Raw genomic sequence first — 111,631 nt, 5'->3', positions numbered from 1 at the left:
CTGCGGATGTCGTTGGCCACGTCCTGCGCGTATTCGCCATCCTTGGCGCTGTCCAGGCGGGCCAGGCGGGCGAGGGTCTTGTCGGCAGCATCGGCTGGCAGCGGCTTGTGGTTCTTCTGCTTCAGCGCCGAGGCCACGATGTGGTTGCCCGCCGCGCGGCCGAAGACCACCAGGTCCAGAAGCGAGTTGGTGCCCAGGCGGTTGGCGCCGTGCACCGAGACGCAGGAGCATTCGCCTACTGCGTACAGGCCATTGACGACCTCGTTCGGGATGCCGTTCTTCGGAATCACGACCTGGCCGTGCACATTCGTCGGAATGCCACCCATCTGGTAGTGGATGGTCGGCACCACCGGAATCGGTTCCTTGGTGATGTCGACGTTGGCGAAGTTGTGGCCGATCTCCAGCACCGAGGGCAGGCGCTTGGCAATCGTGTCGGCGCCCAGGTGGGTCATGTCCAGCACGACGTAGTCCTTGTTCGGACCACAGCCACGGCCTTCCTTGATCTCCTGGTCCATCGAGCGCGAGACGAAGTCGCGGGGTGCCAGGTCCTTCAGCGTCGGGGCGTAGCGTTCCATGAAGCGTTCGCCATTGGCGTTGCGCAGGATCGCGCCTTCGCCGCGGCAGCCTTCGGTCAGCAGCACGCCGGCACCGGCCACGCCGGTCGGGTGGAACTGCCAGAACTCCATGTCTTCCAGCGGAATGCCGGCACGCGCCGCCATGCCCAGCCCGTCACCGGTGTTGATGAAGGCATTGGTCGAGGCCGCGAAGATGCGGCCGGCGCCGCCGGTGGCCATCAGCACGGTCTTGGCTTCCAGGATGTGCAGGTCGCCGGTTTCCATCTCCAGCGCGGTCACGCCGCAGACGTCGCCGTCCTGGTCGCGGATCAGGTCCAGCGCCATCCATTCGACGAAGAAGTTGGTGCGGGCCTTGACGTTCTGCTGGTACAGCGTGTGCAGCAGCGCGTGGCCGGTGCGGTCGGCCGCGGCGCAGGCGCGCTGCACCGGCTTCTCGCCGTAGTTGGCGGTGTGGCCGCCGAACGGGCGCTGGTAGATCGTGCCGTCGGCATTGCGGTCGAACGGCATGCCGAAATGCTCAAGCTCGTAGACGACCTTGGGCGCTTCGCGGCACATGAACTCGATGGCGTCCTGGTCGCCCAGCCAGTCGGAGCCCTTGATGGTGTCGTAGAAGTGGTAGTGCCAGTTGTCTTCCGACATGTTGCCCAGCGAGGCACCGATGCCGCCTTGCGCCGCCACCGTGTGCGAGCGGGTCGGGAAGACCTTGGACAGCACGGCCACGTTCAGGCCGGCCAGCGAGAGTTGCAGCGAGGCACGCATGCCAGAGCCGCCAGCGCCGACGATGACGACGTCGAACTTGCGCTTGGTAATTTGGTTGGCCACAGCCATTTACAGCCTCCAGAGCACTTGAACAGCCCAGCCGGCACAGCCGACCAGCCAGACGATGGAAAACACCTGCAGCGCCAGGCGCAGGCCGACCGGCTTGATGTAGTCCATCCAGATGTCGCGCACGCCGACCCATGCGTGGTATGCCAGCGAGACGATGACGACGAAGGTCAGGACCTTCATCCATTGGTGCGAGAAGATGCCTGCCCACTTGTCGTAGCCGAGCTCGCCGGGCAGGAGCACCTGCACCAGCACAACGACCGTGAACAACGCCATCAGGATGGCGGTGACGCGCTGGGCCAGCCAGTCGCGGAAACCGTAGTGCGCGCCGACGACGAGGCGCTTGCTGCCGTAGTTGATTGCCATTTGTTGAATTCCTCGCTCAGTACAGGCCGAAGAGCTTGGCGCCCAGCAGCAAGGTCAGCAGCGTGCCCAGCACCAGCGTGACCAGCGCGGAGCTCTTGCCCTGCTCTTTGCTGACGCTGTGCGTCATGTCCATCCACAGGTGGCGCACGCCGGCGATGAAGTGGTGCAGGAAGCCCCAGATCAGGCCCAGGCTGACCAGCTTGATGAACCAGCCCGGCAAGAAGCCGATGCCGGCCACGAAGGCGTTGCGGAAGCTCTCGAACGAGACTTCGGAGGTGACGCTGGTGTCGAACAACCAGATGATGAAGGGCAGCAACAGGAACATCAGCAGGCCGCTGATGCGATGCAGGATGGAAACCCAGCCGGCCGGCGGAAGCCGGTAGCCGGCAAGGTCTGTCACATGGATGTTGCGAAACTCTGGACGTGGTTTGAGCGTATCTGCCATGGCTTGTATGTCCTCGTTGTGGGCGCTCTTGGAATGGCTCTGCAAAAGCTCTTCTGAACTCAGGGAAGCGTTCTTGGAAGCAGGGAGGTGGCTAGGCGACACCCTGAGGTGGCTAGGCGTCACCCTGGTTTGTACCCAAGGTGAAACCCGATGATTTTATTGCAATGCAACAGATTTGCGCGGGGGTGATGCGCAAAGCGTTCCCGGCCGCGCACCTAAGCAATCGGGCGCCTCGACTAGTTCAGTTCGTTGCGGTAGTAGTGGCTTTCGGTGTTGTAGAGGCCGCGGCGCAGCTCGACCGGTGCATCGCCATAGGTATGTGCCAGCCGCTCGACGCTCAGCAGCGGTGCGCCTTCGGGCACCTGCAGCAGCACGGCGGTCGCCGCGTCGGCCGCCACTGCGCGGATCTTCTCTTCGGCGCGGATCATGCGCACGCCGAATTCGGTCTCGAACAGGCCGTACATCGGGCCAGCGTACTGGGACAGGCGCTCGGCAGTCAGCCCCTTGAACGGCGCGGCCGGCAGCCAGATCTCGTCGAGCACCACGGGCCGGCCCTGGCGCGACAGCGTGCGGCGCACCTGCACCGCGGGATCGCCGGCCTTCAGCGCCAGCGCACGGGCCACGTCGGCCGGCGCGCGCATGCGGCGGCAGTCGAGGAAATGCCTGGCCATGCCGGTGGGCGGCCCCTCATCGGGCGCCAGCCGCAGGAAGCGGTACTGGATGTTTTCTTCGGCGTGGGTGGCAACAAAGGTACCTCTTCCCTGCCGGCGCACCAGCAGGTTGTCGGTCGCCAGCTCGTCGATCGCCTTGCGCACGGTGCCCTGGCTGACGCGGTAGCGCACTGCCAGTTCCATCTCGCTGGGGATGGCCTCGCCGGGCCGCCACTCGCCGCCTTGCAGGCTCTTCACCAGCAAGGCCTTGATCTGCTGGTACAGCGGGCTGAACGCCGGGCCTTCCTGCGCGGCCGCCGGACGCTCCGAGCCCCGTTCGGCCGGGGGGGCGGCTTCGGGCGGATCAACAGGCATCGCAGGCATGGGGCGGCATTGCAGCACAGGCTGCGGTCAAGCGTCCAATGCCAACGCCAAATACCCGGACTCATGTCTTATATAAGACATAAGAGGATTGACTCGGCCCGCCCGCACGCCTAGACTGCCGCGCTACACTTCTCCGCCTGAGCTCCGGCGCCGCCTTGGCGCCCGCTTTGCACCCCACCGGGTGCCCTGCCAGGCCTGAACCCGACGCACAGCCCGATCCCCTCGCAGCCCACCTCTGTTGTTGCCCGATCTGCACACGCTGGCGTCGCCGTTTTCTTCTTTCATCGCTCTCTCTTTTTCTCGGAGAACTCCACCATGAGCAAGACCCCCGTCCGCGTGGCCGTGACCGGCGCCGCAGGCCAGATTGGCTACGCGCTGCTGTTCCGCATCGCCTCCGGCGAGATGCTGGGCAAGGACCAGCCCGTGATCCTCCAGCTGCTGGAGATCCCCGACGAGAAGGCCCAGAAGGCACTCAAGGGCGTGATGATGGAACTCGACGACTGCGCCTTCCCGCTGCTGGCCGGCATGCAAGCCCATGCAGACCCGATGACCGCATTCAAGGATGCGGACTACGCGCTGCTGGTCGGTTCGCGTCCGCGCGGCCCGGGCATGGAGCGTGCCGAGCTGCTGTCCATCAACGGCGCGATCTTCACCGCCCAGGGCAAGGCGCTGAACGCCGTCGCATCGCGCAATGTCAAGGTGCTGGTCGTCGGCAACCCGGCCAACACCAACGCCTACATCGCGATGAAGTCGGCCCCGGACCTGCCGGCCAAGAACTTCACCGCCATGCTGCGCCTGGACCACAACCGCGCCGCTTCGCAGATCGCCGCCAAGACCGGCAAGCCGGTGTCGGCCATCGAGAAGCTGGCCGTGTGGGGCAACCACTCGCCGACCATGTACGCCGACTACCGCTACGCCACCATTGATGGCGCTTCGGTCAAGGACATGATCAACGACCAGGCCTGGAACAAGGACGTGTTCCTGCCGACCGTCGGCAAGCGCGGCGCCGCCATCATCGAAGCGCGCGGCCTGTCGTCGGCCGCTTCGGCAGCCAACGCCGCCATCGACCACATGCGCGACTGGGCCCTGGGCACCAATGGCAAGTGGGTCACGATGGGCATCCCGTCGAACGGCGAATACGGCATCCCGAAGGAAATCATGTTCGGTTTCCCGGTCACCTGCGAAAACGGCGAATACAAGATCGTCGAAGGCCTGGAGATCGATGCCTTCTCGCAAGAGTGCATCAACAAGACCCTGGCCGAGCTGCAAGGCGAGCAGGACGGCGTCAAGCACCTGCTGTAAGGAGCCGGGCCTGAACGGCCCGCGCCAATGAGCCGGTGCCCGCGCAAGCGGCGCCGGCTTTTTCATTTCTCCCCTGCCCCTGCCCGCCATGACTGCACTGCGCCACCCCGCCGATGTCTTGTTCGAAGAAGGCGACGCCGTGCCGGCGCTGCCGGTGTGCGACCACTACTGCGGCGTCGAGGCGCGCATGCGAAAGAGCCTGGCACTGCAGGCTGAGATGGGCCCGGTGTTCGACATCACGCTGGACGGCGAGGACGGCGCACCGGTGGGCGGTGAAGTCGAGCATGCGCACCTGATCGCCGAGCTGGTCACCTCGCCGGAAAACCGCTTCGGCCGCGTCGGCGCACGCGTCGTGCCGGTCGAGCACCCGGCTTTCACGACCATGCTCGAAGCCTTGCTGCCCAAGGCCGGCGCAAAGCTGGCCTACCTGATGATCCCGAAACCGCGCCACCTGGCGGGCCTGGAACAGGCGGTGGCCATCATCGATGCACTGTCGGCGCAGGCCGGCCTGGCAAAGCCGATCCCGCTGCACGCACTGGTCGAGACGCACGGTGCGCTGCGCGACGTGTTCGCGCTGGCCGCGCACCCGCGCATCGAATCGCTGTCCTTCGGCCTGATGGACTTCGTCTCGGCGCACCGCGGCGCGATTCCGCAATCGGCGATGGGCTCGCAGGGCCAGTTCCAGCACCCGCTGGTGCTGCGCGCCAAGCTGGAGATCGCGGCGGCCTGCCACGCGGCAGGCAAGGTGCCTTCGCACTGCGTGGTCACCGAGTTCAAGGACAGCGCCGCGCTGCAGGGCGCCGCCGAACGCGCCTGCCGGCAACTGGGCTACACCCGCATGTGGAGCATCCACCCGGACCAGATCCGCCCCATCGTCGACGCTTTTGCACCCAGCGCCGCCGAGGTCGACCAGGCCATCGAGATCCTGCAGGCCGCGCAGGCGGCCGACTGGGCGCCGATCCGCCATCGCCACGCCGGCCGGGACCAGTTGCACGACCGGGCCAGCTACCGCTATTTCTGGCAGGTACTGCAGCGGGCCCATCGCACCTCGTTTGCCGGCGGCGCGCAGCTGCCGGCCGAAGTGCAGCTCGCGTTTTTCGGCGCGCACTGAACTGCCCAGGACTCGCCGGAACAGCGCTGACAAATTCCGTCAGTTCCGGCGATGGAACAGAACCTGCTCCGCGTTGTCGTTAAATCGCGCCAAGTCCTGGGCAAATACCAACAGCCTCACAGCTGGTAACAGGGTTTGGCACGGCTTGCGCAGGCACAATACGCCTGCCCTCTTTCCGAAGGAGCCCTGCCTTGATGATTCGCGCTTTTGTGTCCGTGGCGCTGCTGCTCAGCGCAGCCGCCGTAGCAGCCCAGCCCGCCGCTGTTGCCTCTGCCAAATCTTCCACCACCACGGCCAAGGCCGCCGGCAAGGGCGCAAAAGCCAAGAAGGTCGTCGAACCGCCGCCCCCGCCTGTCGAAGTGCCGCTGCCGGCCTCCGAAGGCGAGCAGAACGCCGCCGCCGCCATGACCCATTTTGGTCAGTACGACTGCGAGTTCTCGCAGCGCATGCAGGTGGCGATGAATCCGAAGTACGACGGCTACATCGACGTCACTTTCGGCAAGACCACGTACACGATGAAACCCACCCTGTCGACCACCGGCGCACTGCGCCTGGAAGACGTCAAGGGTGAGGCCTTGCTGCTGCAGATCGCCTACAAGTCCATGCTGATGGACGTGAAGGCCGGACGGCGCATCGTTGACGAATGCGTGCACCCCAAGCAACTCGAAGCCAAGAACAATGCTGCAGGCCAGCCCCAACAGGCGCTGCTGATGAGCCCGGAGCAAGTCGCCGCCGCAGCCCAGGCTGCTGCCGCCGCACAAGCCGCACAAGCCGCGGTTACTGCAGCAGCGCCTGCACCCGCTCCGGTGCTTGCCGCGGTCGAACCTGCAGCCGTGGCGCCGGCCACTACCGCCGTGTCCACCACGCCTGCTGCGCCCACCCCGGCGCTTCCGGCCGCCGCAGCACCGGTGACCATCGAGGCTGCCGCGCCCAGCCAAGCCCCGGTTCAGCGCTGAGATTGCCCCGCCCTCAGGGGGCTGTTCTTTGCTTGCCACAGGCCCTTCGGGGCCTGTGTTCATTTGTGGCCGGGATTTTTGCAGGCAAACCTGTGCGGCCGGCGTCCCGCGGCCATGCGCATGCACGATTGAGTACGTATAATTCATGCATACCGGTTTGGAAGCTTTGGGAGTACCGACGCATGGAAGCCACTGTTGCCGAGCGTGGGCAGATCACCCTGCCCAAGGCCGTGCGTGATGCCCTGGGCCTGACCAAGGGCACCACGCTGAAGGTCGAACTGGACGGCGCGCGCATCATCCTGCGCAAGGACGTGTCCGACGCCATCTCCCGTGCCCGCGGCCGCTTCAAGCTGGACGGCTTTGCCGACACCGATGAAGCCCTGCGCGCCATCCGTGGCCGCGCCCCCGGCGAGCCGCTGGACGTCTGAGCGTCCCCAAACCGTGATCGCCATCGACTCCTCCGTCGTGATCGACCTGCTGGCCGACGGCCCGGCCGCAGACGCAGCCGAAGCCTGCCTGCGCCAGTCGCTCAGCATCGGCCCGGTGGTCGTCTGCGACGTGGTGCTGACGGAAATCTGCACCGCGTTGAAGAACGGTTCCGAGGCGCTGGAAGTGCTGGAAGACATGGGCGTGGGCTACAGCGCCACCGAAACCAAGGCCGCCGTGCGCGCTGGCGAGATGCAGCGCCGCTATCGCCAGCGCAGCGGCCACCCGGGTGGCCGTGCCGCCCCCGATTTCCTGGTCGGCGCCCACGCGATGCTGCAGTGCGACGGCCTGATCACCCGCGACGCCACCTTCTACCGCGACTATTTCAAGGGCCTGAAGGTCATCGTGCCCTGACCCTGCCTGCCATTCACACCGGCGCCCCGCCTCGCGGGCGCCCCCCTGATACCCACCGTTCTTTCCTGGAGAGCCCCATGCTGCAAGCCTATCGCCAACATGCCGCCGAACGCGCCACGCTCGGCATTCCGCCGCTGCCGCTTGACGCCAAGCAGGTCGCCGACCTGATCGAGCTGATCAAGAACCCGCCTGCTGGCGAAGATGCCTACCTGCTGCACCTGCTGACGCACCGCGTGCCCCCGGGCGTGGACGACGCGGCCAAGGTCAAGGCTTCGTTCCTCGCCGCCGTGGCGCATGGCGACATCAGCGTGCCCCTGGTCCCCAAGGCCCTGGCCACCGAGTTGCTGGGCACCATGGTCGGCGGCTACAACGTGCATCCGCTGATCGAACTGCTGGACGACGCTGAAGTCGCCAGCGTGGCGGCGGAAGGCCTGAAGAAGACCTTGCTGATGTTCGACTTCTTCAATGACGTGGCGGAAAAGGCCAAGGCCGGCAATGCCAAGGCCAAGGAAGTCATGCAGAGCTGGGCGGATGCCGAGTGGTTCACCAGCCGCCCGGAAGTCGAGCAGAAGATCACCATCACCGTCTTCAAGGTGCCTGGCGAGACCAACACCGACGACCTCTCGCCCGCGCCCGACGCCTGGAGCCGCCCGGACATTCCGCTGCACTACCTGGCCATGCTGAAGAACACCCGCGAAGGCGCCGCCTTCGTGCCGGAGGAAGACGGCAAGCGCGGCCCGATGCAGTTCATCGAGGATCTGAAGAAGAAGGGCCACATCGTCGCCTACGTCGGCGACGTGGTCGGCACCGGCTCCTCGCGCAAGTCGGCCACCAACTCGGTGATCTGGGCCACCGGCCAGGACATCCCGTTTGCGCCGAACAAGCGCTTTGGCGGCGTCACGCTGGGCGGCAAGATCGCCCCGATCTTCTTCAACACGCAAGAGAGCTCGGGCTCGCTGCCGATCGAGGTCGATGTGTCGGCCATGGAGATGGGCGATGTGCTCGATGTCTACCCGTACGAGGGCAAGATCACCAAGAACGGCACGGAGATCGCATCCTTCCAGCTGAAGACGGACGTCATCCTCGACTCGGTGCGCGCTGGCGGCAGCATCAACCTCAACATCGGCCGCACGCTGACCGCCAAGGCGCGCGAGTTCCTCGGCCTGCCCGCCTCCACGCTGTTCCGCCTGCCCAAGGCGCCTGCCGAGTCCAAGGCCGGCTTCACGCTGGCGCAGAAGATGGTCGGCCGTGCCGTCGGCCTGCCAGAGGGCCAGGGCGTGCGCCCAGGCACCTACTGCGAACCCAAGATGACGACGGTCGGCTCGCAGGACACCACCGGCCCGATGACCCGCGACGAGCTGAAGGACCTGGCCTGCCTGGGCTTCTCGGCCGACCTGGTGATGCAGTCCTTCTGCCACACCGCCGCCTATCCGAAATCGGTCGACGTAAAGACCCACCGCGAACTGCCGGCCTTCATGAGCAGCCGCGGCGGCGTGGCGCTGCGCCCGGGCGACGGCGTGATCCACAGCTGGCTGAACCGCCTGCTGCTGCCTGACACCGTGGGCACCGGTGGCGACTCGCACACTCGCTTCCCGATCGGCATCTCCTTCCCCGCCGGCTCCGGCCTGGTCGCCTTCGGTGCTGCCACCGGCGTGATGCCGCTGGACATGCCCGAGTCGGTGCTGGTGCGCTTCAAGGGCCAGATGCAACCCGGCGTGACGCTGCGCGACCTGGTGCACGCGATCCCGCTGTACGCGATCAAGGCCGGGCTGCTGACGGTCGCCAAGGCCGGCAAGGTCAACGCCTTCTCGGGCCGCATCCTGGAAATCGAAGGGCTGCCGGACCTGAAGGTCGAACAGGCCTTCGAGCTGAGCGACGCATCGGCCGAGCGCAGCGCCGCAGGCTGCACCATCAAGCTGAATCCCGAGCCGATCAAGGAATACCTCACCAGCAACGTCGTGCTGATGAAGAACATGATCGCCGACGGTTATGCCGATGCCCGCACGCTGCAGCGCCGCATCGAGAAAGTCGAAGCCTGGCTGGCCAAGCCCGACCTGCTGGAAGCCGACAAGGACGCCGAGTACGCACATGTCATCGAGATCGACCTGGCCGACATCAAGGAACCCATCCTCTGCTGCCCGAATGACCCGGATGACGCGAAGTTCCTGTCCGAAGTTGCCGGCACCAAGATCGACGAGGCTTTCATCGGCTCGTGCATGACCAACATCGGCCACTTCCGTGCCGCGGCCAAGCTGCTGGGCGGCCAGCGCGACATCCCCGTCAAGCTGTGGGTGGCACCGCCGACCAAGATGGACGAGAGCGAGCTGATCAAGGAAGGCCACTACGCAGCCTTCGGCACCGCTGGCGCCCGCACCGAAATGCCGGGCTGCTCGCTGTGCATGGGCAACCAGGCGCAGGTGCGCGAAGGCGCGACCGTGGTCTCCACCTCTACCCGCAACTTCCCGAACCGCCTGGGCAAGAACAGCAACGTGTTCCTCGCCTCGGCCGAACTCGCCGCCATCGCCTCCAAGCTCGGCCACATCCCCACCGTGGCCGAATACCACGAAGCCATGGGCGTGGTGAACAAGGACGGCGCCGCGATCTACAAGTACCTCAACTTCGACCAGATCGACGAGTACGCTGAAGGCGCGAAGGCCACCGCAGCAGCCTGCTGATCGCAGCTCAGGCGCCCTCTCAGGCGCCCGGCCCAAAAGGCCCGCCAGGGAAACCTGGCGGGCCTTTTCCATGGCGTGTTCAACCCAGGCTCAAGCGCCGCTTGATCAGTTCCAGCACAGGTTCGTAGCTGGCTGCAGCCAAGGTTTCGCAGCCGCGCGGCATCACCCGGTCCGCAAGCGCATTCAGGGCGTCGGCCAAATGCACTGTGAAGGTTCGAATGTCCTGCAGTTGCCGCGTCGTGCTTTGCCCGCAATCCACCGGGCCGATCTCGGTCACGAGTGCCTCCAGGGCTGTCATTTCCGAACGCCAGTGCTTCACATGGTCAAGCCGCTGCGTCATTCGGCTGATGCCGGCATCCTCCAGCACGACGGGGACCACGCGTTCCGCGAATCGCTCCGCGTTGCGTTGCGCACGCTCCCACACAAAGCCCAGCTCCCGCATGCAGTCGACTGACAGCATGTACTTCGCACTGAGCACGACGATCACGCACAGCCCGCGGCCAATCTCTTCCTCGAAGTGCCGAATGCTGTCGCCGTTGCGCAGCCTGTCCTTGTCCCGGTGCACTTCTACCCAAGGCGCCAGCGCCGCCTGCAGGCCATCCACGGTCGCATCGCTGTCTCCGCCCCAGGCATAGGAAACGTAGACCACCGGTTTCTTCTTCGTGGCTGCCACACCACTGGGCAAGGGCGCCGCATTCACCAGCGCTGCCTTCTCCTCGGTCTCATTGCCACCCATCGCTTTGTCGGCCTTGTCCATGACCGCCTGCCCTTTCATCCATTGAACCTCGGGCTTCTGCCCCAGGCGAACCTCTCCCAGCAGCGCGTTGATCAGATCGCCCGCATGGCTTGAGGCCTCAGGGCCGCTGACCTGCAACACCATCGCGCCCCGCCGCCCGGCGTCTTCACCCGGCTCGGAAGACAGGCGCACCGTTACCCGCGCCTTGGCGTCGTGATAGCACAGGCCATATCGCCAGTACACCGCATTCGGCCCCGCCTTCTCGCCCATTTCGCACAGCACCGTACGCTGCAAGCCACCGTGAAGCAGCGGGTAGCGCAGCCGCACTTCCGCATCTGGCTCCGCACCGCGCCATACCGCCTGCTCCTCGCTCGCCATCGCCGCGCGCTCCTGCAGGCAATCCGCGGCAATGTATTGCCCATCGCCCACCTTGAAGCAGACCCGGCAAGCCTGCATCAGGCTCACGAAGTGCGCCTGCTCGGTAGCGTCGAACTCCCCGTCCCACAGCAAGGCTGACAGAAGCTCCGGCGTGAACAGCCCGCCTTGGCGACGCAGCGTAGGCAAGACCTTTTGCCGGTGCAAAAGCGCGTAGACGCCCTCCAAGGCCCAGGCTTGGTCGAGGATGACGGCACCCCCAAACACGTCTGCGCGCCAAAACACCTGCCCTGACTGATGCAGATAGCCCAGCAAGGTGCGCGGCGCGCTGACGCCATGCTCCCGGCACATCGCATCGAACCCATCCAGGGCCAATACCTTCTGCGCCTTGCCCATCTCCCGCAGCTTGCCGCCCAGCGCCGCCCAGTTTCGCGGGATCAGGGTTTCGCCATGCCGCTCGGCCAGCAGTTTGGCCCCCGCTCGCAACTCCGGCAGCAAGCGATCCAGCCCCTCTTCCAGCATCGCGCTACAAGCGCTGCGCCGCAACCACCCGAAGCCATGGTCCGCCGGCACCGGCGGCTCCACGAGTTGGCTCTCTTCGTCACACTGCGCCTGCGACACGATGACCAGCGTTTGCGGCCCAGCCACCGCCTTCACATAGTCCAACCAGTAGCCAAGCCGGTGCGAGGGCATCCACAGGCCGTTGTCCAGCACCGGCGCTTCGCTCTCGGCGGCGGGATGCCACAAGAGAAGGTAAAGCGCGCGCTCATCCAGGAAGAGGCTGTGGGTACCCAGGAACAAATCCTGGCCCCCAAAGTCCCAAAGCTGCACCTCACGGGCCGTCTGGCCCGGCGGCTTGGCAGCCAGAGGCAACTCGAAATGACGGACCACCACGCCGTGGGTGCTTGGCACTGCCGGTTCGAAGGCTTCGCCACACAGCCGCCGGCTCACCTGGGTTTTGCCCACCCGGCCATTGCCCAGCACGAAAAGCTTCACCTCGTCCATGGGCTCACTGCCATGGGTCTCCAGATCAGCTTGCCAGTCGGCCATGCGCCGCAGGCAGGAATCGCCGTTTCGACCGTGTGGCTCGCTTGAAGACAGCAGTTCGCGCGGCACCGTTGCCAGCGAATCAGCCGTCAGTTCACGCAGCATGGGCCAGTTCGTCGCCAGGGAGGCAGGAACGAAACCGCTCAGATCGGTGCCGAAAAGCTTGAGGCTTGCGAGTTCGTCCAGCCCCTCCAGTGCCTTCACGTCCGTAAGCTGGCCGCACCCACTCAGGTCCAGCATCTGCAGGCCGCTCAGCCCCGCCAGCGCCGTAACGTCCGCAAGCTGGCCGCACCCACTCAGGTCCAGCGTCTGCAGGCCGCTCAGCCCCGCCAGCGCCGTCAGCTTCGTGATCTGGTCGCACTCCCTCAGGCTCAGGTTCTGCAGGCCGCTCAGCGCCGTGAGCTCGGTGAGCTCGGTGAGCTGGCCGCACCAGCTCAGGCTCAGCGCCTGCAGGTCGCTCAGCCCCCTCAGCGCCGTCAGCTCCGTGAGCTGGCCGCAGCCATACAGGTCCAGCGTCTGTAAGCCGCTAAGCTCCGCCAGCGCCGTCAGCTCCGTGAGCTGGCGGCAGTTGCTCAGGTCCAGCGTCTGCAGGCCGCTCAGCCCGGCCAGCGCCGTCAGCTCCGTGAGCTGGCCGCACCAACTCAGGTTCAGCGTATGCAGGCCGCTCAGCCCCGCCAGCGCCGTCACCTCCTTGAGCTGGACGCACCAACTCAGGTCCAGCGTCTGCAGGCCACTCAGCCCCGCCAGCGCCGTCACCTCCTTGAGCTGGACGCACCAACTCAGGTCCAGCGTCTGCAGGCCACTCAGCCCCGCCAGCGCCGTCAGCTCCGTGAGCTGGCCGCACCGACTTAGGTCCAGCGTCTGCAGGCCACTCAGCCCCGCCAGCGCCGTCAGCTCCGTGAGCTGGCCGCACCGACTCAGGTGCAGGGTCTGCAGGCCCGTCAACGTGGACAACGCCGAAACGTCGCGCAGAAACTGGCATTCACTCAGATCCAGTTCCCTCAGACTTGCAGCCAGGCATTCGATGCTGCGTGGCAGGTCGCTGATGCGTAGCCCATGCAATGACAGGCTGCTCGCCTGGGTGGCCAATGCGTGCTGAATCCTGGCCTCGGCAATCGCATGCGCCTTTTCGTGACGTGACATCTGACCTCAGCTCCCATGGATTCCCGACCCTGGGTGGATTGTGGAGCGCGCAAGCGCGGCTCGGGTGGCCACGCCCTCGGCCGTATCCTCATTCCGACCATTGACAAGCGGCGAGAACGGCGAAGGTGCCGGGCAGCTGCGATCCCGCAACCGTGGCGCTCGCCATGTAGCACACTGGTGCTACATTCGCTTCAATGCCATAGGAAACGCCATGTCCACCACGACGATCCGTTTGCCTGATCCCTTGAAGCAGCGCGTGCAGAAGGCCGCGGAGCAGGCCGACATGACACCGCACAGTTTCATCCTCGAAGCCATTGCGGAAAAGGCGGAGCGCGCCGAGCAGCAAGCCAGCTTTGTGGCCGAAGCGCTGGCCCGCGAAGCGACCGTGCAAGCCACCGGGCACGCATTGGACTGGGCAGACGCGCGCAGCTGGCTGAAGTCCCGCACACGCACGACGGCTGGGCAGGCAAGGCGCGGCAAGAAGTGACGGCGGTCAAGCTGGCGCCAGAGGTCATCGAGGACCTCGAACGCATCGTCGCCCACCTGGAAGCGCACGAAGGCAGTGACCTCGACGACAGGGCGGACGAGATCATTTCGGCGCTGGACGTGTTGGCCCAGCATCCGATGATTGGCCGCCTGACCACCAGCGGCCTGCGTGAGCTGGTGATCGGCAAACGCACGCGAGGCTACGTCGCGCTGTACCGCTACCAGGAAGGGGACGACCTGATCCTGGTCTTGGCGATCAGGTCGCAGCGAGAAGCCGGCTACACGCGTGCCGACTGAGGCACAAGCGCCTCAGGCCAGGCGCACCGCCGAGAACGGCGGCAGCAGCGGGCCGCTGGGGCCGAGCTTCTGGAGCATCAGGGTTTCGATGATGGTCCAGTTGGCGTCGGTGAACATGCCGGCGACGACAAATGAGCGCAGCTCGGAGGCGCCGGTGGGTGCCAGCGAGATGGCGGCCCAGCCGATGGCCGGGTTGTTCGGCACGCTGTAAAAGGCACCTTTTTCGACCGTGAGCAGGCCATTGATGATCTGGTAGCTGCCCTGGCTGCCAAGGTGGCCTGCGTCGAAGACAAAGCTGATGCGCGCGAGCGCAAACGGGTTTTCGGACCACAGGAAATCGCCGGCCAGGCCGACCAGGGTTTCGATGTCGTCCGAGCCATGCCAGCCGGCCGGGCTGGAGGCCAGCTCGGCGACGTGCCTGGCGTGCGCGCCGTGCAGCAGGTCGGCTTGCGGTGCGCTGATCTTGCTGTCGCGCAGGAAGTGTTGCGGGGTACGGGATTGAACTGCGGAAGGCTGAGACATGCTGAGGTTCCTCTCCATGCATCCAGACGCGAAAGCGCGCGCCACGTACTGCAGATCAACATCCTCTGCAACGAGCTTACTGCGGCGGTGTGAAGGCGTCGAGACGGCGGGATCGCCTGTCTTGATGAAGAGTCCCCGCGCGACCTTATGCGGATTTCGGTGCCTGATGAGCGGAGCGCCCCCAGACCTGCCGCTTCGCGTCAGGCCCCCCCCGAGGGGGATGAGAAAACTTGGGGCGGCCCTGCGTTTTCTCATGAGGCGGCACCGTCCGCCGGCAGGAAGCGGGCCAGCACGCGCTTGAGCGCGTCCAGCTCGAACGGCTTGCCCAGCACGCCATTGGCGCCAGCCTCGGTGATGCGCTGCTGGTCCACGTCCAGCATGCTGGCGGTCCAGATGATGATGGGCAACCGGCCTGCCGGCCCGTGCAACTGGCGAATGGCGCGGCAGGCGGTGAGGCCATCCATCACCGGCATGCGCAAGTCCATCAGCGCCATGTCGTAGCCACCATGCGCAGCGGCCTGCATCGCGTCCGCGCCGTTGCCGAACACGTCCACCGTGAGCCCGAGCGCGGCCAGGTGCAGCATCGCGATCTGCTGGTTGACGGGATCGTCTTCGCCCAGCAGCAGGTGGCCGGAGAAGCGGCTGGGCAGCTTCAGCGGCAAGGCGGCCGGCCCGTCCTCCCGCTTCGCCTTCTCCAGGCTCACCGTGAGCCAGAAGCTGCTGCCCTGGCCGGCCTGGCTTTGCAGGCCCACCTCGCCGCCCATCAGCTCGGCCAGCTTGCGGCAGATCGCCAGGCCCAGACCGGTGCCGCTGTACTGGCGCGTGGTCGACAGGTCGGCCTGCGTGAAGGGCTCGAAAATGCTTTGCTGCCGCACCGACTCGATGCCGATGCCAGTGTCCTGCACCTCCAGCCGCAAGGTGGCGTGCGTGTCAGTCTCTGCCACCAGGCCAACACGCAGCGTCACCTGGCCGACGCGGGTGAACTTGATCGCGTTGGCCAGGAAGTTGATCAGCACCTGGCGGATGCGGCCCGGGTCGCCCAGCAACAGCTGCGGCACGCCAGGCGCCACCTCGCAGGCCAGCGCCAAGCCCTTGTCGCTCGCCTGGAAGGCCACCAGCTCCACGGCTTCCTGCGCAAGCTGCTGCGGGTCCAGCGGAATCTGCTCCAGCTCCAGCTTGCCGGCCTCGACCTTGGAGAAGTCCAGGATGTCGTTGATGATGCTGAGCAGGGTCTTGCCGCTGCGCGCGGCCGTCTCGGCGCACAGCCGCTGGTCGGGCCGCAGGTCGCTGGCCAGCAGGTACTGCAGCATGCCCAGCACGCCATTGAGCGGCGTGCGGATCTCATGGCTCATCACCGCCAGGAATTCGCTCTTGGTGCGGCTGGCGGCCACCGCCACCTCGGCCGCGAGATGCGCGGCATTCAGGCTGTCCTTCTGCGCGCTGAGCCGGCGGGAAAGCTCCTGTGCATCGGCCAGCGCCTTGTCCTTGGTCTGCAGCAGGAACAGCAGGTCGACCACCGGATCGTGCACCGCGAAGTCGTTCAGCGTCAGGCCGATGCGGCGCAGGCTGGCCATGGCGCCCACCCAGGGCGAGCCGAGGAAAAACACCTGCTCGCCCTGCACCACCATCTCGCCACGCAGTTGCAGCAACCCTTCTCGGTGGCGGAACACAAACAGCGCCTTCTCCCGCGCGGCGATGGCCTCAAAGTCCACCTGGGCCAGCACCGGCCGCACCAGCCTGAACTGCTGCGCCAACGCCGCGCCCGGCACCATCTCCGGGCAGACGCGACCCAGCACTGTGCCGACCTGCAGCAACCGAAGCTGCCGGTCCAGCACCATGTGGAAAGGAAACGCTGCAGCGAATTGCGCCGGCGTGAGGTTCAGCGAGGCAGCCGACATCACGCGGCCGGGTGTGCGGGCACCTCGATGTACTCGATGCGGAAGACGTCGTGGTCCTGCGGCCCGCGGAACGCGATCTGCCGCACCGTCACCGGCTGCCTGAAGCGCTGCCCCAGGCCCTCGATCAAGCCTATCACCATCGGCGCCATGCCCTGGCGCTCGCTGCGGTAATGCAGCAGCAGACCCTGCTCGCTTGCTGGCAGCGACTCGACCTCGAACGACGGCGGCCGCAAGTCGGGAAAGGTCATGCCGACGTGGCTGTGCAGGGTGTCGAGGTTGAGCAGGAAGGTCTTCAGGTCCGAGCCGGCCATCGCCAGCATCTCACCGTAGCCGACCTGCGCGGTGTAGAGCACCCAGTGCTGGCCGAAGGCTTCCAGCAGGGCATCGGCATCCATGCCCAGCAACTCGCTGGCGGCACCGACGAGTTTGAAGCTCAACTCGTCGGGGTAGCTGTCCATCGAGATGAACATCTCCTGTGCCACGCCGGCCCGCTGCAGAACCTGCCGCCAGGTGTCGCCGCCGAACCGCTGGACCACGAAATCTTCCAGGCCCTGGTTGACCAATCCGTACATGGACGCCTCTCCGCGGGCCCGGAACAGCGGCCCGCCGGTCCATCATCAGCCGCCCAGCCCCTTCGGGCCATCCGTAAGCGCCCTATTCCGGGTCGATCGGCGGCATCAATTCACGCTTGGCCCGCTACCTTTGCCTGGCCGCTGGCTTGGCCATGCCCGCCACCGCCCGGCGTGCGGATCACAAACACATCGCCCACGCCCATCTCCACCTGCCCGATGTGGCCCAGCACCTCCGTGCGCCCGTCGGCCCGCTGCACGAAATTCTCCCCCACCGCGCCAGGCTGGCCACCAGCCATGCCAAACGCGCCATGCTTGCGGCCATTGCTGAGGATGGACGCCGTCATCGGCCGCAGGAAGCGGACGCGGCGCTCGCCACCATCGCCGCCGTTCCACTGGCCGGTGCCCCCGGTGCCGGAGCGGATCTCGTAGGCATCCAGCCGAACCGGGAAGCGGAATTCCAGCACTTCGGGGTCGGTCAGCCGCGAGTTGGTCATGTGGGTCTGGACCACGCTGGTGCCGGCGAAACCCGGCCCCGCGCCGGAACCGCCGGAGATGGTCTCGTAGTATTGGTGCTCATCGTCGCCGAAGGTGAAGTTGTTCATCGTGCAGGGGCTGGCGGCCATCACGCCCAGCGCACCGTACAGCGCATTGGTGACGCACTGCGAGGTCTCCACGTTGCCGGCCACCACGGCAGCCGGGAAGCGCGGGTTCAGCAGGCAGCCTTCGGGCACGATGACTTCGATGGGTTTCAGGCAACCGGCGTTCAGCGGAATGGCGTCGTCCACCAGCGTGCGGAACACATAGAGCACGGCAGCCATGGTGATGGACCTGGGCGCGTTGAAGTTGTTGGGCTGCTGCGCGCTGGTGCCGGTGAAGTCGACCCGGGCCGAGCGCTGCTTCGCATCCACCGTCACCGCCACCCGGATCTCGGCGCCGTTGTCCATCGGCAGCGTGAACGATCCGGGCTTCAAGGCGGTGATCACGCGGCGGACCGATTCCTCGGCGTTGTCCTGCACATGCTGCATGTAGGCCAGCACCGTCTCGCGGCCGTACTGCGCCACCATCGCCTTCAGCTCCTGCACGCCCTTCTCGTTGGCCGCGATCTGCGCCCGCAGGTCCGCCAGGTTCTGCGCCGGGTTGCGGCTGGGGTACGGGCCGGACTGCAGCAGCGCGACCAGTTCGGCCTCGCGCAAGCGGCCTTGCGCGACCAGCTGGAAATTGTCGATCAGTACGCCCTCTTCCTCGATGCTTTGCGAGAACGGCGGCATCGAGCCCGGCGTGGTGCCGCCAATGTCGGCATGATGACCGCGCGAGGCGACGTAGAAGCTGGGCTTCACGTCGGCTTCGGCCAGGTACACCGGCGTGACGACAGTGATGTCGGGAAGATGGGTTCCGCCATGGTACGGGTCGTTAAGCACGTACACGTCGCCCGGCCGCATCTCGGGGTTACGCTCGACCACCGAGCGGATCGACTCGCTCATCGAACCCAGGTGCACCGGCATGTGCGGCGCGTTGGCAATCAGCTGGCCTTGCGGGTCGAACAGCGCGCAGGAAAAGTCCAGCCGCTCCTTGATGTTGACCGAGTAGGCGGTGTTCTGCAGCCGCAGGCCCATCTGCTCGGCAATGTTCATGAACAGGTTGTTGAAGACCTCCAGCATCACCGGATCGGCCACGGTGCCAGCCGCACGCAGGGCAGCACGCGGGCGAATGCGCTGGATCAGCAGCTCGCCCTGGGCGCTGAGGCTGGCCTGCCAGCCAGGGTCGATCACCGTGGTGGCGTTTTTCTCGGCGATCACCGCCGGGCCGGTGACCAGCGCGCCAGCGGCCAGCGTTTCGCGCTGGTGCAGTTCGGCCTCGCGCCAGCCGGCGGGCCGCTCGTCGGTCAGGCAGTACATGCGGATGCGGGCGCGCGGCGCGGGCTGGTGCGCCACGGCCATCGCGGCGGCGGGTGCACTTTCTGGCCGCTCGCCTGCAGCCAGGCATTCAACGCTGACGGACTCGATGACCAGCGTGCGGTCCGGCATCAGGAAGGCGTAGCGCTGGCGGTAGCCGCGCTCGAACTCGGCGCGGATCGCGGCAATGGCCGCTTCGCTGCCGACGTTTGCGCCCAGCGCGCAAGGCAGCGTCGTGTCGGTGCCGTGGTATCGCACCTGCACGCGCGCCACGGCCTGCACGGCTTCGGCTGCCACGCCTTGCGTGACCAACTCCTGCGCGGCTTGCTCGCGCAGTCGCTCCGCCAGCGCGCGGGCCTGCGCCAGACCGGCAGCGTCCAGCGCCTGTTCCAGCGAGGCTTCGCGCATCGCGATCTGGTCGGCCAGGCCCATGCCGTAGGCGCTGAGCACGCCGGCGAACGGATGCGCGAGGATTCGCGTCATGCCCAGTGCATCGGCCACCAGGCAGGCGACCTGGCCTCCGGCGCCGCCAAAGCATTGCAGCGTGTAGCTGGTCACGTCGTAGCCGCGCGCCACCGAGATGCGCTTGATGGCATTGGCCATGGCGCCGACGGCAATCTGCAGCGCGCCGGCCGCGGCCTGTTCGGCGCTGACGGCCTGGCCGGTCGCGCCAGTCATCGCGGCGGCCATTTCGGCGAAGCGCTGCTGCACGACCTCGCGGTCCAGCGCCTCGTTGGCCTTGGGGCCGAACACGCGCGGGAAGAACTCGGGCTGGATGCGGCCCAGCATCACGTTGGCATCGGTCGTGGCCAGCGGGCCGCCGCGGCGGTAGCTGGCCGGGCCAGGGTTCGCGCCAGCGGACTCGGGGCCGACGCGCAGCCGTGCGCCGTCGAAGCGAATCACCGAGCCGCCACCGGCCGCCACCGTGTGGATGCTCATCATCGGCGCGCGCATGCGCACGCCGGCCACCTCGGTGTCGAAGGCCCGCTCGAACTCGCCGGCGAAGTGGCTCACATCGGTGGACGTGCCGCCCATGTCGAAGCCGATGACCTTCTCGTGGCCCGCGGCCAGCGCGGTGCGCACCATGCCGACGATGCCACCGGCCGGCCCGGAGAGGATCGCGTCCTTGCCCTGGAAGCGGTGCGCCTCGGTGAGGCCACCGGAGCTTTGCATGAAGAACAGCCGCACACCCGGCATCTGCCCTGCAACCTGCTCCACGTAGCGGCGCAGGATGGGGCTGAGGTAGGCGTCGACCACGGTCGTGTCGCCGCGCGGCACCAGCTTCATCAGCGGGCTGACTTCGTGCGAAGCCGAGACCTGTGTGAAGCCGATCTCGCGCGCCAGCGCTTGCGCGGCCTGCTCGTGGGCCGGGGAACGGTAGCCGTGCAGGAAGACGATGGCGCAGGCGCGCAGGCCGCTGTCGAAGGCGGCCTGCAGTTTCGGGCGCAGTGCGGCGAGGTCCAGCGGTTGCAGCAGTTGCCCTTGCGCGTCCACCCGCTCGTCCGCCTCGACGACCTGCTCGTACAACAGTTCGGGCAGCTGGATGTGGCGGTCGAACAGCTTGGGCCGGGCCTGGCTGGCAATGCGCAGCGCGTCGCGGAAGCCGCGTGTGGTGACCAGCAGCGTGCGGTCGCCCTTGCGCTCCAGCAGCGCATTGGTGGCCACCGTCGTGCCCATCTTCACGCATTCGACACGCTCTGGCGTGATCAGCTCACCGGCTTGCAGCCCCAGCAGGCGGCGGATGCCTTCGACCGCGGCGTCCCGGTATTGCTCGGGATTCTCGGACAGCAGCTTGAGCGTGTGCAGCGTGCCATCCGGCGCACGGCCAACCAGATCGGTGAAGGTGCCGCCGCGATCGATCCAGAACTGCCAGCGGTCGGAGGAGGTCAAGTTTTCGGTCATGTCTTGTTCGGGACCGCCTGCGCGGCCCGCCAGGGAATGCGATGGGGCGCTGGCAGTCAGGCAGCCAGCCGGTTGGCACGCGGCGCGTCAGCGGACCCGTCCTTCGGCGCTTCGCTGCCGGCAGAAAGCTCGCGTCCTCGGGTCTCGGGCAGCACCAGCGCGGCGAGGATCACCAGCGCGTAGCAGCCCGCTGCCATCCAGCCCAGGATCTGGCCCAGCGGCATGCTGCTGCTGAGCTGGCCGATCAGGGCCGGGCAGATGGCGCCGATGGCGCGGCCCACGTTGTAGGTGAAGCCCTGGCCGGAGCCGCGCACGTCGCTGGGGAACAGCTCGGACAGGAAGGCGCCCATGCCGGAAAAGATGCCTGAGAGGAAGAAGCCCAGCGGGAAGCCCAGCACCAGCATCAGCCCGTCGGTGATGGGGATCTGGGTGTAGCTCAGCACCAGCACGGCACCCATGGCGGCGAACAGCATGAAGCAGCGGCGGCGGCCGATGGCGTCGCTCAGCCAGGCGCTGGTGAGGTAGCCGGCAAACGAGCCGCCGATCAGCACCAGCAGGTAGGTGCTGGTGCCCAGCACCGAGAGATGGCGCTCGGTCTTCAGGAAGGTCGGCAGCCAGGTGGTGACCGAGTAGTAGGCGCCCTGCATGCCCGTGGCCAGCAGGCTGGCCAGCACGGTGGTGCGCAGCAGCGAGGGATGGAAGATGCGCAGGAAATTGGCGCGGTCACCGGTGCTGCGGCGGCGTGCCTGCTCGGCGCGGTAGACGGCCGGTTCGTCCAGGTTGCGGCGGATGTAGAGGATCAGCAGCGCGGGAATGATGCCGATCCAGAACAGCAGCTTCCAGGCCGTCTCCGGCGGCAGCACCGAATACAGGCCCCAGAAGGCCAGCGCCGAGGCGGCCCAGCCCACCGCCCAGCTGCTTTGCACCAGCCCTGCCGCCTTGCCGCGGTGCCGGGCCGAGATGGTTTCGGCGATCAGCACCGAACCTACGGCCCATTCGCCGCCCATGCCGAAGCCCTGCATGGCGCGGGTGAAGAAGAGCTGGCCGAAGGAGCTGGTGAAGCCGCTGAGGAAGGTGAAGCTGGCGAACCACAGCACCGTCCACTGCAGCACGCGCACACGGCCGTAGCGGTCCGCCAGCACGCCTGCCGCCCAGCCGCCCACGGCGGAGGTGAGCAGCGCGCCGGTGGCGATGTAGCCGGCCTCGGCCTTCGTCATGCCCCAGGCCGCGAGCAGCGTGGGGATGAGGAAGGTGTAGATCATGTAATCGAAGCCGTCAACGCCGTAACCGGCGAAGGTGGCAACGAGGGTGCGCCGCTCGGCGGCGCTGGTGTGCTTGAGCCACATGGTTGGGGTCCTGCCTGTATGTGGAGATGCGTGGGTGGGGCGGGATTGCGGCGCGTGACATCCCGCCGCGGCCCTGGCCAGACCGCCGCGAGGGGACAACACCTGCCACTTCGGGCACGGCCGGCAGCCCAGGGGTGCCGGCAAGAGAAAAGAGAGACCTGAATTTGGCCTACTGCGGCCTAACTGCGGCCGAGCTGTTGGTTGAGCCTGTCGGTCACCAGCATGTGGCCGGGCGCATGGGTGATGCAGAACGCGGGCTTGGCTGCGGCGATGGCCGCCTGCGGCGTGACGCCGCAGGCCCAGAAGACCGGCAGCTCGTCGCTGCGGATCTCGACCGCATCGCCGTAGTCTGGTTTCATGATGTCGCGGATGCCGATCAGGGCCGGGTCGCCCAGGTGCACCGGCGCGCCGTGCACTTCGGGCGTGCGGGTGGTGATCTGCACCGCGCGGATCGCATCGGCGGCTTTCAGTGGCCGCATCGTGACCACCATCGGCCCATGGAAGACGCCGGCGGCACGCGTCGGGATGTTGGTGCGGTACATGGCCACGTTGCGGCCCTCGTCCACATGGCGCAGGCGCATGCCGTCGGCCAGCAGCGCGTGCTCGAACGAGAACGAACAGCCCAGCGCGAAGGTCACCAGGTCCTTGCGCCACAGGCCGTGCAGGTCGGAGGGCTCGGCCACCAGTTCGCCATGCCGCCACACGCGGTAGCGCGGCACATCGGCGCGCAGGTCCAGGTCCTCGGCCAGATCCGGCAGCGTCCACTCGCCAGGTTCGGACACGCCCAGCAGCGGGCAGGGCTTGGGGTTGCGCTGGCAGTAGCGCAGGAAGTCGCCGGCCAGCTCGGTCGGCAGGATGGCGAGGTTGACCTGCACGTACTCGGCGGCCAGTCCGCTGGTGTGGCCCAGGAAGCCGCCGCTGCGGGCAGCCAGGCGCACGTCGCGCCCGGTGGAAGCCGCGGACAGGCCGAGGTCGGCCGGGGTCATGACTGAGAAGGAAGCGGCGGTGCTCGCGTTCATGGGGCAACTCCTGGTGCTTGCTGGCGGCAGGCCTCAAAAGACCTGGGAATGCGGCGCATTGTGAAAGTGTGGTGACCGGGCTTCCAACGAGAAATTTCCCGTTGGCCTCATCGAATTTTTGAATGATGGATCCTGGTGCAAACCCCGTTGCCAGCGGGCACCGTCACGGTGAACGGAAAGCGCGATCAGGCTGCGGGCTCGACTGGCACTGTTGGGTTGCCTTGCGACAGGTAGGCCTGCGCCGAGTCCAGCACCGACTCGGTCAGCGAAGACGTTGGGTCCTCGCGGTAGCTGGCGTGGATGGGCAACGGCGCCAGCGTGGCGTCGGCCAACAGGCAGCGCAGCGGTGCACGGCGTGCCAGTTGCAGCGCCGCGCTCTCCGGCAAGGTGGCAATGCCGAAGCCGCCTTCGACCAGTTGCACCATGGCCGAGATCGACGAGATCGCGTGCACCCGCGGCAGCGGCGCGCCGTGGCGCTGGAACAGCTCCAGCAGCGCCTGGTGCGGCTGAGAGCCACGCTGGAAGGTCAGCAGCTCGATGCAGGACAGGTCCAGCAGGCTGTAGCGCGGCTTGGTGTGCTGCTCGGCATGGCCCACAAAGACCATGGGCATGGGCGGCAGCGGGCGGGTGCGCACCGAGGCGTCGGTCGCCGGGATGGCGGCAAACACCAGGTCCTGCGCGCCGCGGCGCACCTGGTCGACCAGCACCGGCGAGGTTTCCACCGTCAGCTCCAGTGCAAAGTCCGGGTGGGTGCGGCGCATCTGCTGCAGCCAGCCGGTCAGCCAACTGTGCACCACCGATTCGATCGCCCCGATGCGCAGCGCCACCGGCCGGCTGGCATGGTTGCCCATCTCCTCCTTGAGTTGGCGCTGCACGTCCAGCAGGCGGATGGCCAGCACGTGGAAGCGCTGGCCGGCAATCGTCAGGCGGAACTGCTTGTCGCGCCGGTCCACCAGCACCACGCCCAGTTCCTCTTCCAGCGCCGAGATGCGCGAGGACAGCGCCGATTGCGTGATGTGCAGCTTCTCGGCCGCACGCGTCACGCTCTTCAGCGACACCGCCCAATGGAAGGCCTCCACGAAACGCAAGTTCATGGGAAGCCGATTATGGGCGGCTGTCACACAACGCATTCACCGCCTTAATTTCTGTATTGACAGAAATACAAGAAGAAACCTAGCATGCAGCCATGGAACTCACCGACACCGCCCGCCGCTTCATCGTGCACTGGGGCGAGATGGGCAGCAACTGGGGCGTGAACCGCAGCGTTTCGCAGATCCACGCCCTGCTCTACTTCCATGGCCGGCCGCTGCACGCCGAGGAGATCTCCGAGACGCTGAGCATTGCGCGCTCCAACGTCAGCACCAGCCTGAAGGAACTGCTGAACTGGAACCTCGTGCGAACCACCCACGTGCTGGGCGACCGGCGCGACTATTTCGAGACCTCACTCGACGTGTGGGAGCTGTTCCGCACCATCGTGCGCGAGCGCAAGGAACGCGAGTTCGACCCGACCGTGCGCCTGCTGAAGGAGCTGCAGGCCCAGCCCGGCTTCGAGCAGGAACCGGCCGATGCGCAGGACCGCGTGCGCGAAACGCTGCGTTTCATGGAGACGCTGGGGCTGTGGTCAGACGAGATGCTGCGGCTCTCGCCCACCACGCTGGAGAAGGTGCTGAAGCTCGGCGCCAGTGTGCAGCGCTTCGTGCGTGGGGACAGCTGAACGGGTTGTCGCAACAAGGCGATGGGCAGTCCCCTTTTTTTTGAGCCTAAATTTCTGTTTCTACTGAAATTTCAAACGGAGAAGATGATGAGAGTGCACCCCCTGCACCATGACGCTGGTGCCTATCCGCTGACGCTCTACTACGAGTCGGCCTGCCCGCTGTGCAACGGCGAGATGCGCAACCTGATGCTGCGCAACCGCGACGGGCTGCTGCGCTTTGTCGACGTCAGCGCGCCGGGCTTCGTGCCGCCTGCAGGCGGGCCAACCCTGGCCGACATGCTGACGCTGATGCGCGGCCAGCGAGCCGACGGCACGTGGCTGACCGGCGTGGCCGTGTTCCGCCTGGCCTATGTAGCGGCCGGCCTGCCCCGGGTGTCGCAACTGCTGAACCAGCCGCTGCTGGGCCGGCTGGCCGAGCGGGCCTATCCGTGGATTGCCAGGCACCGCCGCGCACTGCCGCACTGGATCAGCCACGCGCTGTTCGAAACCACGCTGTGCAGGGCGGCGGAACGCGCCGCGAACGACACCTCGCGCTGCCACGCAGGGCATTGCGACATTCACACCCACACGGAGCGCTGAGCCATGCGAGTGCTGCTTTGTGGCGCCACCGGTTTCATCGGCCGGCACATCGCCCGCGCGCTGCGGGATCACGGCCATCAGGTGCTGGCTGCGAGCCGAAGCGGTCAGGCAGCGGTCGGCCAGGAGCCCCTGGCCGTGAACTTCATGGCGATGACCCAGCCAAGCGACTGGCTGCCACTGCTGACCGGTGTGGACGCTGTGATCAACGCCGTGGGCGTGCTGCGCGACAGCCGCCGGCAGCCCATGCAGTTGCTGCACACGCAGGCACCGCAGGCGCTGTTTCAGGCCTGCGCAGATGCTGGCGTGCGGCGGGTGCTGCAGGTCTCCGCGCTGGGCATTGAAGGCCAGGACTCGTCCTATGCCCTCACCAAGGCCGAGGCGGACAACACGCTGCTGGCGCTGACCGAGCGCGGTGAGCTGGACGGCGTGGTGCTGCGGCCCAGCGTGGTGTTCGGCCGCGGCGGTGCAGGCAGCGAGTTGTTCGTCAAGATGTCCCGACTGCGCTGGCTGGCACTGCCGCCCGAAGGCCGGCGCACCTTGATTCAGCCGGTGGCCGTCCCGGACATGGCCAATGCCTGCGCGCAGTTGCTTGGGCCGGCCTCGGCAACCCGCGGCTTGCTGGTCTGCACGGGACCGCAGGCGCTCAGCCTCGAAGCCTTGCTGGCCTCGCTGCGGCAGCAACGCGGCGACAAGCCCGCGCGGGTCAGCACCATGCCGGCGGCGCTGGCACGCGGCAGCGCCTGGGCAGGCGACCTGCTGCCCTGCACACCCTGGGGCCGGCAGACGCTGGGCCTGCTGCAGCGAGACAACACCGCGAGCGCTGCCGAAGCGGCGCAGTTCGATGCCGTGCTGGGCCACGCGCCCTGCCCGCCGAACCAACTGCTGGCGCGCACATGGTCATGAGATCCCACCGGTCCATGAGCCGCTGCCTGGATGTCCGCTGGCACTGCATTGGCAACAGGCCAAGCTGTGGGAATGGCTCGGCTACCCGGCCTTCGTCGCGATGCTCGCAACCTTCTGGCTGATGGTCACGAAGCCTGGGCTGTGGTGAGTCGGCTCAGCAGTTCGCGTTCGCGCTCGAGTGGCAGGCCGGTCTTCGGAAAACCTTGCTGCTCGGCCGGCAAGGCGCGCCACCAGGCCAGCGTGTCAGCCACCGTCTCCCCCAGCGGGCGGCAGCGCAGGCCAGCGTCATGGGCGCGCAGGGTGTTGTTGCGCTGGAAGGCCGCGTAGCCAGGGTCCTCTCCCAGCCACAAGGGCATCTGGTCCCAGGGCGATACCTGCTGCGCCAGCAGCCAGGCGGACGAGGCCCAGCAGACCTGTGGCCGGGTGCCGGCAGCCTCCACGCAATGCTGCAGCAGGTCGCCAAACTGATGCACGCGGGGCAGCGTGGCCACGTTGAAAGCACCGGACTCGCCTTGCGCCACAGCATGCAGCACAAAGGCCGCCAAGTCCCGGGCGTCGATGAACTGCAGTTCGTCTTCGGGATGACCCGGCGCCAGCAGCGGTTCGCCATCCGCCGCACTGGCAACCCGCGCCGGCCACCAGGTGAAGCGGCCGGTGTGGTCGTGCGGGCCGACGACCAGGCCAGGGCGGATCAGCAGCGCCTGCTCGCCGAAAACCTGCCGCACCGCCTGCTCGCAGGCGGCCTTCAGCGGGCCGTAGGTGTCACCGTCGACCACCGTGGTGTCGGGGTCGGCCAGCACACCCAGCGGTGAGTCTTCGGCATTGGGCTGGCGGAAGTCGGCATAGGCCGAGACGCTGGAGATGAAGACGTAGCGGTCAACACGGCCCTTCAAGGCCTGCGCCATCGCGGCGACCTCACCGGGCAGGTAGCCGCAGCAGTCGACCACCGCGTCCCAGCGCCCGGCAGCCAGCGCGGAAAGATCGCCGCGACGGTCGCCCCGGATTGACTCGGCACCTGGCAAAGGCTCGCCGCTCTGGCCCCGGTTGAACAGCGTGACGCCATGACCCGCCGCCAGCGCCGCCTCGGCCAGGTGGCGCCCGACGAAGCGGGTGCCGCCGATGATCAGCAGGCGTTGCGGCATGGCGGGCTTCGCTGTCTTACTTGCCAGCGCGGATGGCCTTTTCGTCGCTCTCGCGGTAGTTGCGGCCACCGCAGCGGGTCTTCCACGAGCTCAGGTCGGCGTCATAGTTCGCCGCGGCCACATCCATGTCATGGTTGCGGGTGTTCCACTGGTCGGTCTTGACCTGGAACTGCTGAAACTGGCTGTCGAGCTTGTTCTTGTCTTCATCGACGCTGGCCTGGAACACCTTGCCGGCTTCGTTCAGCTCGTCGGAGGTCTTCTGGATTTCCTTGCCCTCACGCTCCAGCACTTGTTGGCGGCGGTCGATGTTCTCGCCCTTCTTCGCCGCGGCGTTCAGCGCGTCCATCTTCTGGTTGAAGGCTTCCACCTTGGCAGAGTGTGCGGCCACGCGAGCATTCATGTCGGCCGCGTTCTGGTTGACACGGGCAGCCAATGCATCGCGCTGCTGCTTCATGGCCTCGTTCTCGGTTTCAAGCTGCTTGCGCTCGGCGTCCAGCGCGGTGCGCTTGGTGCCCAGGTCAATGCTCGCGGCCTTGATGCTGTCCTGCTCCTTGAAGCAGGCGCGCAGCTCTTCGCGGCTCATCACCGACGCTTTGGCATTCGCATTGCCAAGGCTTTGCAGCTTGTCTTGCGCCGCGGCGAGGCTGGCGACCAGGGCCAGCAACAGACCAGCGGCGCCGGCGAGAGAGTGCTTTTGGAACGAGTGCATTCGATAACCTTTGCTGTCATGGCCGGCGATGACCGGCCCCAAAAACCGCCCTTGGTGGGACGGCCAGCCCGAGATGATGCCACTGCCGCTAGACTCGTCCATCACCCGAGAACCCTGAAACCCAATGTCGCAAAGCATTCACGACTTCCACGACGACCCGCGCAATGCGGACATCCGCATCTGGATCAACGGCCAGCTCAAGTCGCGCGCCGACGCCACGGTGTCGGTTTTCGACAGTGGCTTCGTGCTCGGCGATGGTGTGTGGGAAGGCCTGCGCGTGGTGCAGGGGCATCCGGTGTTCCTGGATGCACATCTGGCGCGGCTGTGGGAAGGTGCCAAGGCCATCATGCTGGACATCGGCATGAGCAAGGCCGAACTTAGGCAGGCCGTCTACGACACGCTGAAGGCCAACCAGATGCACGACGGCGTGCACATCCGGCTGATGGTCAGCCGCGGTGTGAAGCGCACGCCATACCAGGACCCGCGTGTCACCGTGGGCCCGGCCACCATCGTGATCCTGCCGGAATTCAAGCTGGCCAAGCCGGAGACGGTCAACGCCGGCCTGAAGCTGTTCACGGTGCACGTGCGCCGCGGCTACCCGGACGTGCTGGACCCCAAGCTCAACAGCCACAGCAAGCTCAACTGCATCACGGCCTGCATCCAGGCCACCGCCGCAGGTGCCGATGAAGCGCTGATGCTGGACCCGCACGGCTTTGTGGCGACCTGCAACTCCACGCACTTCTTCATCGTGCGTGGTGGCGAAGTGTGGACCAGCAGCGGCGACTACTGCCTGGGCGGCATCACGCGCAGCAACGTGATCCAGGTCTGCCGCGAGGCCGGCATTCCGGTGTTCGAGAAGAACTTCAGCCTGACCCAGGTCTACAGCGCCGAAGAGGCCTTCTGCACCGGCACCTTTGCTGGCGTGGTGCCGGTACGCGAGGTGGACGGCCGCGCAATGGAAGGCGGGTTGCCGGGACCCATGGTGCTGCGGCTGCAAGCGCTGTACAAGGCGCTGGTGGCCCGCGACGTGGCAGCGCAAGAAGGCTCATGGGCATGAACGCCGGAGCACCGCTGCGCGTGGCCATGTGGAGCGGCCCGCGCAACATTTCCACCGCGATGATGCGGGCCTGGGAAAACCGCGGTGACTGCGCCGTCAGCGACGAGCCGCTGTACGCCGCCTACCTGGCTGCGACGGGCCTGGACCACCCGGGCCGCGACGACATCATTGCCGACGGCGACATCGACGCAGCGCGCGTGGCGCGGGCCCTGAGCGAAGGCCCGGCACCTGACGCTCAGCCGGTCTGGTACCAGAAGCACATGAGCCACCACCTGCTGCCAGGCATGGCGACGGACTGGGTGCACAAGCTGCACAACGTGCTGCTGATCCGCGACCCGGCGCAGGTCGTGGAGAGCTATCTGAAGAGCCGCGCCACCGTGGCCCCGGCCGACATCGGCCTGCTGCAGCAAGCCGCGCTGTTCGACGAGCTGGCGCAGCGCAGCGGCCAAGCGCCGATGGTGATAGCCGCAGACGACTTCCTGCAGGCGCCCGAGGCCTACCTGAAAGCGGTCTGCACCGCGCTGGGCATCGCCTTCACGCAGCGCATGCTCAGTTGGCCCGCAGGTCGGCGGGACAGCGACGGCATCTGGGCGCCCCACTGGTACGACGCCGTCTGGGCGTCGACCGGCTTTGAGGCCTGGCGCCCTCGCTCGCCTCAGTTGCAAGGTGCGGCCCTGGCCGTGGCCGAGGCCTGTCGCCCGGCTTACGCCTTGCTGCACCAGCATCGCCTCCGGATCAGCGCCTGACAAGCTGCCCTGACGTCTTCAAGAAGGCGGCAGGATGCCACGCATGTTCGCCACCAAACCTTGGTGGCGAATGCGAGCGATGTTAGATTGGCCGCCGAATCGCGCTGCAGACTTGGCTAAAAGACGATTAGACGATTCGCATTCGAGACCCACGGAGACAACACAAGTGATACGTTGCAGTTCATTGCTGGCGACCTGGTTGGGCTTGACCATGTCATTGCTGGGCGCACATTCTGCGCACGCGCAGGCATCGGAATGGCCGACCAAGCCCCTCAAGCTGGTCGTTCCGTTCCCGCCCGGCGGCACCAGCGATTTCATGGGCCGGCTGATCGCCGGCAAGCTCGCCGTGGCACTGAAGCAGCCCGTCAACGTGGAAAACATCGCCGGCGGCGGCGGCGTCACCGGCACCTTGAAGGCGCTGTCGCAACCCGCCGACGGCTACACGCTGATTCAAAGCGGCATTGGCCAGAACGCCGTGGCGCACGGCATGGATGCGCAGGTCGGCTATGACTCCATCAAGGACTTCACGCACCTGACGCAGGTTCATTCCGGTGCGAATGTGCTGGTCGCCAGCCCCAAGTCACCGTTCAAGACACTGGCCGAGCTGATCGCCTACGGCAAGGCCAATCCCGGCAAGCTCAGCTACGGCTTCACGCACGCATCTTCCGGCCACGTGGCGATGGAATTGCTCAAGCAGTCGCTGAGCGTCTGCCTGGGCAATGCCCAAGGCGGCCGGGACTGCAAGGGCCTCTCCATCGTTGGCGTGCCCTACAAAGGCGGCGGGCCCTTGGTCGCTGCGCTGCTGGAAGGCCAGGTGCCGATGGCATTCATCAATCAGGACTCGGCCTATCCCCTGGTGAAAGAGGGCAAGCTCCAGGCCCTGGCAGTCACCAGCACTTCGCGCAATTCGCTGTTCCCCAACGTGCCGGCGATCAGCGAAAAGGAGATTCCGGGATTCGTGGCAATGTCTTGGTCCGGCATTTCGGTGTCCAGCAAGACGCCCGCCCCCATCGCCGCACGGCTGGAAGCCGAACTGGTGAAGATCATGCAGTCACCGGACACCAGGCAACAGCTGGAGTCCAAAGGCTTTGTGATCCCGGACCAGGGCTCGCACAGCTACGCGAACTTCGTTGACCGCGAAGTCAGCCGGTGGGGCCGCGTGATACGCATCGCCGGCATCAAGCCCGAGTGACCGCGGGCAGCGCTGCCCTCAGCGCTTCTTGACGATCACGCTGCCGATCGAATAACCGGCGCCGAACGAACAGATCACGCCCAGGTCGCCCTTGGCCAGGTCGCTGTGGTGGCGGTGGAAGGCGATCACCGAACCGGCCGATGCGGTATTGGCGAATTCGTCCAGGATCAGCGGCGCGATGTCGGCATTGCCGTCGCTGCCGAGCAGCTTCTTGATCACCAGCTGGTTCATGCCCTGGTTGGCCTGGTGCAGCCAGAAGCGGCGCACCTGCGTGGGCTCCACCCGCAGCGTGTGCAGGTGCTTCTCGATGTGCGCCGCGGCCATCGGCACCACTTCCTTGAAGACCTTGCGGCCCTCCTGGTAGAAGGTCTTGTCGCGGCCCAGCGGGTCGTTGTCTTCGGCGCGGTTCATGAAGCCGAAGTTGTTGCGGATGTTGCTGGAGAACTCGGTCGCCAGCTTGGTGCCGAGGATCTCCCACTGCTCGCTGCTGGTGGCCGTGTCGGCAGCTTCGATGATCACCGCGGTGCAGACGTCGCCGAAGATGAAGTGGCAGTCGCGGTCGCGCCATTCCAGGTGCGCCGAAGTGATTTCGGGGTTGACCACCAGCACGCACCTGGCGCTGCCGGCCTTGACCGCGTTGACCGCCTGTTCGATGGCGAAGGTGGCCGACGAACAGGCCACGTTCATGTCGAATCCGTAGCCCCCGGCGCCAATCGCCTGCTGGATCTCGACCGCCATCGCCGGGTAGGCGCGCTGCATGTTGGCCGCGGCGCACAGCACTGCGTCCACGTCCGCGCCGGTCTTGCCCGCCGCGGCCAGCGCCTGCTTCGCGGCGTCCACCGCGATCTCGGCCATCAGCGACAGCTGCTCGTCAGCGCGGGCCTCGAAGCGCGGGTACATGCGCGTCGGGTCCAGCACGCCGGCCTTGTCGATCACATAGCGCTGCTTGATGCCCGAGGCCTTCTCGATGAACTCCACGCTGGAGTTGGTGATGGCCGCGCGGGTGCCGGCGGCGATTGCGTCGGCATGCTGCTTGTTTTGCAGCGCAGCATAGGCGTTGAAAGCCTCCACCAGCTCGGCGTTGGTGATCACGTGCGGCGGCTGGTAAAGGCCGGTGCCGCTGATGACGACTCGGGTCATGGCGCAAATATCCGTGAAAAGTGAAAAAGCCCGCTGCGCGGCAGACGGGCTTCCTGGAGGTCGACCGCGGATTTTAGGGCGGGTGGTACACAGGGCCTGCCGGCCCAGGGGTTCAAGTGGCTTTGCGGCGTGCGGATTTGGCTGCGGGCGCGGCAGGTGCAGCAGTGGGCGGCGGTGGTGAACCGGCGCTGCCGCCCTGGCGCAAGGCGTCGGACATGCCCATCAGCACGCCGCTGACCAGCGCGGTGTAGCTCTGCGCCAACGCCTGCGCGGCCTTCAGGCCGGCGGCCCGGGTGTCGCGCATGGCCGTCTGCATCTTCTCCAGTTGTGCGGTCACGCCGTTGACGGTCGCCTGCGCATGCGCACCGGCCTGGCTGCCGTCCTGCTTGAAGTGAGACAGCGCCTGCTCCCAAGGGCCGGACAGCGTGCCACCGGCGGCGTCCGCCGCCTTGCGCACCGCACCGAACATGGTGTCTTCCAGCTGCTCCAGATCGCCCAGCGCCTTCTTGAGCTGCTTGTCCTGCAGGCCCACGCCCTGGCCAGCCAGGCTGCTGAGCGCCACCTGGTGGGCCTCGACGGCCTTCAGCAGCGCATCGTCCATGCCGGCCAGCGCCGAGCCCAGCATGGCCTCGGCATCGACCTCCGGCAGGCCACGGCCGGCGGTGCCGGCGCTGGCGGCCTCGGTGACCGACTTCAGCACCGAGCGGATGTTCTTCAGGCTCATCTCGCGGCCCTGCAAGGCCTTCAAGGTGGCCGTGTGCACGGCGTCGCGCAGCTGCGCCGTCTGGCGCGCGCTGGTGGTCGAGAACATCTCGATCAGGGCGTCCTGGTCAATGCCGGACTTGAGCATGGGCACTCCGCAAGGTGGTTGGGTTGACGGCGACGATACGCGCGTCCCGCATGCTTCGGCCCAGGGGCTTGCCCGAAGCCATGATCACATCTCTGGAGCGATCTGCTCGAGGTATTCGGACAAGGCGTCGAGGATGGCGGTCGCCTTCTCGTCACCCTTCTCGGCAGCCGCAGCGCCCAGCACGTCCAGCTTCTCCAGGTAGGCGTCGATGCTCATCGCGCCGCCCTCGCCTTCGTGCAGGCGCGCAGCGCGGTACTGCTCCCAGCGTTCGTGTTCTTCGGGGCTCAGGCTGTCCAGGAAATTCCGGGCGCGGTAGCGGAACAGCAACTCACCGAGGCGGCCGTCGTCGAAGCTGGCACGCGGCAAGGCGGGATCGTCGGGCTTCAACTTGCGCAGGCGGTCCAGCCGGGTGCGGTCCTGCGGGCCGACGAAGCCGCCATAGAGGTCTTCGTCCACGTCCGGCGTGCGCTCGGCGGGCGGGCGGGCAAACACCTCGTCCCACAGGCCACCGAGCTTGGCGCTGTTTTCGGCGCAAGCCTGGGCGTGCTGCAGCGCAAGGTTCATGTCCAGGCCCCAGCGTTCGGCCATCGCGTGCGACAGCGTCTTCAGGTTGCCGATCACCACCGGCGACTTGTTGATGTGGATGGTCTTGATCGGCAGCCGCGTCACGCCTTCGGGCAGCGCGTCGGCCTTGGTGAACATGCGCTCGCGGATGGCCGCGGCGTTCAGCGTGAACAGCTCGGACGGATCGACCGCCAGGTCCCAGACGATCAGCTCGTTCTTGTTGACCGGGTGCGGCGCCAGCGGCCAGACGGCGGCAATGCAGCCGCGCTCCGGGCCGTACATGCCGGAGATGTGCAGGAACGGACGGCCGACGCCGATCTCCGCCCACACAGCATCCTTCTTGCGCAGCTTCAGGCAGAAGTCCCACAGCCGCGGCTGGGCCTGGCGGATCAGCCGGGCCAGGCCAATGGTGGCGCGCACGTCCGACAGCGCATCGTGCGCCGCCTCGTGCAGCAGGCCGTTGGCGGCGCTCAGATGCTCCAGCTTGAACGACGGCCGGCCGTCCTCGTGCTTCGGCCACTCGATGCCCTCGGGCCGCAGCGCGTACATGCAGCGCACGGTGTCCAGCAGGTCCCAGCGGCCACAGTCGTTCTTGTACTCGCGGGCATACGGGTCCATCAGGCAACGCCAGAACAGGTGGCGCGTCACTTCGTCGTCGAAGCGGATGGAGTTGTAGCCCACGCCCACCGTGCCCGGCGCGGCCAGCACCTTCTCGATGGTGGCGGCGAAGCGGTGCTCGGGCAGGCCTTTTTCGAGGCACAGCTGCGGCAGGATGCCGGTCAGCAAGCAGGATTCCGGGTCCGGCAGATAGTCCGGCGCGGGCTGGCAATAGACCATCACCGGCGCGCCGATCTCGTTCAAGTCCGCATCGGTGCGCACCCCGGCGAACTGCGACGGCCGGTCGTGGCGCGGCACGCGGCCGAAGGTCTCGTAGTCGTGCCAGAAAAAACTGAAATCGCTCATGCCGGCACGATACCGCAGGCCCAGCGGGGCCGGACGCGGCCAGCGCCGGGCCGCCCCAAGCAGGCCGCGCTACCCGCCCGGCGGGTGGTTTCGTGTACCCGCGAAACCGGGTGTCGCACCTCAGGTGCCTGCGTCGCGCAGCCGCAGCAGCGTCGCGAAACGTGGCAACCCGGTGTCGGTCTGGCCGCGCCAGCTGTAGCTCAGGCGGCTGCCCAGCGGCGGCGGGCTGCGGCGCTGTGCGTCGCTCAAGCCCGAGCCTAAGAGGAAGACCTGGCCGTCGTCGTTGCGCACGCGAAGCGCGCCGATCTGGCCGGCATATTTGCCTTTGCCCGGCACATGGCCGATGACCACCGCGTCTGCGTCCTGCACCGGCTTGAACTTCAGCAGCAACCCATTGCGGCCGGTCAGGTAGGGCGCGTCGGCCAGATGCAGCGCCAGGCCTTCGCCACCGCCGGCCACGACCTCCTGCAGCCGCTGCTGCAGCGTGACGCGGTCGGCCACGCGGAACTGCGCGACGGCCCGCACGGGGCCGGCGCCGTCTGGCGGCGCAAGCACGGCCAGTCGCGCGGTACGCTGCTCGAAGTTGCCTTCGCCACCGGGCAATTCAAAAACCCGATATTGCAAGGCGCGCCAGCCGGGATCGGCAGGGTCGCCTCGCCGCAGCAGCGCCGAGACTTCGTCAAAGCGCCCTCGCCCGAGCCAAAGTTCGCCGTCCAGCGGCTGCGTTGGCAACTGGGCCAGGAACCATGCCGGCGCCTGGATCTCGCCACCGCCACGAAAGCGCAACCGGCGCCCATCCCACAGGCCACGCACGCCGTCGAACTTCTCGCTGACCAGGTAGGGTGCGGGCGACACGTCCGGCCCGAGTTCTCGCGCCAGCAGCAGCGTAGGCGCCGACTCGGCTACCGCCTGGATCGGCGCCGTGGCGGCGAGCACCTGGCCACCCAGCCCGGTAGACAGCAGCGCCGGCAAGCCCAGCAACCAGGAGGGTGAAACGGACGGCGACTTGGGCGGCATGGCGAGGCGAAGGAAGTGGACGGGACGGTCGCATTGTTGCGACGCGCCCCGGCTCCGCCCATCCGCCGTTCGGGGGTGTTTGACGGTTTTGTCGCGGAGTTCAGCGGGGCGCGGGCTGCGCAGCCAAGGTCTGCCACTCCTCATCCGTCCACAGCCGGGTCAGGCTGACAAAGTGCACGCCTTCCGGGTCTTCCAGCGAATAGCTGCCCTGGCTTCCGGCGCGCACGTCCAGCGTGAGCTGCATGCCCAGCAGGTATTCGCATTGCGAACGGCTGACATGGAACGACGCGCCGCCGACCCGGCCGAGCTGCACGTCGCCAGCGTTGAGCGTCAGGTCGCCCGGCGCGCAGCACATGGGGTGGCTGCCTTCGCAGCAGCCACCGGCCTGGTAGAAAAAGATGTCCGCACCATGGCGCGCCTGCAGTTGCGCCACCAGCGCCAAGGCGGCGTCGGTGGCGATCACGCGTTCGATCATGGCTTGCGCCTCCCGATGAAAAAAGCGGCCCGAAGGCCGCTCGTGCATGACAGCGTGAAGTTCAGAAGAAGCCCAGCTTGTTCGGGCTGTAGCTGACCAGCAGGTTCTTGGTCTGCTGGTAGTGGTCCAGCATCTGCTTGTGGGTCTCGCGGCCGATGCCCGATTCCTTGTAGCCGCCGAAGGCTGCATGCGCCGGGTAGGCGTGGTAGCAGTTGGTCCACACGCGGCCGGCCTGGATGCCACGGCCAAAGCGGTAGGCCCGGCTGCCATCGCGGGTCCACACGCCAGCACCCAGGCCGTACGGCGTGTCGTTGGCAATCTGCATGGCTTCGGCTTCATCCTTGAAGGTGGTCACGGCCAGCACCGGGCCGAAGATCTCCTCTTGGAAGATGCGCATCTTGTTGTGGCCCTTGAACAGCGTAGGCTGGATGTAGTAGCCGCCGGCCAGGTCACCCTCCATCTTCGCCGCGCCGCCGCCGATCAGCACCTGCGCGCCTTCCTGCTTGCCCAGCTCCAGGTAGGACATGATCTTGTCCATCTGCATCGACGAGGCCTGCGCGCCCATCATCGTGTCGGTGTCCAGCGGGCTGCCTTGCTTGATCGCGGCCACACGCTTGATCGCCCGGTCCATGAACTTGTCGTAGACCGATTCCTGGATCAGCGCGCGGCTGGGGCAGGTGCAGACCTCGCCCTGATTGAACGCGAACAGCACCAGGCCTTCGATGGCCTTGTCGAAGAAGGCATCGTCGGCAGCAGCCACGTCGTCGAAGAAGATGTTCGGGCTCTTGCCACCCAGTTCCAGCGTCGCCGGGATCAGGTTGCTGGCCGCTGCCTGCGCAATGACGCGGCCGGTGGCCGTGGAGCCGGTGAACGCGATCTTGGCGATGCGCTTGCTCTGCGCCAGCGGCATGCCGGCCTCGCGGCCAAAGCCGTTGACGATGTTCAGCACGCCGTCCGGCAGCAGGTCGGCGATCAGCTCGGCCAGCACCAGGATGCTGACCGGCGTGGACTCGGCCGGCTTCAGCACCACGCAGTTGCCTGCGCCCAGTGCCGGTGCCAGCTTCCAGGCCGCCATCAGGATGGGGAAGTTCCACGGAATGATCTGGCCGACCACGCCCAGCGGCTCGTGGAAGTGATAGGCGATGGTGTCGTCGTCGATCTGGCTGAGCGTGCCCTCCTGCGCCCGCAGGCAGCCGGCGAAGTAGCGGAAGTGGTCGGCCGCCAGCGGGATGTCGGCATTGAGCGTCTCGCGCATCGGCTTGCCGTTGTCCACCGACTCGGCGTAGGCCAGCTTCTCCAGGTTCTGTTCGATGCGGTCGGCAATCTTCAGCAGCACGTTGGCGCGCGTGGCGGCCGGCGTGGCAGCCCACTTGGCGGCGGCGGCGTGCGCAGCGTCCAGCGCCAGCTCGATGTCGGCCTCGGTCGAACGTGCAGCCTGGGTGAAGACCTTGCCATTGATCGGCGTGATGACGTCGAAATACTGGCCGCCCACTGGCGCGACGAACTTGCCGCCGATGAAGTTGTCGTAGCGCGCCTTGAAGCCGACGGGGGCACCAGCGGTTCCGGGAAAGGCATACAGCATGCGTTTGTCTCCTGCGTTGTTGGATGAAGAGGGAAGCGACCCGACGTTTGCGTGTGGGGAAACGGGGCCTGCCCTGGCTTGCTCTGCACGCGACATGCCAACGGCAGCCGGGCCTTGTTTGTGCCGGGAACAGGCTGATCCTGCGCAAATCCGGGTGAAACAGCGGCCATGGCCTGCGCCAATGTGTCGCACACCGAAACCCTGTGCCGAAACGGAACAGCTCGCCTGCGGCACTGGCGGAAGACCCTCTAGGCGAGGGCGGTCGGCATGGCTAACCTTGGCCCGACACCGCCTTCGAACCTGCCGCCATGCACCCTGCCCTGACCCCCGTCCTCTCCCCCGCCCAGGTGCGCGAGGCCCACCGGCAGCTCAACAGCAGCGGCGAGGTGTCCGCGCAACTGCTGGGCCCCGTGCTGGCGCGCTCCTGGCAGCGCAGCGCCGCAGCCGGCCTGTCGCCCACGGCACGCCCGGCGGGCGCGCCGCATGCGTCCTCGGCCCAGTTGCGCCAGGCGCTGGAACAGCAGCGCGAACTGCTGGCCCACGCGCTGCCGGTGATGAACTTCCTGCATGAGCAGACCCAGGACAGCGACGGCATGCTGGTGCTGGCCGACCCGGACGGGCTGCTGCTGCACTCGCTGGGCGACCTGCAGTTCATGCACCGCGCGGAGCGCGTGGCGCTGCGCCCGGGCGCCAACTGGCACGAGTGCTGGCGCGGCACGAATGCGGTTGGCACCGCGTTGGTCGAGGCCCAGCCGCTGGTCGTGCACGGCGGCGAGCACTTCCTGGAGCGCAATGCCTTCCTGACCTGCGCCGCCGCGCCCATCCACGACTCGCAAGGCCGCCTGCTGGGCGCTCTGGACCTCTCGGGCGACCACCGCGGCTACCACCGCCACACGCTGGGCCTCGTGCGCTCGGCCGTGCGCATGATCGAGCACAGGCTGTTCGAGACCCGCCATGGCGACCAGCTGCGGCTGCGGCTGCACAGCCAGCCCGAGGGCCTGTCCACGCTGACCGAAAGCCTGTTGGCGCTGTCGGGCGACGGCTGGGTGACGGGCGCGAACAAGGCCGCGCTGGCACTGCTGGGCCAGCCCTGGCAGACCCTGGGTGGCCTGCCCATCGAACAGTTGCTGGAGGTGTCCATGGACCGCCTGATGGCCAGCGCCCAGCGGGCCGGCGGCGCGCCGCTGCGGGTGCAGACCGTGCACGGCCAGGCCTTGTGGCTGCGCATCGAACCGGGCCAGGCCAGCCTCGGCACGCCGGCCATGGTGTTCGCGGCCCAGCCGGCGCCCATCGCGCTGCCCGCCCCGGCACCGGCCGACGAGCTGGCGGCGCTGGACACCGGCGACCCCACGCTGCACGCGGTGCTGGCCCGCGCGCGCCGGGTGCTGGACAAGCCGATTGCGCTGCTGCTGCAGGGCGAATCCGGCGCAGGCAAGGAGGTGCTGGCGCGGGCGGTGCACCGCAGCGGGCCGCGGCGCGCGCAAGCCTTCGTGGCGGTCAACTGCGCGGCGCTGCCGGAAAGCCTGATCGAGGCCGAACTGTTCGGCTACCGGCCCGGCGCCTTCACTGGCGCCAGCCGCGAAGGCGCTCCCGGCCGCATCCGTGAGGCGGACGGCGGCGTGCTGTTCCTGGACGAGATTGGCGACATGCCGCTGGCCATGCAGGGCCGGCTGCTGCGCGTGCTGCAGGACCGCCTGGTGGTGCCGCTGGGCGGTGGCAAGCCGGTGGCCGTGGACATCCAGCTGATCTGTGCCACCCACCATGCGCTGCGCGAGCAGATGCGCACCGGCCAGTTCCGCGAAGACCTGTACTACCGGCTCAATGGCCTGACGCTGCAACTGCCACCGCTGCGCGAGCGCCAGGACCTGGAGGCGCTGGTGCAACGCATGCTGCAGGAACTGGCGCCAGGGCAGGACGTGCAACTGTCACCGGAACTGGCGCAGCGCTTCGCCTGCTACCGCTGGCCCGGCAACCTGCGCCAATTGGCCAATGCACTGCGCACTGCCTGCGCGCTGATGGAGCCTCACGAGACGCAGATCACCTGGGCGCACCTGCCCGATGACCTGGCCGAGGATCTTCGTGCCTGTGCACCGCTGCGGGAGACGGCGCCTGCAGCAGTGGAAACTGCCATCGACCTGCGCGAGCTTGCGGTCCGCACCGTGGAGCGGGCGCTGAAGGAGAGCGACGGCAATCTCTCGGAAGCCGCCCGCCGGCTGGGCATCAGCCGCAACACGCTATACCGCAAGCTCAGGGCTGCGCGGTCCAGCTGAAAAAACTCAGCTGAGGCCCTTGAGTTTGGGCAACGGGCCGGCAAGCTCCTCGGGGCTGCTGCCTTGCTGGCGCAGCAGCGCTTCGAGTGCCGGCATCAGCGGGCCCAGGCGTTCGTCGAGTGCGTCGCGCACGGTGTCGACAAAAACCTGCGTGCTGCGCTCGATCTCGATGTTCAGCGTGTCGCCCGGCTGCTTGTCGCCAAAGGTGGTCATGCGCAGCGTCTCGGGAATCAGCCAGACCTCGAACCAGCCCTCGGCACGGTTGGCCTCGGCCACCGTCAGGCTGGCGCCGTTGATCGCGATGTAGCCCTTGGCGAAGATGTAGCGCATCCACGGCTGCGGCACCTGGATGCGCATCACATGGTTGTTCTCGGGCTGGCGCACCGTGGCCAGCGTGGCCTTGAAATCCACATGGCCGGACAGCGGGTGGCCGCCGATCTCGGCGCCGTCGCGCGCCGCGCGCTCCACGTTCAGCGGGCTGCCTTCGCCCAAAGCACCCAGCGTCGTCAGCGACAGGCTTTGCTGCATCACGTCAAAGTCGGCCGCGTTGTCGCCATGCAGCTCGGTGACGGTCAGGCACACGCCGTCGCACGAAACGCTGGCGCCAATGCCCAGATCCTGCGCGAAGCCGTCGGGGAACTGCAGCCGGAAGCTGCGCAGCCCTGGTTTGTCCTGGATGCTGGCCACCTGGGCCACGCCTTGCACAATGCCGGTGAACATCCGAAATCCCAATGAAAAAACTGGCGCGAGCTTAGCAGCCCGGGCCAGTTTCGGTGGCGGGCGCCGAGGCGCCCATGCTGGGGGTGATTACTTCAGGCCAGCCGTGGAGGCCAGGCTTTCTTCCTGGTCCAGGATGCCGGTGCCGGAAGAGAAGCCCATTTGCGCGGCCAACGAATCGACGCCGTGACCCGCGCCATGAATGCGCTTGAGCACCAGCTTGCCGCCGCAGTTGGACCAGGTGTCGACGTTGCCGCTGTTGGTCGGCGAGGCAGCCACAGTCTCGCCGCACATCGCCGTCGCGCGGACTTGCTGCTGGACCTGTTCGTTGATCACCTGGTCATTGACCCAGGCATCGCCGGCCGCGTAGATCAGGACCTGGTTGATGGTCCACAGGTCATCGCCCCAGTTCGACGCCCCGGTGATCGGGTCGAAGGTCCGCATCACCGGATCGCTGTCGCCAATGATGCCCATGTACGGCGCCACCGCCTTGCCGGCGGCAGTGCCAGCGGGATCGCACACCGCTGCGCCGGTCGAGAAGTCCACCGAGGCCGGGCCGGCCAGGGACACATAGGAATCAAACGTGGCGTTGGACTCGCAGTACATGCGGTTGGTCATCGCGCCGCCCATGGAGTGGCCCATCAGCGTGATCTTGCTGATGCCGTAGTCCGCGCGCAGCTTGGCAGCCAACCCAATCAGGAAGGCTTTGTCGTCCTGGCCGGAGGTCATCACCCGGTTGCTCCAGGTCGTCGCGCCGTCCTGCCCGGCAATGTGCTGCCCCTGGGGAAACACGAGCATCACGTGATTGTTTTCCAACCAGGTCCAGTTGATGGTCGACGATGCCAGGTCGGTCTGCGAAGTGTTCAGGCCGAGCTGGTAGGAGATGGAGACGTTGTTCCCGCCGCCGCCGTGCAGCGCAACGATGGCCCGGGTCGCGCCCTTGGGCTTGTAGATGTTGATCTGTTGTGGGTAGGCAGCACCGGTGCTGCTGGTGACCTGCACGTTGGTGATCAACTCGTCAGTACCTGACGGCGCCACGTCGTTGTCGCTTCCACCACCGCAGGCGGACAGCAAGGCGACAGAGGCCAGCATGGTGGTCACGGCAAGCGCGCGGACCCGGGAGATGCGATGGAACATGGAAAGACTCCGAAAGGCTGTTGGTATGACCCGCTCAAAAAAACCTCCGCCAACCCACCCAAGAGTGGCGGGCCACAAGCTGTGGCCAAGAGATTCCGCAGCGGTGAATGGATGGCATGACGGTAGCACCGGGCCCCTGGCCCACCCATTCGCTTGCGACCCGACGTAATGTAGGACAACGCCCTTATGAGATGTCGGCCGACAACAACGTGGAAAAAACCTGTGACTCTTTGTCAGGGAAGCCGTGAGCGGGCGCGCTCCAGGCGTCGCTGGCAGAATCCGCCGATGCCCAGCCTGCCCTCCCCCATCTCGCCGCGCGCCAAGCGCACGTTCGGCCGCACCTTCGGCCACTCCATCAGCACGCGCCGTGCCCGCTTCGGCGCCCAGGCTGTCGCCTGCCTGTCGATCCTGCTGTCCGCGCCGTTGATGGCGCAAACCGCACCCGCCTCGCCCAAGGAACATGCATCCAGCAATGGCCTGCGCGCCGTGGCCGTGGCTGGCACGCTCGCCAGCTGGGCCTACGCCTGGTGGGAAGGCGCACCATTCACGCGCTGCGACGGTGCGCCGCGCTGGCAGTTCCGCGGCAACGTGGCCAAGGACGACGAACTCCGCGTGGCCACCGTGGGTGCCGCCTACGGCGAATGCCAGATGCTGACTGCTGGTGGCTGGAGCCTGAGCAACCAGACCAACTTCTCGGTCAGCCGCTGGAGCGCGCAAGGCGATGTGGCCTTCGCGAAGAATGCCTGGGACGTGGCGATCGTGCCGCTGGTGCACTGGCAGCGGCCGGCCTTTGGCGCCACGCGCATGGAAGTCGAATTCGGCATCGGCCCGGCCTGGCTGAGCCAGACCAACATCGGCGACCGCCAGAAAAGCACCCAGTACCAGTTCTCCGACCACCTGGGCCTGAACCTGGTGGACGCCGGCGGCGCCTGGCGCGTGGGCCTGCACTGGCGGCACATCAGCAACCTGGACATCAAGACGCCGAACAACGGCGTGGACTTTGCCGGCGTCGTGGTCGCGTTCAGCCTCTGACCCGCAAGAACCGCCGGCCTTCAAGCCGCTGAGGCCTGCCGCCGCCGGCGGCGCCTGAGCCGCCAGCGCAGCCATCCGGCGCGCACCAGCAGCGCACAGCCCCAGATCGCCAGGCCAGCGAAGACCACGTCGCTGAGGAAGTGGCCGCCCTGGATGATGCGGACGGCGCCGATCAATGCGCCAGCCGCCATGCCGGCGCGCCACCAGCGCCGGCGCACCGCAGGCGCGGCCATCAGGCCCACGGCCATCAGCACGAAGCCGGTGGCCGCATGGCCGCTGACGAAGGAGCAGTTGGTGCGGCAGCCGCTGGACGGCAACAGCGCCATGCTGAACACCTTCTCGCCGCCGAACTGCAGGATGTGCACCGGCCGCGGCCGGCCCCATTGCTCCTTCAGTGCGCCGTGCACCAGCACCACCACGCCCAGCAGCATGACCAGCGCCAGCGCCCAGCCGCGCCGGCCGTGACGCAGCCGATGGCCCGGCGAGCGGCGCCAGCTGCGCCAGGCGCTCCACAGCGCATAGAGGAACACCGCCCAGCCGACCGCCGTGGTGCCGCGGTAGATCGCCCGTACCCACCACCAGTGGTCACCCGGGAAGTGACCCTGGCCGTCGTAGAACCAGCCGGCCACCTGCAGGTCCAGCTGCGGCCAAGCCGAAAACACCGTGCCCGCGACCAGCAGCGCCAGCAGCCAGGCCAGCGCCTCGCGATGCCGCGCGCGCCGCCACCAACCGGTCTTCATGGCGCGGCTTGCGCCACCGAGGTGGCAGCCGGTGCAGCAGCACGCCACAGGATCAGCGCATAGCCCCGCTCGGCATACAGCGGGATGTAGCGCCCGCCGGCCTGGGCGATCAGCTTGGGCAACTGGTCCAGCCGGACCAGTGCCAGTTCGCCATCATGTGGCGCGCGGCGCGGCGTGGACTGGCCGCGGTAAAGCGCAAAACTGGGCTGGTGCAGGCCCCATTGCACCGCCGGCTCGTTGCGCTCCGCGGCAATGGCCGCGGCGCGCTTGATCGGGCCTTGCAGCAGGTCGCCCCACCACGGCAGCGCCACGCCCAGCGCCACCACCGCAATCACCAGCGCCGAAACGCCGCTGCGCAGCGCCAGCGTCCACCCCGGGCGGTTCAGCTGGGTCATCAGGAACAGCACGGCCAAGGCCGCCAGCCCGCTGAGCCAGGCCAGCCACGGCGAGGCATGCTGGCCTTCCAGCACCGCCTTGTAGAGCGGGTGCGTGACCTGCGGCAGCCACCAGCCCATGGCCAGCGCCGAGCCGCACAGCAGCGCCAGCAACAGCAGCAGGCTGACGGTCAGCGCCGCACGCATCGTGGTGCCCGCTTCGGCCAGCGTGATGGCCATCAGCAGCACCAGCGGCGTGGCGCCATACAGCGCGTAGTGCGGCAGCTTGGTGCCCGAGAGCGAGAAGAACACGATCACGAAGCCGGCCCACAGCAGCAGGTAGCGCTGCAGCGGGTCTGCCCAGTGCCGCTTCACACGCGCCAGCACACCTGCAAGCAGCGGCGCCCACGGCAGCAGCAGCAGCGGCACCACCACCAGGTAATAGCCGATGCTGCCGCCGTGCTGCTCCAGCGGGCTGGTGTAGCGCGCCAGGTTGTGGCGGATCAGGAAACCGTCGATGAAGGCCTGGCCGTGGCGGTGCAAGGCATAGGCGTACCAGGGCACGGCAATGCCCAGCATCAGCAGCCAGGCAACCGGATCGGCCATCGCGCGGCCCAGCCGGGCCAGCGCGGCGCGCCAGGGCAGCGAGCAGAACAGCCACAGCAGCAGCGCGGCGCCGGGCACGATGATGGCCACCGGCCCCTTGGTCAGCAGGCCCAGGCCCATCCAGGCATAGGCGCGGCGCAGCGCCGGCTTGGAGTCGCTGGACAGCCAACGCCAGCCGTCCAGCGCGGTCAGCGTCAGCAGCAGGTTCAGCAGCGCGTCGGCCGTCGCGGCGCGGCCGATGATCAGCACGCCCAGCGAGGTGGCCAGCATCACCGTCGCGCTCACCGCAACCTGCCTGCCCAGCCGCGGCAATGCGAACTGCGCCAGCACCAGCGCCCACAGCCAGCCGCTGAGGGCAGACGGCAGCCGCATCGCGAATTCGCCGACGCCGAAGGCCGACGCGCTGAGCGCCTGCAGCCAGTACACGCCGATGGGCTTGTCGAAGCGCGGCTCGCCGTTCAGCGTGGTGTGCAGCCAGTCGCCGCTGGACAGCATCTCGCGCGTGGCTTCGCTGAAAGCGCCTTCGTCCACATCGAACAGCGGCGCTCCGCCCAGCCGCCACAGCGCCAGCGCCAGCAACACCAAAGCCAGCAGCGCCCATTCGTTGCGGCTGAGCTTTCCGGCCGGCGCCGGCGCTGACATGCCAGCAGCCATCATGCGTGCCAGCCCTCGCCGTCCGCCACCGGCGGCGTGGCCATCAGGTGGTACTGGCGGGCATGGCTGCCGTCGAAGTAGATGCGGATCAGCAGCTCGGACAGCACGCCGGTCAGCAGGAACTGCAGCCCGCCCATCACGCAGAAAAAGCCGACGAACAGCAGCGGCCGGCCGCCGATGGATTCCCCCAGCAGCTTCAGGATGCCGAGGTAGCCCAGCACCGCAGAGCCAAAGCCCAGCACCGCCAGGCCGACCGCGCCGAAGAAGTGCCCCGGCCGCGCGCCGAAGTTCAGGAAGAAGTAGACCGACAGCAAATCGACGATGACGCGGAAGGTGCGCGACAGGCCGTACTTGGATTCGCCATGCTCGCGGGCACGGTGGTTCACCGGCTCCTCGGTCATGCGGTCCGGCGTGGTCACGGTCGCCAGCCAGGCCGGGATGAAGCGGTGCATCTCGCCATACAGCCGCACCTCGCGCAGCACCGAGGTGCGGAAGGCCTTCAGGCTGCAGCCCAGGTCCTTGAACTGCATGCCGGTGATCTTGCGGATCAGCCGGTTGGCAATCATCGACGGCAGCCGGCGCAGCGCAAAGCCGTCCTGCCGCTTCTCGCGCCAGCCGGCCACCATGTCCATGTTCTCGATCAGCAGCCGCGCCACCATGCGCGGGATGTCGCGCGGGTCGTTCTGCAGGTCGCCGTCCATGGTCACGATGACGTCGCCGCGCGCCGCGTCGATGCCGGCCTGCATGGCCGCCGTCTGGCGGAAGTTGCGCAACAGGCGCAGCACGCGGATGTGCGGGCCGACCGTGGCCGCATGGCGCTGCAGCGCGGCGCCCGTGCCATCCCGGCTGCCGTCGTCCACGACGATCAGCTCCCACGGGTGCGGATAGGCCTGCAGCGCCGCCTGCACCGTGTCGATCAGCGGCCTGACGTTGTCGATCTCGTTGTACATCGGCACCACCACCGACAGGCGGTGCGGCGGCGCCGGGTCGGCCGGCAGCGCGGGAGCGGCGCCGATGTAGGCGTTGGAAACAGGCGAATCGGTCATGGAAGGGGGCGGTCTGCGGACCGCTGGGAAGCAGTGACGTTGGCGGCGTCGGCCGCGAAATCGGTCTTGAAAGAGGTGCGCCGCGGCAGCAGCATGGCCACGCCGCGGTACAGCGCAAAGCTCAGCAAGGCCACGGCCAGGCTCAGCGCATGCACCGCCAGCGCGGCACTGGTCAGGCGCGCCGGCTCGGCAGCCACCTGCAGCCATTGTCCCGCAGCCCAGATGGCCGCTTCGTAACTGCCCACGCCGGCCGGCGCCTGGATCGGCAAGGCCACCGCCAGTTCGCCCGCCACTGCGGCGCTCACGCCCGCCAGCCAAGGCAGCGGCGCCAGCAAGGCCAGCCCGCCACCCAGCACCAGCAGCTTCAGGCACCAGTTGGCCAGGCACAGCAGCCAGCCCAGCCTGTCGTCCCGGTGCGCCAGCAGGCCAGCCTGCAGGGCCCGCCAGCGCGGCAGCTTGGCGCCCAGCCAGTTGGAGAGCCGGGGCAGCAGCACCAGCAAGACCAACAAGGCGCCTGCCACCGCGCCCAGCCTTAGCCACGGCGAGCCGGGCAACAGGCAGGCCAGGCCCAGCAGGCCGAGCACGCACGCATCCTGCAGCCGCAGCCACACCAGGCTGCGCAAGGCGTCGGCCACCGGAATGCCGAAGCGGCGGTTCAGCAGCCACGGGTAACCAGCCTCGCCAGCGCGCATCGGCAGCACCAGCAAGGCGGCGTTGTGGGCCAGGAACAGGTCCACGCTGTCGTGCAGCGTGAGCATGGGTTGGCCCGGCCGGTTGGCGCGGCCCCAGTTGCCCCATTCGCGGCGCAGGCGCTCGGCGCGCAGGGCGTAGCTGCCCCACAGCCCGGCGCACAAGGCCAGCCAGGCCCAGGCCGGCAGGCCGCGCAGCGCCTCGGCCACCGGCTGCCAGCTGGCATTGCGCAGCAGCACCGCCAGCGCCAGCCCGGCCAGCAGGCAGGGCAGCACCAGCCTGGCCACGCGCGCATCGGCGCCGGCCGGCGCGTCCGCGCTCTGCCAGCGGGAGACTGCGCTGCACAGCGACATCAGCGCCAGCGTCCACTGCAGCGGCTGGGCGATCGGGTAGCCGGTCTTCTGCACCAGCATCGCCAGCGCCAGCAGCAGTTCCAGCACCGCCAGCAGCCGCCGGCCGCGCGGCAGGTTCAGCCAGCGCTGCAGCGGGCTGCGCTGCGCCAAGGCCAGCGCGATCAGGCCGCTGAGCAGGCCCAGGCCGGCGCCTGCCAGCACGTCAGACGGCCAATGGGCGCCAACCGCCACGCGCGACAGCGCCACCAGGGCGGCGACGCCGAACACGGCCACCTGCTGCCAGCGCGCCCAGCCCATCGCGCTGGCCAGCAGCGTGGCCATTGCAAACGCTGTTAGCGAGTGGCCGGACGGCATTGAAGGCGAATGCACGATGGGCTCGCCGATCACCCACAACTGATCTGCCGTCCACAGCTTGGGCGGGCGTGGCGAGCGCACCAGGTTCTTCGGCAGGTGAGTCAGCAGCGCGGCCACCGGAATGCACCACAGCGCCGCGGCCAGCGCCGCCTGCCGGGTCCGGTCCAGCGCCATCACCACCATCAGCGTGCTCAGGCCCAGTCCCGCCACGCTGAGGCCAGCCCAGATCCCGGCCGTCCACGCATCGGGCCCGCCGGCTGCCTGGTTGCCCAACCGGAACAGCGCGTGGTTCAACTCTGGCCGCAGTTGCAGCGCCGTGCCCGCCAGGATCAGCAGGAAAGCAATGCCAAGGGACCACCAGGGCGTTTGGGAAGAACGCAACGGCGATTCGCCAGCGACGTTCGGGTCGGGAGAAGACGGCATGTGGGGCGGGAGATTTGGCCGGCATGATGCCAGAGCGGCACCGGCCCACGCGCTTCGCGCGCCGGGAGGCTGAACTATGCTCGCCCGATGGTCGACACCTCCACCTCCCTCCTGGCCGCCGCCGAGGCCAAGGCCGCCGCGCCACTGCTCAAGCACCGCCTGCACACCGGCAGCATTGCCGCCGCCGCCCACCACCTGAAGCTTCACGAGTGCCGCTTCGACAGCGCCCGCTTCACGCAACTCGCCAGCGACGGCCTGGAAGCGCTGGAACTGAAGGCCAGGGCGATGCAGATCGCCGCCGCGCTGGACGCCACCTTGCCGGCCGACTTCGACGCCGCCTGCCAGATGGTCGAGCGCGCGCTGGCGCCCGCCGTGTCCCCGGACGCCTCCAGCAGCGGCGACGCCAGCAGCGCAGGCCTGGCCGGCTGGATCGTCTGGCCACTGGGCGACTGGGTGACACGCCGCGTGGCGGCCGATCCTGCGAACCTGGACCGCGGCCTGCAGGCGCTGCACGCGCTCACGCAGCGCTTCACGGCCGAGTTCGCGATCCGCCCGCTGCTGCGTGACCACCAAGCGGCGGTCTTCGCCACGCTGCAACGCTGGGTGGACGACCCGAACGAGCATGTGCGCCGCCTCTGCAGCGAAGGCAGCCGCCCCCGCCTGCCCTGGGGCCTGCGACTGCAGGCACTGGTGCGCGACCCTTCGCCCAGCCTGCCGCTGCTGGGCCGGCTGCAGGACGACCCCAGCGCCTACGTGCGCCGCAGCGTGGCCAATCACCTGAACGACATTGCCAAGGATCATCCGGCCCTGATTGCCGACTGGCTGGGCAGCCACCTGCCCGGCGCGCCGGCCGAACGCCGCGCGCTGCTGCGCCATGCCAGCCGCAGCCTGATCAAGTCAGCCGACGTGCGGGTGCTGGCCGCCTGGGGCCAAGGGCAGGCGCTGGTGGGCGACGCGACGCTGGCGATCTCACCTGCCCGCATCACGCTGGGCGGCGCGGTGCAGCTGCGTGCCACGCTGCGCAGCACCGCGGCCGAGCGCCAGACCTTGCTGGTCGACTACCTGGTGCATCACGTGAAAGCCGACGGCCGGACCAGCGCCAAGGTCTTCAAGGGCTGGCAGCGCGAACTTGGGGCCGGCGAGACGCTGCTGCTGCAGCGCAGCCACGCCCTCAAGCCCATCACCACGCGGCGCTACTACCCGGGGCTGCACAAGGTCGAGCTGCAGGTCAACGGCGCGGTCGTCGCCGAGGCCAGCTTCGAGTTGCTGCCTGGCTGAGCCTGATCAGATTTGCTCGGGGGTGCGGACAGCAACCAGCACCACCTCGCCGCGCTCCTCGCGCGGCCGGTAGCGCAGCCACCACACGCCGCCCTTCTTCACGGCCCAGGGCAGCATCGCCGGGTCTTCGCTGCCGTCCTCGGCCCTGAAGGTCGCCGCCGCCATGCGCGGGCCGATCATCAGGTAGGCCGCGGCCAGGCCCAGCGTGGGCTGGTGGCCGACGACCAGCACAGGCTCCTTGGCATCCGGCCAGCGCGCGGCGGCCAGCAAGCCTTCGACCGTGCCGTCCGGGCCCAGCGTCTCGACCGTCTTGAAGCGCCGGCCCAGCGCATGCGCGGTCTGCTGGGTGCGCTTGGCCGGGCTGACCAGCACCCGCGTGCGCTCCGGCAGGAAGCGGTTCAGCCACTCGCCCACCCGCCGCGCATGGCGCTCGCCCTTGGTGGTCAACGCCCGCTCCAGGTCGGGCAGCTCGGCCGCGGTTTCATCGGCTTCGGCGTGGCGCCAGAGGATCAGGTCCATGGGTGTCAGGCGGTGCTGCGAGAGGAGTAGAGCTGCATCAAGGCCTGCTGCACGCTGATGCCTTCGCTGGACACGCGCTGGTAGCTGCCATCGGGTTGCTGCAGCCAGGCGTCGCGGGTGTCGTGCAGGTAAGGCACCAGGCATTCGTCGATCACGCGCTGGCGCAGCCTGGGGTCCCGCACCGGCCAGGCCAGCTCGATGCGGCGGAACATGTTGCGGCTCATCCAGTCCGCACTCGACAGGTACAGCGCCTCTTCCTCGTCGCCATCGCCCCAGCGGAAGTACAGCACCCGCGAATGCTCCAGGAAGCGGCCGACCACCGAGCGCACCCGGATGTTGTCGGTCTGCCCCGGCAGGCCTGGCGGCAGCATGCAGGCGCCGCGCACGATCAGGTCGATCTGCGCACCGGCCTGGCCGGCACGCATCAGCGCCTGGATCAGCGCCGGGTCGGTCAAGGCATTGCACTTGACGACGATGCGCCCACCGTAGCCGGCGGCCGACGCTGCACCGACCTGCTCGATGTGCCGCATCAGGCGGTCGTGCAGCACGAAGGGCGCGGTCAGCAGCTGGCGCGGCGGGCCCAGACGGGTCAGGCTGCCAATCTGCTGGAACACGGCCTCGGCATCGGCGGTGATGCGCGGGTCGGCCGTCAGGTAGCCCAGGTCGGTGTAGAGCCTGGCCGTCTTGGGGTTGTAGTTGCCGGTGGACAGGTGCACATAGCGGCGCATCTTCACGCCGCCGCGCTTGCTGGCCTCGCGGCGGGTGACCAGCAGCAGCTTGGCATGCGTCTTCAGGCCGACGATGCCGTAGACCACCTGCACGCCCACCGCTTCCAGCCGGTCGGCCCAGTTGACATTGGCCTCCTCGTCGAAGCGCGCCTTCAGCTCCACCACCACGGTGACTTCCTTGCCGCGCCGCGCCGCCTCGATCAGCAGGTCCATCAGCACCGACTGCGCGCCGGTGCGGTAGATGGTCTGGCGGATCACCAGCACGTCCGGGTCCAGCACGGCTTCGCGCAGGAACTCGACCACCGGGTCGAAGCTTTCGAACGGGTGGTGCAGCAACACGTCGTGTTCTCGCACCACGCTGAGGATGGATTCGCCGCGGCGCAGCCGGCGCGAGGGCCAGCGCGGCTCGTGTGGCGGGAAACGCAGCTGCACGCCGGGCACGTCGTCGGCCTGGTCGATCAGCTGGTTCAGCCGTACCAGGTTGACCGGGCCGTCCACGCGGTAAAGCGCCGCCTCGGGCAGCTTGAACTGCTCCAGCAACAGGCGCCACAGCTCCTCGGGGCAGCTGCTCACCACTTCCAGCCGGATGGCCTGGCCGTAGTGCCGCGTGGTCAGCCCGGTGCGCACGGCCTGGCGCAGGTTGACGGTGTCGTCTTCGTCGACTTCCAGGTCCGAATCGCGGGTCACGCGGAACTGCGAGAAGGCCTCGACGGTGCGGCCGGGAAAAAGGTCTTCCAGGTGCGCCCGGATCACGCTGGAAAGCATCACAAAGCCTTGCTGGCCCGGCGCGCAAACCTCCGCCGGCAGGCGGATCACGCGCTGCAGCACGCGCGGCACCTTGACGATGGCAATCGTGCTCTCGCGGCCGAAAGCATCGCGCCCGCCCAGCCGGGCGATGAAGTTCAGCGACTTGTTGGCCACCTGCGGGAACGGATGCGTCGGGTCCAGGCCCACCGGCATCAAGAGCGGCCGCAGCTCGCGCTGGTAGAAGCGCGAGACCCACTCGCGCTGCTCGGGCGTGCGTTCGGCGTGGTTGATGATCTCGATGCCGTGCTGGCGCAGCGCCGGCATGACCTTGGTGTTGAACAGCGCGTACTGCTCGTCGATCAATGCATGGGCTCGCGCGGCCAGCGTGGCCAGGTCGTCACGGCTGGCATCGCCGCCGGCGGCCCGGGCAGCCTCCAGCGTGTCGGCAAAACGCACCTCGAAGAATTCGTCCAGGTTGGACGATACGATGGTCACGTAGCGCAGCCGCTCCAGCGGCGGCACATCCGGGCGCTGGGCCTGGGCCAGCACCCGGCGGTTGAAGGCCAGGATGGCCTGCTCGCGGTTCAGCAGCGGCGGCAGCCCGGGGGCTGCGTCGGCCGGCGAGGCCAGCGGTGCCGCCGGCGTGCTCATTTGCGCAGGCACGACAGGCGCTGTCTCGGTCGGTTGGGCAGCATCACGTAAGGCAGACTCAGCACTCATGCGGGCAGTTTATGAACTTTATGTGACGACGCCGTGACGCTGTCACAAATGCGAAGCTGGCGCCATCAGGCGCCCGCCACCAGCGCCGGCTGGCTCGCCGGAACCGGCGCTGCGAAGTCGGGACGCTGCACGCCGTCGACCAGTGCCAGCTGGCCGTCCAAGTGCTCGACCAGCGCGCTGAGGCTCTCGACCCAGTCGCCATCGTTGGCGTAGAGGATACCGTCGATGTCGCGCAACTCGGCATGGTGGATGTGGCCGCAGACGACGCCTTGCACCCCGCGCTTGCGCGCCTCGCGGGCCAGCGCGCCCTCGAAGTCCGCCACGTAGCTGACCGCGCGCTTGACCTTCAGCTTCAGGTACTTGGACAGGCTCCAGTACGGCAGGCCCAGCTTGGCGCGCCAGTGATTGAGGTAGCGGTTCAGCTTCAGCGTGAACTCGTAGGCAGAGTCGCCCAGGTAGGCCAGCCACTTGGCACACTGGATCACGCCATCGAACAGGTCGCCGTGAGTGACCCACAACTTGCGGCCGTCAACGGTCACGTGCACCCAGTCTTCCACCACCTCGATGCCGCCAAAGCTGTGGCCCAGGTACTTGCGGGCGAACTCGTCGTGGTTGCCCGGCACGTAGATGACCCGCGTGCCCTTGCGCGCCATGCGCAGCAGCTTCTGCACCACGTCGTTGTGCGCCTGCGGCCAGTACCAGCTGCGGCGCAGTTGCCAGCCGTCGACGATGTCGCCAACCAGGAACAGCGTCTCGCACTCGGTCACACGCAGGAAGTCCAGCAGCGCCTGCGCCTGGCAGCCCGGGGTGCCCAGGTGCACGTCCGAGATCCACACGGTGCGGAAGCGGTGCCGTGGCGAGGGCGCGTCGGCACCGTCATGCTCGTCTGACAGCAGCGTGGCGCGCGCCAGCGAAGCAAGGTCAGGCGGCCGGGGTGCTGCCGGCGTGGCCGGCGCGGAGGGCAGGAAGGCGGTCTGCATGGCTTCCCATGCTGGGCCGGCGCAGTGACGCAAGCATGACCGCGAGATGAAGCCGCCGTGACGTGGGCTTCAAGCTGCAGGCGCTGGGTACAGCACCATCTGCGTGCAGCGGAACATCGCAATCGTCTTGCCGGTGTCTCGGTGCGTGACCACCGCGTCCCAGACCTGGGTGGTGCGGCCGCCGTGCAGCATGGTCGCGGTGCAGGCAATCATGCCTTCCAGCGCGGTGCCCAGGTGGTTGGACTTCAGCTCGATGGTCGTGAAGCCCTTCGCGCCCTTGGGCAAATTGGCCGCACAGCCGTAGCCGCAGCAGGTGTCTGCCAGCGTGACGATGCTGCCGGCGTGCAGGTAACCATTCGGCGCCATCACCTCCTGGCGCACCGGCATCTCGGCCTTCACCTGCTCGCCCACCTCCAGGATGCGAATGCCCATGTGGCCGGGCAAGGTGCGCATGCCGCGGGCGTTGAATTCTTCTGCGTCCATCATCGTTTCAGTCCTCCAAACTTGACCACACCGCACCCCACGCAGCTGGCGCCGAGCCGCCTCAAGGCGGCTGCGCAACCCGCCCGGCGGGTGGCCTTGCGTACTCGCGAGGCCGGGTGCGCCATTCCTAATGGGCCTCGTCCCAGTTCGCGCCGACGCCGACCTCTGCAATCAATGGCACCTTGAACGCAGCGACGCCAGCCATCAAACGCGGCACGGCCTCCTTGGCCCAGTCCAGCTCGGCTTCAGGCACCTCGAAGACCAGTTCGTCGTGCACCTGCATCACCATGCGCGTGGCGCGCTGTTCCTGGTCCAGCTCGCCCTGCACCGCGATCATCGCCAGCTTGATCAGGTCGGCCGCGGTGCCCTGCATCGGCGCATTGATGGCCTGGCGCTCGGCGCCGCTCTTGCGAGGGCCGTTGCCACCATTGATCTCGGGCAGGTAGATGCGGCGGCCGAACAGGGTTTCGACATAGCCGAGCTGGCGGGCCGATTCCTTGGTTTCCTCCATGTAGCGCTTCACGCCGGCAAAGCGCTCGAAGTAGCGGTCGATGTAGTTCTTCGCCGCCTTCTGGTCGATGCCCAGGCTCTGCGCCAGGCCAAACGCGCCCATGCCGTAGATCAGCCCGAAGTTGATGGTCTTGGCATAGCGGCGCTGCTCGCTGGTGACCGCGCCCGGCTCGGTGCCGAAGACTTCCGAAGCGGTGGCGCGGTGCACGTCCATGCCTTCGCTGAAGGCGCGCGTCAGGCCAGGGTCGCCGCTGATGTGGGCCATGATGCGCAGCTCGATCTGCGAATAGTCGGCGCTGACGATGCGGTGGCCCGGCGGCGCGATGAAGGCCTCGCGCACGCGACGGCCTTCCGCGGTACGGATCGGAATGTTCTGCAGATTCGGGTCGTTGCTCGACAAGCGCCCGGTGACCGCCACCGCCTGCGCGTAGTTGGTGTGCACGCGGCCGGTCTGCGGGTTGACCATCAGCGGCAGCTTGTCGGTGTAGGTGCCCTTGAGCTTGGACAGGCTGCGGTGCTCCAGCAGCTTGGCCGGCAACGGGTAGTCGGCCGCGAGCTCCTGCAGCACTTCTTCGTCGGTGGATGGCGCGCCGCTGGCTGTCTTCTTCTTGACCGGCAGGCCCAGCTTGGTGAACAGGATCTCGCCGATCTGCTTGGGCGAACCCAGGTTGAAGGGCTGGCCGGCGATCTCGTAGGCCTCGCGCTCCAGCGCGATCATGCGTTCGGCCAGCTGGCGGCTCTGGTCCGCCAGGCGCTGCGGGTCGATCAGCACGCCGTGGCGCTCCACGCGCTGCAGGATCAGGCTGACCGGCATCTCGATCTGCTGGTAGACGTTCAGCAGCCCTGGCTCGGCCTGCAGCTGCGGCCACAGGTCCTGGTGCACCTGCAGGCACATCTCGCTGTCTTCGCCGCTGTAGGTCGTCGCGCGTTCCACGTCCACCTGCGAGAACGGGATCTGGTTCGCGCCCTTGCCGCACAGGTCCTCGTAGCTCAGGCCCTTGCGGTCCAGGTGGCGGTCGGCCAGGCTTTCCAGGCTGTGCGGCTTGTGGGCTTCCAGCACGTAGCTCTGCAGCAGCGTGTCATGCGCGATGCCGCGCAGCGCCACGCCATGGTTGTTGAACACGTGCAGGTCGTACTTCAGGTTCTGGCCCACCTTGGCCGCCGCCGGGTCTTCCAGCCAGGGCCTGAGCTGTTCCAGCACGGTGTCCAGCGGCAGCTGGTCCGGCGCACCGGGGTAGTCGTGGCCGGTCGGCACGTAGGCCGCGCGGCCGGGCTCGATGGCAAACGAGATGCCGATGATGCGGGCGCGCACCGGGTCCAGCGAATCGGTCTCGGTGTCGACGGCGGCCAGCGGCGCGGCGCGCAATTGCGCGATCCATGCCTCCAGCCGCTCCAGCGTGCTGACGGTTTCATACTCGCGGGCCAGCACCGGGCGCTCCGGGCGCGGCACCGCGGCCGCCGGCGCAGCGGCAGGCGCGCTGCCCGCGCTGTCATCGGTCGCCACGCCCAGCTTGCCTTCCAGCTCCTTGGTCCAGCTGCGGAAGCCGTAGCGCTGGTAGAAGGCCAGCAGGCCGGCGTCGTCGATCGGGCGCAGCGCCAGCGCGTCCAGCTTCGGGTAGTCGACCAGGTGCTTGGCCAGGTCGCAATCGGTGCGGATGGTCACCAGCTTGCGGCCGGTGGGCAGCCAGTCCAGCGCCTTGCGCAGGTTCTCGCCGGCCACGCCCTTGATGCTGGCCGCCGCGGCGATCACGCCGTCCAGCGAACCGTGCTCGGCGATCCACTTGGCAGCCGTCTTGGGGCCGACCTTCTCGACGCCGGGCACGTTGTCCACCGCGTCGCCCATCAGCGTCAGGTAGTCGACGATGCGGTCCGGCGGCACGCCGAACTTGGCCAGCACGCCGGCTTCGTCCAGCGACTCGTTGCTCATCGTGTTGATCAGCGTCACGCCCGGCCGCACCAGCTGCGCCATGTCCTTGTCGCCGGTGGAGATCACGACCTTGTGCCCGGTGGCGTGCCCGGCGCAGGAGAGCGTGCCGATCACGTCGTCCGCCTCCACGCCCGGCACCTCCAGCACCGGCCAGCCCAGCAGCCGCACCACCTCGTGGATGGGTGCGATCTGGGTGCGCAGGTCGTCGGGCATGGGCGCGCGCTGGGCCTTGTATTCGGGGTACCACTCGTCGCGGAAGGTCGGGCCGGAAGCGTCGAACACGCAGCAGGCGTGCTCGGCACCGACCTGCTCGCGCAGCCGCTTCATCATCGCCACCATGCCGTGCAGCGCCCCGGTCGGCACGCCTTCCGGGCCGCGCAGGTCGGGCAGCGCATGGTAGGCGCGGTACAGGTAGCTGGAACCGTCGACCAGCAACAGGATCTTGTCGTTCATTCAGAAAGCTTTCAGGCGGCGCAAGACGCGCCGCAGCGCGCCTGTGAAGGCTTGCAATTGTGCTCGCAGCGGCGATTCGCCAGCCGGATGGCCGGACAGCCACTTGGCGACCGTAAAATCAGGAACATGAACGCCTCATTCCGCCCGCGCCTGCAGCTCTGCGCCCTGTGTCTCGGCCTGCTTGCCGCCGGAAGCTGTCTGGCCCAGGCTGCCGCTCCGGCCGCCGCCCCCGCACCACTGACCGGCGCCGCCGCGCTCAAGCCGCTGCCGCCCGTAGAGGCCGCCGCGCCCACCAGCAAGGTGCCTGAACCGCAGATCCTGCACGGCGTAACGGAGGACGACGAGGTTCGCATCGAGGAACTGCGGGTGCGCGGCCAGACCCAGCGCATCACCGTGCAACCCAAGCACGGCAGCTTCCCGGCCTACGACATCGTGCCGCGCGACAACAGCCGCCCGCCGTCACAGGACCCCAAGGCCGGCCAGCGCGTCTGGCTGAGCCTGCCCTTCGATTTCTGAACGGCCGGCCCCGGCCTCCGCCCAGTCCCCCGCAGAACGGCCGTCGCCCGCCGTCTCACTCCCCATCTTCCAATCCTTCCGGGGCACCCAGCCACATGGCGGTCTACACCGAAGTTTCTGTCGAACAGGCCAATGCCTTGCTCGCCCAGTTGGGCCTGGGCCCGGTGCTGGCGCTGCAGCCGATTTCCAGCGGCATCGAGAACACCAACTACTTCGCCACCACGGCCGAAGGCGAGTGGGTGCTGACGGTGTTCGAGCGCCTGGCCCATGACCAGCTGCCGTTCTACCTGCAGCTGATGCGCCACCTGGCGCGCGCCGGCCAACCGGTGCCCGAGCCGCGCGCCAATGCCCAGGGCGAACTGGTGCACACGCTGGCCGGCAAGCCTGCCGCACTGGTTAACCGGCTGGAGGGCGAAAGCCTGGACGCGCCGGACCTGCACCACTGCGAGCAACTCGGCGCCACGCTGGCGCGCATGCACCTGGCGGTGGCCGACTTCCCGCTGGCCCAGCCCAACCTGCGCGGCCTGGCCTGGCGCGAGGCCACCGCGCCCGTCGTGCGGCCTTACCTGGACGCCGACGCTGGCCACCTGCTGGACGAGGAAATGGCCTTCCAGGCCCACCTGCACGCCTCCGCCGCCTACCAGGAACTGCCCTGCGGCGCGGTGCATGCCGACCTGTTCCGCGACAACGCGCTGTTCGCCGGCCTGCCCGGCCGCGAACGGCTCAGCGGCGTGTTCGACTTCTACTTCGCCGGCACCGACACCTTCGTCTACGACCTGGCCGTGGTGCTGAACGACTGGTGCGTGGACCTGGACAGCGGCCAGCTGGACCTGCCACGCGCCGAAGCGCTGCTGCATGCCTACAGCGCCGAGCGCCAGCCCAGCGGCAACGAGCTGCGCCTGCTGCCCGGCCTGCGCCGCGCCGCAGCCCAGCGCTTCTGGCTCTCGCGCCTGGCCGACTGGCACCTGCCACGCGAAGCCAGCCTGCTCAAGCCCAAACCGCCGCTGCACTTCGAACGCGTGCTGCGCGACGCCATGGCGCGCCCGTGGCACCCGGCGGCATGAAGGCGGCCTGAACCCATGCGACTGACCCTCAAGACCGTGCCGGCCCGGCAAGGCGCGGTGTGGATGCGGCAAGGCCTGGTCGAGTGCCTGCGCTTCCCGGTGCGCTACCTCACGCTGTTCCTGTGCTTCATGTTCGTGGCCGCGCTGGTCATGGCCTTGCCGCTGATCGGCATCGTGATGGTGGTGGCCGCCATCCCGCTGGTGAGCCTGGCTTTCATGATGGCCACCGTGGGCAGCCTGCGCGGCCAGCCGCCCTCGCCCATGGTGTTCATCGCACCGTGGCAGCAACTGCCTGCACCGCGGCGGCGTACCTTGATCACGCTGTGCCTGGCCTATGCACTGGCCATGCTGGGCAGCCTGGCGCTGTGCGGGCTGATCGACCATGGCGGGCTGCAGGCGCTGGTCGTCGCCATGACCAGCGGCGCCGACGCGGACACGCTGGAGAAGCTGGCGCAGGCGCCCGGCGTCAGCGCTGGTGTCCTGGCGCGGGTGCTGATCATCAGTCTGCTGAGCGTGCCGTTCTGGCATGCGCCCGGGCTGGTGGTCTGGGGCGAACAAGGCCTCGCGCAGTCGCTGTTCTCCAGCACGCTGGCGATGTGGCGCAACAAGGGCGCCTTCCTGGTCTACCTGGCCAGCTACCTGGCACTGACCCTGGCCGTGACCCTGCTCGGCGGCCCGCTGACGGTGCTGCTCGGCGCCTTCGCCAGCCTGCTGCTGATGCCGCTGTCGCTGCTGCTGACCACCGCGTTTTACGTGTCCCTGTTCTTCACCTTCCGCGACAGCTTCGGTTCTGACACCGCTTCCGGCGACAAGGACGAGCTCTCAGGTCCCTGAACCCGCAGCAGCCACAGGCGCCGTGATGCGCGGGTCCACACGCAGCTGCACCTCGCCTGACAGCCGGGCCATCTCGAAGTCGCGCTCCATCGCCACCAGCGCGTCGCCGTCTTCGGCCAGCGTGGCCTGCAGGCCGACCGCGCGGTCGCGGCCCATGGACTTGGCGGTGTAGAGCGCCATGTCGACCAGGTTCACGGCCCGGTCCCAGTCCAGGTTGACCTCGTGCTGCGGCAGCGGGAAGCAGGCGTAGCCCAGCGAGGTCGTGACGGTCAGGTCGCGGCCGTCTTCCAGCCGCACCGGCTGGTCGCCCACGGCGTGCAGCATGCGCCGCGCCAGCGCGGTCAGGCCCTCGTCGCGCAGGCCGGGCGCATAGACCAGGAATTCCTCGCCGCCCCAGCGGCAGACCAGGTCGTTCAACCGCACCGAGCTGCCCAGCCGGTGCGCAATCTCGATCAGCACCGTGTCGCCGGCCTGGTGGCCGAAATCGTCGTTGACCCGCTTGAAGTGATCGATGTCCAGCAGCAGCAAGGCGCCACGGAAGCCGCCATCGCTTTCCAGCGTGGCCAGCACCTCGCGGAAATGGCGCCGGTTGGCCAGACCGGTCAGCGGATCGCGCTCGCTCTGCACCTTCAGCAAGGCCTCGCTGCGGCGCAGTTGCTGGTTGGCGTCGCGCGCCCGCTTGAGCAGCAGCACCGCCACGCCGGCCACCAGCAGCAGCAGTGCCGCGGCCAGCAGCCAGACCCGTTCCAGCAGCGCCTGGGTTTGCAGCCGGGAGGCACGCAGCGCGTTTTCGCGGCCCAGCAGGTCCAGCTCGCGCTTCTCGGCCTCGCTGCGGTAGCGCTCGCGCTGCTGGGCCAGCGCGGCTTCGCGGTTACCCTTGTTGATGTCGGCCCGCAGCGCCTGCTCGCGGTGGTAGAGCTCCAGCGCCGCGTGGGTGTCGCCCAGCGCGGCCAGCGCGTCGGAGTCTTCGCGCAGCGCGCTTTCCATCGCCGCCTTGGCCCCCGTGTCCGACCACATCGCCAGCGCGTCCTCCAGGTCGGAGCGGCCTTGCGCCACCTGGCCCAGCTGCAGCCTGGCCAGGCCGCCGTTGTGCAGCAGCGTGGGCTGGCCGCGCAACTCGTTGTGGCGCTTCATCACCGGGTAGGCGCGCTCGACCGCGGCCAGCGCCTCGCGCGCCCGGCCGGCGCGGCGCAGCAGGTCGCTGAGGCTGGCCAGCACCTGCGAATCCAGCCGCGGCGAGTTCAGCGGCTTGGCCAGCGCCAGTGCCTCCTGCATGGTGCGCAGGCCGCCACGGTCGTCGCCCTGCATCAGCGCCAGCCTGGCCTCGTTGTAACGCACCCGCACCAACGCCAGCGCGCTGTCGCTGCGCCGCGCAATCCTGTCGGCCTGGACCATGATCCGGCGGGCGGCGTCCGCATCGCCCAGGGCCTGGCTGATCACCGCCTGGCCAGACAGGGTCCAGGCCTGCAGCAAGGCATCGTCGGCCCTGGCAGCCAGCGCCTGGGCGCGCTGGGTCAGGCCCTGTGCCTCGACCAGTGCGCCCTGGGCTTCGGCCCGCAGCCACATCAGGCGCAGCGCCCGCCACCAGGCGCGGTGTTCGCAGTCGGCCGGCGGCAGGCGCACGCCACAGGCCTGGGTGTAGTACACGTCGGCCGAACGCGCCTGTTGAGCGCCCATCTCTGCATGGCCCAGCAAGTCCTGCAACAAGGCCTGGACCAGCGCCTGGTCAGCCTGGATCTGCGCATTGCGGCCATCGCTGTTCAGCAGCTGCAGCGCGGCAACCGCCGCGCGCACCTCGGCCTCAAGACCTGAGCGTGCCGCCACCAGGCCGCGCGTGCGCTGCAGCGCACGCTGCCACACGGCCTCGGGCACGCCCGCCGGGGCCGGCCCCTGGCTGGCGATCTCCGCCAGCACCTGCTCGGGCACGTCCTCGCCGCGCTGGACCCAGGCTTCCATCTGCTCGCCCATGCTGCGCAACGGGCTGATGTCGTCGGCCATCAGTGCCTCGGGCACGGCTTGCGCCAGGCCGCAGCTCAGCGCGAAAGCCAGCGCAAGCAGCAGGTGCTGCAAGGATGGCGGCTTCATTGCGTCTGCCCCACGCCTTCGGGCCCGTGGAACTCGACCAGCGAGATCACGCCATCGCGCCAGGCGGCTTCCAGGTCCTTCATCCAGGCTTCGACCTTCTCCAGCGAATCGGCCGGCAGGCGGCGCACGCCGACCGCGCGGTTGCGGCCCTGCGTCTTGGCGATGTACATGGCCGAGTCCACCAGGTCGATGGCCACCGACCAGGGCACCTCCAGCTGGTGCGGCTGCAGCGGGAAGCTGGCAAAGCCGATCGAGCCGGTGATGGCGATGTGGGACGTGCCGGCCAGCACCGGCAGCGAAGCCAGCGCGGCCAGCAGGCGCTGGGCCAGCAGCTCGGTCTGCTCGGCCTGGCCAGCGGGCACCAGGATCATGAATTCCTCGCCACCCCAGCGCACCACCAGGTCTTCCTCGCGCACCACCGCCTTCAGCCGGCGCGCGACCTCGATCAGCACTGCATCGCCCGCGGCGTGGCCGAAGTGGTCATTGATGCGCTTGAAGTGGTCCAGGTCCAGCAGGTAGAGCGTGCCGCGCGCGTCGTTGGCCCGGTCGCCCTGCGCGGCCAGGCGCTGCAGGTGGCGGCGGTTGGCCAGGCCTGTCAGCGGGTCCTGCTCGGTCTGCACCTTCAGCCGCTCGTTGTTGCTGGACAGCGCGCGCTGCGTGGCCCGGGTGCGCAGGTAGACCAGCAGCAGCAGCACCACCGCCATGCCGCAGACCGCCGTGACCAGCGCCCATTCCCGGAAGCGCAACTCGCTTTGGCGCAGGGCTTCCTGCATCAGCTGGTTGTCGTCGGTCAGCAGTTCGCGTTCATGGCGGCGGCGCTCGGCGTCGAAGCTTTCCTGCAGCTCGACCAGCGCGCGCTGCTGGTTGCGCTGGAAAGCCTCCTGGGCCCGCTCGCGGTGCTGGCGGAAGGCGGCCAGCGCCTCGCCGTGGTAGCCCGCAGCCTCCAGGTAGGTGCCCAGGTCGTCCAGGGTTTCGGCCAGCGAGACGATCTCGTCGCTGCGCTGGTACTGCGACAGCGCTTCTTCCACCAGCGGCAGGCCCTCGTCCTTGCGCCGCATCGCGATCAGCGCCAGCCCGCTGTTGAGCTGGGCCAGCTGCTCGGCCTGCGAGAAGCGCATGGCCCGCGCCAGCGGCAAGGCCTGCTGGGCGGTGGCGTAGGCGGTCTTGTAGTCGCCCTGGCGCAGGTAGTAGTCCGAGATGTTGCCCAGGCCCAGCGCCTCGTCGCGTCGCGCACCGGCGGTGCGGGCGTAGGCGTTGGCCTGCTTCAGGGTCTGCAGCGATTCGGCATTCCTGCCCTGGTCCGCCAGCAGCATGCCTTCGACCGACAGCACTTCGTTCAGCGACATCCAGTCATTGCCGGCAATCGCACGCTGCTTGGCATCTTCGTTGATCTGCCAGGCACGCTCCTGCTGGCCGGCGCGGAACAAGGTATAGGCCAGCGCATTCAGCAGCGAACTGGCGCGCCACCGCGCCGAGCGTTCGCTCAGGTGGATCGCGTCCTGGTAGAGCCGCACCGCTTCATCGAAACGGCCCAGTTCCTCCTTGATGCCGGCATGCGTGGACAGGCAGGCGATGCGCAGCAGCACCGAGGAGTTGCCATCCAGGCCACGCTCGGCCTCGTCGAGCAAGGCATCGGCGCGGGCCAGCGGGCCGGAGTTGCGCAGCAGGCCGGCACGCAGGCGGTCGGCGGTCACCGCGGCGTCGCGCTGCAGGCGGTCGTTGCCATCGCGGCCGATCTGTTCGACCCGGGCAATGACGGCATTGGTCGCGTCGACCTGCTCCATGTCCACGTACAGCACGCCCAGCGCCAGCAGCCCTTCCAGCAGATAGGCCGGTGGCAGGTCGGGCTTGGCCAACAGGCGCTCCAGCTCGGCGGCGGCCTGGTCCGGCCGCGCCCTGCCCTGGTACTGCAGCCGCTCCAGCGGCTCGTCAGGATAGAGCGGCCGGTCATCGGGCGGGGCGCCGGCGCCCGCGGCCGATCCGAACCCGATCGCCAGCATCAGCATGACGACGCAACCGCAAACAGCACGGACGAGGCGAGACATCATCGGATCAGGTTCTGGCGGGCATTCCGGAAGCTCAATCTACCGGCGTCAGCTTGGCGACCGACAGCGCCAGCCACTTCGGGCCGTGGCGGCCGAAGTTGACCTGGGCACGGGCGTCTTCGCCCTTGCCTTCCAGCGTGACGATCACGCCCTCGCCGAACTTGGTGTGGAACACACCCTGGCCGACCCGCAAGCCATGGCCGGCGGCTTTCGCAGCGCTGGCCTGCATGCTGGCCGGCACCGGCGGCATGGCCGGCGCGGCAGGCGGGTTCCAGCCTGATGAACGGCCTGCGCCGACAACGGAATTGAGCCCGCTGCCGCGCTGCCAGGCGGCCTGGTAGTCGCGTGCAAAGCCGGAGCCGAAACCCTGGTTGCGCGGCGTGAGCCACTTCAGCGCGGTTTCGGGCAGCTCGTCGAAGAAGCGGCTCTTGACGTGGTACTTGGTCTGGCCGTGCAGCATGCGGGTCTGGCTGAAGCTCAGGTACAGCCGCTGGCGGGCGCGGGTGATGGCCACATACATCAGCCGCCGCTCCTCTTCCAGCCCGTCGGCGTCGGACATCGCGTTTTCATGCGGGAACAGGCCTTCTTCCAGCCCGGTGATGAACACCGCGTCGAACTCCAGTCCCTTGGCCGAGTGCACCGTCATCAGCTGCACCGCGTCCTGGCCGGCCTGGGCCTGGTTGTCGCCGGCTTCCAGTGCCGCGTGCGTCAGGAATGCGGCCAGCGGGCTCATGATCTCGCCGGTCTCGGCGTCGGGCGTCATGTCCACCGCGGCCACGGCGTTGGGCAGGCCGGCGGCGCTGCCGTCGGCGATCTGGCCCGGGCCGTGTTCGTCGACCGGCAACGCAATCGCGTCCTTGCCAAAGCCTTCCTGCGTGACAAAGGCCTCGGCCGCGGTGACCAGTTCTTCCAGGTTCTCGATGCGGTCCGCGCCTTCCTTCTCGGTGCGGTAGAAGTCGATCAGCCCCGAGCGCTGCAGCATGTGCTCGATGATCTCGCGCAGCGTCAGGCCGTGCGTCTCATTGCGCATCGAATCGACCAGCGCATTGAACGCCACCAGGTTCGCGCCGCCCTTGCCACCGACCGCACCCACGCTCTGCCACAGGCTGCGGCCGCTCTGGCGCGCGGCGTCCTGCAACTGCTCCAGCGTGCGTGCGCCAATGCCGCGCGTGGGGAAGTTGACGACGCGCAGGTAACTGGTGTCGTCGTTGCAGTTCTCGATCAAGCGCAGGTAGGCCAGCGCGTGCTTCACTTCTGCGCGCTCGAAGAAGCGCAGGCCACCGTAGACGCGGTACGGAATGCTGGCATTGAACAGCGCCGATTCGATGACCCGCGACTGCGCATTGCTGCGGTACAGGATGGCCATTTCGCGCCGGTGCATGCCCGCGCGGTGCAGTTGCTGCAGTTCCTCCAGGATCCACTGCGCCTCGTTGAAGTCGCTGGCCGATTCCTGCACCCGCACCGGCTCGCCGGGCCCGGCCTCGGTGCGCAGGTTCTTGCCCAGGCGCCGGCTGTTGTGGCCGATCAGGTGGTTGGCGGCGTCCAGGATGTTGCCGAAGCTGCGGTAGTTGCGCTCCAGCTTGATGACGTGCTGCACGCGGAACTCGCGCTCGAAGTCGGCCATGTTGCCGACCTGCGCGCCGCGGAAGGCGTAGATGCTCTGGTCGTCGTCGCCCACCGCCATCACGGCGGTCTGCGGGCCGGCGAACATCTTCAGCCAGGCGTATTGCAGCTTGTTGGTGTCCTGGAATTCGTCGACCAGGATGTGGCGGAAGCGGCGCTGGTAGTGCTCGCGCAGCAGCGGGTCGTCGCGCATCAGCTCGTAGGTGCGCAGCATCAGTTCGGCAAAGTCGACCACGCCTTCGCGCTCGCACTGGTCCTGGTAGGCCTGGTAGATCTCGACCATCTTCTGGCTCTGGCCGTCGTGCACCACCACGTCGTTCGGCCGCAGCCCGTCTTCCTTGCTGCCGGCAATGAACCAGTGGACCTGCTTGGGCACAAAGCGCTCTTCGTCCAGGTTCATGCCCTTGATGACGCGCTTCACGGCGCTCAGCGTGTCGCCGTTGTCCAGGATCTGGAAACTCTGCGGCAGATTGGCCTGCTTCCAGTGGGCGCGCAGGAAACGGTTGCACAGCCCGTGGAAGGTGCCGATCCACATGCCGCGCACGTTGACCGGCAGCATCGCGCCCAGGCGCGTCAGCATTTCCTTGGAGGCCTTGTTGGTGAAGGTCACGGCCATCACGCCGCCGGGCGAGATCTGGCCGGTCTGCAGCAGCCAGGCAATGCGCGTGGTCAGCACCCGGGTCTTGCCCGAGCCGGCGCCGGCCAGGATCAGCGAAGCCTGCGGCGGCAGCGTGACGGCGGCGTATTGCTCGGGGTTCAGGCCGCGCAGCAGCGGATTGTCGTCCGGCAACGCCATGGCCGGCGGCAGGCCGGGCGGGAAATCGGAAGGGTCCTGAACGTGCATTTCGTTCATTTTAGGGATGCCTGGCGACCTGGCTGGAAAGTGTGCGCGACGGGAAAGCCCTGCTTGTGGCAGGCGCCACACTGCGTGCAGTGCGGTTTTGTATGCAAACGCGTAGACTCAGCCACCGGGCCCAAACTCTGGCGCCCGGTGCTGGTGAACCGCCACCGCCCCTTGCAGGGCGGCTTCGCGCGGCACCCGCCGGGCTCAGGTCAAGCGCTCGCAGCCCATGTCGGCACACTGCCTTCAACGCGCCGACACCCCTGGAGCTCCGAGAACAATGGACATCTTCGACTACGACAACGTGCTGCTCTTGCCCCGCAAGTGCCGCGTGGACAGCCGCGCCCAGTGCGACACCGGCGTGGATTTCGGCGGCCGCCGCTTCAAGCTGCCGGTGGTGCCGGCGAACATGAAGACGGTGGTGGACGAGCCCATCACCGAATGGCTGGCCGCCAACGGCTACTTCTACGTGATGCACCGCTTCGACCTGGACAACGTGGCCTATGCCCGCCACATGCGCGAGCGCGGCCTGTTCGTCTCCATCAGTTCGGGCGTGAAGCCGGCCGACCGCGAGGTCATCGACCGGCTGGCCGCCGACGGCGTGGGCGCGGACTACATCACCATCGACATTGCCCATGGGCACGCCGAAAGCGTGCGCCAGATGATCGACCACATCAAGCACAAGCTGCCGCAGGCCTTCATCATCGCCGGCAACGTCGGCACGCCCGAAGGCGTGATCGACCTGGAAAACTGGGGTGCGGACGCGACCAAGGTCGGCATCGGCCCCGGCAAGGTCTGCATCACGCGGCTGAAGACCGGCTTTGGCACCGGCGGCTGGCAGCTCTCGGCGCTGAAGTGGTGTGCCCGCGTGGCCACCAAGCCCATCATTGCCGACGGCGGCATCCGCCACCACGGCGACATTGCCAAGAGCGTGCGCTTCGGCGCCGCCATGGTGATGGTCGGCTCGCTGTTCGCCGGCCATGAAGAGTCGCCGGGCGCCACGGTCGAGGTCGACGGCAGACGCTACAAGGAGTACTACGGCTCGGCCAGCGACTTCAACAAGGGCGAGTACAAGCACGTCGAAGGCAAGCGCATCCTCGAACCCGTCAAGGGCCACCTGGCCGACACGCTGCGCGAGATGCGCGAGGACCTGCAAAGCTCCATCAGCTACGCCGGCGGCGTGCAGCTGACCGACCTGAGGAAGGTCAACTACGTGATCCTGGGCGGCGAGAACGCAGGCGAGCACCTGCTGATGTGAGGCCCCCAAGCGAAGGATTCGTGCCCGCCGCTTGCTGCACTATCATGCCCCGCACGCCTCCGACGAAGAGCGGTAGCGGCAAGCTTTGAGGGAGGGATCGCATGAGCAGCATCGACGGGAACAATCCTTTTGCGCCACAGCAAGCGGCGGGTCTGATCGTCGACACCTTTGTCGTCCAGGACTGAGACCCCCGTGCCTGCTGCCCCCGTGCTGCTGGACACGCTGCATCAGGTCGAAACGCCCGAGGGCATCACGCTGGCGCTGCGGCCGGCGGGCTTGCCGGCGCGCGGGCAGGCCTATGTCATCGACCTGCTGATCCGCATGGTGGTGATGGGCACGCTGGCGGCCCTGCTGGCCGCGCTGAAAGGCTTCGGCACCGGGCTGTGGCTGGCCACGGCCTTCCTGGTCGAGTGGTTCTACCCGGTGCTGTTCGAGCTGATGCCGGGTGCCGCCACGCCGGGCAAGCGCATCGTCGGCCTGCAGGTGCTGATGGACAGCGGCCTGCCGGTCACCGCGGGCGCCTCGGTGCTGCGCAACCTGTTGCGGGCGGTCGATTTCCTGCCGATGGCCTACTTCGCGGGCTGCATCTCGATGCTGCTGCGGCGCGACTTCCGCCGCCTGGGTGACCTGGTGGCCGGCACGCTGGTGGTCTATGCACCGGCCGCGCTGAACACCCAGGCCACTGTGGCGGGACCGGCACTGCCGCCGGCCCGACCGCTGACGGTGGCGCAACAGACCGCCGTGCTGCACCTGGCCGAGCGCCAGCGCCGGCTGACACCGCAACGCCTGGACGAACTTGCCCAGCGACTGGCACCCTGGCTGCCGCTGGATCCGCACCCGACCCAGGCCATGTCGGCTGGCGAACGCCTGCTGGCGCTGTCGCGCTGGTTGTTGGGCCAACGCGAAGCAGCACCTGCCAGCCCGTCCACACCGCCGACGGGCGACATGCGGGCCGGCATGCGATGACACCTTTCGACTTCGAGCAGGCCCACCAGGCCGACTGGCGAGCGCTGGAGCAGCAGCTTCAGGCAGCCCAGCGCGGCCGCCGCAAGGTCAAGCGCGGCGAGTTCGCCACCGAGACCGAAAGCTTCGACGCGGCGCGGCTGGCCATGCTGTACCGCCGCAGCTGCGAGCACCTGGCGCTGGCGCGCAGCCGCAGCTACCCGATTGGCCGCATCCAGATGCTGGAGTCGCTGACGCAACGCGCGCACCAGCTGATCTACCGGCCCAGCGGCGGCGGCTGGGGCGCCTTGCGCACGATGCTGCGCGACGCGGTGCCCGCAGCAGTGCGCCACCACCGCCGCCACCTGCTGCTGGCCACGCTGGCCTTTGCGCTGCCGCTGCTGGCCATGCTGGCCGCCACGCGCTGGATGCCCGAGCTGGTGCTGACGGTGATGGACGCCGGCCAGACCCAGCAGTACGAGCAGATGTACGCGCCCGATGCCCAGCACGTGGGCCGGCTGCGCAGCGCGGGGGACGACGTGACCATGTTCGGCTTCTACATCGGCCACAACATCGGCATTGCGTTCAAGTGCTTCGCCAGCGGGCTGCTGCTGGGCCTGGGCAGCCTGTTCTACCTGCTGAGCAATGGCGCGCAGATCGGTGCCGTGGCCGGCTATGTCACGGCCATCGGCCACGGCGGGCAGTTCTGGCCATTTGTCGCCACGCATTCGGCCTTCGAATTGACAGCCATCGTGATCTCGGGCGCAGCAGGATTGCGGCTCGGCCAGGCCGCGCTGATGCCTGGCCGGCTGCCGCGCGGCGCCGCGCTGGCCCAGGCCGGCCGAGACACCTTGCCGCTGGTGGCCGCCACCATCGTGCTGCTGCTGCTGGCCGCAGCCACCGAGGCCTTCTGGTCCAGCGCGGCCTGGGTGCAGCCGGGCGTGAAGTACACCGCAGCGGCACTGTGCTGGCCGCTGGTGATGGCCTACCTCGCCGGCCGCTTCGGTGCCCGCCCGATGCAGGACCCGCATGCAGACTGAGCAACTGCAACTGGCGCTGCGTCCGCGGCCGGCCATGGAGGCGCTGGACCTGGGCCTGCGCCTGACGCAGCAGCACATGCGCCTGCTGTTGCGGTTGTATGCACCCATCGCCGCGGTGGTCGGCGGGCTGTGCCTGCTGGGCCTCCTGGTCTCGCCGTGGCTGCCCGGCCTGTTGCTGGTGCTGCTGCAACCCTGGCTGGACCGGGTGCTGCTGCAGGTCTTCTCGCGCGCCGTCTTCGGCCTGCCCAGCCGGCTGGCCGACGTGTTGAACGGCCCGCTGCTGTTTCGCCCTTCGCTGCTGCCGGGCCTGCTGGTGGCGGCCTTCTCGCCCTGGCGCGCTTTCACGCAGCCGGTCGCGCAGCTCGAAGGCCTGAAGGGCGACGCCGCGCGCCAGCGCCGCAAGCGCCTGCTGAACGGCCAGCACGGTCGGGCGATCACGGCGCAGCTGAGCTGGGGCGTGCTGACCTACTGGCTGCTGCTGGGCCTGCTGTGGCTGCTGTTCTCGCTGAACCCGTTCAGCGGCAGCGACAACCCGATGCTGCGGATGGGCCGGGACAGCGCCGAGCCGGTCATCGCGGTGCTGCAGGTGCTGGTCTCGCTGCTGCTGGAGGCGCCGTTTGTCGCCGGCGGCTTCATGATGTACCTCAATCGCCGGGTCGAGCTGGAGTCCTGGGACGTGGAACAGGAGCTGCGCCATGCGTTTGCGCATTGAGGCCGTGGGCCTCGCTGGCCTGCTGGCCTGCGGAGGCGTTCAGGCGCAGCCGGCACCACCCTCTCCTGCGGCCTCCGCACCCACCGTCACGCTGGCCACGGTGCGCGCTGCCACCGAGGCGATGAACCGCGATCCGCTGCTGCATGCCGAGGAAACCCGGCGCACGCTGAAGTTCGACTGGGAATCGAAACCCAAGAAGCAGGACAAGCCATCGCCTGCACCGGACTGGTTGATCACCCTGGCCGAATGGCTGGCCGGCGCCGGCCGCCTGCTGGCCTGGGCGGGCGGGCTGCTGTTGGTGGCGCTGGCCTGCGTGCTCGGCTGGCGGCTGTGGCAACGCAGCATGCCGACGCTGGCTGCTGCGCCAGTGGCGCCGAGCCACGTCGGTAGCCTGGACATCCGGCCCGAGAGCCTGCCCGAACCGCTTGGCCAGGCTGCAGCCGCGCTGTGGCACCAGGGCGATGCGCGTGCGGCGCTGGCACTGCTCTACCGCGGCGTGCTGTCCCGTCTGGTGCACCGGCACGGCGTGGCCATCGTCGCGGCCAGCACCGAAGCCGAGTGCCTGGCGCTGGCCTCGGAGCGCTTGTCGCCCACCGCCATCGAGGCCTTGCGGCAGCTGATCGACGCCTGGCTGGAGATCGGCTACGCGCACCGGCGGCCCGACGAGGCCCGCGTGCTGGACCTCTGCGCCCGTTTCGACGCGCTGTTCGGTGCCGGCCTCGCAGCCCAGGCCGCTGGCGGTGCACTGCGGGCGGCCACGGCATGAGTTCCATGTTGCGCCGGAGCCTGCCATGGCTGCTGCTGCTTGCCGTGCTGCTGGGCGCCGGTGCGCTGCTGGTGCGCTACACCAGGTGGGAAGAAAAACGCGTGCCGCTGCCGCCTCAGGGCGAAGCCGAAACCGACCGCCACTACCAGTTGCGCCACTGGCTGGCCAAGCAGGGCGTGACGCTGCAGACACCGAGCGAACTCGGCACCTTGCCGCCGGTGACCGACACGCTGGTCCTCACCTCGCCGCTGTGGGACGTGCGCCAGTCGCGCGAGCAGGACCTGAAGCGCTGGGTCGAGGCGGGCGGCCACCTGGTGCTGTTCCCCAACACCGACGAAGCGATGCTGAAGCTCAACCCGCTGGGCATTGAAGAGACCAGCGAATGGCAGCTGCAGCGGGAACAACGCAAGGCCGAGGCCAAGGCGCGCGCCGCTGCGTCCGGCCACGCCGCGCCGCCGGAAAAGTCGGACGAAGACGAGGACGATGAAGACGACGAGGAAGACACCGCCCCTGCCACGCCTGCTTCCGGCCCCGCACTGCCGCGCGTTCCGCCGCCACCGAAATGCGACTGGACGGCCAAGGACGCCGGTGCGCAGCCGTTTTTTGCGGAACTGCCGATCTACCAGCTCTGCCGCTCGCCCAGCACCGTTTTCAAGAGCCGCGACCTGCCTGCCTGGGGCGTTCGCGACGAGTTGGGCTGGCGCGCGCTGCGCCTGCCCCTGGGCCGCGGGGAGCTGACGCTGTCCGCCTGGTACCCCAACCTGGACAACCCGGACCTGATGAAGCATGACCACGCACCGCTGCTGGCCGCAATGCTGAAGCTGCGGCCCGGCCGCCAGGTCTGGCTGATGGGCTCGGCCAGCCTGCCGACGCTGCCAAGCTGGCTCTGGCAGCAAGCCGCACCGGTGCTGCTGCTGGCACTGGCGGCGCTGGTGCTCTCGCTGTGGCGCGCGCTGCCGCGCTTCGGTCCGCTGCGCCGGCCACCACCGGACCGGCGCCGTTCGCTGGCCGAACAGGTGCGCGGCAGCGCCAGCTTCCTGCTGCAACACCGCGCCGAGGCGCTGCACACCGCGCAGTGCCGCGCGCTGGCCGAAGCCGCACGCAAGCTCGCGCCAAGCGCCTCGGCCAGCAGCGCGCTGCCCGACCCCGTCACGCTGGCACTGGCCACCGGCCTGTCGGCCTCGGCCCTGGGCAAGGCCATCGCGCCTGCGCAACGCAATACCCGCCGGCTGGCACAAGACCTGATGCTGCTCGAAACCGCCCGCCGGCAACTGATCAGCCTCGCGGCCAAGGGCCACACGGCGCCAGCCCCTCTTCAAGATTCCCCGCAGAAAGCAAGCCCATGAGCCTGGACACCGAAACCCTGCAGCAGGCGCGCGCCGACCTGACGCTGCTGCACACCGAAGTCAGCAAGGCCCTGGTCGGCCAGGGTGCGGCCATCGAGCAGACGCTGATCGCGCTGCTGGCCTGCGGCCACGTGCTGCTGGAAGGCGTGCCCGGCCTGGGCAAGACGCTGCTGGCGCGCGCGCTGGGCAAGGCCTTGTCGCTGGATTTCGCCCGCGTGCAGTTCACGCCGGACCTGATGCCCTCGGACATCACCGGCCAGGCCGTGCTGGACGAGGGCAAGCTGCGCCTGCGCCGCGGCCCGGTGTTCACCAACCTGCTGCTGGCCGACGAAATCAACCGCGCGCCGGCCAAGACCCAGAGCGCGCTGCTGGAGGTGATGCAGGAAGGCCAGGTCACCGTCGAAGGCAAGAGCCTGGCGCTGCCGCAGCCCTTCATGGTGCTGGCCACGCAAAACCCGGTCGATTCCGAAGGCACCTACCTGCTGCCCGAAGCCCAGCGTGACCGTTTCCTGCTGAAGATCGACATCGGCTACCCGAGCGCGACCGACGAGGTTGCGGTGCTGCGCCGCGCCACCCAGGACCAGGCCGGCGACGCGCTGCCGCTGCAGAACCTGCGCCCCTGCCTGACCCGCGAGCGCGTGCATGCGCTGCAGGCGCTGGTGGTTGCCGTGGCAGTGGACGACGCGGCGCTGGACTACGCCGTGCGCATCGTGCGCGGCACGCGCGACCTGCCGGGCCTGAGCATGGGCGCAGGCTCGCGCGGCGCGATTGCGCTGGTGCGCATTGCCCGCGCCGCCGCGCTGCTGGCGGGCCGCGACCATGTGGTGCCGGACGACGTGAAGCGCCACGCGGTGGCCGCGCTGCGCCACCGCGTTCAGCTCTCGGCCGATGCGCAACTGGACGGCCTGCAGGTGGACGACCTGCTGGCTGAATGGCTGAACCGCGTCGAGGCGCCGCGCCGGTGAACCTGCCGCCCTCGCCCTTGCCCTCGCCCGCTGGTGGCACGCAGCCGCGGCTGCGCTGGCTGCCGGGTCAGCGCGCGCCGTGGGCCTGGCTGGCGCTGGCCGCTGCGGCGGCGCTGGCACGCCTGGCCGGGTTGCAGGGCCAGGCCCTGGCGCTGGCCGCAGGCGGCGTCGCCCTGCTGCTGCTGGGCTGGATGGTGCTGGACGGCTGGCAGGCGCAGCGCGCACTGCGCCGGCACCCGGTCAAGCTCAGCCGCCGCGTGCCGCGCGCGCTGGCGCTGGGTGTGGCGCAGACCGTGCAGCTGCACCTGGGCCACCAGGGACCGGTGAACTGGCAGGCGGAAGTGTTCGACGGCATCGACCCTGGCTTCGACGCCCAGGGCCTTCCGGCCCGGCTGCCCTTGGCTGCAGGCAAGGTGCAGACGCTGGACTACCAGCTCGTGCCGCGCCACCGCGGCGCGGCCACCTTGGGCCGCACCCAGCTGCGGCTGCGCTCGTCCGGCGGCTGGTGGACGCTGGCCTTCGAGCTGGGCGAAGAGGCGCCGCTGAAGGTCTTCCCGAATTTCGCAGCACTGGCCCGCTACGCCTGGCTGGCCAGCGACCAGCGGCTGGCCGAAATCGGCGTGCGCAGCGCCGCCAAGCGCGGGCTGGGCAGCGACTTCCGCCAGCTGGCCGACTACCAGCCCGGCGACCCGGTGCGCCACATCGACTGGAAAGCCACCCAGCGCCGCGGCAAGCCCGTGGTGCGTCAGTACCAGGACGAGCGCGACCAGCGCGTGGTCTTCCTGCTGGACTGCGGCCGCCGCCTGCGCGCCGACGACCGCACCGGCGCCCACCAGGCGCAGCATTTCGACCATGTGCTCAACGCACTGGTGCTGACCGCCCACGTGGCGCTGAAGGCCGGCGACGAAGTCGGCCTGATGACTTTCGCCCACGCTCCAGGCCAGGCCCGCCGCCTCGCGCCGCGCAAGGGCCAGGCCGCGCTGGACGGCCTGCTGGCCGCACTGCACGACCTCGAACCCAGCACCGAACACCCCGACTACCAGGAAGCCGCCCGCGCGCTGATGCGCGCCATGCCGCGCCGCGCCCTGGTCGTGCTGCTGACTCACTTCCGCGATGAAGACGGCGGCGAACTCGCCCCGGCGCTGCGCCTGCTGCGCAGCCGCCACATCACCGTGGTCGCCAACCTGAGAGAACCGATGCTGGCCGAACTCGCCAGCCAGTCACTCAACGGCCAACAAGCCGTCGCCGAAGTGGCCACCGCCCACGCCTTCGAACAAGCCCGACGCGACGCGCTGCGCCGCCTGCCCGACCCGCAGGGCCTGAGCCTGGACGTGCCCCCCGCCGAACTCGCCAGCGCACTGGTCAGCCGCTACCTGACGGTCAAGCGCAAGCAACTGCTCTGACCGCGCTGTGCTTTCGCCGGCAGGACAAAGGGCCGAGATCCGCATGGACAACGCCGCGGCATGAGCGCAAGGCCCAGCGGGCGACCGCCAGCCCCGTCTTATTCCGTCCTGGGAATCGAGCGAGCCTGCCGTGCTTTGATCAGGTCGATGAAGCGCAGCCGGATCGCTTCAAACAGCCCATGTGGCAACAGCCCATGAGCCAAGCTGTCGGGGTTGCCTGGCGTGGTCGGCCGTAAGTCCGGACCCGGCCAGATGAACCGATTGGCCTCGGTCAGCACGACCCAGGAACGCTCGCCGTCCAGCCCAAGACGCCGTTTGGTATCGGGCGGGATCTCGATGGCAAGGGCAAGGTCGGTCGGCGATGCATGGGTGATCGGCAACACCGTCACCACCTTGTTGCCTTCCTCGCCCGTCGTCACCAGGATGACCGCGCAGGGGCGGTCTTTGACGCCTTCTTCCTGACCGCGCGCATGTTCGGTCGACCAGAGGTAGCTGTAGCGGATGACGAGGCCGGGGACCGGGGCGGGAAAGGCCATGCGTCAAGCGCCCAACTCACCGTCGAAGCCCTTGGCTGCCTCCGGCGCGCGCACCGCTTCAAGCGCCGCCAGGTCAGCGGCAGTGAAATCGTCAAGGGCCATGACCTGGCGATCCCGGCGCTTCAGGCGGTGGTACTCCTCCGCCGAGATCAACACCGTGCGCTCACGCCCGTGATGCGTGACCGCCACGCCCTGGGTCAGTGCCACGTCCTGGTAACGCGCAATGTTCCGCTGGAACTCTGACGAGGTGACTTTGAGCATGTCTGTGCGATGAATTTCGGAAAATACGAATTATACGGAAAATCGCATTCCGCAAGCTCTGTGTGGTGTCACCTTGGGCTTGCAGTCCACCAGGCGGTCGACTTCGCTCCCCTCGTCATCAAGCTCAGCCGCTACCGGACAGCCAAGAGCGAGCAACTGCTGCGCCCGGCAAGGTGGCATGCCGTGAGGCTGCAACACGCCTGTCGCATTGCACCGGCAGCATGCCAACTCCGCAGAGACTGCCCGGAATGCCCGTGTCACGGGATCCTGCACCTCTTGCTTGCCACCGCATGCCATGGACGCCGCTTCCAAGCCAAAACTCTTTTTTCACATCGGCCAGACGAAAACTGGCTCGACTTCCTTGCAGGCGTTCATGCACGCCAACCGCGACGCACTGCAGTGGCGAGGGCTTTTCTACCCTGCATCACCTCCCGGCGACCGGCACATCCTCAAGCAGCGCTTCCTGTTTGACAGCGTGGATCAGGCTGCCAAGGGCTCAGGCGGCGCGGAGTTCGTCTGGACCCGGCTCGCCGAACAGATCGTGCAGCGCGACGCGCCGATCAACGTCATCAGCGAAGAAGTCTTCTGGCACTTGTTCGAAGACCGACCGCAACGCCGGCGCACTGCCGTGCAGTGGATGGCCAAACAGCTGGCGCACTGCGACGTGCACATCGTTTGCTACCTGCGGCGCCAGAGTGACTGGGTGGAATCCTGGTTCAACCAGATCGTCAAGACCGACGTCAGCCAGACCTCGCGCCTGTCCTTCGAGGACTTCATCGCGCGGCAGGAACGACTGGGCGTGATGGACTATCAGCAAATGCTGGCAGTGTGGGCCGAAGCGTTTGGCGCGGACCGGGTGATCGTGCGTCCCTGGGAACGGGGCAAGCTGCTGCGCGGCAACATCGTCGATGACTTCTGCGACTTGGTGGGCCTGAAGGACATGGACGATCTCAAACGCCCCGAAGACCAGCAAAGCAGCCTCAGCGCAACGGCGCTCGAAGCCATGCTGTCATTCAACCGACAACCGACCGCGGCTGCGCACAAGCTGAAATTCACCGAAGCTTTTCGCGATGAGCTCGCGAAAGGCAGCGACAAGCGTTTTCTGCTGAGCGCCGAGCAGGCCGCCGAAATCGACGCAAGGTACGCTGAAAGCAACCAGCAAGTGGCCCGCAGCTTTTGCCACACCGACAGCCTGTTCAGTCCGCCTGCCGAGGAAGCCAGACAGCTCTTCTCCGGTCTGACGGTCAACGAACTGCTCGATGTGGTGACGCGACTGTTCGTGGCCCAGCAGCGCTCGATGGATGCGCTGAGCTGCCGGCTGGACGAGCTGGAAAGTCGGGCCAGCTCGTCCGCCTGAAATTGAACCAGGCGCCAGCCGCGAGCGGATGACGCGTGAGATCGCTCACTTCGCGTACATGCCACCCCGCTCGCCTGGCTCGTGCCACAGCGGCTTGCTGTTCAGCGGACGCTGGCTCAGCAAACCGCGGCGGGCGTTGGATGGCGACGGGCTGGCGCTGGCGGCCGGGCAGCCGCCGCCGTCGGCATACTGGCTGGCGGCAACGACCAGCGGGTCGGTCGACGAGCCAATCGGTTGGCTGAAGTCTTCGGCCACCGGACAGGTGGCGGCCAGGCCGTTGAAGTAGCGGCCCTGGTTCAGCGAGTTGGTGCTCTCGAAGGTCACCGGGCTCCAGACGTTGCCGCAGCCATCGTCCTGCGCGGTGAAACCGACCGGCTTGCCGCAGGTGGCATCGCCAATGGTGACCACGTCAACGAATGGCTTCAGGCCGTTGACGACCTGCTCGGAGGCCGAGCAGGTGCGCGGGCCGGTCAGCACATAGACCCGCGACAGGCCCAGCGCATTGGCCCAGTTGGTGAACTTGAAGCTCTGGTTGTTGCTGGCGGCGCGCTTGTCGTTGAAGTACAGATTGGCAAAGGTCTGGCCACTGGTGGTCTGGGCCGCCGCACCCGCGGGGTAGGAGGCCAGGTTGGCCGCCACTGAAACCAGGCCGCCGCCGTTGTAGCGCAGGTCGATCACCACGTCCTGCACGCCCGCGCTGCGGAACTGGCCAAAGGCGGTGTCCATCGGCGAGTTGGCCTGGGTGATCATGTCCTTGACCATCATGTAGCCCATCTTGCGGCCACCCGGTGTGGTGACGATGGACGTGCCCTGCACCGGCTGCAGGTTGTAGACGGCGGAATACAGCGTCAACGTGGTGTCGCCTGCCGTCGTGTGCAGGCCCAGCGTCACGGCGGTGTTGGTGGCCGTGGGGCTCAGCGCGTCGTAGTTGTTGGCCGAGATCAGCGTCGAGGCCGGCTGGCCGTTGACGGTGGTGATCTGGTCACCACGCTGCAGGCCGGCCACGGCCGCGGGTGAGCCGGGTTCGACGTAGCGCACCAGCAGCGGCAGCGTCGGCTGGCCGGTGACTTCCAGACCGTTGACGCCAATGCCGTAACCCATGGTGGCGCCGTCGCCAAAGAAGCGGTTGTAGTCTTCCGTGCTGGTGACGTAGCTCCAGCGGTCGGCCGGGAAGGTCGCGTCGCCGGTGGACAGCAGCGCGTAGAAATAGTCGTACTCGGACGAGTAGGCCGCGGGGTCGGGGTTCGGATTGGTGGCGTACCAGAAGTACCAATCGTCCATGTAGCTGCCAACCCAGTATTTCTGGTCCGACAGCGAGCAGGTCGCCCCCGGCGGCAGGTCGTCCCCGCCACCGCCGCAGCCTGCCAGCAGCACCGCGACCGAGGCCATCGCAGCGCCTGCCCAAGGTCGCCAGCGCGAGCGGGAGGCGCCGGTGCGAGTTGCGCCGCTGGCGCCCTCTGGTTGTTCTTGATGCGTTGGCAAGGATTGCCCTGCGCGCCAGGGTGCACGCACCCCCGCCCAAACTTGTGCCATGTCCCACTCCCGGGCGCGAGCAAGCTCTCGCCCTTACCGGGTAGGCCGCCAGCCGGCCACCCTACAATTCCGTTTAACTCCGCTTCTTTGCAGAGCGTTGACACAAAGCTTGTGTCCGCTTGTTGCACGCACCTCGCTTCCGCCCATGACCGAACTCGCCAAATCCTTCGAACCCACTGCCATCGAAGCCCGCTGGGCGCCGCTGTGGGAGCAATCTGGCGTCTACGAGCCCAGCCTGGACCCGGCCAAGCCGTCCTTCTGCATCCAGCTGCCGCCGCCTAACGTGACCGGCACGCTGCACATGGGCCACGCGTTCAACCAGACCATCATGGACTCGCTGACCCGCGTGCACCGCATGCGCGGCTTCAACACGCTGTGGGTGCCCGGCACCGACCACGCCGGCATCGCCACGCAGATCGTCGTCGAGCGCCAGTTGCAGGAGCAAGGCGCGAGCCGCCATGACCTGGGCCGAAAGAATTTCGTCGCCAAGGTCTGGGAATGGAAGGAGAAAAGCGGCTCCACCATCACCAACCAGATGCGCCGCATGGGCGACTCGGTGAGCTGGCAGCACGAGTACTTCACGATGGACGACAAGCTGTCCAGGGTCGTGACCGACACCTTCGTGAAGCTGCACGAGGAGGGCCTGATCTACCGCGGCAAGCGCCTGGTCAGCTGGGACCCGATCCTGAAGTCCGCGGTGTCGGACCTGGAAGTGGAAAGCGAAGAGGAAGACGGCTCGCTGTGGCACATCCGCTACCCCATCGAAGGCAGCGATGAATCGCTGGTCGTGGCCACCACCCGGCCCGAGACCATGCTGGGCGACACCGCGGTGATGGTGCACCCGGAAGACGAGCGCTACAGCCACCTTATTGGCAAGCAGGTGCGCCTGCCCATCACCGGCCGCCTGGTGCCGGTGATTGCCGACGACTACGTGGACAAGGCCTTCGGCACCGGCGTGGTCAAGGTCACGCCTGCCCATGACCAGAACGACTACCAAGTCGGCCTGCGCCATGGCCTGCCGATGCTGACCATCTTCACGCTGGACGCGAAGGTCAACGACGAAGCCCCGGAGGACTACCGCGGCCTGGACCGCTTCGTTGCCCGCAAGAAGATCGTCGCGCAGCTGGAGGCCGAGGGCCTGCTGGTCGAGGTCAAGAAGCACAAGCTGATGGTGCCGCGTTGCGCACGCACCGGCGCGGTCATCGAGCCGATGCTGACGGACCAGTGGTTCATCGCGATGAGCAAGGCCGGCCACAACGGCAAGAGCATCGCGGACGAGGCGATCGAAGCCGTCGAATCGGGCGACGTGAAGTTCGTGCCCGAGAACTGGGTCAACACCTACAACCAGTGGATGAAGAACATCCAGGACTGGTGCATCTCGCGCCAGCTGTGGTGGGGCCACCAGATCCCGGCCTGGTACGGCGACAACGGTGAATTGTTCGTCGCCCGCAGCGAGGAAGACGCACGCGCCAAGGCCACGGCTGCCGGCTACACCGGCCCGCTGCGCCGCGACGAGGACGTGCTGGACACCTGGTATTCATCAGCCATGGTGCCCTTCTCCACGCTGGGCTGGCCAGAGCAGACCATCGAGCAGGACCTGTTCCTGCCGAGCAGCGTGCTGGTGACAGGCTACGACATCATCTTCTTCTGGGTCGCCCGGATGATCATGATGACCAAGCACTTCACCGGCAAGGTGCCGTTCAGGCATGTGTACATCCACGGCCTGGTGCTGGACGCGCAGGGCAAGAAGATGTCCAAGTCCGAAGGCAATGTGCTGGACCCTGTGGACCTGATCGACGGGATCGAACTGGCGCCACTGCTGGACAAGCGCACCACCGGCCTGCGCAAGCCCGAGACCGCGCCCAAGGTGCGCAAGGCCACCGAAAAGGAATTCCCGGAAGGCATCCCTGGCTACGGCGCCGACGCGCTTCGCTTCACCTTCGCGGCCATGGCCACGCTGGGCCGCAGTGTCAATTTCGACAGCAAGCGTTGCGAGGGTTACCGCAATTTTTGCAACAAGCTGTGGAACGCGACCAAGTTCGTGCTGATGAACTGCGAGGGCCAGGACAACGGCCTGAAGGAGCACACCAAGGCCGAGTGCGCGCCTGGCGGCCCGGCGCATGGCTACTTGGCCTTCAGCCAGGCCGACCGCTGGATCACCAGCGAGCTGCAGCGCGTGGAGGCGGCGGTCGCCCAGGGCTTCGATGAATACCGGCTGGACAACGTGGCCAACGCGATCTACCAGTTCGTGTGGGACTCGTATTGCGACTGGTACCTGGAGATTGCCAAGGTGCAGATCCAGACGGGCAGCGAAGCCCAGCAGCGCGCCACCCGCCGCACGCTGGTCCGTGTGCTGGAAACCGTGCTGCGCCTGCTGCACCCGGTCACGCCTTTCATCACCGCCGAGCTGTGGGACACGGTTGCCGTGGTGGCCGGCCGCAAGGCGGCGGACGATGGCCGCAGCATCGTCACCGCACCCTACCCGGTCGCGCAGCTGGAACGCATTGACCCGGCTGCCGACGCCTGGGTGGTCAAACTGAAAGAATTTGTCAGCGCCTGTCGCACGCTGCGCAGCGAGATGAACCTGTCGCCCAGCGACCGGGTGCCGCTGGTGACGATTGGCGACGACGCGTTCATCGCGGAAGCCGCTCAGGTGTTGAAGGCACTGGCCAAGCTCAGCGAAGTGCAGGTCATGGCCGACGAGGCTGCGTTTGCCGCGGCGACCGAGATGGCGCCGGTGCTGGTGCTGGGCGCGGCCCGGCTGGCGCTGAAGGTCGAGATCGACGTGGCAGCCGAGCGTGAACGCCTGAGCAAGGAGATCAAGCGCATCGAAGGCGAAGTCGAGAAGGCCGAAATCAAGCTTGGCAACGAGAGCTTCGTCTCCCGTGCGCCGGAAGCCGTGGTGGCCCAGATGCGCGAACGGCTGGAAGGTTTCGGCCGCTCGCTGGACAGCCTGCGCGGCCAACTGGGCAAGCTGCCACCGGCCTGAAAGATTGTCTTCAAGCCCTGGAATGCAGCGAGGCACGGAGGCTGCTTAGGCAAGCAAAGTGATGGATCAAAATCGCTGAGCGCAGAAGCTTCAGTGTTGCCTTGTCACCATCGCTGCACTTTTTTGTGTCATCGTTGTCGCATTAATCAATAGGGAGTTCCATGAAGATCAACAAGGCCATTTTCCCGGTCGCCGGCCTGGGCACCCGCTTTCTTCCCGCCACCAAGGCGCAGCCCAAGGAAATGCTGCCGGTGGTCGACAAACCGCTGATCCAGTACGCGGTGGAAGAGGCCTATGCCGCCGGCATCCGCCAGATGATTTTTGTCAACGGCCGCAACAAGCGCGCCATCCCGGACCACTTCGACACCGCTTACGAACTGGAGTCGGAGCTGGAAGCGTCGGGCAAGAAAGAGCTGCTGGCGATGGTGCACAGCATCAAGCCGGACGACATGGAGTGCATCTACATCCGCCAACCCAAGGCCCTGGGCCTGGGCCACGCGGTGTTGTGTGCGCAGTGCGTGGTCGTCAACGAGCCGTTTGCGGTGCTGCTGGCCGATGACCTGATGGTCGGCAAGCCACCCATCCTCAAGCAGATGGTCGACCAGTTCACCGAGTGGCAAGCCTCCATCCTGGCGGTGCAGGAAGTGAAGCCGGAGCACACCAGGCGCTACGGCATCGTCGCAGGCACGCCGGTCAACGACCGCATGATGGACCTGACCCACATGGTGGAAAAGCCATCGCCGGAAGAAGCGCCTTCCAACCTGGGTGTGGCCGGCCGCTACATCCTCACGCCTGGCGTGTTCCGCGAGATTGCCAACCAGCCGCGCGGCGTGGGCGGCGAGATCCAGTTGACCGACGGCATTGCCGCGCTGATGCGCCGCGAGAAGGTGTTTGCCTACCGCTACGACGGCAAGCGCTACGACTGCGGTTCCAAGGAAGGCTTCCTGGAAGCCAACGTCGAACTCGCACTGGCTCACCCGCAACTGGGCGCCGGCTTCCGCGAGTACCTGAAGGCGCTGGACATCTAAAACTTCGTCCCGTGCCCGCTACGCGCCCGCCTCCCGGCGGGCGTTTTCATTTCAGTTCACGGCATTGCCAAGCGGCACCAGCGGCGCAGCGCCCGAACCCACCCCAGCGGCGCCCCAGGATCCGGCTCGGCCGGTCCTGCAGGCGCGCCCCCTTGAGGGGGCCGGCGAAGCCGGTAGGGGGTGTTCCAATTCAGCGCCGGCGCAGCCAGTGCACGAAGTGATCGTTGACGGTTTCCTGGCCGACCAGCTCGTGGCCGGTCTGGCGGGCGAAGGCCTGGAAGTCGCGGCTGGAGCCGGGGTCGGTCGCCACCACCTTCAGCACCTGGCCGCTGAGCATGTCGGCCAGCGCCTTCTTGGTCTTCAGGATGGGCAGCGGGCAGCTCAGGCCGCTGGTGTCGAGTTCCTTGTCAGGTTGCATGAGAAGCGTTTTCCTGCGGATGAAATTCAGGTGGCGCTGGGCGCCGCCGACGGTAGCTCGATGAAGCGCGGCTCAATGCCCTTGCTGCGCAGCCAGGTGGCCAGCGCGTAGCCGGTGCCCGCAGGCCAGCAGACCACGTCAACCGGTTCGAACATCCGGTATTCGGCCAGCTCGGGCGATAGCCGCACCTCGCCATGTGCTACCACATGGTAGGCGATGATGACCTGGTTCATGCGCTGGAAATCCCAGACGCCCAGCAGGTTCACCGAGGTGGCGGTGAGCGAGGTTTCTTCCAGCACTTCGCGCGTTATGCCGTCTTCCGGCGATTCGCCCGCCTCCATGAAGCCGGTGATCAGCGCAAACATCTTGTGCGTCCAGGCCGCATTGCGCGCCAGCAGGACCTTGCCGCCCTGGTCACTGCACTCGACCACCGCCGCCAAAACGGGCGTCGGGTTGTTCCAATGGGTGAAGTCGCAGGCCGGGCAGCGCAGGCGCTCGGTCGGCCCGCTGTCTTCCATGCGCTCGATCATTGCCAGCGGCGTGGCGCATTGCGGACAGAACTTGAAGGTGCTCATGCGGGAAAGACTCCCGTCGACAGGTACCGGTCGCCCCGGTCGCAGACCACGAACACGATGGTCGCGTTCTCCAACGTGCGCGCCAGCTGCAGCGCCACCCAGCAGGCGCCTGCCGCCGAGATGCCGGCGAACAGGCCTTCCTCGGCCGCCAGCCGGCGTGCCATGTCTTCTGCATCGGCCTGGCTGACGTAGACCAGCTCGTCCACCGCACTCGGGTCGTAGATCTTCGGCAGGTAGGCTTCCGGCCATTTGCGGATGCCGGGAATGCGCGAGCCTTCCGAAGGCTGGGCGCCGACGATGCGCACCGCCGGGTTCTGTTCCTTCAGGTAGCGCGACACGCCGGTGATGGTGCCTGTCGTGCCCATCGCGCTGACGAAATGGGTGATGCCGCCGTCCGTGTCGGTCCAGATCTCGGGGCCGGTGGTCTCGTAGTGCACCGCCGGGTTGTCGGCATTGGCGAACTGGTCCAGCACCCGGCCCTTGCCGTCCTTCTGCATCTGCTCGGCCAGGTCGCGGGCCCATTCCATGCCACCGGACTTGGGCGTCAGGATCAGCTCGGCGCCAAAGGCCTTCATGGTCTGCGCACGTTCGATCGACAGGTCCTCCGGCATGATCAGCAGCATGCGGTAGCCCTTGATCGCTGCGGCCATCGCCAGCGCAATGCCGGTGTTGCCCGAGGTGGCCTCGATCAGCGTGTCGCCCGGCTTGATCTCGCCGCGCTGCTCGGCCCGGCGGATCATGTTGATCGCCGGCCTGTCCTTGACCGAGCCGGCCGGGTTGTTGCCCTCCAGCTTGCCCAGGATCACATTGCCACGGGCGGCCAGCTCGGCGCCAGGCAGGCGTTGCAGTCGCACCAGCGGGGTGTGGCCAATCGCGTCTTCCAGGGTCTTGTAGTTGGGCATGGGCACGGCTTGTCAGGAGTTGCGGCTCATTATCGCGGCGGCCTCAAGTCCGTGCGTTGGTCATGTCATAATCGCGCTCCACGTGCAGCGACTCACCGCCTTCTCAAGGCCGGCACACAGCGCTGATCACACACCTTGCCCGGGTGGCGAAATCGGTAGACGCAAGGGATTCAAAATCCCTCGCCGCAAGGCGTGTCGGTTCGAGTCCGACCTCGGGCACCATCCCCTCGCGGGATACTTCTCTCCCCTTCTCACTTCCGCAGCTGCTGGCGCTTCAAGACGCCGGGCAGAACGCGCCAGTGTCGATCCAGGCCTTGATCAACGCGCCCAGCTGTTCCTGCGTGCCAGGCGCAGGTTCGCGCGTACCGCCGGGCGCCCAGGCCCAGCCCACCAGGCCATCGCTCGCCATGTGTTCCTGGATGGCCGGCAGCGACTTGCCGCCGTTGCGCCGCTTGTCCTTGATCTGCACGCAGATCTGCGCCAGGGTCTTGCCCTGCCAGGCCATCGAGCCTGGCGCGAGGTGCCACAGCGGATTGCCCGGGAAACCGCCCGGCTCCACATTCGCTGCCTGGTGGCAGGCCGTGCAGCGCATGCCGACAGCGCCCTTGTCGTCCTTGCCGCGCACCACCAGCGGCAGGTGCGGATGCAGGTCCATGCCCTGGGTCGGCCGGTCACCGTTGGGGTGGCAGTTCAGGCAGCGTGGATGCTGGAGCACCTTGCCAGCTTCGAGGAAGAGCTCGCGCGAACGCTGGGCCGGGTCGCTGGTCGAAGCGAAACTCTCCGGGGTACGCAGATCCGCAGCCCAACTGGCGGCGGCTGCAGCGGCGCAAAGCGCGAAAACACAGGTCCGGATGACGGGCATCGCTTCTCCCCATTTTCTCGACGCACGAGCATACTCCGCAGGCGGCGCGCTTGGGGCAACGCTGAACAATCACGCATTTCACTGAACTCACAGGAGGTCTGGATGTCGGTTGAACTCAACGTCAATGGCCGGGTGCACGCACTCGATGTCGACCCCGAGACGCCGCTGCTTTGGGTGCTGCGCGAGGACATCGGCCTGACCGGCACCAAGTACGGCTGCGGCGTGGCCCAGTGCGGCGCCTGCACCGTCCATGCCGATGGCGAAACCCTGCGCTCCTGCACCGCACCGGTCTCGTGGATCAGCAACCGCAAGATCACCACCATCGAAGGCCTGTCGTCCAAGGCCGCAAAGGCGGTGCAGAAGGCCTGGGTCGAGCTGGACGTGGTGCAGTGCGGCTACTGCCAGTCGGGCCAGATCATGTCGGCCGCGGCACTGCTGGAGAAGAACCCGAAGCCGACCGACCGCGACATCGACCTCGCGATGAGCGGCAACATCTGCCGATGTGCGACCTACCAGCGCATCCGCGCCGCCATCCACGCGGCCTCGCGCCAGCTCACGGCCTGAACGGGAGACCCACCATGCACCCGATGATGCTTGCCATGCAGGCCCGGCGCGAGTCGCTGCAGTCGCTGCTGTTCCCGGAAGCCGAAGCTGCGCCAGCCGGCGCTGCGCCGCTCACCCGCCGCACGCTGCTCAAGAGTGCTGCGGGTGGCGGACTGCTGATCAGCATCGGCAGCCTCGCGCCCTCATTGGCACAGGCCGCGGCGCCAAGCCCGGAAGGCGTTGCCACCGGCCCACTGGCCCCGAATGCCTTCGTGCGCGTGGGCACCGACAACCTGGTCACCATCGTCTGCAAGCACCACGAGATGGGCCAGGGCAACACCACCGGCCTGGCCTCGCTGGTGGCTGACGAACTGGACGCCGACTGGACCCTGGTGCGCACCGAATACGCGCCGTCCAACCCCAAGCTCTACAACAACCTGGCCTTTGGCGACATGCAGGGCACCGGCGGCTCCTCGGCGATTGCCAACGCCTACCTGCAGATGCGCAACGCAGGGGCTGCTGCACGGCAGATGCTGGTTGCTGCAGCGGCCCAGGCCTGGAACGTGCCACCCGCGGAAATCAGGACCCGCCGAAACGTGCTGAGCCACGCCTCTGGCAAACACGCCACCTACGGCGAGATGGCCGAAGCGGCCAGTCGCATGCCGGTGCCCGACAAGCCGGTGCTGAAGACGCCCGCGCAGTTCACGATGATCGGCAAGGAGAACGCCACGCCGCGGGTCGACTCGCCTTCGAAGTGCGACGGCACGGCGGTCTACACCATCGACCTGAAGCTGCCCGGCCTGTTGACCGCGGTGATCGCCTGGCCTCCCTCGTTCGGCGCCACGCTGAAGTCCTTCGACGCCACCGAGGCGCTGAAGGTGGCCGGCGTGATCGACGTGGTGCAGGTGCCCGAAGGCGTGGCCGTGGTTGCCACGCGCACCTGGGCCGCGATGCAGGGCAGGCGCGCACTGAAGCTGGAATGGGACGAATCGGCCGGCAATGCACTGGACACCGATGCGCTGCTGACGCAGTACAAGCAGCAGGCCACGCAGCCCGGGGGCACCGTCTTCGCCAAGCCCGAAGCCAATGCAGCGACGCAGGCCGGCCCGGCGGTGAACACCATCAGCGCCACCTACGAGTTCCCGTTCCTGGCCCACGCGACCATGGAGCCGATGAACTGCGTGGCCTGGCTGCACGACGGCATGCTGGAAACCTGGTCCGGCCACCAGTTCCCGACCTTCGACCACATGTTCGCCGCCAAGGCCGCGGGCCTGCCGATGGAGAAGGTCAAGCTGCACACCCTCGTCTCGGGCGGCAGCTTCGGCCGCCGCGCGAATGCCTACAGCGACTTCACCGTGGCTGCCGTCAACGTGGCCAAGGCCATCAATGGACGCGCCCCGGTTCGGCTGCAATACACCCGCGAGGACGACATGGCCTCGGGCTTGTACCGGCCCATGTACGTGCACCAGGTGCAGGTCGGGCTGGACGCCAAGGGCCGGGTGGCAGACTGGCAGCACCAGATCGTTGGCCAGTCCATCATGGCCGGCACCGCGATGGCGGTGATGATCAAGGACGGGATCGACTCCACCTCGGTCGAAGGCGTGGCGCCCAGCGCGTACAAGCTGCCGATGATGAAAGGCGCGCTGCACACCACCACGCTGAGCGTGAGGCCGCTGTGGTGGCGCTCGGTGGGCAACACCCACACCGCCTACGTCATGGAAACCATGATGGACGAACTGGCCGCCGCCGCAGGGCGCGACCCGCTCGCCTTCCGGCTGGCCTTGCTGGAACCCGGCGGCCGCGCAGCCGGCGTGCTGCAACTGGCGGCGCAGAAGGCCGGCTGGGGCAAGACCATGCCCAAGGGCAGCGCGCAAGGCCTGGCGGTGCACGAATCCTTCGGCTCCTACGTGGCCCAGGTGGCCGATGTCTCGCTGAAGAACGGCAAGCTGAAGGTGGACCGCGTCGTCTGCGCGGTGGACTGCGGCGTGGCGGTCAACCCGGACGTGATCCGCGCGCAGATGGAAGGCTGCATCGGCTTTGCGCTGGGCGCGCTGTACTACAGCGAGGTGGAAATGAAGCAGGGCCGTGTAGCACAGCGCAACTTCGACCGCTACAAGGCCTTGCGCATCTACGAGATGCCGCGCGTCGAAGTGCACATCCTGGCCAGCACCGCCGAGCCCACAGGCGTGGGCGAGCCTGGCGTGCCACCGCTGGCGCCGGCCGTTGCCAACGCGCTGGCGCGCCTGGGCGGCCCGCGCGTGCGCCGCTTGCCCATGAGCCGCTCAGGGCTGGTCGAAGCCTGAAGCCTGGCCCGGGCCGCCGCACCCTGCCAAGCCGCCCGCGTCAGTGACACCTGACACGCTGCGGCGTGGGCGACTGATCGCGCATGGGCGATACTCCCGCGGCATTGCTCTGCAACTGCAGGCCTGTCCGACACCTGACCATTGCCCCAGCCCATGCTCCCGATTCCACCAATCACACAAGCCTTGATGCTGATCTGCACAGCGGCCTATTTTCTCGATCTGCTGATCCGCAGCTTCACCGGCTTCTCTTTGAACCTGTGGATGGCGCTGTGGCCGCTGGGCAATGGCATCTTCATGCCGTGGCAACCGTTCACCTATGCGCTGGTCCAGCAGGACATCACAGCCTTGCTTTTCAACATGCTGGGCATGTGGATGTTCGGCGGTGAACTGGAGCGGCTGTGGGGACAAAAGCGTTACGCACAATTCCTGTTTGCTGCGGTCATTGCAGCATCGGTTTGCTACCTGCTTCTGTCTCTGGCAACTGGTGCGCGTGCACCTTTCATCGGTTCGAGTCCCGTGATCTACGCGATGCTTGCCGCGTCGGCAATCCTGTTCCCCAATCGCACCATCATGCCGCTGATTCCCCCCATCCCGATGAAGCAGCGGACCTACGTGCTGGCTTTCGGTGCCGTGATGCTGGCACTGGGCCTGAGCAGCCTGGGCGGCATTGCCCCCTTTGCCCAACTGGGCGGTGCGCTCGGCGCCTGGCTGATCATTCGCTTTTGGCGCGGCCAGGCGCCCTTTCCGCCCCGCAAACGCAGGTGATTGGGGCACCCGGTTTCGCGGGTACGCGAAACCACCCGCCAAGCGGGTTGGCGCTGCCGCCTTGAGGCGGCCCGGCGCCGGCAGCGCTGGCAACGCGGCAGTCAAGGGCGTGACGTGTCAGCCGCCAGGCCGGCGATCACGTCCGGATAAAGGAGCTGCAATCGCAGCTCTTTTTTCATTCGGCCGTTGTCCAGCCTTCGGGACTCGCCGAGGAAGCTCATCTGCATGGGCGAGAGCTGCGCTGCGGCCTCGGCGCGTGAGAGGCGCGGCGGGCGCGGCAGGCCGTAGCGGTCGGCCACGGTGTCGAAGTGTTCGCCCATGCGGGTCTCGCTGTCGTCGGTGACGTGGTAGACCCGTTGCGGCGCGCCGCGCAGCAGCGCGGCCACGCAGGCCCGCGCGAGGTCGTCGGCATGGATGTGGTTGGTGTAGACGTCGTCCTCGGCGCGCAGCACCGGCGTGCCGCGTTGCACCCGGTCGCGCGGGTGGCCGCCTTCTCGGTCCGCGGCATAGATGCCCGGGATGCGCAGCACCGAGACGGTCCAGCCCAGCGCACGCCCGGCCCAGCGCAGCCTGGCCTCGGCGTCGACCCGGCGGCGGCCGCGGTCGGTCGCGGGATTCACCGCCCGGGTTTCGTCGAACCTGGCGCCACCTGCGTCGCCATAAACGCCGGTGGTGCTGCCGTAGACCACGCGCTGCACCCGCCCGGACCGGGCCAACGCACGCACCAGCGCGGCAGTACGTGCGTCGGCAGCGCCTTTGCCGGGTGGCGGCGCCAGGTGCAGGACCGCTTCCGCCAGCCCCGCGAGCCTGCCCAGGGTTTCGGGTTGGTCCAGGTTCCCGGCCAGCGGGACGATGCCCGACGCGCGCAGCAGCGGCCAGCGTTCGGGCGACGAACTCAGCGCCAGCACCCGCCAGCGCCCGGCCAGCAAGCGCACCACGCGCAGCCCCACGTCACCACAGCCGACGATCAACAGCACCGGCCGGCGGTGCGCCGCCGAAGGCAGCAAGCGGGGAGGAAGCTGGCTCATGTCACGCAATCGAGAAGGGCCGGAAGGGACGTGCCAACGGCCTGGCAGGTCTCGGGGCAAAATCGCCCCTGGCGCCCGGCAAGCAGCATCCGCAGCGCGGCCATGGCCGAGGGGCGCCAAGTGTAGCCAGCCCCGGTCCACCGCCTGCCCATGACTTTCACCATCGCCCTCCAGCCCTCCGGCCGCGCTTTCGACGTGGCACGCGACGAGCCCATCCTGACCGCCGCCATCCGCGAGGGCATCGGCCTGCCGTATGGCTGCAAGGATGGCGCCTGCGGCTCCTGCAAGAGCCGGCTGCTCGAAGGCCGAGTCATCCACGGCGCGCACCAGCAGAAGGCCTTATCCGAAGCCGAGGAAGCCGCCGGCCTGATCCTCACCTGTTGCGCCACGCCGCAGACCGATTGCGTGGTCGAGGCCCGCAGCGTGCCGGGTGCCGGCCAGTTCGCGATCCTCAAGATGCCAGGCCGCGTGCTGTCGATGGCGCAGCCCGCGCCAGACGTGAAGGTGATCCGCGTACAGCTGCCGGCGAACCAGAATTTCCAGTACCACCCCGGCCAGTACATCGAGTTCATCCTGCGCGACGGCGCGCGCCGCAGCTACTCGATGGCCAATGCGCCGCACCAGCTCGGCACGCCGCCGTCCATCGAGCTGCACATCCGCCACATGCCCGGCGGCAAGTTCACAGACCAGGTCTTCGGCGCGATGAAGGAAAAGGACATCCTGCGCATGGAAGGCCCGTTCGGCAGCTTCTTCCTGCGCGAGGAATCCACCAAGCCCATGGTGCTGCTGGCCTCGGGCACCGGCCTGGCGCCGATCAAGGCATTGATCGAACGGCTGGAGGAACTGGCCAGCGCCCGCGAAGCGGTGCTGTACTGGGGCGCCCGCAGCAAGGCGGACCTGTACCTGAACGACTGGGCCGAAGCCGCCGCCGCGCGCCTGCCGAATCTGCGCTATGTGCCCGTGCTCTCCGAGCCCAGGCCCGAAGACAGCTGGACTGGCCGCACCGGCTTTGTCCACCATGCCGTGATGGCCGACCTGCCGGACCTCTCCGGCCACCAGGTCTACGCCTGCGGCGCCCCCATCATGGTTGAGTCCGCCCAGCGCGACTTCGAGGCCAAATGCGGCCTGCCCGACGACGAGTTCTTCGCCGACAGCTTCACTTCCGAAGCCGACAAGCATGGCGCTTGAAATGCGGGGCTTCACGCGCCGGCACCTGCTCGCGGCGCTGGCTGCGGTGCCAACGTTCGCCGCGGCCCAGGGCAAGCCCATCCGCCTGGTCGTGCCCTACCCGCCAGGCGGCCCGCTGGATGTGATGGCCCGCGCGCTGGCCGACAAGGTCCAGCCCACGCTGGGCACCATCGTGATCGACAACCGGGCCGGCGCCGGCGGCAATCTGGGGGCGGACACAGTGGCCAAGGCCGCACCGGACGGCTTGACGATCGGCATTGGCGCGGTCGCCACGCATGCGATCAACCCCTGGCTCTACCGCAAGATGCCGTACGACGCGCTGCGCGACTTCACGCCCATCACCGGCGTGGCGCAGATGCCCAATGTGCTGGTGATGAACGCCGAGCGGGCCGCGCAGCTGAAGATCGCCTCGGTGGCCGACCTGGTCGCCTACGCCAAGGCCCACCCTGGCCAGCTCAACTACGCTTCCGGCGGCAACGGCAGCGCCGGCCACCTCGCAGGCGAGATGCTGAAGACCCAGGCGGGGCTTTTCATGGTCCACATTCCGTACGCGGGCGGCAACCCGGCGCAGTTGGCGTTGTTGTCCGGCCAGGTGGACCTGAGCTTCGACAACCTCGCCACCGCCTCGGCCAACATCCGCGCCGGCAAGCTCAAGGCCCTGGCTGTGACCTCGGCCCGGCGCAGCAATGCGATGCCCGAGCTGCCCACCGTGGCCGAAGCCGGCGCCAAGCTCGGCCTGGCCCGCTTCGACATCGGCACCTGGGTCGGCCTGTTCGGCCCGGCAAAGTTGCCGGCCGACGTGACGGCCCGCCTGAACAAGGCCTTCACCGAAGCGCTGGCCACGCCCGAGATCCAGGCGCGCTGGCGCACACTGATGGCCGAGAGCTTCGCCACCACGCCGGAGCAATTCGCCCGCTTCGTCGCCGCGGAGCACGCGCGCTACCAGGCAGTTGTCAAGGCCAGCGGCGCCACCATAGACTGAAGCCCATGGACGCCCTCTACTTCTTCCCGCTCGCCGTGGGCATTGCCCTCACGCCGGGCCCGAACAACTTCTGCGCCCTGAACCACGGCCTGCGCGAAGGCGTGGTTGCCGCAATCGTCGGCACGACGGGCCGCGTGGCGGCTTTCGCCATCTTCCTCACCGTCTCGGCACTCGGCCTGGGTGCGATGCTGCTGGCTTCCGAAACCGCCTTCAGCGTGCTGAAGTGGCTGGGCGCGGCCTACCTCTTCTGGCTGGGCGTGCACGCCTGGCGCAGCCGGGACCTGGGTGGCCTGCATGCCGGCGAGTCGGCCGACAGTGCCCCGCCCCGCCGCTGGCGCGAACTGATGCGCCAGGAATTCCTGCTCGGCATCAGCAACCCCAAGGCCATGCTGTTGTTCGCCGCGATCTTCCCGCAGTTCATCGACCCGTCCAAACCCGCCGCGATGCAGTTCGCCACGCTGGGCGCCACCTACCTGCTGGCCGAATACGTCTCGTCGCTGGCCTACGGCCTGGGCGGCCGCCAGATCCGCCGCCTGGTACGCAGCCCACTGGCCGCCCGGCGGCTGAACCGTGCCACCGGCGGCGTGTTCATCGGGGCGGGCGGGTTGCTGCTGGCGGCACACCGCTGAGCAATGGCGAAGCCAATCCATTTCTTCGCGAAAACCGACGCGTACCACCAACTTTCCAACTTCGCCCCATTCGGATTCGAAGAGGGCGGCCTCCGTTGGCCAACGGTCGAACACTATTTCCAGGCACAGAAGTTCATCGACCTTGGGCACCGCGAAAGAATACTGAAAGCGCATTCGCCTCAGCAGGCGAAGACGCTCGGCCAGAGCCGCGCCTTCCCGATACGGGATGACTGGGATCAGATCAAGGACGCGGTCATGAAACACGCGTTGCTGAAGAAATTCGAGGATCCGACCTTGCGCTTGCTCTTGCTGGAAACCAAGTCTCGACCCCTCATCGAGAACTCGCCTTACGACCGCTACTGGGGCATCGGGCGCGACGGCAAGGGCAAGAACGTCCTCGGACGCCTTCTCGCAGAAGTACGCACGGAGATCCGTAACGCTGATCAAGCAAACACGCGTGAGAGTGCGCCTGCTACGCATGCCAGGAAGTTCTGAAGACGTAGCTTCTCGAAGAGAAGGCACTCAAGACCGGCAGCCCCCAAGAGCCCCTCAAGTCATCAGTAGATTCGGACCTCAAGCGTGTTTGAAACCCCTGTCCATTGGGTTGCCGGCATCGATCCACATCGGCTCGGCCTGATGGCTCGCCCGCGAGGCGACGACGATCTTCAAGCGGAAGTCGATGCATGGCGGGTGGCCAGCGTCGACGTGGTGGTTTCGTTGTTGGAGATTTCGGAAGTCCGGGAACTTGGCCTCAAGCACCAGGAGGCACTGTGCGCGGCGCGGCAGATCGAGTTCAGGTCTTTTCCGATCCCTGATCGCGGAACGCCGGCTTCCACCCGAGAGTTCTCGCGCTTCATAGAAGAGCTCCACGCGAGTCTTCTCGCGAGAAAGTCCGTGGCGATCCATTGCCGTGCCGGAATTGGTCGAACGGGCCTGGTCGCTGGCTGTCTCATCAATCGCCTCGGTGTTCCACCCGAGCAGGTCTTTGACCTGCTCAGCAGGTCCCGCGGGCTGCCAATGCCCGATACCCAGGCGCAGGTCGAGTGGTTCCAGCGGCACGCGCGCAGAGCGTGATTGCTTCCCTCGCCGGTCGCCAGAACGGCGATCGCTCCTAAAAGAACGGCAAGGTCACCCTCCTTCGGAGGATGGCCCCGCGCGTTCCCGTGGACGCGTTCAACTCAGCAAGTCATACCGATCCAGGTTCATCACCTTGGTCCATGCCTTGACGAAGTCGCGCAGGAAGCGGGGCGTCGAGTCGCTGCTCGCGTAGGCTTCGGCGATGCCCCGCAGCTGGGCGTTGGAGCCGAAGACGAGGTCGACGACGGTGGCGGTCCACTTCAGCTCGCCCGTCGTGCGGTCCCGGCCTTCGAGCAGGTTCGGGTCCGCAGCCGACCGCTGCCAGGCGGTGCGCATGTCCAGCAGGTTGACGAAGAAGTCGGTCGTCAGCGTCTCGGGGCGCTTGGTGAAGACGCCGTGCGCGGTGTGGCCGAAGTTGGCGCCCAGCGTGCGCAGGCCGCCGATCAGCACGGTCATCTCCGGCGCGCTGAGGCTCAGCAGTTCGGCCTTGTCGATCAGCAACTCGGCGGCCGAGCCTTCCAGGCCCTTGCGCAGGTAGTTGCGGAAGCCGTCGGCCTTGGGTTCCAGCACGGCGAACGAATGCACGTCGGTCTGGTCCTGTGACGCATCGGTGCGGCCTGGCGTGAACGGCACCGTGATGTCTGCGCCCGCCTTCTTCGCAGCAGCTTCGACAGCGGCGCCGCCCGCCAGCACGATCAGGTCGGCCAGCGAGACCTGCTTGCCGCCGGACTGCGCGGCGCTGAAGTCCTGGCGAATGGCTTCGAGCTGCACCAGCACCTTGGACAGTTCGGCCGGCTGGTTGACTTCCCATTCCTTCTGCGGCGCGAGGCGGATGCGCGCGCCATTGGCGCCGCCGCGCTTGTCGCCGATGCGGAAGGTCGAGGCCGAGGCCCAGGCGGTCGTCACCAGTTGCGAAATGCTCAGGCCCGAAGCCAGCACCTTGGCCTTCAGCGCGGCCACGTCCTGGTCATTGACCAGCGGATGGCTCACATCGGGCACCGGGTCCTGCCAGATCAGCACTTCCTGCGGCACCAGCTTGCCCAGGTAGCGCGGGCGCGGGCCCATGTCGCGGTGGGTCAGCTTGAACCAGGCACGGGCGAAGGCGTCGGCAAGCAGCGCCGGGTCCTGCATGAAGCGGCGCGAGATCTTCTCGTAGGCCGGATCCAGGCGCAGCGCCAGGTCGGAGGTCAGCATCATCGGCGCGTGGCGCTTGCTCGGGTCGTGCGCGTCCGGCACGGTGCCGGCACCGGCGCCGCCCTTGGGCGTCCACTGGTGCGCGCCAGCGGGGCTCTTGGTGAGCTCCCATTCGAAGCCGAACAGGGTTTCGAAGTAGCTGTTGTCCCAGGTGGTGGGTGTGGGCGTCCAGGCGCCTTCCAGGCCGCTGGTGATGGCGTGGGCGCCACGCCCGGTGCCGAAGCTGTTCTTCCAGCCCAGGCCTTGCTCCTCGATGGTCGCGCCCTCGGGCTCGGCACCGACCTGGCTGGCATCCCCGGCGCCGTGGCACTTGCCGAAGGTGTGGCCGCCGGCGATCAGCGCCACCGTTTCTTCATCGTCCATCGCCATGCGGGCAAAGGTCTCGCGGATGTCGCGTGCCGAAGCCAGCGGGTCGGGGTTGCCATCCGGGCCTTCGGGGTTCACGTAGATCAGGCCCATCTGCACGGCGGCCAGCGGGTTGGCCAGTTCACGGTCGCCCGAGTAGCGGCTGTTTTCCTTGTCGCTGGTGGCCAGCCAGGTGGCTTCCTTGCCCCAGTCGACCTCGGCGCCGGGCTCCCACACGTCGGCCCGGCCACCGGCAAAACCGAAGGTCTTGAAGCCCATGGATTCCAGCGCGACATTGCCGGCCAGGATGATCAGGTCGGCCCAAGAGAGCTTGTGGCCGTACTTCTGCTTGATCGGCCACAGCAGCCGGCGCGCCTTGTCCAGGTTGCCGTTGTCGGGCCAGCTGTTGAGCGGCGCGAAGCGCTGCGCACCGGCGCCTGCACCGCCACGGCCGTCTGCCGTGCGGTAGGTGCCGGCGGAGTGCCAGGCCATGCGGATGAACAGCGGGCCGTAGTGCCCGTAGTCGGCCGGCCACCAGTCCTGGGAATCGGTCATCAAGGCGTTCAGGTCCTTGACGACGGCGTCCAGGTCCAGCGTCTTGAATTCTTCGGCGTACTTGAACTCCTCGCCCATCGGGTTGGCGCGGGTGGAGTGCTGGTGCAGGACGGCGAGGTCCAATGCGTTGGGCCACCAGTCCTTGTTGCCGCTGGCCTTGGGAGATGCGTTTTTCTGGGCGGCGCTGCCCGAGAACGGGCATTGGGATTCGGTCGTCATGCTGGCTTGCCTCCTGGGTGAGATGACTGAGCAGCAAGTCTAGGACGCGAAAACAGCGGCCCGATGAAATCCTCTCAATGCCGGCGATAGGCACAGGCCCATTGCCCGATGGACGCAAACGTGGCCGGTGCGCGAGCAACACGCCAGCGGAAGCTACTTCTCGGCCACGCACAAGCCCTTGGGCGTCCAGGCCTGCGTCAAGGTGGTCGGCGGGTGGCTGGCGTCATGCAGGATCAACGCAAAGCCGCGGCGCTCCTCGTGGCCCACGGCCATCAGCAGCATGGGCGGCCCCTGCCGGATCATCAGGCTGTGACCCGCGCCGCGCTTCACCTGCACGCCGTCCGGTGTTTCCAGGCAGGTGCCGCCACTCAGTGCGTAAAACGCCTCTGGCCCGGAGTGCACATGCAAGGGCGCAGTCATGCCCGGGCTGAAGGTGGACTTCAGGTATTCCGCCTGGTAATTCGAACCTGCAGCGACCGGCAGCGGGCCGACGTCGGCCACATGCCGTGCGCTGGGCAAGCTCGGCGCATCTGCACCTGCAACGAACAGCCAGGTCTGCCCGAACGCCTGCGCCACAGCCCCTTCGCGCGGCGCCTCGCGGCGAGCGACCTGCAGGTCGTCATAGGTGTAGATGCGCCAGTAGATCGGCCGGTCCGGCAACGCACCAATCTCCTGGCTGGCCACCAGGCAGGCTGGCCCTGGCTTGTCTTCGCTGTCTGGCCCGCACAAGCGCTGCGTGGCCTGGGCGCCTGCCATGCTGCACCAGAGGCCGACACTGCAAAGCAGCAGGCATCGACACAGCAGGCGAACATCATCGTGACGAGGCAAACCTTGGGCCATGGGTGCTCCTTGACGCGGCAAAAGTGCCTTCACGACACTGGACGAAAAGCCGTGGCCGTTCACGCCATGCTAGGCCTGACCCGTCTCGGCCCGGTATCGCCCGGCCTCCTCGCCCAGCCAGGCGGCAAACACCGCCAGCGCCGGCAGGCCAGCCTTGTGCTGCGGCCACAACAGCCGGTAGGCGCGGTCGCTCACGTGCTGGTGCGGCAGCAACTGCACCAGCCGCCCGCTGGCCAGTTCGCGCTCCACCAGCAGGCGCGGCACCAGCGCGGCGCCCAGTCCTTGCGCCGCCGCTTCGCTGAGCATGGAGAACAGCTCCATGCGCGCGCCAGCCATGTCGTGGTCGACCTTCAGGCCCAGCGATTCGAACCACAGCCGCCACGCGTAGGGCCGCGTGCTGGCCTGCAGCAGCGGCAGGCTCGCGACGTCCGCTGCGCTGTGCATCGCCCTGCCGTTCAGCAGCGCCGGGCTGGCCACGGCAATGAGGTGCTCATGCATCAGCAGTTCACCCGCGGTGCCGGGCCAGAAGGCCTCGCCGGCATGGATCGCAGCGTCCAGCGTGGTTTCCTCGAACATGAAGGGCCGGGTGCGCGGCGTGAAGTGCACGGTGATGCCAGGGTGCTGCACCTGGAAGCCGGCCAGGCGCGGCAGCAGCCATTGAGTGGCAAACGTGGGCACCACCGCCAGCTCCAGTGAACCCACAGCTTCGCCCAGCCCGGCCTGGGACATCAGGTCGAGCGTGTCGCGCTCGACCTCGTCCAGCCGGGCCGCCACACTGCGTGCATAGCGCTGGCCGGCATCCGTCAACAGCACGCCGCGCTGGCCGCGGCGAAACAATGGCAGGCCGAGGAAGTCCTCCAGCGTGGCAATCTGCCGGCAGACGGCGCTCTGCGTCACCGCCAGTTCGTGGGCGGCCTTGGTGAAACTCTGGTGGCGCGCGGCGGCCTCGAAGGCGGCCAATGCAGCGGTGGATGGGATCTTGCGGCGCATCGAGCAGCCCTCGGAATTCCTGATCCGCACAGAACGGTGCGAAATTCTCGTTTGCCACGCAGGCAGACTCGATTCTAAGATTCCAACATTGAACTTGACGGAGACCGCGACCATGGCAACCAAGGCCAGCTTCCACTGGGATGACCCGCTGCTGCTCAACAGCCAGCTGACCGACGACGAGCGCCAGGTGCGCGACGCCGCGGCGGCCTATTGCCAGGAAGCCCTGGCCCCGCGCGTGCTGATGGCCTTCCGCAACGAGCAGACCGACCCGGCCATCTTCCGCGAGATGGGCAGCCTGGGCCTGCTGGGCGCGACCATCCCCGAGCAATACGGCGGTGCCGGCCTGAACTACGTCTGCTACGGCCTGGTGGCGCGCGAGGTGGAGCGCGTGGACTCCGGCTACCGCTCGATGATGAGCGTGCAGAGCTCGCTGGTGATGGTGCCGATCAACGAGTTCGGCAACGAAGCCACCAAGCAGAAGTACCTGCCCAAGCTGGCCAGCGGCGAATTCATCGGCTGCTTCGGCCTGACCGAGCCCAACCACGGCTCGGACCCCGGCAGCATGATCACCCGTGCCAAGAAGGTGGACGGCGGCTACAGCATCTCCGGCGCCAAGATGTGGATCACCAACAGCCCTATCGCCGACGTGTTCGTGGTCTGGGCCAAGGACGACGCAGGCGCCATCCGCGGCTTCGTGCTGGAAAAGGGCTGGAAGGGCCTGAGCGCCCCGGCCATCCACGGCAAGGTGGGCCTGCGTGCCTCCATCACCGGCGAAATCGTGATGGACAACGTGTTCTGCCCCGAGGAAAACGCCTTCCCCGAAGTGCGCGGTCTCAAGGGCCCGTTCACCTGCCTCAACAGCGCGCGCTACGGCATTGCCTGGGGCGCGCTGGGCGCGGCCGAGTTCTGCTGGCACACGGCGCTGCAGTACACGCTGGACCGCAAGCAGTTCGGCAAGCCGCTGGCCGCCAACCAGCTGGTGCAGAAGAAGCTGGCCGACATGCAGACCGAGATCACGCTGGCCCTGCAAGGCTGCCTGCGCCTGGGCCGCATGAAGGACGAAGGCACGGCCGCCGTCGAGATCACCTCCATCATGAAGCGCAACAGCTGCGGCAAGTCGCTGGACATTGCCCGCACCGCGCGCGACATGCTGGGCGGCAACGGCATCTCCGACGAATTCGGCGTGGCCCGCCACCTCGTCAACCTCGAAGTGGTGAACACCTACGAAGGCACGCACGACGTGCACGCGCTGATCCTCGGCCGTGCGATGACGGGCATTGCGGCGTTCTGATCTTTGAGAAGACCTTTGCGCCACGGTTGGCGCAAGGTTCGGGATCCGGGGTGTGCTGCTCCGTTCATGTCCTCCGGCCTGCGGCCTCCCCCTTTACTTCACTGCGCAGCACACCCCGACTCCCGAACCGGGCACGGTCCCGGCTGTTCTCGGCGGCAAAGACAAAACGCTCGCAGCCAAGGGCATTGGGTGGCCCACGCAGCGAAGTAAAGGAGGAGGCCGCAGGCCGGGGGACATGAGCGGAGTGGGCTACCCGATGGCCTTGGCTACGCGCAAACCTCCACACAGCACCCAAATGAACACCACCGCACTCCAAGGCATCAAGGTCCTGGACCTCTCCCGCGTCCTCGCCGGCCCCTGGGCCAGCCAGATGCTGGGCGACCTGGGCGCGGACGTGGTGAAAGTGGAGCGCCCCGGTGCTGGGGACGACACCCGCGCCTGGGGCCCGCCCTGGGTGCCGCTGGCAGACGGTTCGCCGTCGAAGCAGGCGGCCTATTTCCAGTGCGCCAACCGCAACAAGCGCTCGGTCGCCATTGACCTGGCATCGCCCGAAGGCCAGGCACAGGTGCGAGCGCTGGCGGCAGAAGCCGACGTGGTGCTGGAGAACTTCAAGGTCGGCGGGCTGAAGGGTTACGGGCTGGACTACGACAGCCTGAAAGCCGTCAACCCGCGGCTGATCTATTGCTCGATCACCGGCTTCGGCCAGACCGGCCCGTATGCGCCGCGCGCGGGCTACGACTTCCTGATCCAGGGCATGGGCGGGCTGATGAGCCTGACGGGGCGGGCCGATGGCGAGGACGGTGCGGGGCCGCAGAAAGTGGGCGTGGCGCTGGTGGACATCATGACCGGGCTGTACGCCACCATCGGCGTGCTCGCCGCGCTGCAGCACCGCCACACCAGCGGCGAAGGCCAGCACATCGACCTGGCGCTGCTGGACGTGCAGGTGGCCACGCTGGCCAACCAGGCCGCAAACTTCCTCACCAGCGGCAAGGCGCCGCAGCGCATGGGCAATGCGCACCCCAACATCGTGCCCTACCAGGACTTCCCGACGGCCGACGGCGACATGATCCTGGCCGTGGGCAACGACGGCCAGTTCGCCAAGCTCTGCGCCGTGGCTGGCCATGCCGAATGGGCGACGGACGAACGCTTCGCGACCAACCCGGCGCGGGTGGCGAACCGTGTGGTGCTGATCCCGCTGCTGCGCCAGGCCACGGTGATGAAGACCACCACCGAGTGGATGGCGCTGCTGGAACCCGCGGGCGTGCCTTGCGGCCCGATCAACCGGCTCGGCGAGGTCTTCGCGGACCCGCAGGTCATTGCCCGCGGCATGAAGCTGGCAATGCCGCATCCGGCCTTCGGCAGCGTGCCGCTGGTGGCCAACCCGATCCGCCTGTCGGCCAGCCCTGTGCAATACCGCCAGGCGCCGGCGCAACTCGGAGAGCACACCGCCGAAGTCCTGCGTGACTGGTTGGGCCAGGGGCGCTGACCTCTGTTCCAGAACAAGGCTGGCTTGCGCCTGCGCAAAGCCTCAGGCCGGGCCGGGCAAGGCCGCTGAGGGATAATCCCGAGTCCTGCGGGGCGGTGAGTCGCTCCGTGTCTTGTGACCTTACCGAACCTTCGAGATGAGTGCCTTCAATGAAGAGCGCGTGTTGAGCGTGCACCACTGGACCGATCGCCTGTTCAGTTTCACCACCACCCGCGACACCTCGCTGCGCTTCTCGAACGGCCATTTCACGATGATCGGCCTGCGCGTGAACGGCAAGCCGCTGCTGCGCGCCTACTCCATCGTCAGCCCGAACTACGAAGAGACGCTGGAGTTCCTGAGCATCAAGGTTCAGGACGGCCCGCTCACCTCGCGGCTGCAGCACATCCAGGTCGGCGACACGCTGATCGTCGGCAAGAAGCCCACCGGCACGCTGCTGATCGACTACCTCACGCCTGGCAAGCGCCTCTACCTGCTTGGCACCGGCACCGGCGTGGCGCCCTTCCTCAGCATCATCCGCGACCCGGACACCTACGAAAAATTCGAGCAGGTCATCCTGGTTCACGGCGTGCGCCAGAACAACGAGCTGGCCTACCACGACTACATCACCCAGCACCTGCCCGAACACGAGTTCCTCGGCGAGTTCATCAAGGGCAGGCTGCTGTACTACCCCACGGTCACCCGCGAACCCTCGAAGTACCAGGGCCGCATCACCGACGTGATCGAGAGCGGCAAGCTCGCCGCCGACCTCGGCATCCCGCAGCTCAACGCCGCCGAAGACCGCGTGATGATCTGCGGCAGCCCCGAGATGCTGCGCGACCTGAAGACCATGATGGAAGTGCGCGGCCTGAAGGAAGGCAACACCACGACCCCGGGCGACTTCGTGATCGAGCGCGCTTTCGTCAGCCAGTGATCAGCCCCAAGTGCTGAATCGACCAAGCCACCTTCGGGTGGCTTTTTTGTGCCTGCTCGGCGGCTACGGCGCGGCCTTGTGCTGCAAGCCCGCGGTCCCGTGGTTGAGCGCACGCACCACGTACTCCATGAACGGCGGCGTGAAGATGGTCCCGTGGTCGGGCACGATGCGCCGGTCCACCTCGATGACTTTGGAACCGCTGGCCTGGCAGGTGCTGGCCTTTGGATCCACCGGTTCGAGCTGCATCCGGTACCAGGCGTCCGACGGGGCCGGAAAGCCGGTCGACGGCTGGCGGAACACGGTGACCGGGTTGTCTGCATACAGCTCGTCGGACCGGGCCGGCGCGCGCTGGAAGCCGCGCAGGATGGTTTGCGGACCGTGCGCCTCCGGCGTCTCGCCTTGCAACACCTCCATGCGCAGCCGGTGGGTCACGAAGGCCGGGAAGTTGGCTGCCGTGTAGATGTGTTCCAGGAACGGCGCGGTTTGCGGCGCATCAGGCGCATAGGACATGGCCTGCCCAGCGGGATAGACCTCGCGGGTCACGCCGTCTGTTTCCGACGAAAACAGCAGCACCGGCATGCTGGCCGGCGCGCACTGCGCCTGCTGGTCGTGCACCGCGCGGTACAGCTCGGCCGAAAACGCCGGGTTGATCAACAGCACCAGGTCTGGCCGCGGCGGCAGCTGGGCCCCAGCGCTCGTTTGCAACAGGCTCCCACGAATGGCGCTGAACACCGCGCGCGCGCCCATGCTGTGGCCCGCCACGACGAAGGCGCTGCGTCGGTCAGCGCGCTGGTCCCGCGGCGCCGAGTCCACCCGCTGAGCCAGGCCCGCGATCAGTTGCGGCAACACCGCCTGCGCGCCGCCAAGCTTGTCAGCCGCCTGCAGCCGGTTCCAGAAGGTGGTGACCACATTGGCCACCTCGCTGTCATAAGGCGCGCCTGGCCAGCCGAAGAACACGCCAATCACCTGGCGCGGCGCACGGCCCGATGCCCGCGCTGCCGCCTGCTCCATCGCCCTGACCCCGCTGGTCAGGTCCGCGTAGTCGCACACATAGCTGTCCGCCTTGTCGGCCGAATGCTGCCAACCGTGCACGAAGAGCGCAACCAGCGCGCCGGCACCTGCGTTGGCCTGCGCCACCGCGTCGAACACCGCCTGCATCTGTGGCGGCGCCAAGGCCTCACCCTGGTCGTTGGCCTGCACGAAAAACAGCGAGCGGCCAGCCTCCGGCACCGGCGTGCTGCACTCGTCGCCCAAGGTCACCAGACCGGCCGGGCGGACCTGCACCGCCTTGCGGGCGACAGCCCGGCCGTTGACCGACACGCCGGACTCGTGCCCCAGGTTCCAGCGAACCTGCAGCGGGTGGCCGGACGCCATCAAGGCACCGAGCTCCCCAGGCAGCAAGGCCCGCAACGCGCCCTCCACGCCTGCCGTGAGCGTCAGCTCGGGCGAAGCCTGCGCAGCGTCCGCTGCCGGCCGGGTCTTCAGGCTCAGTTGGCCAGTGCCGCTGCCCGAGGCCAAGCGAAGTTCCTGCGTCGTGGCCATGGTGGACAGCACCTTTTGCACCGACAGCCCGGCCAGCGAATCGGCCTTCGAAAACGGCAAGCCGTACTCGGCTGTCGCGCTCAGCTTCAGGTCCCCCAGCGTTTGCGCCAGAGCCGAAAGACCCCCAGGCGGCAGCAACGCGGCGCATGCCGCAGCGGCGTCGGGTGCGGGCTGCCCCGCCAGCGAAACCCGCAAGCTGCCGTCCCAGTCCAGGCGCAGCGGCGAAAGCAGGACGCGGCAGCTGTCCAGCGTCAACTGCGCGCCCGCCACACTCGCATGCAGCTCACTGCGCCCCACGTCCACACATGCCCCCTGTGTGCTGACCAGCTTGCCAACGGCAATCGCGTCAAGCTCGATGCGCGCCCCAAAAGCTGCCGTCCAGCCGCCATTGCAAGCCCTGCGCAAGAGGCCGGTGTGCACGCTGGCCTGGACCGCGGAGGCCTGCAGCGCAGCCGGCAGCTTGGGAATGTCGGCCTGCAGGCCCAGACGGGACCAATGGTTGTCGTCCGCGCATCGCATCGCTTCGCCACACAGCTTGCCGCTGACCGCGCGGTGGTTGAAAAATTGCAGGCACACCAGCCCCAACAGCACGGCCAGCGCCACCCAGGCAAGCCGCTTGGCCCCCTTGCGGTTCGAGATGTTCATGGTGCACCGGCTCCCCTGTTTGTCGGTCTTCAGACGGATGGGGCGCGACGCCCCTTCGTCAACGGTGTACGCGAAAACGGCGCAGGACGGGACAGCGCAGGCGATTCAGCTTGTGACGCCGCTCACCTTGGATCCTGGACAACCGGCGCAATCACCAGCAGCGTCCCGTTGCGGTCTTCGGTCACCCACAGCCGGCCCTTCGAGTCGGCCTTGATGTCGGTGGGCGCGCCCATCGGGTGCAGTCCCGTGGCGGCATCCCAGCCTTCGACCAAGGTGATCGGTTTCGCGGCGGGCTGGCCCTTGGGCGACAGCGGGTAGCCGATGATGCGGTGGCCTGTGGGGCGGTAGCCGTGCAGCGTGATGAGCAGGGACTTGCGCCAGGCGGCGGGGGCTTGCGACGCGTCGTAGAACAGCATGCCCAGCGGGGCCGAGTGCGGCGGCAGCAGGCGTTCAGGCGCGGTGTACTGCCTGCAGTCGAAGCTGCCGAACGCCGGGTCGCGCAGATCGGCTTCGGTGCAATACGGCCAGCCGTAGTGCCGGCCCTGCGCCACGCGGTTGAGCTCGTCGAACGGGCGCGTGGCGGAATCGTGCACCGGGCCGGGCAAGCTGTCACGGCTGTTCTCGGCCTGCCAAAGCGCGCCGTCCAGCGGGCTGTAGGCCAGGCCCATCGAGTTGCGCAGGCCGCGCGCCAGAACCTTGCCTTCCCAGCGCTCGGGCTCGCCCTTGACCCGTTCGTAGCGCCACAGCGCCGCCTGGGCCTGGTCGCCCTCCGCGACGGGGCAAGGCAGGAAACCGGCGGGCGCCGAAGCAGGTGCTGGGTCCGAGCTTTCGCAGTGATCGGTCGGTGCGCCAAGGTTGACGATCAAGGCCCCGTCCGGCGCCACGATGAAGGCTTTCAGCGGATGGCGCCCAGCCGTGGGCAGGTGCTCGATCAGCGGCTTCAGCACCGCGCCATCGGGCCGCAAGTCCACCACGCCGATGCGGCCGGACTCGCCAATCAGCACCCGGCCGGCCGCGTCCAGTTGCAGGCCGTGCGGCCGGTCCAGCTTGCTCAGCAAGACCTTCAGCTGAACCTCGCCCTGCTCGCCGAAGCTCAGTGCCAGCAGGCGGCCGCGCTGGCCGTCCCAAGGCCCGCGGTCGGTCACCAGCACGCGCCCGTCCGGCAGCGGCAGCACGCCTCGCGGCGCACCCAGGTCGCTCGCCACCAGGCCCACGCAGAAGCCCGGCGCCATCTTCAGCGAAGTGACCGCCGGATGCCCCGCGCAGCTGCCGCTGACCGCGTAGCCGGCATTCGCCTCGGCTGGTTTCTTGGCAGAGACAAGGGAAGCGCAGCAGGCCACGGCCAGCGCCGCCAGTCTCGCGCCCGAACGCCAGGAAAGCCGCTGATTCATCCGAGGTGCACCGGTTTGTGAAGAGGGATCCAGGCCGACTCCGCGCCTGCGGCCGCGGAAGTCGTCGCAGTCAGCGGGATGGACCGATCAATCCACTTTACTTTACAAAGCGGACGCAAGGCCCTTCCAGCACGCGGCGAGCATCTGGACATTCGGGGGCTCGCCGCTGCTCGCGCGCCACCACTGGACACCATGCAGGGACCGATGCTTCCACACCCATTGCCTGACCGCTTCCGGCCCGCGCTGCTGGCGCTGAGCCTGGCGCTGGCGCTGCCCGCCTGGGCTGCTGCGCCTGAAGACCGGCCGCCAGAGAGCGCCGCCGCCGCGGCTTCGGCGGCCACGCCGTTATTGCCCATGAGCTGGCTGCGTGCCGGCCCGGGCCAGGCCAAGCCGGCGGACGGCGCGGTGCTGGCGCAATGGTGGCAGCAGTTCGACGATGCCGACCTCAGCGCGCTGGTGCGTGAGGCGCTGGCCCGCAACACCGACCTGCGCGTGGCCCGCAGCACGCTGGCCCAGGCGCAGGCGGCGCGCGCGGCGACCGTGGCCGGCGCGCGGCCGCAGGTCGGCACCTCGGCCTCGGCCAGCCGCAACCACAGCAACAACGCCAACAGCAACCAGTTCCAGGTGGGCCTGAGCGCCAGCTGGAACCCGGACCTGAACGGCTCGCAGCAGGCCGCGATCGACGCCGCGGGCGCCGACGTGGCGGTCGCCACGCAGGACCTCCATGCGACCCAGGTCTCGCTGGCCGCCGAGGTGGGCCTCGCCTACCTGGGCTTGCGCGACGCGCAGGCCCGCCAGCGCATCACCCAGGCCAGCCTGGACAGCTTCGAGGACAGCTCTCAACTCGTCAGCTGGCGCGTGCAGGCGGGCCTGGCCAGCGGGCTGGACCTGGACCAGGCGCGGCTCAGCACCGAGCAGACCCGCGCCAGCCTGCCCTCGCTGACCACCGAAGTCGCCCAATACGAAAGCCAGCTCGCGCTGCTGACCGGCCGCAGCCTGCAGGCGCTGCAGGGCAGCCTGGCCCAGGTCTCGGCCATGCCGAACACCGAACCGCTGGTGGACCGGCTGGCCGTGGGCGTGCCGGCCGACCTGCTGCGCCAGCGGCCGGACCTGCGCGCGGCCGAAGCCTCGGTGGCGGTCCAATGGTCCCGCCGCGACCAGACCCGGCGCGAAGGCCTGCCGGCGTTTTCGCTCAGCGGCTCGGCGGGACTGCAGGCGCTCACGCTGGCCGGCCTGGGCGCCAGCGGTGCCGGCATTGCCAGCCTGGCCGCGGCCTTCAGCTGGCAGCTGTTCGACGGCGGTCAGCGCGAGGCGCTGGTGGCCCAGCAGGACGCTGCGCTGGACGCCACGCGCATCCAGTACGAAGCCGTGGTGCTCACCGCGCTGAAGGACGTGGAGGACAGCCTGGTCGCCGTGCGCGGCAGCCGCGAGCGCGTGGGCACGCTGCGCAAGGCCGCCACCGCCGCGCAGAACGTCTTCGACGCGACCCGCCAGCGCCACCAGGTCGGCCTGATCGACACCGCCAGCCTGCTCGAAGCCCAGCGCAACCTGCTGAGCACGCAGACCAGCCTGCAAAGCACGCAGACCGAACTCTCGCAAAACCTGGTGCAGCTCTACAAGGCCCTGGGCGGCGGCTGGACGCCGGACGGTGAAACCGCCGCGACCGCCCCGTCCGCCAAGTCGACCGCCAGCTCGCCCGTCGCAAGCCGCTGAGCCGCCCTTCATTTCCGGACCCATCCTCCATGACGTCTTCTTCTCCCCAAGACCCCGGCCAGCAAACCCCCGACTGGCTGGCCGGCGACACCACCCCGCGCTGGCGCCGCCGCAGCACCTGGGTCGCAGTGGCGCTGCTGGCGCTCGCCGGCGTTGGCGTGGCCTTGTGGCTGGGCCACCGGGCAGAGGCCGATGCGCCGCGCTATGTCACCGAGCCGCTCAAGCGCGGTGACCTGTCCCTCACCGTGACCGCCAACGGCACGCTGCAGCCCACGCGCTCGGTCAGCATCGGCAGCGAGCTCTCGGGCACCGTCACGCGCGTGCTGGTCGACGTGAACGACCGGGTCAAGAAGGGCCAGGTGCTGGTGGAGCTGGACACGGCCAAGCTGATCGACCAGGTCAACACCTCCAAGGCTGCGCTGCAGAGCGCGCAGGCCACGGTACTACAGTCGCAGGCCACGGTGGAAGAGTCCCGCCTGGCGCTGGCACGCCTGGAGCAGGTGGCCAAGCTCTCCGGTGGCAAGACGCCGGCCGCGACCGAGCTGGACGCCGCCCGCGCCACGCTGGACCGCGCGATCTCGGCCGAAGCCGCGGCACGTGCCGGTGTCGCCCAGGCGCAGGCCGGGCTCAGCACCAACCAGACCAACCTCGCCAAGGCCTCCATCAGCTCGCCGATCGATGGCGTGATCCTGACCCGCGCGGTCGAGCCGGGCAACGCGGTGGCCGCCTCGCTGCAGGCCGTCACGCTGTTCACCATGGCCGAGGACCTGAGCCGCATGAAGCTCTCGGTCAACGTGGACGAGGCCGACGTGGGCCAGGTCAAGGAAGGTCAGACTGCGCAGTTCACCGTCAGCGCCTGGCCGGGCCGCAAGTACCCGGCCAACGTGACCCGCGTGGCCTTCGGCTCGACGACAACAGACAACGTGGTCACCTACACCACGCAGCTGGACGTGAACAACCCGGACCAGACGCTGCGCCCGGGCATGACCGCCACCGCGACGATTGCCGCCACCGAGCACAAGAACGTGCTGCTGGTGCCGCGCAGCGCGCTGAACTACGCGCCCACGCAGCGCGCCGGCGCGCCGGGTGCAGGGCCCAGCGGCGGCGCCGGCATCATGTCCATGCTGATGCCGCGCCCGCCCGGTGCCGGCCGGCCCGGTGGCGCGGGCGGTGCCGGAGGACAGAACGGCGGCAAGCCCGCGAAGGCGAATGCCGACAGCGGCAGCAGCAAGCGCATCTGGGTGCTGGAGGACGGGCGGCCCAAACCGCTGACCGTCACCGTCGGCCTGAGCAACGGGCGGCTGACGGAAGTCAGCGGCGAAGGCCTGCAGGAAGGCCTGCCTGTCATCATCAGCCAGCAGACGGGCCAGGCCAGCGGAGCTGCGAAATGAGCACCGCCCAGGACCTGCCCACCGGCGGCCCGCTGATCCGCCTGCGCGGCGTGACCAAGACCTACGGCCAGGGCGACATCGCCTTCCAGGCGCTCAAGGGCGTGGACCTGGACATCCCGGCCGGCGAGTTCGTCGCGGTCATGGGCCCCAGCGGCTCGGGCAAGTCCACGGTGATGAACCTGCTGGGCTGCCTGGACACGCCGACCAGCGGCGAGTACCTGTTCGCCGGCATCCACGTGGAGCGGCTGGACCGCGACGCCCGCGCCCGGCTGCGCCGCCGCCACCTGGGCTTTGTGTTCCAGGGCTTCAACCTGCTCTCGCGCACCTCGGCGCTGGAGAACGTCGAGTTGCCGCTGCTGTACCGCGGCGAGGCCGCTGCGCAGCGCCACCAGGCCGGCCGCGCGGCGCTGGCCCAGGTCGGGCTGGCCGGCTGGGAGCACCACACGCCGGCCGAGCTGTCCGGCGGGCAGCAGCAGCGCGTGGCGATTGCCCGTGCCATCGTCACCCAGCCGACAGTGCTGCTGGCCGACGAACCCACCGGCAACCTCGACAGCGCCCGCAGCGAAGAGATCATGGCCTTGCTGCGCGCGCTGAACCGCGAACACGGCATCACCGTGCTGATGGTCACCCACGAGCCGGACATGGCCGCCTGGGCCCAGCGCATCGTGCACTTCCGCGACGGCCGCATCGAACGCGACGAATACCAGGCGCCGCATGACGCACCGCCCAGCCAGTTTGCCAACCTCAGCGAGGGCCAGTCCTGATGTGGGGCAACACCTTCCTGTTGTCTCTGCGGGCCATCCGCCGCAACCTGCTGCGCTCCTTCCTCACGGTGCTGGGGATCGTCATCGGCGTGGCCGCGGTGGTCACCATGGTCACGGTCGGCAATGGCGCCACGCGCGCGGTGCGCGAACAGATCAGCAGCCTGGGCAGCAACCTGCTGCAGATCCGCCCTGGCCAGCGCCTGGGGCCGGGCGGCGGCACCGGCGCACCGGCCTTCCAGGAAGCCGATGTGGACGCGATCCGCGATGAAGTGGCCGGCCTGAAGGCCGTTGCGCCCGAGGTGCGCTCTGCCGTCACCGTCATCGCCAACGGCAAGAACTGGGCGACCACCATCACCGGCAGCAACGACCAGTACTTCGCCGCCAGCAACTGGACGCTGGCCACCGGCCGCATCTTCAATGAAGACGAGCAGACGGCAGGCGCTGCGGTCTGCGTGGTCGGCGCCACCATCAAGCGCGAGCTTTTCAACAACGAGGACCCGGTCGGCCAGCAGGTGCGCATCAAGAGCTTCTCGTGCGAGGTCATCGGCACGCTGGCGAGCAAGGGCCAGGCTGCCATGGGCATGGACCAGGACGACACCATCATCGTGCCGCTGCGCACCGCCCAGCGCCGCGTGATCGGCAACACCCGCATCAACACGCTGCTGGTCTCGATGGACGATGGCGTGGACAGCGAAGCCGTGACCGCCAGCCTGACCACGCTGCTGCGCGAGCGCCGCAAGCTGGCGGAAGGGCAGGAGAACAACTTCAACGTGCTGGACACCGCGCAGATCGCCGCCACGCTCTCGGGCACCACGCAGCTGATGACCTCGCTGCTGGGCGCTGTGGCGGCGGTCAGCCTGCTGGTCGGCGGCATCGGCATCATGAACATCATGCTGGTCAGCGTGACCGAGCGCACCCGCGAGATCGGCGTGCGCCTGGCCATTGGCGCGTTCGAGCGCGAGGTGCTGCTGCAGTTCCTGATCGAGGCCGTCGTGCTGTCCTCGCTGGGCGGCCTGGTCGGCCTGGTGCTGGCCACGCTGGCCTCGCTGGGGCTGACCTCGCTGCTGGGCGTGCCCTACGCCTTCAACACCGGCGTGAACCTGCTGGCCTTCGGCTTCTCCGCCGCCATCGGCGTGGTCTTCGGCTTCATGCCGGCCCGCCGCGCGGCGCAGTTGGACCCGATCGAGGCGCTGCGGCACGAGTGACGGGCATGCGACATGCGAAGGCGCCGCGGTCGCTAAGATCGCGGCACCTTTCGCTGTCACGGGCGTTTTCACGCGCCCGCCTCCGCCATGAAACGATCGCTTGCCGCGCTGGGCCTGGTGGGCGCCGTGCTGCTGCTGGCCGACTCGGCCGCCCATTCCCTGCTCGGCTGGCCGGCCATGCAGGCCAAGCTGCAGGCAGCCAACGCGCCGGCCGACCTGCAGCAAGGCCTGGCCATGGGCTGGCACTTCGGCGGCCTGGCGATGCTGGTCTTCGGCCTGCTGTGCCTGCAGACTGCCTGGGCCGGCTGGCGCGGCCGGCATGCGTCGGCTTTGCTGATGGGCGTGGTCGGCCTGGCGATGACAGGCTTCGGCGTGGGCAGCGCGGTGCTGACCGGCTGGGACCCGTTCCTGCTCGTCTTCCTGCTGCCCGGCGTGCTGCTGCTGATCTCGGCGACGGGCGCGCCCAAGCGTGACTGAACGCGGCATCGTCTACGCACCGCCGCAAGACGAGCTGAAGGTGCTGCATGCCGACGACCAACTCGTCGCCATCGACAAGCCCGCCGGCCTGCTCTCCGTGCCTGGCCGCGGCCCGGCGCACGCCGACTGCGCCGCAGCCCGTGTGCAGGCCCTGTTCCCCGATGCGCTGACCGTGCATCGCCTGGACATGGGCACCTCAGGCGTGCTCGTCTTCGGCCGCGGTGCTGCCGCCCAGCGCACGCTGAGCCAGGCTTTCGAGCAGCGACAAACCGAAAAGCGCTACCTCGCCATCGTCGCCGGCCTGCCCGCGGAAGACGACGGCCAGATCGACCTGCCGCTGATCGCCGACTGGCCGAACCGCCCGCGGCAAATGGTGGACCTGGCGCGCGGCCGCCCGTCCACCACGCTGTGGCGCTGCCTCTCGCGCGACCCCGCCACCAACACCGCCCGCCTCCTCCTCACCCCCATCACCGGCCGCTCGCACCAACTGCGCGTGCACCTGCAGGCCATCGGCCATCCCATCTTGGGCGACGAGCTGTACGCGCCGCCAGACGTGGACGCCGCGTCACCACGGCTGATGCTGCATGCGTGGCAGCTGACGCTGCCGCATCCGGTCAGCAGGGCGCCATTGGCACTGGAAGCGGCCGCACCGTTTTGATCATCTTCCGAGGCCAACGGGGCTGGCAACTGCCACCGCACCTCGGCGTCTATGAGCGTTTGGGACCCCGAGTTCCATGACCGGCTGCTTGCGACCCAAAGCGGAAGCTGGCGCGACTGACTTGAGACCGCCGGCTCCTGCGGTCTCTCACGCGGTATGTGTGAGCGACAAAGCGCCCTTGCCATCGGGTAGCCAGACTTCGGCATTCTCCGAACTCGCGTTAAAGAAACCGACGCCATGCTTGGCCGCGAGGCTGAACATCGCTTCATACGCCTGCTCGGCCTTGGACCAGGCAAATGCGGCGTAGATGACAGACTGTCCAACGCTGTAGTCAGTGACAGACGCCTCATCTTCCGGAAGGTCATCCGAGGAAAATGGTCCGTTCATGGCGGGAAATGATTGGATCATTTCAAGGAACCACGCTCGAAGCCCTGGCGCGGAAACCTCGGGGTTGTCGTATGAATGTTCTTCCTCCCACTCGGACTGGCTGTCGTACCACTCCATGAAGGCTTCTCGATCTTTCGGAGCTGCTTCTGGGGCAAAGACCATCAAGTCGTAACTCATAGCGCTGATCCCTCCATGGTTCGCACGTGTTGCAGGTAGACGTCAACGATTCTTACCGAACTTTTGCGCACGCGAATCGTGCAGGAAAAAGGCTGTGGAACACCCCTTGGTGAAGGACCGCTCCTGGCCGGATGCAGTCCTCCAAAACAACTCTTCAACCCTGCTCATAAAGCTCGGTCGGCGTGCCCTGATGGAAGCTCATCTGCCAACCGAGGTCAGAGGTAAGCGATCAATAAACCCCGTCCTTGAACTCCCGGCTGAGAGCTGACAGCCTACGTTCCCACGTAGACGAACGTG

General features: G+C 67.9%; 96 protein-coding genes and 1 tRNA gene (1 of these 97 cut by a window edge). 49 read left to right on the top strand and 48 right to left on the bottom strand.

What is annotated here, in order from left to right; translation table 11 throughout:
• From sdhA to LRH25_RS22360, 4 genes are all read right to left on the bottom strand, one after another.
• Positions 1 to 1,403: the 5' portion of a succinate dehydrogenase flavoprotein subunit gene (gene sdhA, locus LRH25_RS22375; protein ID WP_141285937.1), read on the bottom strand. It extends 373 nt beyond the left edge of the window; only the first 1,403 of its 1,776 coding nucleotides appear in the window; its start codon is at positions 1,401 to 1,403; the stop codon falls past the left edge of the window.
• A complete protein-coding gene (gene sdhD / locus LRH25_RS22370) occupies positions 1,404 to 1,766 on the bottom strand; it encodes a succinate dehydrogenase, hydrophobic membrane anchor protein (protein WP_141285939.1) in 363 nt (120 codons plus the stop codon). It abuts the gene before it with no gap.
• A 16-nt stretch (positions 1,767 to 1,782) separates the two neighbouring features.
• A complete protein-coding gene (gene sdhC / locus LRH25_RS22365; RefSeq protein ID WP_141285941.1) occupies positions 1,783 to 2,211 on the bottom strand; it encodes a succinate dehydrogenase, cytochrome b556 subunit in 429 nt (142 codons plus the stop codon).
• 236 nt (positions 2,212 to 2,447) lie between these two features.
• Entirely contained in the window at positions 2,448 to 3,236 is a 789-nt protein-coding gene (locus tag LRH25_RS22360; RefSeq protein ID WP_231012326.1) for a GntR family transcriptional regulator, read from the bottom strand.
• Between the two features lie 324 nt (positions 3,237 to 3,560).
• On the opposite strand from LRH25_RS22360, the gene LRH25_RS22355 reads away from it, so the two are divergent.
• From LRH25_RS22355 to acnB, 6 genes are all read left to right on the top strand, one after another.
• The gene (locus tag LRH25_RS22355; protein ID WP_141286161.1) at positions 3,561 to 4,547 is read left to right on the top strand and encodes a malate dehydrogenase; all 987 of its coding nucleotides are present in this window, start codon (positions 3,561 to 3,563) and stop codon (positions 4,545 to 4,547) included.
• Between the two features lie 88 nt (positions 4,548 to 4,635).
• Positions 4,636 to 5,658, top strand: coding sequence for an HpcH/HpaI aldolase/citrate lyase family protein (locus LRH25_RS22350; protein WP_141286159.1), 1,023 nt, complete (start codon positions 4,636 to 4,638; stop codon positions 5,656 to 5,658).
• A 191-nt stretch (positions 5,659 to 5,849) separates the two neighbouring features.
• Positions 5,850 to 6,614, top strand: a complete 765-nt coding sequence (locus tag LRH25_RS22345) for a hypothetical protein (protein ID WP_141286157.1) — start codon at positions 5,850 to 5,852, stop codon at positions 6,612 to 6,614.
• 182 nt (positions 6,615 to 6,796) lie between these two features.
• Complete coding sequence (locus tag LRH25_RS22340) at positions 6,797 to 7,042, top strand: AbrB/MazE/SpoVT family DNA-binding domain-containing protein (RefSeq protein ID WP_141286155.1); 246 nt, start codon at positions 6,797 to 6,799, stop codon at positions 7,040 to 7,042.
• 13 nt (positions 7,043 to 7,055) lie between these two features.
• Positions 7,056 to 7,454, top strand: a complete 399-nt coding sequence (locus LRH25_RS22335) for a type II toxin-antitoxin system VapC family toxin (protein WP_141286153.1) — start codon at positions 7,056 to 7,058, stop codon at positions 7,452 to 7,454.
• A gap of 77 nt (positions 7,455 to 7,531) precedes the next feature.
• Entirely contained in the window at positions 7,532 to 10,129 is a 2,598-nt protein-coding gene (acnB, locus tag LRH25_RS22330) for a bifunctional aconitate hydratase 2/2-methylisocitrate dehydratase (protein WP_141286152.1), read from the top strand.
• A gap of 79 nt (positions 10,130 to 10,208) precedes the next feature.
• On the opposite strand, the gene LRH25_RS22325 is transcribed toward acnB, so the two are convergent.
• Entirely contained in the window at positions 10,209 to 13,376 is a 3,168-nt protein-coding gene (locus tag LRH25_RS22325) for a leucine-rich repeat domain-containing protein (protein ID WP_231012253.1), read from the bottom strand.
• Positions 13,377 to 13,641: 265 nt separating this feature from the next.
• Between LRH25_RS22325 and LRH25_RS22320 the strand changes: the two genes are divergently transcribed.
• Positions 13,642 to 13,917 carry a CopG family ribbon-helix-helix protein gene (locus LRH25_RS22320; RefSeq protein WP_141286148.1) on the top strand — a complete coding sequence of 92 codons (276 nt, stop codon included), beginning with the start codon at positions 13,642 to 13,644 and terminating at the stop codon, positions 13,915 to 13,917.
• A complete protein-coding gene (locus LRH25_RS22315) occupies positions 13,914 to 14,213 on the top strand; it encodes a type II toxin-antitoxin system RelE/ParE family toxin (RefSeq protein WP_141286146.1) in 300 nt (99 codons plus the stop codon). The genes LRH25_RS22320 and LRH25_RS22315 overlap by 4 nt, the downstream gene beginning before the upstream one ends.
• A gap of 12 nt (positions 14,214 to 14,225) precedes the next feature.
• Here LRH25_RS22315 and LRH25_RS22310 read toward each other — a convergent pair whose 3' ends face one another.
• The 7 genes from LRH25_RS22310 to LRH25_RS22280 form a co-directional block, all read right to left on the bottom strand.
• A complete protein-coding gene (locus tag LRH25_RS22310) occupies positions 14,226 to 14,735 on the bottom strand; it encodes a hypothetical protein (protein ID WP_141286144.1) in 510 nt (169 codons plus the stop codon).
• Between the two features lie 251 nt (positions 14,736 to 14,986).
• On the bottom strand, positions 14,987 to 16,633 hold the full coding sequence (locus tag LRH25_RS22305; RefSeq protein ID WP_141286142.1) for an ATP-binding protein: 1,647 nt from the start codon (positions 16,631 to 16,633) through the stop codon (positions 14,987 to 14,989).
• On the bottom strand, positions 16,633 to 17,205 hold the full coding sequence (locus LRH25_RS22300; protein WP_141286140.1) for a heme NO-binding domain-containing protein: 573 nt from the start codon (positions 17,203 to 17,205) through the stop codon (positions 16,633 to 16,635). Before LRH25_RS22300 ends, LRH25_RS22305 begins: the two co-directional genes overlap by 1 nt.
• Before the next feature lie 110 nt (positions 17,206 to 17,315).
• Complete coding sequence (locus LRH25_RS22295; protein WP_231012251.1) at positions 17,316 to 20,999, bottom strand: hydantoinase B/oxoprolinase family protein; 3,684 nt, start codon at positions 20,997 to 20,999, stop codon at positions 17,316 to 17,318.
• A gap of 56 nt (positions 21,000 to 21,055) precedes the next feature.
• Positions 21,056 to 22,345, bottom strand: a complete 1,290-nt coding sequence (locus tag LRH25_RS22290; RefSeq protein ID WP_141288914.1) for an MFS transporter — start codon at positions 22,343 to 22,345, stop codon at positions 21,056 to 21,058.
• 179 nt (positions 22,346 to 22,524) lie between these two features.
• Complete coding sequence (locus tag LRH25_RS22285; RefSeq protein WP_141288912.1) at positions 22,525 to 23,364, bottom strand: putative hydro-lyase; 840 nt, start codon at positions 23,362 to 23,364, stop codon at positions 22,525 to 22,527.
• Positions 23,365 to 23,549: 185 nt separating this feature from the next.
• On the bottom strand, positions 23,550 to 24,458 hold the full coding sequence (locus tag LRH25_RS22280) for a LysR family transcriptional regulator (protein WP_141288910.1): 909 nt from the start codon (positions 24,456 to 24,458) through the stop codon (positions 23,550 to 23,552).
• A gap of 92 nt (positions 24,459 to 24,550) precedes the next feature.
• On the opposite strand from LRH25_RS22280, the gene LRH25_RS22275 reads away from it, so the two are divergent.
• The 3 genes from LRH25_RS22275 (at position 24,551) to LRH25_RS22265 (ending at position 26,560) form a co-directional block, all read left to right on the top strand.
• Positions 24,551 to 25,078: a GbsR/MarR family transcriptional regulator gene (locus LRH25_RS22275; protein ID WP_141288908.1), complete on the top strand. Its 528-nt coding sequence runs from the start codon at positions 24,551 to 24,553 to the stop codon at positions 25,076 to 25,078.
• A gap of 87 nt (positions 25,079 to 25,165) precedes the next feature.
• Complete coding sequence (locus LRH25_RS22270) at positions 25,166 to 25,657, top strand: thiol-disulfide oxidoreductase DCC family protein (RefSeq protein ID WP_141288906.1); 492 nt, start codon at positions 25,166 to 25,168, stop codon at positions 25,655 to 25,657.
• Between the two features lie 3 nt (positions 25,658 to 25,660).
• Positions 25,661 to 26,560, top strand: a complete 900-nt coding sequence (locus LRH25_RS22265; protein ID WP_231012249.1) for an NAD-dependent epimerase/dehydratase family protein — start codon at positions 25,661 to 25,663, stop codon at positions 26,558 to 26,560.
• 125 nt (positions 26,561 to 26,685) lie between these two features.
• On the opposite strand, the gene LRH25_RS22255 is transcribed toward LRH25_RS22265, so the two are convergent.
• Together LRH25_RS22255 and LRH25_RS22250 are read right to left on the bottom strand one after the other, a co-directional pair.
• Positions 26,686 to 27,702, bottom strand: a complete 1,017-nt coding sequence (locus LRH25_RS22255) for an NAD-dependent epimerase/dehydratase family protein (RefSeq protein ID WP_141287217.1) — start codon at positions 27,700 to 27,702, stop codon at positions 26,686 to 26,688.
• A 16-nt stretch (positions 27,703 to 27,718) separates the two neighbouring features.
• A complete protein-coding gene (locus tag LRH25_RS22250; RefSeq protein ID WP_141287218.1) occupies positions 27,719 to 28,411 on the bottom strand; it encodes a hypothetical protein in 693 nt (230 codons plus the stop codon).
• Positions 28,412 to 28,535: 124 nt separating this feature from the next.
• On the opposite strand from LRH25_RS22250, the gene LRH25_RS22245 reads away from it, so the two are divergent.
• Genes LRH25_RS22245 through LRH25_RS22235 form a run of 3 tightly spaced genes read left to right on the top strand, consistent with a single transcriptional unit; the run spans position 28,536 to position 31,406 of the window.
• Positions 28,536 to 29,468, top strand: coding sequence for an aminotransferase class IV (locus LRH25_RS22245; RefSeq protein WP_141287219.1), 933 nt, complete (start codon positions 28,536 to 28,538; stop codon positions 29,466 to 29,468).
• Positions 29,465 to 30,214 (top strand): sulfotransferase-like domain-containing protein, encoded by a 750-nt coding sequence (locus tag LRH25_RS22240; RefSeq protein WP_141287220.1) that lies wholly within the window; start codon positions 29,465 to 29,467, stop codon positions 30,212 to 30,214. The genes LRH25_RS22245 and LRH25_RS22240 overlap by 4 nt, the downstream gene beginning before the upstream one ends.
• Positions 30,215 to 30,257: 43 nt before the next feature.
• On the top strand, positions 30,258 to 31,406 hold the full coding sequence (locus tag LRH25_RS22235) for a Bug family tripartite tricarboxylate transporter substrate binding protein (protein WP_231012247.1): 1,149 nt from the start codon (positions 30,258 to 30,260) through the stop codon (positions 31,404 to 31,406).
• An 18-nt stretch (positions 31,407 to 31,424) separates the two neighbouring features.
• Here the strand turns inward: LRH25_RS22235 and LRH25_RS22230 are convergent, their stop codons facing one another.
• From LRH25_RS22230 to exaC, 6 genes are all read right to left on the bottom strand, one after another.
• Complete coding sequence (locus LRH25_RS22230; RefSeq protein ID WP_141287221.1) at positions 31,425 to 32,546, bottom strand: beta-ketoacyl-ACP synthase III; 1,122 nt, start codon at positions 32,544 to 32,546, stop codon at positions 31,425 to 31,427.
• A gap of 112 nt (positions 32,547 to 32,658) precedes the next feature.
• Positions 32,659 to 33,396, bottom strand: coding sequence for a DUF6781 family protein (locus LRH25_RS22225; RefSeq protein WP_141287222.1), 738 nt, complete (start codon positions 33,394 to 33,396; stop codon positions 32,659 to 32,661).
• A gap of 84 nt (positions 33,397 to 33,480) precedes the next feature.
• A complete protein-coding gene (gene sbcB, locus LRH25_RS22220; RefSeq protein ID WP_141287223.1) occupies positions 33,481 to 34,923 on the bottom strand; it encodes an exodeoxyribonuclease I in 1,443 nt (480 codons plus the stop codon).
• Between the two features lie 120 nt (positions 34,924 to 35,043).
• A complete protein-coding gene (locus LRH25_RS22215) occupies positions 35,044 to 35,940 on the bottom strand; it encodes a DNA ligase (protein ID WP_141287224.1) in 897 nt (298 codons plus the stop codon).
• A 100-nt stretch (positions 35,941 to 36,040) separates the two neighbouring features.
• Positions 36,041 to 36,415 (bottom strand): DUF779 domain-containing protein, encoded by a 375-nt coding sequence (locus LRH25_RS22210; RefSeq protein WP_141287225.1) that lies wholly within the window; start codon positions 36,413 to 36,415, stop codon positions 36,041 to 36,043.
• 61 nt (positions 36,416 to 36,476) lie between these two features.
• The gene (exaC, locus tag LRH25_RS22205) at positions 36,477 to 37,997 is read right to left on the bottom strand and encodes an acetaldehyde dehydrogenase ExaC (RefSeq protein WP_141287226.1); all 1,521 of its coding nucleotides are present in this window, start codon (positions 37,995 to 37,997) and stop codon (positions 36,477 to 36,479) included.
• Between the two features lie 308 nt (positions 37,998 to 38,305).
• Here exaC and LRH25_RS22200 point away from each other — a divergent pair, with 308 nt between their 5' ends.
• Positions 38,306 to 40,267, top strand: a complete 1,962-nt coding sequence (locus tag LRH25_RS22200) for a sigma-54-dependent Fis family transcriptional regulator (protein WP_231012244.1) — start codon at positions 38,306 to 38,308, stop codon at positions 40,265 to 40,267.
• 6 nt (positions 40,268 to 40,273) lie between these two features.
• On the opposite strand, the gene LRH25_RS22195 is transcribed toward LRH25_RS22200, so the two are convergent.
• Together LRH25_RS22195 and LRH25_RS22190 are read right to left on the bottom strand one after the other, a co-directional pair.
• A complete protein-coding gene (locus LRH25_RS22195; protein ID WP_141290164.1) occupies positions 40,274 to 40,987 on the bottom strand; it encodes a riboflavin synthase subunit alpha in 714 nt (237 codons plus the stop codon).
• Between the two features lie 87 nt (positions 40,988 to 41,074).
• Entirely contained in the window at positions 41,075 to 42,121 is a 1,047-nt protein-coding gene (locus LRH25_RS22190; RefSeq protein ID WP_170201048.1) for a CE1 family esterase, read from the bottom strand.
• Positions 42,122 to 42,406: 285 nt separating this feature from the next.
• Here LRH25_RS22190 and LRH25_RS22185 point away from each other — a divergent pair, with 285 nt between their 5' ends.
• Positions 42,407 to 43,153, top strand: coding sequence for an acyloxyacyl hydrolase (locus tag LRH25_RS22185; RefSeq protein ID WP_141290166.1), 747 nt, complete (start codon positions 42,407 to 42,409; stop codon positions 43,151 to 43,153).
• A 20-nt stretch (positions 43,154 to 43,173) separates the two neighbouring features.
• Here the strand turns inward: LRH25_RS22185 and LRH25_RS22180 are convergent, their stop codons facing one another.
• Genes LRH25_RS22180 through LRH25_RS22165 form a run of 4 tightly spaced genes read right to left on the bottom strand, consistent with a single transcriptional unit; the run spans position 43,174 to position 48,393 of the window.
• A complete protein-coding gene (locus LRH25_RS22180; RefSeq protein WP_231012243.1) occupies positions 43,174 to 43,893 on the bottom strand; it encodes a phosphatase PAP2 family protein in 720 nt (239 codons plus the stop codon).
• Entirely contained in the window at positions 43,890 to 45,530 is a 1,641-nt protein-coding gene (locus LRH25_RS22175; RefSeq protein WP_141291034.1) for an ArnT family glycosyltransferase, read from the bottom strand. The genes LRH25_RS22180 and LRH25_RS22175 overlap by 4 nt, the downstream gene beginning before the upstream one ends.
• On the bottom strand, positions 45,527 to 46,573 hold the full coding sequence (locus LRH25_RS22170; RefSeq protein ID WP_231012241.1) for a glycosyltransferase family 2 protein: 1,047 nt from the start codon (positions 46,571 to 46,573) through the stop codon (positions 45,527 to 45,529). Before LRH25_RS22170 ends, LRH25_RS22175 begins: the two co-directional genes overlap by 4 nt.
• Positions 46,570 to 48,393, bottom strand: a complete 1,824-nt coding sequence (locus tag LRH25_RS22165) for a phosphatase PAP2 family protein (RefSeq protein ID WP_231012238.1) — start codon at positions 48,391 to 48,393, stop codon at positions 46,570 to 46,572. The genes LRH25_RS22170 and LRH25_RS22165 overlap by 4 nt, the downstream gene beginning before the upstream one ends.
• Before the next feature lie 87 nt (positions 48,394 to 48,480).
• Between LRH25_RS22165 and LRH25_RS22160 the strand changes: the two genes are divergently transcribed.
• Complete coding sequence (locus LRH25_RS22160; protein WP_231012237.1) at positions 48,481 to 49,671, top strand: DNA alkylation repair protein; 1,191 nt, start codon at positions 48,481 to 48,483, stop codon at positions 49,669 to 49,671.
• A gap of 6 nt (positions 49,672 to 49,677) precedes the next feature.
• On the opposite strand, the gene LRH25_RS22155 is transcribed toward LRH25_RS22160, so the two are convergent.
• From LRH25_RS22155 to polA, 5 genes are all read right to left on the bottom strand, one after another.
• Positions 49,678 to 50,190, bottom strand: a complete 513-nt coding sequence (locus LRH25_RS22155) for a SixA phosphatase family protein (protein ID WP_141288876.1) — start codon at positions 50,188 to 50,190, stop codon at positions 49,678 to 49,680.
• Positions 50,191 to 50,195: 5 nt separating this feature from the next.
• Positions 50,196 to 52,385, bottom strand: a complete 2,190-nt coding sequence (ppk1, locus tag LRH25_RS22150; RefSeq protein WP_375140593.1) for a polyphosphate kinase 1 — start codon at positions 52,383 to 52,385, stop codon at positions 50,196 to 50,198.
• A 65-nt stretch (positions 52,386 to 52,450) separates the two neighbouring features.
• Positions 52,451 to 53,365 carry a UDP-2,3-diacylglucosamine diphosphatase gene (locus LRH25_RS22145; RefSeq protein WP_141288877.1) on the bottom strand — a complete coding sequence of 305 codons (915 nt, stop codon included), beginning with the start codon at positions 53,363 to 53,365 and terminating at the stop codon, positions 52,451 to 52,453.
• Positions 53,366 to 53,434: 69 nt separating this feature from the next.
• Complete coding sequence (locus LRH25_RS22140; protein WP_375140594.1) at positions 53,435 to 53,851, bottom strand: PaaI family thioesterase; 417 nt, start codon at positions 53,849 to 53,851, stop codon at positions 53,435 to 53,437.
• Between the two features lie 124 nt (positions 53,852 to 53,975).
• A complete protein-coding gene (polA, locus tag LRH25_RS22135; protein WP_231012235.1) occupies positions 53,976 to 56,738 on the bottom strand; it encodes a DNA polymerase I in 2,763 nt (920 codons plus the stop codon).
• Positions 56,739 to 56,864: 126 nt separating this feature from the next.
• On the opposite strand from polA, the gene LRH25_RS22130 reads away from it, so the two are divergent.
• The 3 genes from LRH25_RS22130 to LRH25_RS22120 all read left to right on the top strand — a co-directional run bounded on the left by LRH25_RS22130 (position 56,865) and on the right by LRH25_RS22120 (position 59,152).
• Positions 56,865 to 57,254 carry a DUF2782 domain-containing protein gene (locus LRH25_RS22130; protein WP_231012233.1) on the top strand — a complete coding sequence of 130 codons (390 nt, stop codon included), beginning with the start codon at positions 56,865 to 56,867 and terminating at the stop codon, positions 57,252 to 57,254.
• A 95-nt stretch (positions 57,255 to 57,349) separates the two neighbouring features.
• On the top strand, positions 57,350 to 58,318 hold the full coding sequence (locus tag LRH25_RS22125; RefSeq protein WP_141289944.1) for a homoserine kinase: 969 nt from the start codon (positions 57,350 to 57,352) through the stop codon (positions 58,316 to 58,318).
• 15 nt (positions 58,319 to 58,333) lie between these two features.
• Positions 58,334 to 59,152, top strand: a complete 819-nt coding sequence (locus LRH25_RS22120) for a BPSS1780 family membrane protein (RefSeq protein WP_141289945.1) — start codon at positions 58,334 to 58,336, stop codon at positions 59,150 to 59,152.
• On the opposite strand, the gene LRH25_RS22115 is transcribed toward LRH25_RS22120, so the two are convergent.
• The 3 genes from LRH25_RS22115 to LRH25_RS22105 are packed head-to-tail and all read right to left on the bottom strand — an operon-like array spanning position 59,141 to position 65,701.
• Positions 59,141 to 61,237 carry a GGDEF domain-containing protein gene (locus LRH25_RS22115; RefSeq protein WP_231012231.1) on the bottom strand — a complete coding sequence of 699 codons (2,097 nt, stop codon included), beginning with the start codon at positions 61,235 to 61,237 and terminating at the stop codon, positions 59,141 to 59,143. The genes LRH25_RS22120 and LRH25_RS22115 overlap by 12 nt on opposite strands.
• Positions 61,234 to 63,282: a GGDEF domain-containing protein gene (locus LRH25_RS22110; protein WP_231012229.1), complete on the bottom strand. Its 2,049-nt coding sequence runs from the start codon at positions 63,280 to 63,282 to the stop codon at positions 61,234 to 61,236. The genes LRH25_RS22115 and LRH25_RS22110 overlap by 4 nt, the downstream gene beginning before the upstream one ends.
• 34 nt (positions 63,283 to 63,316) lie before the next feature.
• Positions 63,317 to 65,701 carry a UvrD-helicase domain-containing protein gene (locus tag LRH25_RS22105; RefSeq protein WP_231012312.1) on the bottom strand — a complete coding sequence of 795 codons (2,385 nt, stop codon included), beginning with the start codon at positions 65,699 to 65,701 and terminating at the stop codon, positions 63,317 to 63,319.
• Positions 65,702 to 66,026: 325 nt separating this feature from the next.
• Between LRH25_RS22105 and LRH25_RS22100 the strand changes: the two genes are divergently transcribed.
• The 8 genes from LRH25_RS22100 to LRH25_RS22065 all read left to right on the top strand — a co-directional run bounded on the left by LRH25_RS22100 (position 66,027) and on the right by LRH25_RS22065 (position 74,178).
• Positions 66,027 to 67,004, top strand: coding sequence for a GMP reductase (locus LRH25_RS22100; protein ID WP_141289582.1), 978 nt, complete (start codon positions 66,027 to 66,029; stop codon positions 67,002 to 67,004).
• A gap of 192 nt (positions 67,005 to 67,196) precedes the next feature.
• The gene (locus tag LRH25_RS22095) at positions 67,197 to 67,970 is read left to right on the top strand and encodes an RDD family protein (RefSeq protein WP_231012226.1); all 774 of its coding nucleotides are present in this window, start codon (positions 67,197 to 67,199) and stop codon (positions 67,968 to 67,970) included.
• Positions 67,967 to 68,986 (top strand): stage II sporulation protein M, encoded by a 1,020-nt coding sequence (locus LRH25_RS22090; RefSeq protein WP_231012224.1) that lies wholly within the window; start codon positions 67,967 to 67,969, stop codon positions 68,984 to 68,986. Before LRH25_RS22095 ends, LRH25_RS22090 begins: the two co-directional genes overlap by 4 nt.
• Entirely contained in the window at positions 68,976 to 69,698 is a 723-nt protein-coding gene (locus LRH25_RS22085; RefSeq protein ID WP_141291968.1) for a hypothetical protein, read from the top strand. The genes LRH25_RS22090 and LRH25_RS22085 overlap by 11 nt, the downstream gene beginning before the upstream one ends.
• Positions 69,682 to 70,464, top strand: a complete 783-nt coding sequence (locus LRH25_RS22080; RefSeq protein WP_231012223.1) for a DUF4129 domain-containing protein — start codon at positions 69,682 to 69,684, stop codon at positions 70,462 to 70,464. The genes LRH25_RS22085 and LRH25_RS22080 overlap by 17 nt, the downstream gene beginning before the upstream one ends.
• Positions 70,461 to 71,810 carry a DUF4350 domain-containing protein gene (locus LRH25_RS22075; RefSeq protein WP_231012222.1) on the top strand — a complete coding sequence of 450 codons (1,350 nt, stop codon included), beginning with the start codon at positions 70,461 to 70,463 and terminating at the stop codon, positions 71,808 to 71,810. Before LRH25_RS22080 ends, LRH25_RS22075 begins: the two co-directional genes overlap by 4 nt.
• A complete protein-coding gene (locus LRH25_RS22070) occupies positions 71,807 to 72,775 on the top strand; it encodes an AAA family ATPase (RefSeq protein WP_231012221.1) in 969 nt (322 codons plus the stop codon). Before LRH25_RS22075 ends, LRH25_RS22070 begins: the two co-directional genes overlap by 4 nt.
• Positions 72,742 to 74,178: a DUF58 domain-containing protein gene (locus tag LRH25_RS22065; protein WP_231012220.1), complete on the top strand. Its 1,437-nt coding sequence runs from the start codon at positions 72,742 to 72,744 to the stop codon at positions 74,176 to 74,178. Before LRH25_RS22070 ends, LRH25_RS22065 begins: the two co-directional genes overlap by 34 nt.
• Positions 74,179 to 74,276: 98 nt before the next feature.
• Here the strand turns inward: LRH25_RS22065 and LRH25_RS22060 are convergent, their stop codons facing one another.
• Both LRH25_RS22060 and LRH25_RS22055 read right to left on the bottom strand, forming a co-directional pair.
• Positions 74,277 to 74,714 (bottom strand): type II toxin-antitoxin system PemK/MazF family toxin, encoded by a 438-nt coding sequence (locus LRH25_RS22060; RefSeq protein ID WP_141286763.1) that lies wholly within the window; start codon positions 74,712 to 74,714, stop codon positions 74,277 to 74,279.
• Between the two features lie 3 nt (positions 74,715 to 74,717).
• Positions 74,718 to 74,975, bottom strand: a complete 258-nt coding sequence (locus LRH25_RS22055) for a type II toxin-antitoxin system Phd/YefM family antitoxin (RefSeq protein ID WP_141286764.1) — start codon at positions 74,973 to 74,975, stop codon at positions 74,718 to 74,720.
• A gap of 295 nt (positions 74,976 to 75,270) precedes the next feature.
• On the opposite strand from LRH25_RS22055, the gene LRH25_RS22050 reads away from it, so the two are divergent.
• Positions 75,271 to 76,332, top strand: coding sequence for a hypothetical protein (locus LRH25_RS22050; protein WP_231012219.1), 1,062 nt, complete (start codon positions 75,271 to 75,273; stop codon positions 76,330 to 76,332).
• A 45-nt stretch (positions 76,333 to 76,377) separates the two neighbouring features.
• On the opposite strand, the gene LRH25_RS22045 is transcribed toward LRH25_RS22050, so the two are convergent.
• Complete coding sequence (locus tag LRH25_RS22045) at positions 76,378 to 77,721, bottom strand: S41 family peptidase (protein WP_231012218.1); 1,344 nt, start codon at positions 77,719 to 77,721, stop codon at positions 76,378 to 76,380.
• A gap of 289 nt (positions 77,722 to 78,010) precedes the next feature.
• Here LRH25_RS22045 and LRH25_RS22040 point away from each other — a divergent pair, with 289 nt between their 5' ends.
• Together LRH25_RS22040 and galU are read left to right on the top strand one after the other, a co-directional pair.
• Complete coding sequence (locus LRH25_RS22040) at positions 78,011 to 80,854, top strand: valine--tRNA ligase (protein WP_141286767.1); 2,844 nt, start codon at positions 78,011 to 78,013, stop codon at positions 80,852 to 80,854.
• 161 nt (positions 80,855 to 81,015) lie between these two features.
• Positions 81,016 to 81,882, top strand: a complete 867-nt coding sequence (gene galU, locus LRH25_RS22035; RefSeq protein WP_141286768.1) for a UTP--glucose-1-phosphate uridylyltransferase GalU — start codon at positions 81,016 to 81,018, stop codon at positions 81,880 to 81,882.
• Positions 81,883 to 82,072: 190 nt separating this feature from the next.
• Here galU and LRH25_RS22030 read toward each other — a convergent pair whose 3' ends face one another.
• Genes LRH25_RS22030 through cysM form a run of 3 tightly spaced genes read right to left on the bottom strand, consistent with a single transcriptional unit; the run spans position 82,073 to position 83,777 of the window.
• Positions 82,073 to 82,300 carry a sulfurtransferase TusA family protein gene (locus LRH25_RS22030; RefSeq protein WP_141286769.1) on the bottom strand — a complete coding sequence of 76 codons (228 nt, stop codon included), beginning with the start codon at positions 82,298 to 82,300 and terminating at the stop codon, positions 82,073 to 82,075.
• A gap of 26 nt (positions 82,301 to 82,326) precedes the next feature.
• On the bottom strand, positions 82,327 to 82,875 hold the full coding sequence (locus LRH25_RS22025; RefSeq protein ID WP_141286770.1) for an NUDIX hydrolase: 549 nt from the start codon (positions 82,873 to 82,875) through the stop codon (positions 82,327 to 82,329).
• Complete coding sequence (cysM, locus tag LRH25_RS22020) at positions 82,872 to 83,777, bottom strand: cysteine synthase CysM (RefSeq protein ID WP_141286771.1); 906 nt, start codon at positions 83,775 to 83,777, stop codon at positions 82,872 to 82,874. The genes LRH25_RS22025 and cysM overlap by 4 nt, the downstream gene beginning before the upstream one ends.
• Before the next feature lie 137 nt (positions 83,778 to 83,914).
• On the opposite strand from cysM, the gene LRH25_RS22015 reads away from it, so the two are divergent.
• A tRNA-Leu gene (locus LRH25_RS22015) sits at positions 83,915 to 83,999 on the top strand.
• A gap of 52 nt (positions 84,000 to 84,051) precedes the next feature.
• Here LRH25_RS22015 and LRH25_RS22010 read toward each other — a convergent pair.
• The gene (locus LRH25_RS22010; RefSeq protein WP_141286772.1) at positions 84,052 to 84,639 is read right to left on the bottom strand and encodes an Isoquinoline 1-oxidoreductase subunit; all 588 of its coding nucleotides are present in this window, start codon (positions 84,637 to 84,639) and stop codon (positions 84,052 to 84,054) included.
• 102 nt (positions 84,640 to 84,741) lie between these two features.
• Here LRH25_RS22010 and LRH25_RS22005 point away from each other — a divergent pair, with 102 nt between their 5' ends.
• The 3 genes from LRH25_RS22005 to LRH25_RS21995 all read left to right on the top strand — a co-directional run bounded on the left by LRH25_RS22005 (position 84,742) and on the right by LRH25_RS21995 (position 88,250).
• Entirely contained in the window at positions 84,742 to 85,203 is a 462-nt protein-coding gene (locus tag LRH25_RS22005; RefSeq protein WP_141286773.1) for a (2Fe-2S)-binding protein, read from the top strand.
• Positions 85,204 to 85,217: 14 nt separating this feature from the next.
• The gene (locus tag LRH25_RS22000; RefSeq protein WP_231012217.1) at positions 85,218 to 87,485 is read left to right on the top strand and encodes a xanthine dehydrogenase family protein molybdopterin-binding subunit; all 2,268 of its coding nucleotides are present in this window, start codon (positions 85,218 to 85,220) and stop codon (positions 87,483 to 87,485) included.
• 153 nt (positions 87,486 to 87,638) lie between these two features.
• Positions 87,639 to 88,250 (top strand): rhomboid family intramembrane serine protease, encoded by a 612-nt coding sequence (locus tag LRH25_RS21995; RefSeq protein ID WP_141292065.1) that lies wholly within the window; start codon positions 87,639 to 87,641, stop codon positions 88,248 to 88,250.
• Between the two features lie 101 nt (positions 88,251 to 88,351).
• Here LRH25_RS21995 and LRH25_RS21990 read toward each other — a convergent pair whose 3' ends face one another.
• The gene (locus tag LRH25_RS21990; protein ID WP_231012216.1) at positions 88,352 to 89,278 is read right to left on the bottom strand and encodes an SDR family oxidoreductase; all 927 of its coding nucleotides are present in this window, start codon (positions 89,276 to 89,278) and stop codon (positions 88,352 to 88,354) included.
• Positions 89,279 to 89,428: 150 nt separating this feature from the next.
• Between LRH25_RS21990 and LRH25_RS21985 the strand changes: the two genes are divergently transcribed.
• The 5 genes from LRH25_RS21985 to LRH25_RS21965 all read left to right on the top strand — a co-directional run bounded on the left by LRH25_RS21985 (position 89,429) and on the right by LRH25_RS21965 (position 93,151).
• Positions 89,429 to 90,466 (top strand): CDP-6-deoxy-delta-3,4-glucoseen reductase, encoded by a 1,038-nt coding sequence (locus tag LRH25_RS21985; RefSeq protein ID WP_141286417.1) that lies wholly within the window; start codon positions 89,429 to 89,431, stop codon positions 90,464 to 90,466.
• Positions 90,456 to 91,448: a Bug family tripartite tricarboxylate transporter substrate binding protein gene (locus tag LRH25_RS21980; RefSeq protein ID WP_231012214.1), complete on the top strand. Its 993-nt coding sequence runs from the start codon at positions 90,456 to 90,458 to the stop codon at positions 91,446 to 91,448. Before LRH25_RS21985 ends, LRH25_RS21980 begins: the two co-directional genes overlap by 11 nt.
• A gap of 5 nt (positions 91,449 to 91,453) precedes the next feature.
• Positions 91,454 to 92,077, top strand: coding sequence for a LysE family translocator (locus LRH25_RS21975; RefSeq protein WP_141286419.1), 624 nt, complete (start codon positions 91,454 to 91,456; stop codon positions 92,075 to 92,077).
• A gap of 3 nt (positions 92,078 to 92,080) precedes the next feature.
• Positions 92,081 to 92,572 (top strand): riboflavin biosynthesis intermediates N-glycosidase, encoded by a 492-nt coding sequence (gene ybiA / locus LRH25_RS21970; protein WP_141286421.1) that lies wholly within the window; start codon positions 92,081 to 92,083, stop codon positions 92,570 to 92,572.
• 84 nt (positions 92,573 to 92,656) lie between these two features.
• Positions 92,657 to 93,151: a phosphatase domain-containing putative toxin gene (locus tag LRH25_RS21965; RefSeq protein ID WP_141286423.1), complete on the top strand. Its 495-nt coding sequence runs from the start codon at positions 92,657 to 92,659 to the stop codon at positions 93,149 to 93,151.
• A 99-nt stretch (positions 93,152 to 93,250) separates the two neighbouring features.
• Here the strand turns inward: LRH25_RS21965 and katG are convergent, their stop codons facing one another.
• The 3 genes from katG to LRH25_RS21950 all read right to left on the bottom strand — a co-directional run bounded on the left by katG (position 93,251) and on the right by LRH25_RS21950 (position 97,297).
• Positions 93,251 to 95,467 (bottom strand): catalase/peroxidase HPI, encoded by a 2,217-nt coding sequence (gene katG, locus LRH25_RS21960; RefSeq protein ID WP_141286425.1) that lies wholly within the window; start codon positions 95,465 to 95,467, stop codon positions 93,251 to 93,253.
• A 153-nt stretch (positions 95,468 to 95,620) separates the two neighbouring features.
• Positions 95,621 to 96,223, bottom strand: a complete 603-nt coding sequence (locus LRH25_RS21955) for a cupin domain-containing protein (RefSeq protein ID WP_231012213.1) — start codon at positions 96,221 to 96,223, stop codon at positions 95,621 to 95,623.
• Between the two features lie 153 nt (positions 96,224 to 96,376).
• Complete coding sequence (locus LRH25_RS21950) at positions 96,377 to 97,297, bottom strand: LysR family transcriptional regulator (RefSeq protein WP_141286429.1); 921 nt, start codon at positions 97,295 to 97,297, stop codon at positions 96,377 to 96,379.
• A 112-nt stretch (positions 97,298 to 97,409) separates the two neighbouring features.
• Here LRH25_RS21950 and LRH25_RS21945 point away from each other — a divergent pair, with 112 nt between their 5' ends.
• The 3 genes from LRH25_RS21945 to LRH25_RS21935 all read left to right on the top strand — a co-directional run bounded on the left by LRH25_RS21945 (position 97,410) and on the right by LRH25_RS21935 (position 100,984).
• On the top strand, positions 97,410 to 98,588 hold the full coding sequence (locus tag LRH25_RS21945) for an acyl-CoA dehydrogenase (protein WP_141286431.1): 1,179 nt from the start codon (positions 97,410 to 97,412) through the stop codon (positions 98,586 to 98,588).
• Between the two features lie 295 nt (positions 98,589 to 98,883).
• Entirely contained in the window at positions 98,884 to 100,074 is a 1,191-nt protein-coding gene (locus LRH25_RS21940) for a CaiB/BaiF CoA transferase family protein (protein ID WP_141286433.1), read from the top strand.
• Positions 100,075 to 100,210: 136 nt separating this feature from the next.
• Positions 100,211 to 100,984, top strand: a complete 774-nt coding sequence (locus LRH25_RS21935) for a ferredoxin--NADP reductase (RefSeq protein WP_141286435.1) — start codon at positions 100,211 to 100,213, stop codon at positions 100,982 to 100,984.
• A gap of 63 nt (positions 100,985 to 101,047) precedes the next feature.
• Here LRH25_RS21935 and LRH25_RS21930 read toward each other — a convergent pair whose 3' ends face one another.
• Together LRH25_RS21930 and LRH25_RS21925 are read right to left on the bottom strand one after the other, a co-directional pair.
• Complete coding sequence (locus tag LRH25_RS21930; protein WP_141286437.1) at positions 101,048 to 103,171, bottom strand: hypothetical protein; 2,124 nt, start codon at positions 103,169 to 103,171, stop codon at positions 101,048 to 101,050.
• Between the two features lie 122 nt (positions 103,172 to 103,293).
• Positions 103,294 to 104,562 (bottom strand): PQQ-dependent sugar dehydrogenase, encoded by a 1,269-nt coding sequence (locus LRH25_RS21925; RefSeq protein WP_231012212.1) that lies wholly within the window; start codon positions 104,560 to 104,562, stop codon positions 103,294 to 103,296.
• Between the two features lie 204 nt (positions 104,563 to 104,766).
• Here LRH25_RS21925 and LRH25_RS21920 point away from each other — a divergent pair, with 204 nt between their 5' ends.
• The 6 genes from LRH25_RS21920 to LRH25_RS21895 all read left to right on the top strand — a co-directional run bounded on the left by LRH25_RS21920 (position 104,767) and on the right by LRH25_RS21895 (position 110,770).
• On the top strand, positions 104,767 to 106,275 hold the full coding sequence (locus LRH25_RS21920; protein WP_231012211.1) for an efflux transporter outer membrane subunit: 1,509 nt from the start codon (positions 104,767 to 104,769) through the stop codon (positions 106,273 to 106,275).
• A 29-nt stretch (positions 106,276 to 106,304) separates the two neighbouring features.
• Positions 106,305 to 107,666: an efflux RND transporter periplasmic adaptor subunit gene (locus LRH25_RS21915; protein WP_231012210.1), complete on the top strand. Its 1,362-nt coding sequence runs from the start codon at positions 106,305 to 106,307 to the stop codon at positions 107,664 to 107,666.
• Positions 107,663 to 108,430 (top strand): ABC transporter ATP-binding protein, encoded by a 768-nt coding sequence (locus LRH25_RS21910; RefSeq protein WP_231012209.1) that lies wholly within the window; start codon positions 107,663 to 107,665, stop codon positions 108,428 to 108,430. The genes LRH25_RS21915 and LRH25_RS21910 overlap by 4 nt, the downstream gene beginning before the upstream one ends.
• On the top strand, positions 108,430 to 109,635 hold the full coding sequence (locus tag LRH25_RS21905; protein WP_141290276.1) for an ABC transporter permease: 1,206 nt from the start codon (positions 108,430 to 108,432) through the stop codon (positions 109,633 to 109,635). The genes LRH25_RS21910 and LRH25_RS21905 overlap by 1 nt, the downstream gene beginning before the upstream one ends.
• Before the next feature lie 87 nt (positions 109,636 to 109,722).
• Entirely contained in the window at positions 109,723 to 110,112 is a 390-nt protein-coding gene (locus tag LRH25_RS21900; protein ID WP_141290277.1) for a hypothetical protein, read from the top strand.
• Positions 110,105 to 110,770, top strand: a complete 666-nt coding sequence (locus LRH25_RS21895) for a pseudouridine synthase (RefSeq protein WP_231012208.1) — start codon at positions 110,105 to 110,107, stop codon at positions 110,768 to 110,770. Before LRH25_RS21900 ends, LRH25_RS21895 begins: the two co-directional genes overlap by 8 nt.
• A 147-nt stretch (positions 110,771 to 110,917) precedes the next feature.
• Here the strand turns inward: LRH25_RS21895 and LRH25_RS21890 are convergent, their stop codons facing one another.
• Positions 110,918 to 111,334 (bottom strand): hypothetical protein, encoded by a 417-nt coding sequence (locus LRH25_RS21890; protein WP_141290278.1) that lies wholly within the window; start codon positions 111,332 to 111,334, stop codon positions 110,918 to 110,920.
• Positions 111,335 to 111,631: the final 297 nt, after the last annotated feature.

The organism is Ideonella azotifigens (genome assembly GCF_021043325.1).
GTDB lineage: Bacteria > Pseudomonadota > Gammaproteobacteria > Burkholderiales > Burkholderiaceae_C > Ideonella > Ideonella azotifigens.
The sequence above is the reverse complement of the archived record's forward strand: the minus strand, read 5'-3'. Positions and strand labels throughout refer to the sequence as shown.

What these genes read in the sequence shown, in the direction of transcription:
- sdhD (WP_141285939.1), bottom strand. Translation starts at nt 1,766, where the DNA reads ATGGCAATCAACTACGGCAGCAAGCGCCTCGTCGTCGGCGCGCACTAC.
- sdhC (WP_141285941.1), bottom strand. Translation starts at nt 2,211, where the DNA reads ATGGCAGATACGCTCAAACCACGTCCAGAGTTTCGCAACATCCATGTG.
- LRH25_RS22360 (WP_231012326.1), bottom strand. Translation starts at nt 3,236, where the DNA reads ATGCCTGTTGATCCGCCCGAAGCCGCCCCCCCGGCCGAACGGGGCTCG.
- LRH25_RS22355 (WP_141286161.1), top strand. Translation starts at nt 3,561, where the DNA reads ATGAGCAAGACCCCCGTCCGCGTGGCCGTGACCGGCGCCGCAGGCCAG.
- LRH25_RS22350 (WP_141286159.1), top strand. Translation starts at nt 4,636, where the DNA reads ATGACTGCACTGCGCCACCCCGCCGATGTCTTGTTCGAAGAAGGCGAC.
- LRH25_RS22340 (WP_141286155.1), top strand. Translation starts at nt 6,797, where the DNA reads ATGGAAGCCACTGTTGCCGAGCGTGGGCAGATCACCCTGCCCAAGGCC.
- acnB (WP_141286152.1), top strand. Translation starts at nt 7,532, where the DNA reads ATGCTGCAAGCCTATCGCCAACATGCCGCCGAACGCGCCACGCTCGGC.
- LRH25_RS22320 (WP_141286148.1), top strand. Translation starts at nt 13,642, where the DNA reads ATGTCCACCACGACGATCCGTTTGCCTGATCCCTTGAAGCAGCGCGTG.
- LRH25_RS22310 (WP_141286144.1), bottom strand. Translation starts at nt 14,735, where the DNA reads ATGTCTCAGCCTTCCGCAGTTCAATCCCGTACCCCGCAACACTTCCTG.
- LRH25_RS22305 (WP_141286142.1), bottom strand. Translation starts at nt 16,633, where the DNA reads ATGTCGGCTGCCTCGCTGAACCTCACGCCGGCGCAATTCGCTGCAGCG.
- LRH25_RS22300 (WP_141286140.1), bottom strand. Translation starts at nt 17,205, where the DNA reads ATGTACGGATTGGTCAACCAGGGCCTGGAAGATTTCGTGGTCCAGCGG.
- LRH25_RS22295 (WP_231012251.1), bottom strand. Translation starts at nt 20,999, where the DNA reads ATGACCGAAAACTTGACCTCCTCCGACCGCTGGCAGTTCTGGATCGAT.
- LRH25_RS22290 (WP_141288914.1), bottom strand. Translation starts at nt 22,345, where the DNA reads ATGTGGCTCAAGCACACCAGCGCCGCCGAGCGGCGCACCCTCGTTGCC.
- LRH25_RS22285 (WP_141288912.1), bottom strand. Translation starts at nt 23,364, where the DNA reads ATGAACGCGAGCACCGCCGCTTCCTTCTCAGTCATGACCCCGGCCGAC.
- LRH25_RS22280 (WP_141288910.1), bottom strand. Translation starts at nt 24,458, where the DNA reads ATGAACTTGCGTTTCGTGGAGGCCTTCCATTGGGCGGTGTCGCTGAAG.
- LRH25_RS22275 (WP_141288908.1), top strand. Translation starts at nt 24,551, where the DNA reads ATGGAACTCACCGACACCGCCCGCCGCTTCATCGTGCACTGGGGCGAG.
- LRH25_RS22270 (WP_141288906.1), top strand. Translation starts at nt 25,166, where the DNA reads ATGAGAGTGCACCCCCTGCACCATGACGCTGGTGCCTATCCGCTGACG.
- LRH25_RS22265 (WP_231012249.1), top strand. Translation starts at nt 25,661, where the DNA reads ATGCGAGTGCTGCTTTGTGGCGCCACCGGTTTCATCGGCCGGCACATC.
- LRH25_RS22255 (WP_141287217.1), bottom strand. Translation starts at nt 27,702, where the DNA reads ATGCCGCAACGCCTGCTGATCATCGGCGGCACCCGCTTCGTCGGGCGC.
- LRH25_RS22250 (WP_141287218.1), bottom strand. Translation starts at nt 28,411, where the DNA reads ATGCACTCGTTCCAAAAGCACTCTCTCGCCGGCGCCGCTGGTCTGTTG.
- LRH25_RS22245 (WP_141287219.1), top strand. Translation starts at nt 28,536, where the DNA reads ATGTCGCAAAGCATTCACGACTTCCACGACGACCCGCGCAATGCGGAC.
- LRH25_RS22240 (WP_141287220.1), top strand. Translation starts at nt 29,465, where the DNA reads ATGAACGCCGGAGCACCGCTGCGCGTGGCCATGTGGAGCGGCCCGCGC.
- LRH25_RS22235 (WP_231012247.1), top strand. Translation starts at nt 30,258, where the DNA reads ATGTTCGCCACCAAACCTTGGTGGCGAATGCGAGCGATGTTAGATTGG.
- LRH25_RS22230 (WP_141287221.1), bottom strand. Translation starts at nt 32,546, where the DNA reads ATGACCCGAGTCGTCATCAGCGGCACCGGCCTTTACCAGCCGCCGCAC.
- LRH25_RS22225 (WP_141287222.1), bottom strand. Translation starts at nt 33,396, where the DNA reads ATGCTCAAGTCCGGCATTGACCAGGACGCCCTGATCGAGATGTTCTCG.
- sbcB (WP_141287223.1), bottom strand. Translation starts at nt 34,923, where the DNA reads ATGAGCGATTTCAGTTTTTTCTGGCACGACTACGAGACCTTCGGCCGC.
- LRH25_RS22215 (WP_141287224.1), bottom strand. Translation starts at nt 35,940, where the DNA reads ATGCCGCCCAAGTCGCCGTCCGTTTCACCCTCCTGGTTGCTGGGCTTG.
- LRH25_RS22210 (WP_141287225.1), bottom strand. Translation starts at nt 36,415, where the DNA reads ATGATCGAACGCGTGATCGCCACCGACGCCGCCTTGGCGCTGGTGGCG.
- exaC (WP_141287226.1), bottom strand. Translation starts at nt 37,997, where the DNA reads ATGCTGTATGCCTTTCCCGGAACCGCTGGTGCCCCCGTCGGCTTCAAG.
- LRH25_RS22200 (WP_231012244.1), top strand. Translation starts at nt 38,306, where the DNA reads ATGCACCCTGCCCTGACCCCCGTCCTCTCCCCCGCCCAGGTGCGCGAG.
- LRH25_RS22195 (WP_141290164.1), bottom strand. Translation starts at nt 40,987, where the DNA reads ATGTTCACCGGCATTGTGCAAGGCGTGGCCCAGGTGGCCAGCATCCAG.
- LRH25_RS22190 (WP_170201048.1), bottom strand. Translation starts at nt 42,121, where the DNA reads ATGTTCCATCGCATCTCCCGGGTCCGCGCGCTTGCCGTGACCACCATG.
- LRH25_RS22185 (WP_141290166.1), top strand. Translation starts at nt 42,407, where the DNA reads ATGCCCAGCCTGCCCTCCCCCATCTCGCCGCGCGCCAAGCGCACGTTC.
- LRH25_RS22180 (WP_231012243.1), bottom strand. Translation starts at nt 43,893, where the DNA reads ATGAAGACCGGTTGGTGGCGGCGCGCGCGGCATCGCGAGGCGCTGGCC.
- LRH25_RS22175 (WP_141291034.1), bottom strand. Translation starts at nt 45,530, where the DNA reads ATGATGGCTGCTGGCATGTCAGCGCCGGCGCCGGCCGGAAAGCTCAGC.
- LRH25_RS22170 (WP_231012241.1), bottom strand. Translation starts at nt 46,573, where the DNA reads ATGACCGATTCGCCTGTTTCCAACGCCTACATCGGCGCCGCTCCCGCG.
- LRH25_RS22165 (WP_231012238.1), bottom strand. Translation starts at nt 48,393, where the DNA reads ATGCCGTCTTCTCCCGACCCGAACGTCGCTGGCGAATCGCCGTTGCGT.
- LRH25_RS22160 (WP_231012237.1), top strand. Translation starts at nt 48,481, where the DNA reads ATGGTCGACACCTCCACCTCCCTCCTGGCCGCCGCCGAGGCCAAGGCC.
- LRH25_RS22155 (WP_141288876.1), bottom strand. Translation starts at nt 50,190, where the DNA reads ATGGACCTGATCCTCTGGCGCCACGCCGAAGCCGATGAAACCGCGGCC.
- ppk1 (WP_375140593.1), bottom strand. Translation starts at nt 52,385, where the DNA reads ATGAGTGCTGAGTCTGCCTTACGTGATGCTGCCCAACCGACCGAGACA.
- LRH25_RS22145 (WP_141288877.1), bottom strand. Translation starts at nt 53,365, where the DNA reads ATGCAGACCGCCTTCCTGCCCTCCGCGCCGGCCACGCCGGCAGCACCC.
- LRH25_RS22140 (WP_375140594.1), bottom strand. Translation starts at nt 53,851, where the DNA reads ATGATGGACGCAGAAGAATTCAACGCCCGCGGCATGCGCACCTTGCCC.
- polA (WP_231012235.1), bottom strand. Translation starts at nt 56,738, where the DNA reads ATGAACGACAAGATCCTGTTGCTGGTCGACGGTTCCAGCTACCTGTAC.
- LRH25_RS22130 (WP_231012233.1), top strand. Translation starts at nt 56,865, where the DNA reads ATGAACGCCTCATTCCGCCCGCGCCTGCAGCTCTGCGCCCTGTGTCTC.
- LRH25_RS22125 (WP_141289944.1), top strand. Translation starts at nt 57,350, where the DNA reads ATGGCGGTCTACACCGAAGTTTCTGTCGAACAGGCCAATGCCTTGCTC.
- LRH25_RS22120 (WP_141289945.1), top strand. Translation starts at nt 58,334, where the DNA reads ATGCGACTGACCCTCAAGACCGTGCCGGCCCGGCAAGGCGCGGTGTGG.
- LRH25_RS22115 (WP_231012231.1), bottom strand. Translation starts at nt 61,237, where the DNA reads ATGAAGCCGCCATCCTTGCAGCACCTGCTGCTTGCGCTGGCTTTCGCG.
- LRH25_RS22110 (WP_231012229.1), bottom strand. Translation starts at nt 63,282, where the DNA reads ATGTCTCGCCTCGTCCGTGCTGTTTGCGGTTGCGTCGTCATGCTGATG.
- LRH25_RS22105 (WP_231012312.1), bottom strand. Translation starts at nt 65,701, where the DNA reads ATGGCGTTGCCGGACGACAATCCGCTGCTGCGCGGCCTGAACCCCGAG.
- LRH25_RS22100 (WP_141289582.1), top strand. Translation starts at nt 66,027, where the DNA reads ATGGACATCTTCGACTACGACAACGTGCTGCTCTTGCCCCGCAAGTGC.
- LRH25_RS22090 (WP_231012224.1), top strand. Translation starts at nt 67,967, where the DNA reads ATGACACCTTTCGACTTCGAGCAGGCCCACCAGGCCGACTGGCGAGCG.
- LRH25_RS22085 (WP_141291968.1), top strand. Translation starts at nt 68,976, where the DNA reads ATGCAGACTGAGCAACTGCAACTGGCGCTGCGTCCGCGGCCGGCCATG.
- LRH25_RS22080 (WP_231012223.1), top strand. Translation starts at nt 69,682, where the DNA reads ATGCGTTTGCGCATTGAGGCCGTGGGCCTCGCTGGCCTGCTGGCCTGC.
- LRH25_RS22075 (WP_231012222.1), top strand. Translation starts at nt 70,461, where the DNA reads ATGAGTTCCATGTTGCGCCGGAGCCTGCCATGGCTGCTGCTGCTTGCC.
- LRH25_RS22070 (WP_231012221.1), top strand. Translation starts at nt 71,807, where the DNA reads ATGAGCCTGGACACCGAAACCCTGCAGCAGGCGCGCGCCGACCTGACG.
- LRH25_RS22065 (WP_231012220.1), top strand. Translation starts at nt 72,742, where the DNA reads ATGGCTGAACCGCGTCGAGGCGCCGCGCCGGTGAACCTGCCGCCCTCG.
- LRH25_RS22060 (WP_141286763.1), bottom strand. Translation starts at nt 74,714, where the DNA reads ATGGCCTTTCCCGCCCCGGTCCCCGGCCTCGTCATCCGCTACAGCTAC.
- LRH25_RS22055 (WP_141286764.1), bottom strand. Translation starts at nt 74,975, where the DNA reads ATGCTCAAAGTCACCTCGTCAGAGTTCCAGCGGAACATTGCGCGTTAC.
- LRH25_RS22050 (WP_231012219.1), top strand. Translation starts at nt 75,271, where the DNA reads ATGGACGCCGCTTCCAAGCCAAAACTCTTTTTTCACATCGGCCAGACG.
- LRH25_RS22045 (WP_231012218.1), bottom strand. Translation starts at nt 77,721, where the DNA reads ATGGCCTCGGTCGCGGTGCTGCTGGCAGGCTGCGGCGGTGGCGGGGAC.
- LRH25_RS22040 (WP_141286767.1), top strand. Translation starts at nt 78,011, where the DNA reads ATGACCGAACTCGCCAAATCCTTCGAACCCACTGCCATCGAAGCCCGC.
- galU (WP_141286768.1), top strand. Translation starts at nt 81,016, where the DNA reads ATGAAGATCAACAAGGCCATTTTCCCGGTCGCCGGCCTGGGCACCCGC.
- LRH25_RS22030 (WP_141286769.1), bottom strand. Translation starts at nt 82,300, where the DNA reads ATGCAACCTGACAAGGAACTCGACACCAGCGGCCTGAGCTGCCCGCTG.
- LRH25_RS22025 (WP_141286770.1), bottom strand. Translation starts at nt 82,875, where the DNA reads ATGAGCACCTTCAAGTTCTGTCCGCAATGCGCCACGCCGCTGGCAATG.
- cysM (WP_141286771.1), bottom strand. Translation starts at nt 83,777, where the DNA reads ATGCCCAACTACAAGACCCTGGAAGACGCGATTGGCCACACCCCGCTG.
- LRH25_RS22010 (WP_141286772.1), bottom strand. Translation starts at nt 84,639, where the DNA reads ATGCCCGTCATCCGGACCTGTGTTTTCGCGCTTTGCGCCGCTGCAGCC.
- LRH25_RS22005 (WP_141286773.1), top strand. Translation starts at nt 84,742, where the DNA reads ATGTCGGTTGAACTCAACGTCAATGGCCGGGTGCACGCACTCGATGTC.
- LRH25_RS22000 (WP_231012217.1), top strand. Translation starts at nt 85,218, where the DNA reads ATGCACCCGATGATGCTTGCCATGCAGGCCCGGCGCGAGTCGCTGCAG.
- LRH25_RS21995 (WP_141292065.1), top strand. Translation starts at nt 87,639, where the DNA reads ATGCTCCCGATTCCACCAATCACACAAGCCTTGATGCTGATCTGCACA.
- LRH25_RS21990 (WP_231012216.1), bottom strand. Translation starts at nt 89,278, where the DNA reads ATGAGCCAGCTTCCTCCCCGCTTGCTGCCTTCGGCGGCGCACCGCCGG.
- LRH25_RS21985 (WP_141286417.1), top strand. Translation starts at nt 89,429, where the DNA reads ATGACTTTCACCATCGCCCTCCAGCCCTCCGGCCGCGCTTTCGACGTG.
- LRH25_RS21980 (WP_231012214.1), top strand. Translation starts at nt 90,456, where the DNA reads ATGGCGCTTGAAATGCGGGGCTTCACGCGCCGGCACCTGCTCGCGGCG.
- LRH25_RS21975 (WP_141286419.1), top strand. Translation starts at nt 91,454, where the DNA reads ATGGACGCCCTCTACTTCTTCCCGCTCGCCGTGGGCATTGCCCTCACG.
- ybiA (WP_141286421.1), top strand. Translation starts at nt 92,081, where the DNA reads ATGGCGAAGCCAATCCATTTCTTCGCGAAAACCGACGCGTACCACCAA.
- katG (WP_141286425.1), bottom strand. Translation starts at nt 95,467, where the DNA reads ATGACGACCGAATCCCAATGCCCGTTCTCGGGCAGCGCCGCCCAGAAA.
- LRH25_RS21955 (WP_231012213.1), bottom strand. Translation starts at nt 96,223, where the DNA reads ATGGCAGGCGCCCAGGCCACGCAGCGCTTGTGCGGGCCAGACAGCGAA.
- LRH25_RS21950 (WP_141286429.1), bottom strand. Translation starts at nt 97,297, where the DNA reads ATGCGCCGCAAGATCCCATCCACCGCTGCATTGGCCGCCTTCGAGGCC.
- LRH25_RS21945 (WP_141286431.1), top strand. Translation starts at nt 97,410, where the DNA reads ATGGCAACCAAGGCCAGCTTCCACTGGGATGACCCGCTGCTGCTCAAC.
- LRH25_RS21940 (WP_141286433.1), top strand. Translation starts at nt 98,884, where the DNA reads ATGAACACCACCGCACTCCAAGGCATCAAGGTCCTGGACCTCTCCCGC.
- LRH25_RS21935 (WP_141286435.1), top strand. Translation starts at nt 100,211, where the DNA reads ATGAGTGCCTTCAATGAAGAGCGCGTGTTGAGCGTGCACCACTGGACC.
- LRH25_RS21930 (WP_141286437.1), bottom strand. Translation starts at nt 103,171, where the DNA reads ATGAACATCTCGAACCGCAAGGGGGCCAAGCGGCTTGCCTGGGTGGCG.
- LRH25_RS21925 (WP_231012212.1), bottom strand. Translation starts at nt 104,562, where the DNA reads ATGAATCAGCGGCTTTCCTGGCGTTCGGGCGCGAGACTGGCGGCGCTG.
- LRH25_RS21920 (WP_231012211.1), top strand. Translation starts at nt 104,767, where the DNA reads ATGCTTCCACACCCATTGCCTGACCGCTTCCGGCCCGCGCTGCTGGCG.
- LRH25_RS21915 (WP_231012210.1), top strand. Translation starts at nt 106,305, where the DNA reads ATGACGTCTTCTTCTCCCCAAGACCCCGGCCAGCAAACCCCCGACTGG.
- LRH25_RS21910 (WP_231012209.1), top strand. Translation starts at nt 107,663, where the DNA reads ATGAGCACCGCCCAGGACCTGCCCACCGGCGGCCCGCTGATCCGCCTG.
- LRH25_RS21905 (WP_141290276.1), top strand. Translation starts at nt 108,430, where the DNA reads ATGTGGGGCAACACCTTCCTGTTGTCTCTGCGGGCCATCCGCCGCAAC.
- LRH25_RS21900 (WP_141290277.1), top strand. Translation starts at nt 109,723, where the DNA reads ATGAAACGATCGCTTGCCGCGCTGGGCCTGGTGGGCGCCGTGCTGCTG.
- LRH25_RS21890 (WP_141290278.1), bottom strand. Translation starts at nt 111,334, where the DNA reads ATGAGTTACGACTTGATGGTCTTTGCCCCAGAAGCAGCTCCGAAAGAT.